At 52.3% G+C, this 115343-nt stretch carries 106 protein-coding genes, 1 tRNA gene and 6 pseudogenes (1 of these 113 running past the window's edge); 72 read left to right on the top strand and 41 right to left on the bottom strand.

Translation table 11 applies throughout. The features are described from left to right. A protein-coding gene (locus tag OGY71_RS08120; protein ID WP_197385654.1) for a DUF2545 family protein crosses the window boundary here: on the top strand, positions 1–145 show its 3' portion. It extends 98 nt beyond the left edge of the window; 145 of the gene's 243 nt are visible here — the last part of the coding sequence; its start codon lies off the left edge, out of view; the stop codon is at positions 143–145. A gap of 109 nt (positions 146–254) precedes the next feature. Here the strand turns inward: OGY71_RS08120 and pgtP are convergent, their stop codons facing one another. Then, complete coding sequence (gene pgtP / locus OGY71_RS08115; protein ID WP_003834854.1) at positions 255–1646, bottom strand: phosphoglycerate transporter PgtP; 1392 nt, start codon at positions 1644–1646, stop codon at positions 255–257. 415 nt (positions 1647–2061) lie between these two features. On the opposite strand from pgtP, the gene pgtC reads away from it, so the two are divergent. From pgtC to pgtA, 3 genes are read left to right on the top strand one after another with little or no spacing between them, the layout of a single operon-like run. Then, positions 2062–3261, top strand: coding sequence for a phosphoglycerate transport regulator PgtC (gene pgtC, locus OGY71_RS08110; RefSeq protein ID WP_370628590.1), 1200 nt, complete (start codon positions 2062–2064; stop codon positions 3259–3261). An 11-nt stretch (positions 3262–3272) separates the two neighbouring features. Continuing rightward, positions 3273–5267, top strand: coding sequence for a two-component system sensor histidine kinase PgtB (pgtB, locus tag OGY71_RS08105; protein WP_187392930.1), 1995 nt, complete (start codon positions 3273–3275; stop codon positions 5265–5267). Further along, positions 5257–6504 carry a two-component system response regulator PgtA gene (gene pgtA / locus OGY71_RS08100; RefSeq protein WP_191222321.1) on the top strand — a complete coding sequence of 416 codons (1248 nt, stop codon included), beginning with the start codon at positions 5257–5259 and terminating at the stop codon, positions 6502–6504. The genes pgtB and pgtA overlap by 11 nt, the downstream gene beginning before the upstream one ends. 105 nt (positions 6505–6609) lie before the next feature. Here pgtA and OGY71_RS08095 read toward each other — a convergent pair whose 3' ends face one another. Then, on the bottom strand, positions 6610–7149 hold the full coding sequence (locus tag OGY71_RS08095; protein WP_267451868.1) for a DUF2058 domain-containing protein: 540 nt from the start codon (positions 7147–7149) through the stop codon (positions 6610–6612). Positions 7150–7521: 372 nt separating this feature from the next. Between OGY71_RS08095 and OGY71_RS08090 the strand changes: the two genes are divergently transcribed. Next, positions 7522–9420 carry a methyl-accepting chemotaxis protein gene (locus OGY71_RS08090; protein ID WP_193134257.1) on the top strand — a complete coding sequence of 633 codons (1899 nt, stop codon included), beginning with the start codon at positions 7522–7524 and terminating at the stop codon, positions 9418–9420. Between the two features lie 186 nt (positions 9421–9606). Continuing rightward, the gene (locus tag OGY71_RS08085) at positions 9607–10239 is read left to right on the top strand and encodes an ECs1377 family protein (protein WP_286613088.1); all 633 of its coding nucleotides are present in this window, start codon (positions 9607–9609) and stop codon (positions 10237–10239) included. 46 nt (positions 10240–10285) lie between these two features. On the opposite strand, the gene OGY71_RS08080 is transcribed toward OGY71_RS08085, so the two are convergent. Continuing rightward, positions 10286–10360 (bottom strand) — tRNA-Arg (locus tag OGY71_RS08080). 75 nt (positions 10361–10435) lie between these two features. Next, positions 10436–11377 carry a formate/nitrite transporter family protein gene (locus OGY71_RS08075; protein WP_286613086.1) on the bottom strand — a complete coding sequence of 314 codons (942 nt, stop codon included), beginning with the start codon at positions 11375–11377 and terminating at the stop codon, positions 10436–10438. Positions 11378–11665: 288 nt separating this feature from the next. Between OGY71_RS08075 and mlaA the strand changes: the two genes are divergently transcribed. After that, positions 11666–12421, top strand: coding sequence for a phospholipid-binding lipoprotein MlaA (mlaA, locus tag OGY71_RS08070; RefSeq protein WP_286613084.1), 756 nt, complete (start codon positions 11666–11668; stop codon positions 12419–12421). Between the two features lie 59 nt (positions 12422–12480). Here mlaA and fadL read toward each other — a convergent pair whose 3' ends face one another. After that, a complete protein-coding gene (gene fadL, locus OGY71_RS08065) occupies positions 12481–13761 on the bottom strand; it encodes a long-chain fatty acid transporter FadL (protein WP_003028188.1) in 1281 nt (426 codons plus the stop codon). Positions 13762–14132: 371 nt separating this feature from the next. Between fadL and OGY71_RS08060 the strand changes: the two genes are divergently transcribed. From OGY71_RS08060 to sixA, 4 genes are all read left to right on the top strand, one after another. Next, positions 14133–14417, top strand: coding sequence for a YfcZ/YiiS family protein (locus OGY71_RS08060; RefSeq protein ID WP_003834838.1), 285 nt, complete (start codon positions 14133–14135; stop codon positions 14415–14417). Positions 14418–14593: 176 nt separating this feature from the next. After that, on the top strand, positions 14594–15904 hold the full coding sequence (gene fadI / locus OGY71_RS08055) for an acetyl-CoA C-acyltransferase FadI (protein WP_003834836.1): 1311 nt from the start codon (positions 14594–14596) through the stop codon (positions 15902–15904). After that, a complete protein-coding gene (fadJ, locus tag OGY71_RS08050) occupies positions 15904–18051 on the top strand; it encodes a fatty acid oxidation complex subunit alpha FadJ (protein WP_003834835.1) in 2148 nt (715 codons plus the stop codon). The genes fadI and fadJ overlap by 1 nt, the downstream gene beginning before the upstream one ends. 208 nt (positions 18052–18259) lie before the next feature. Next, positions 18260–18745: a phosphohistidine phosphatase SixA gene (gene sixA / locus OGY71_RS08045; protein WP_003028179.1), complete on the top strand. Its 486-nt coding sequence runs from the start codon at positions 18260–18262 to the stop codon at positions 18743–18745. Positions 18746–18819: 74 nt separating this feature from the next. Here the strand turns inward: sixA and smrB are convergent, their stop codons facing one another. Next, positions 18820–19371: an endonuclease SmrB gene (gene smrB, locus OGY71_RS08040; RefSeq protein WP_003839296.1), complete on the bottom strand. Its 552-nt coding sequence runs from the start codon at positions 19369–19371 to the stop codon at positions 18820–18822. 166 nt (positions 19372–19537) lie between these two features. Between smrB and prmB the strand changes: the two genes are divergently transcribed. The 6 genes from prmB to OGY71_RS08010 are packed head-to-tail and all read left to right on the top strand — an operon-like array spanning position 19538 to position 24088. Further along, positions 19538–20470 carry a 50S ribosomal protein L3 N(5)-glutamine methyltransferase gene (prmB, locus tag OGY71_RS08035; RefSeq protein ID WP_003834827.1) on the top strand — a complete coding sequence of 311 codons (933 nt, stop codon included), beginning with the start codon at positions 19538–19540 and terminating at the stop codon, positions 20468–20470. Positions 20471–20509: 39 nt separating this feature from the next. Next, complete coding sequence (gene aroC / locus OGY71_RS08030; protein WP_149335108.1) at positions 20510–21595, top strand: chorismate synthase; 1086 nt, start codon at positions 20510–20512, stop codon at positions 21593–21595. A 3-nt stretch (positions 21596–21598) separates the two neighbouring features. Further along, positions 21599–22423, top strand: a complete 825-nt coding sequence (mepA, locus tag OGY71_RS08025) for a penicillin-insensitive murein endopeptidase (protein ID WP_003834823.1) — start codon at positions 21599–21601, stop codon at positions 22421–22423. Continuing rightward, positions 22423–23232 (top strand): sulfite exporter TauE/SafE family protein, encoded by an 810-nt coding sequence (locus tag OGY71_RS08020; protein WP_003834821.1) that lies wholly within the window; start codon positions 22423–22425, stop codon positions 23230–23232. Before mepA ends, OGY71_RS08020 begins: the two co-directional genes overlap by 1 nt. Next, positions 23232–23780: an elongation factor P hydroxylase gene (locus OGY71_RS08015; RefSeq protein WP_003834819.1), complete on the top strand. Its 549-nt coding sequence runs from the start codon at positions 23232–23234 to the stop codon at positions 23778–23780. The genes OGY71_RS08020 and OGY71_RS08015 overlap by 1 nt, the downstream gene beginning before the upstream one ends. Positions 23781–23812: 32 nt before the next feature. Further along, complete coding sequence (locus OGY71_RS08010) at positions 23813–24088, top strand: YfcL family protein (RefSeq protein WP_003028163.1); 276 nt, start codon at positions 23813–23815, stop codon at positions 24086–24088. A gap of 114 nt (positions 24089–24202) precedes the next feature. On the opposite strand, the gene mnmC is transcribed toward OGY71_RS08010, so the two are convergent. Then, entirely contained in the window at positions 24203–26203 is a 2001-nt protein-coding gene (gene mnmC, locus OGY71_RS08005; RefSeq protein ID WP_286613080.1) for a bifunctional tRNA (5-methylaminomethyl-2-thiouridine)(34)-methyltransferase MnmC2/FAD-dependent 5-carboxymethylaminomethyl-2-thiouridine(34) oxidoreductase MnmC1, read from the bottom strand. A gap of 159 nt (positions 26204–26362) precedes the next feature. Between mnmC and fabB the strand changes: the two genes are divergently transcribed. Then, positions 26363–27577: a beta-ketoacyl-ACP synthase I gene (gene fabB, locus OGY71_RS08000; protein ID WP_003834815.1), complete on the top strand. Its 1215-nt coding sequence runs from the start codon at positions 26363–26365 to the stop codon at positions 27575–27577. A 51-nt stretch (positions 27578–27628) separates the two neighbouring features. Here fabB and OGY71_RS07995 read toward each other — a convergent pair whose 3' ends face one another. The 3 genes from OGY71_RS07995 to OGY71_RS07985 form a co-directional block, all read right to left on the bottom strand. Beyond that, the gene (locus OGY71_RS07995) at positions 27629–28159 is read right to left on the bottom strand and encodes a YqhG/Tai3 family protein (RefSeq protein ID WP_003834813.1); all 531 of its coding nucleotides are present in this window, start codon (positions 28157–28159) and stop codon (positions 27629–27631) included. Positions 28160–28162: 3 nt separating this feature from the next. Then, positions 28163–28531 carry a CHAP domain-containing protein gene (locus OGY71_RS07990; RefSeq protein WP_003834811.1) on the bottom strand — a complete coding sequence of 123 codons (369 nt, stop codon included), beginning with the start codon at positions 28529–28531 and terminating at the stop codon, positions 28163–28165. A gap of 150 nt (positions 28532–28681) precedes the next feature. Beyond that, the gene (locus OGY71_RS07985) at positions 28682–28939 is read right to left on the bottom strand and encodes a helix-turn-helix domain-containing protein (protein WP_003834809.1); all 258 of its coding nucleotides are present in this window, start codon (positions 28937–28939) and stop codon (positions 28682–28684) included. Positions 28940–29110: 171 nt separating this feature from the next. Here OGY71_RS07985 and OGY71_RS07980 point away from each other — a divergent pair, with 171 nt between their 5' ends. Both OGY71_RS07980 and OGY71_RS07975 read left to right on the top strand, forming a co-directional pair. Continuing rightward, on the top strand, positions 29111–29485 hold the full coding sequence (locus tag OGY71_RS07980; protein WP_003834808.1) for a hypothetical protein: 375 nt from the start codon (positions 29111–29113) through the stop codon (positions 29483–29485). Between the two features lie 179 nt (positions 29486–29664). Further along, entirely contained in the window at positions 29665–30843 is a 1179-nt protein-coding gene (locus tag OGY71_RS07975) for an MFS transporter (protein ID WP_003834805.1), read from the top strand. Here the strand turns inward: OGY71_RS07975 and flk are convergent. Next, positions 30840–31841 (bottom strand): flagella biosynthesis regulator Flk, encoded by a 1002-nt coding sequence (flk, locus tag OGY71_RS07970; protein ID WP_003834804.1) that lies wholly within the window; start codon positions 31839–31841, stop codon positions 30840–30842. The two genes, OGY71_RS07975 and flk, sit on opposite strands and share 4 nt — an antisense overlap. Positions 31842–31949: 108 nt before the next feature. Between flk and pdxB the strand changes: the two genes are divergently transcribed. The 15 genes from pdxB to hisP all read left to right on the top strand — a co-directional run bounded on the left by pdxB (position 31950) and on the right by hisP (position 46230). Further along, on the top strand, positions 31950–33086 hold the full coding sequence (gene pdxB, locus OGY71_RS07965) for a 4-phosphoerythronate dehydrogenase PdxB (RefSeq protein ID WP_003834802.1): 1137 nt from the start codon (positions 31950–31952) through the stop codon (positions 33084–33086). 68 nt (positions 33087–33154) lie between these two features. Continuing rightward, the gene (locus OGY71_RS07960; RefSeq protein ID WP_003834801.1) at positions 33155–34168 is read left to right on the top strand and encodes an aspartate-semialdehyde dehydrogenase; all 1014 of its coding nucleotides are present in this window, start codon (positions 33155–33157) and stop codon (positions 34166–34168) included. Further along, a complete protein-coding gene (gene truA, locus OGY71_RS07955; protein ID WP_003028142.1) occupies positions 34168–34980 on the top strand; it encodes a tRNA pseudouridine(38-40) synthase TruA in 813 nt (270 codons plus the stop codon). Before OGY71_RS07960 ends, truA begins: the two co-directional genes overlap by 1 nt. A gap of 24 nt (positions 34981–35004) precedes the next feature. Beyond that, positions 35005–35664: a DedA family protein gene (locus tag OGY71_RS07950; protein ID WP_003028140.1), complete on the top strand. Its 660-nt coding sequence runs from the start codon at positions 35005–35007 to the stop codon at positions 35662–35664. Positions 35665–35813: 149 nt separating this feature from the next. Continuing rightward, positions 35814–36728 carry an acetyl-CoA carboxylase, carboxyltransferase subunit beta gene (accD, locus tag OGY71_RS07945; RefSeq protein WP_003834797.1) on the top strand — a complete coding sequence of 305 codons (915 nt, stop codon included), beginning with the start codon at positions 35814–35816 and terminating at the stop codon, positions 36726–36728. Between the two features lie 192 nt (positions 36729–36920). After that, positions 36921–38189, top strand: coding sequence for a bifunctional tetrahydrofolate synthase/dihydrofolate synthase (gene folC, locus OGY71_RS07940; protein ID WP_063940566.1), 1269 nt, complete (start codon positions 36921–36923; stop codon positions 38187–38189). Further along, entirely contained in the window at positions 38179–38847 is a 669-nt protein-coding gene (gene dedD, locus OGY71_RS07935) for a cell division protein DedD (RefSeq protein ID WP_003834793.1), read from the top strand. Before folC ends, dedD begins: the two co-directional genes overlap by 11 nt. A gap of 213 nt (positions 38848–39060) precedes the next feature. Then, the gene (gene cvpA / locus OGY71_RS07930) at positions 39061–39549 is read left to right on the top strand and encodes a colicin V production protein (RefSeq protein ID WP_003028129.1); all 489 of its coding nucleotides are present in this window, start codon (positions 39061–39063) and stop codon (positions 39547–39549) included. A gap of 33 nt (positions 39550–39582) precedes the next feature. Then, positions 39583–41100, top strand: coding sequence for an amidophosphoribosyltransferase (gene purF, locus OGY71_RS07925; protein ID WP_003028127.1), 1518 nt, complete (start codon positions 39583–39585; stop codon positions 41098–41100). A gap of 96 nt (positions 41101–41196) precedes the next feature. After that, entirely contained in the window at positions 41197–41766 is a 570-nt protein-coding gene (locus tag OGY71_RS07920; protein WP_003028125.1) for a UbiX family flavin prenyltransferase, read from the top strand. A 287-nt stretch (positions 41767–42053) separates the two neighbouring features. Continuing rightward, entirely contained in the window at positions 42054–42836 is a 783-nt protein-coding gene (gene argT / locus OGY71_RS07915) for a lysine/arginine/ornithine ABC transporter substrate-binding protein ArgT (RefSeq protein WP_003834788.1), read from the top strand. Between the two features lie 247 nt (positions 42837–43083). Beyond that, on the top strand, positions 43084–43866 hold the full coding sequence (gene hisJ, locus OGY71_RS07910; RefSeq protein ID WP_003028120.1) for a histidine ABC transporter substrate-binding protein HisJ: 783 nt from the start codon (positions 43084–43086) through the stop codon (positions 43864–43866). Positions 43867–44052: 186 nt separating this feature from the next. Next, entirely contained in the window at positions 44053–44739 is a 687-nt protein-coding gene (locus OGY71_RS07905) for a histidine ABC transporter permease HisQ (protein ID WP_003028118.1), read from the top strand. After that, on the top strand, positions 44736–45443 hold the full coding sequence (gene hisM / locus OGY71_RS07900; protein ID WP_003028116.1) for a histidine ABC transporter permease HisM: 708 nt from the start codon (positions 44736–44738) through the stop codon (positions 45441–45443). Before OGY71_RS07905 ends, hisM begins: the two co-directional genes overlap by 4 nt. Before the next feature lie 13 nt (positions 45444–45456). Beyond that, positions 45457–46230 carry a histidine ABC transporter ATP-binding protein HisP gene (gene hisP / locus OGY71_RS07895; protein WP_003028114.1) on the top strand — a complete coding sequence of 258 codons (774 nt, stop codon included), beginning with the start codon at positions 45457–45459 and terminating at the stop codon, positions 46228–46230. 33 nt (positions 46231–46263) lie between these two features. Here hisP and OGY71_RS07890 read toward each other — a convergent pair whose 3' ends face one another. The 4 genes from OGY71_RS07890 to yfcG all read right to left on the bottom strand — a co-directional run bounded on the left by OGY71_RS07890 (position 46264) and on the right by yfcG (position 48817). Beyond that, positions 46264–46779 (bottom strand): GNAT family N-acetyltransferase, encoded by a 516-nt coding sequence (locus OGY71_RS07890; RefSeq protein WP_072025571.1) that lies wholly within the window; start codon positions 46777–46779, stop codon positions 46264–46266. Between the two features lie 71 nt (positions 46780–46850). Next, positions 46851–47744, bottom strand: coding sequence for a TIGR01777 family oxidoreductase (locus tag OGY71_RS07885; protein ID WP_003834782.1), 894 nt, complete (start codon positions 47742–47744; stop codon positions 46851–46853). Positions 47745–47764: 20 nt separating this feature from the next. Continuing rightward, positions 47765–48127, bottom strand: a complete 363-nt coding sequence (gene folX / locus OGY71_RS07880; RefSeq protein ID WP_003028107.1) for a dihydroneopterin triphosphate 2'-epimerase — start codon at positions 48125–48127, stop codon at positions 47765–47767. A gap of 54 nt (positions 48128–48181) precedes the next feature. Continuing rightward, on the bottom strand, positions 48182–48817 hold the full coding sequence (gene yfcG, locus OGY71_RS07875; protein WP_003834779.1) for a GSH-dependent disulfide bond oxidoreductase: 636 nt from the start codon (positions 48815–48817) through the stop codon (positions 48182–48184). A 134-nt stretch (positions 48818–48951) separates the two neighbouring features. Here yfcG and yfcF point away from each other — a divergent pair, with 134 nt between their 5' ends. Genes yfcF through yfcD form a run of 3 tightly spaced genes read left to right on the top strand, consistent with a single transcriptional unit; the run spans position 48952 to position 50814 of the window. After that, a complete protein-coding gene (gene yfcF / locus OGY71_RS07870; protein ID WP_003834778.1) occupies positions 48952–49596 on the top strand; it encodes a glutathione transferase in 645 nt (214 codons plus the stop codon). A gap of 55 nt (positions 49597–49651) precedes the next feature. After that, complete coding sequence (gene yfcE, locus OGY71_RS07865; protein WP_003834777.1) at positions 49652–50203, top strand: phosphodiesterase; 552 nt, start codon at positions 49652–49654, stop codon at positions 50201–50203. A gap of 56 nt (positions 50204–50259) precedes the next feature. After that, positions 50260–50814: an NUDIX hydrolase YfcD gene (yfcD, locus tag OGY71_RS07860; RefSeq protein WP_003834775.1), complete on the top strand. Its 555-nt coding sequence runs from the start codon at positions 50260–50262 to the stop codon at positions 50812–50814. A 56-nt stretch (positions 50815–50870) separates the two neighbouring features. Here the strand turns inward: yfcD and yfcC are convergent. The 3 genes and pseudogenes from yfcC to ackA all read right to left on the bottom strand — a co-directional run bounded on the left by yfcC (position 50871) and on the right by ackA (position 56008). Continuing rightward, positions 50871–52389: pseudogene (yfcC, locus tag OGY71_RS07855) on the bottom strand (putative basic amino acid antiporter YfcC). A 199-nt stretch (positions 52390–52588) separates the two neighbouring features. Further along, a complete protein-coding gene (gene pta / locus OGY71_RS07850; protein WP_003834771.1) occupies positions 52589–54730 on the bottom strand; it encodes a phosphate acetyltransferase in 2142 nt (713 codons plus the stop codon). Positions 54731–54805: 75 nt separating this feature from the next. Continuing rightward, the gene (gene ackA / locus OGY71_RS07845) at positions 54806–56008 is read right to left on the bottom strand and encodes an acetate kinase (protein ID WP_003834770.1); all 1203 of its coding nucleotides are present in this window, start codon (positions 56006–56008) and stop codon (positions 54806–54808) included. Positions 56009–56347: 339 nt separating this feature from the next. Between ackA and yfbV the strand changes: the two genes are divergently transcribed. From yfbV to OGY71_RS07825, 4 genes are all read left to right on the top strand, one after another. After that, on the top strand, positions 56348–56803 hold the full coding sequence (gene yfbV, locus OGY71_RS07840; RefSeq protein WP_003028087.1) for a terminus macrodomain insulation protein YfbV: 456 nt from the start codon (positions 56348–56350) through the stop codon (positions 56801–56803). An 83-nt stretch (positions 56804–56886) separates the two neighbouring features. Next, positions 56887–57381 carry a YfbU family protein gene (locus tag OGY71_RS07835; RefSeq protein WP_125112635.1) on the top strand — a complete coding sequence of 165 codons (495 nt, stop codon included), beginning with the start codon at positions 56887–56889 and terminating at the stop codon, positions 57379–57381. After that, positions 57374–58051 carry a sugar phosphatase gene (locus tag OGY71_RS07830; RefSeq protein WP_008785348.1) on the top strand — a complete coding sequence of 226 codons (678 nt, stop codon included), beginning with the start codon at positions 57374–57376 and terminating at the stop codon, positions 58049–58051. The genes OGY71_RS07835 and OGY71_RS07830 overlap by 8 nt, the downstream gene beginning before the upstream one ends. Positions 58052–58128: 77 nt before the next feature. Then, positions 58129–59961, top strand: coding sequence for an SLC13 family permease (locus tag OGY71_RS07825; protein WP_126317642.1), 1833 nt, complete (start codon positions 58129–58131; stop codon positions 59959–59961). Positions 59962–60024: 63 nt separating this feature from the next. Here OGY71_RS07825 and yfbR read toward each other — a convergent pair whose 3' ends face one another. Together yfbR and alaA are read right to left on the bottom strand one after the other, a co-directional pair. Further along, the gene (gene yfbR, locus OGY71_RS07820) at positions 60025–60624 is read right to left on the bottom strand and encodes a 5'-deoxynucleotidase (RefSeq protein WP_003028083.1); all 600 of its coding nucleotides are present in this window, start codon (positions 60622–60624) and stop codon (positions 60025–60027) included. Positions 60625–60707: 83 nt separating this feature from the next. Next, positions 60708–61925 (bottom strand): alanine transaminase AlaA, encoded by a 1218-nt coding sequence (alaA, locus tag OGY71_RS07815; protein ID WP_003028082.1) that lies wholly within the window; start codon positions 61923–61925, stop codon positions 60708–60710. A 927-nt stretch (positions 61926–62852) separates the two neighbouring features. Between alaA and lrhA the strand changes: the two genes are divergently transcribed. From lrhA to nuoN, 14 genes are all read left to right on the top strand, one after another. Then, complete coding sequence (gene lrhA, locus OGY71_RS07810) at positions 62853–63791, top strand: transcriptional regulator LrhA (RefSeq protein WP_003834760.1); 939 nt, start codon at positions 62853–62855, stop codon at positions 63789–63791. A gap of 627 nt (positions 63792–64418) precedes the next feature. Continuing rightward, the gene (nuoA, locus tag OGY71_RS07805) at positions 64419–64862 is read left to right on the top strand and encodes an NADH-quinone oxidoreductase subunit NuoA (RefSeq protein WP_003028077.1); all 444 of its coding nucleotides are present in this window, start codon (positions 64419–64421) and stop codon (positions 64860–64862) included. Positions 64863–64877: 15 nt separating this feature from the next. After that, a complete protein-coding gene (gene nuoB / locus OGY71_RS07800) occupies positions 64878–65540 on the top strand; it encodes an NADH-quinone oxidoreductase subunit NuoB (RefSeq protein ID WP_003028075.1) in 663 nt (220 codons plus the stop codon). 85 nt (positions 65541–65625) lie between these two features. Then, positions 65626–67428 carry an NADH-quinone oxidoreductase subunit C/D gene (gene nuoC, locus OGY71_RS07795; RefSeq protein ID WP_003834757.1) on the top strand — a complete coding sequence of 601 codons (1803 nt, stop codon included), beginning with the start codon at positions 65626–65628 and terminating at the stop codon, positions 67426–67428. A 2-nt stretch (positions 67429–67430) separates the two neighbouring features. Then, positions 67431–67931 (top strand): NADH-quinone oxidoreductase subunit NuoE, encoded by a 501-nt coding sequence (nuoE, locus tag OGY71_RS07790; RefSeq protein WP_003028069.1) that lies wholly within the window; start codon positions 67431–67433, stop codon positions 67929–67931. Beyond that, positions 67928–69265, top strand: a complete 1338-nt coding sequence (gene nuoF / locus OGY71_RS07785) for an NADH-quinone oxidoreductase subunit NuoF (protein WP_003839356.1) — start codon at positions 67928–67930, stop codon at positions 69263–69265. Before nuoE ends, nuoF begins: the two co-directional genes overlap by 4 nt. Positions 69266–69345: 80 nt before the next feature. Continuing rightward, positions 69346–72072, top strand: coding sequence for an NADH-quinone oxidoreductase subunit NuoG (gene nuoG, locus OGY71_RS07780; RefSeq protein ID WP_286613077.1), 2727 nt, complete (start codon positions 69346–69348; stop codon positions 72070–72072). Then, positions 72069–73046, top strand: a complete 978-nt coding sequence (gene nuoH / locus OGY71_RS07775; RefSeq protein ID WP_003028063.1) for an NADH-quinone oxidoreductase subunit NuoH — start codon at positions 72069–72071, stop codon at positions 73044–73046. Before nuoG ends, nuoH begins: the two co-directional genes overlap by 4 nt. Before the next feature lie 14 nt (positions 73047–73060). Further along, on the top strand, positions 73061–73603 hold the full coding sequence (gene nuoI / locus OGY71_RS07770) for an NADH-quinone oxidoreductase subunit NuoI (protein ID WP_003028062.1): 543 nt from the start codon (positions 73061–73063) through the stop codon (positions 73601–73603). An 11-nt stretch (positions 73604–73614) separates the two neighbouring features. After that, positions 73615–74169 (top strand): NADH-quinone oxidoreductase subunit J, encoded by a 555-nt coding sequence (gene nuoJ / locus OGY71_RS07765; RefSeq protein ID WP_003028059.1) that lies wholly within the window; start codon positions 73615–73617, stop codon positions 74167–74169. Further along, positions 74166–74468, top strand: a complete 303-nt coding sequence (gene nuoK / locus OGY71_RS07760; RefSeq protein WP_000612644.1) for an NADH-quinone oxidoreductase subunit NuoK — start codon at positions 74166–74168, stop codon at positions 74466–74468. The genes nuoJ and nuoK overlap by 4 nt, the downstream gene beginning before the upstream one ends. Beyond that, on the top strand, positions 74465–76306 hold the full coding sequence (gene nuoL, locus OGY71_RS07755; RefSeq protein ID WP_003834744.1) for an NADH-quinone oxidoreductase subunit L: 1842 nt from the start codon (positions 74465–74467) through the stop codon (positions 76304–76306). Before nuoK ends, nuoL begins: the two co-directional genes overlap by 4 nt. Positions 76307–76557: 251 nt before the next feature. Next, positions 76558–78087 carry an NADH-quinone oxidoreductase subunit M gene (nuoM, locus tag OGY71_RS07750; RefSeq protein ID WP_003027692.1) on the top strand — a complete coding sequence of 510 codons (1530 nt, stop codon included), beginning with the start codon at positions 76558–76560 and terminating at the stop codon, positions 78085–78087. A gap of 6 nt (positions 78088–78093) precedes the next feature. Further along, positions 78094–79551 carry an NADH-quinone oxidoreductase subunit NuoN gene (gene nuoN, locus OGY71_RS07745; protein WP_003027689.1) on the top strand — a complete coding sequence of 486 codons (1458 nt, stop codon included), beginning with the start codon at positions 78094–78096 and terminating at the stop codon, positions 79549–79551. A gap of 58 nt (positions 79552–79609) precedes the next feature. Here the strand turns inward: nuoN and OGY71_RS07740 are convergent, their stop codons facing one another. Both OGY71_RS07740 and rbn read right to left on the bottom strand, forming a co-directional pair. After that, positions 79610–80614: a chemotaxis protein gene (locus OGY71_RS07740; RefSeq protein WP_003834740.1), complete on the bottom strand. Its 1005-nt coding sequence runs from the start codon at positions 80612–80614 to the stop codon at positions 79610–79612. 64 nt (positions 80615–80678) lie between these two features. Further along, on the bottom strand, positions 80679–81596 hold the full coding sequence (rbn, locus tag OGY71_RS07735; protein ID WP_286613075.1) for a ribonuclease BN: 918 nt from the start codon (positions 81594–81596) through the stop codon (positions 80679–80681). A 66-nt stretch (positions 81597–81662) separates the two neighbouring features. Between rbn and OGY71_RS07730 the strand changes: the two genes are divergently transcribed. From OGY71_RS07730 to pmrD, 9 genes are all read left to right on the top strand, one after another. Next, positions 81663–82124 (top strand): GNAT family N-acetyltransferase, encoded by a 462-nt coding sequence (locus OGY71_RS07730; RefSeq protein ID WP_008785342.1) that lies wholly within the window; start codon positions 81663–81665, stop codon positions 82122–82124. A 63-nt stretch (positions 82125–82187) separates the two neighbouring features. Continuing rightward, positions 82188–82493, top strand: a complete 306-nt coding sequence (elaB, locus tag OGY71_RS07725) for a stress response protein ElaB (RefSeq protein ID WP_003027683.1) — start codon at positions 82188–82190, stop codon at positions 82491–82493. Between the two features lie 104 nt (positions 82494–82597). Continuing rightward, a complete protein-coding gene (menF, locus tag OGY71_RS07720) occupies positions 82598–83896 on the top strand; it encodes an isochorismate synthase MenF (protein ID WP_057066387.1) in 1299 nt (432 codons plus the stop codon). A gap of 87 nt (positions 83897–83983) precedes the next feature. After that, entirely contained in the window at positions 83984–85654 is a 1671-nt protein-coding gene (gene menD, locus OGY71_RS07715) for a 2-succinyl-5-enolpyruvyl-6-hydroxy-3-cyclohexene-1-carboxylic-acid synthase (RefSeq protein ID WP_003834726.1), read from the top strand. Further along, positions 85651–86409, top strand: coding sequence for a 2-succinyl-6-hydroxy-2,4-cyclohexadiene-1-carboxylate synthase (gene menH, locus OGY71_RS07710; protein WP_063940556.1), 759 nt, complete (start codon positions 85651–85653; stop codon positions 86407–86409). The genes menD and menH overlap by 4 nt, the downstream gene beginning before the upstream one ends. 14 nt (positions 86410–86423) lie before the next feature. Next, on the top strand, positions 86424–87281 hold the full coding sequence (gene menB, locus OGY71_RS07705) for a 1,4-dihydroxy-2-naphthoyl-CoA synthase (RefSeq protein ID WP_003027671.1): 858 nt from the start codon (positions 86424–86426) through the stop codon (positions 87279–87281). Then, positions 87281–88243: an o-succinylbenzoate synthase gene (gene menC / locus OGY71_RS07700; RefSeq protein ID WP_125112629.1), complete on the top strand. Its 963-nt coding sequence runs from the start codon at positions 87281–87283 to the stop codon at positions 88241–88243. The genes menB and menC overlap by 1 nt, the downstream gene beginning before the upstream one ends. Beyond that, positions 88240–89664, top strand: a complete 1425-nt coding sequence (gene menE / locus OGY71_RS07695) for an o-succinylbenzoate--CoA ligase (RefSeq protein ID WP_063940554.1) — start codon at positions 88240–88242, stop codon at positions 89662–89664. The genes menC and menE overlap by 4 nt, the downstream gene beginning before the upstream one ends. Before the next feature lie 95 nt (positions 89665–89759). Further along, positions 89760–90023: a signal transduction protein PmrD gene (pmrD, locus tag OGY71_RS07690; protein WP_286586121.1), complete on the top strand. Its 264-nt coding sequence runs from the start codon at positions 89760–89762 to the stop codon at positions 90021–90023. A 2-nt stretch (positions 90024–90025) separates the two neighbouring features. On the opposite strand, the gene arnF is transcribed toward pmrD, so the two are convergent. The 10 genes and pseudogenes from arnF to OGY71_RS07640 form a co-directional block, all read right to left on the bottom strand. Then, positions 90026–90412 (bottom strand): 4-amino-4-deoxy-L-arabinose-phosphoundecaprenol flippase subunit ArnF, encoded by a 387-nt coding sequence (gene arnF, locus OGY71_RS07685; RefSeq protein WP_003834713.1) that lies wholly within the window; start codon positions 90410–90412, stop codon positions 90026–90028. Further along, entirely contained in the window at positions 90412–90747 is a 336-nt protein-coding gene (arnE, locus tag OGY71_RS07680; RefSeq protein WP_003834709.1) for a 4-amino-4-deoxy-L-arabinose-phosphoundecaprenol flippase subunit ArnE, read from the bottom strand. Before arnE ends, arnF begins: the two co-directional genes overlap by 1 nt. Beyond that, positions 90744–92402 carry a lipid IV(A) 4-amino-4-deoxy-L-arabinosyltransferase gene (gene arnT, locus OGY71_RS07675; RefSeq protein ID WP_286613072.1) on the bottom strand — a complete coding sequence of 553 codons (1659 nt, stop codon included), beginning with the start codon at positions 92400–92402 and terminating at the stop codon, positions 90744–90746. The genes arnE and arnT overlap by 4 nt, the downstream gene beginning before the upstream one ends. Beyond that, complete coding sequence (gene arnD, locus OGY71_RS07670) at positions 92399–93301, bottom strand: 4-deoxy-4-formamido-L-arabinose-phosphoundecaprenol deformylase (RefSeq protein ID WP_286613071.1); 903 nt, start codon at positions 93299–93301, stop codon at positions 92399–92401. Before arnD ends, arnT begins: the two co-directional genes overlap by 4 nt. Beyond that, positions 93298–95280 carry a bifunctional UDP-4-amino-4-deoxy-L-arabinose formyltransferase/UDP-glucuronic acid oxidase ArnA gene (gene arnA / locus OGY71_RS07665; protein WP_286613069.1) on the bottom strand — a complete coding sequence of 661 codons (1983 nt, stop codon included), beginning with the start codon at positions 95278–95280 and terminating at the stop codon, positions 93298–93300. The genes arnD and arnA overlap by 4 nt, the downstream gene beginning before the upstream one ends. Then, the gene (gene arnC, locus OGY71_RS07660; RefSeq protein WP_286613067.1) at positions 95277–96260 is read right to left on the bottom strand and encodes an undecaprenyl-phosphate 4-deoxy-4-formamido-L-arabinose transferase; all 984 of its coding nucleotides are present in this window, start codon (positions 96258–96260) and stop codon (positions 95277–95279) included. The genes arnA and arnC overlap by 4 nt, the downstream gene beginning before the upstream one ends. Before the next feature lie 2 nt (positions 96261–96262). Further along, positions 96263–97402, bottom strand: a complete 1140-nt coding sequence (gene arnB / locus OGY71_RS07655; RefSeq protein ID WP_125112625.1) for a UDP-4-amino-4-deoxy-L-arabinose aminotransferase — start codon at positions 97400–97402, stop codon at positions 96263–96265. A 283-nt stretch (positions 97403–97685) separates the two neighbouring features. Next, a pseudogene (gene nudI, locus OGY71_RS07650) lies at positions 97686–97970 on the bottom strand (nucleoside triphosphatase NudI); the annotation flags it as partial. Positions 97971–98023: 53 nt separating this feature from the next. Next, a pseudogene (locus OGY71_RS07645) lies at positions 98024–98337 on the bottom strand (Tn3 family transposase); the annotation flags it as partial. A 26-nt stretch (positions 98338–98363) separates the two neighbouring features. Continuing rightward, the gene (locus OGY71_RS07640) at positions 98364–99116 is read right to left on the bottom strand and encodes an alpha/beta hydrolase family protein (RefSeq protein WP_000734115.1); all 753 of its coding nucleotides are present in this window, start codon (positions 99114–99116) and stop codon (positions 98364–98366) included. 241 nt (positions 99117–99357) lie between these two features. Here OGY71_RS07640 and OGY71_RS07635 point away from each other — a divergent pair, with 241 nt between their 5' ends. After that, positions 99358–100230 carry a DMT family transporter gene (locus OGY71_RS07635; protein WP_000090196.1) on the top strand — a complete coding sequence of 291 codons (873 nt, stop codon included), beginning with the start codon at positions 99358–99360 and terminating at the stop codon, positions 100228–100230. Between the two features lie 130 nt (positions 100231–100360). Beyond that, positions 100361–101584, top strand: a complete 1224-nt coding sequence (locus OGY71_RS07630; protein ID WP_286613065.1) for a MalY/PatB family protein — start codon at positions 100361–100363, stop codon at positions 101582–101584. A 185-nt stretch (positions 101585–101769) separates the two neighbouring features. On the opposite strand, the gene OGY71_RS07625 is transcribed toward OGY71_RS07630, so the two are convergent. The 3 genes from OGY71_RS07625 to OGY71_RS07615 form a co-directional block, all read right to left on the bottom strand. After that, the gene (locus tag OGY71_RS07625; RefSeq protein ID WP_001091224.1) at positions 101770–102543 is read right to left on the bottom strand and encodes an SDR family NAD(P)-dependent oxidoreductase; all 774 of its coding nucleotides are present in this window, start codon (positions 102541–102543) and stop codon (positions 101770–101772) included. A 65-nt stretch (positions 102544–102608) separates the two neighbouring features. Beyond that, positions 102609–103310 carry a DsbA family oxidoreductase gene (locus tag OGY71_RS07620; RefSeq protein ID WP_008502228.1) on the bottom strand — a complete coding sequence of 234 codons (702 nt, stop codon included), beginning with the start codon at positions 103308–103310 and terminating at the stop codon, positions 102609–102611. A 65-nt stretch (positions 103311–103375) separates the two neighbouring features. Then, positions 103376–104482, bottom strand: a complete 1107-nt coding sequence (locus tag OGY71_RS07615; protein WP_006687059.1) for an alkene reductase — start codon at positions 104480–104482, stop codon at positions 103376–103378. Between the two features lie 212 nt (positions 104483–104694). Here OGY71_RS07615 and OGY71_RS07610 point away from each other — a divergent pair, with 212 nt between their 5' ends. After that, a complete protein-coding gene (locus tag OGY71_RS07610) occupies positions 104695–105024 on the top strand; it encodes a thioredoxin family protein (RefSeq protein ID WP_008502229.1) in 330 nt (109 codons plus the stop codon). A gap of 29 nt (positions 105025–105053) precedes the next feature. Here the strand turns inward: OGY71_RS07610 and OGY71_RS07605 are convergent, their stop codons facing one another. The 4 genes from OGY71_RS07605 to OGY71_RS07590 form a co-directional block, all read right to left on the bottom strand. Then, positions 105054–105392: a carboxymuconolactone decarboxylase family protein gene (locus OGY71_RS07605; protein WP_000888080.1), complete on the bottom strand. Its 339-nt coding sequence runs from the start codon at positions 105390–105392 to the stop codon at positions 105054–105056. 4 nt (positions 105393–105396) lie between these two features. Further along, complete coding sequence (locus tag OGY71_RS07600) at positions 105397–105978, bottom strand: TetR/AcrR family transcriptional regulator (protein ID WP_008502230.1); 582 nt, start codon at positions 105976–105978, stop codon at positions 105397–105399. Positions 105979–106119: 141 nt separating this feature from the next. After that, positions 106120–106677: an OsmC family protein gene (locus OGY71_RS07595; RefSeq protein ID WP_000108589.1), complete on the bottom strand. Its 558-nt coding sequence runs from the start codon at positions 106675–106677 to the stop codon at positions 106120–106122. A gap of 184 nt (positions 106678–106861) precedes the next feature. Then, positions 106862–107446: a recombinase family protein gene (locus OGY71_RS07590; protein ID WP_008502231.1), complete on the bottom strand. Its 585-nt coding sequence runs from the start codon at positions 107444–107446 to the stop codon at positions 106862–106864. Between the two features lie 159 nt (positions 107447–107605). On the opposite strand from OGY71_RS07590, the gene OGY71_RS07585 reads away from it, so the two are divergent. Together OGY71_RS07585 and OGY71_RS07580 are read left to right on the top strand one after the other, a co-directional pair. Then, a complete protein-coding gene (locus OGY71_RS07585) occupies positions 107606–110590 on the top strand; it encodes a Tn3 family transposase (RefSeq protein ID WP_063942080.1) in 2985 nt (994 codons plus the stop codon). A 33-nt stretch (positions 110591–110623) separates the two neighbouring features. Next, positions 110624–111141: pseudogene (locus tag OGY71_RS07580) on the top strand (IS1-like element IS1B family transposase); the annotation flags it as partial. 126 nt (positions 111142–111267) lie between these two features. Here the strand turns inward: OGY71_RS07580 and OGY71_RS07575 are convergent. Then, a complete protein-coding gene (locus OGY71_RS07575; protein WP_042201166.1) occupies positions 111268–112497 on the bottom strand; it encodes an EAL and HDOD domain-containing protein in 1230 nt (409 codons plus the stop codon). A 775-nt stretch (positions 112498–113272) separates the two neighbouring features. Here OGY71_RS07575 and OGY71_RS07570 point away from each other — a divergent pair. Beyond that, a pseudogene (locus OGY71_RS07570) lies at positions 113273–113704 on the top strand (transposase); the annotation flags it as partial. Positions 113705–113740: 36 nt separating this feature from the next. Here OGY71_RS07570 and OGY71_RS07565 read toward each other — a convergent pair. Next, positions 113741–114445, bottom strand: a complete 705-nt coding sequence (locus tag OGY71_RS07565; RefSeq protein ID WP_023327680.1) for an IS6-like element IS26 family transposase — start codon at positions 114443–114445, stop codon at positions 113741–113743. Positions 114446–114642: 197 nt separating this feature from the next. Here OGY71_RS07565 and OGY71_RS07560 point away from each other — a divergent pair. After that, positions 114643–115340: pseudogene (locus tag OGY71_RS07560) on the top strand (IS1 family transposase). Positions 115341–115343 lie beyond the last annotated feature (3 nt).

Here is a 115343-nt window from a genome sequence, read left to right as displayed (position 1 = left end):
CGGCATGGCCATCCTTACGGCATTAATTTACGTTTTTACTATGCGGCTGACCAATGGCAACGAAATGGTAACTGGATTATTCCTGTTTCTTGCCCCGGCATGTGGTTTGATCATTCGCTTTATGGTCGCAGACGGTAAGCAATAATTTGGAATGTTACGTTTAGCAATAAATTATCACCTTGAGTTATTTATTATTTGTCTGAGTTTATTGAAGTGCCAGCATCGCTGGCACTTTGTTGTGAGACCGAACTGAATTACCGGGCATCCGCCAACTGGAGTGATGCTTCTTCTTGTTGAGCATTTTTTCGCTGTTGTTCAAGTTCCAGCGCACCGCGATGAGAGAGGTAGCAGAACAGGATGCAGCAAACAATACCCCCCATCAGCAGATAGAAGCCGCCGTGCCACCCCATTTTGTCGACCATTACGCCAAACAGACTGGTGCCCAGCGATGCGCCAAAAATGTAGCTCATAAATCCGCGCAGTCCTACTGCAGAACCTACTGCGAAGCTGGGAACGATTTCCATCGTCTGAACAGAAGCGAGGAACTGTGGAACATAGATCAGGCAACCCACAATGGCGGCAAAAATAGTGACCATCAGCAGGGATTCACTTTTCCAGTAGCCGATCAAACAGACGAAAATCAGCGCCATACAAATCATGGCCAGCGGCATGCGACGGCCTTTAAACAGTTTATCGGTAAGCCAGCCCGCCAGTAATGTGGAAGGGATTGCCGCCCATTCAAAAAACAGAAAAGCGATGCTCATTTGCTCTTTCGAGAAATGTTTTTCGGTTAACAGATAAATAGGCAACCAACTAATCATGCCAAAACGCACCATATAGACGAAGACATCTACCAGTGAAACATACCAGGCATTCTTATTACGCAGCACATAGGTGCAGAAAATCTGGAAGGCACTCATATTTTCTGGTGCCTGGACAGCGTGTCGGGAATTTAATACTACTTTTTCTTCCGGCATCATTTGTTCCAGAGCCGGTAAGCCTTCCTGGCGCGGTGAACCTTTCCCCAGCATCAGCACAATAAAAGCAAACAGTACGGCAACACCGGCCGGGACAATATAGCTGGCGCTTTGCCAGTGCTCGCTCCCTAAAATGGCAAAGGCGGCACCAACAATCGGAGCGACAATACCACCGCCAACGTTGTGAGAAATATTCCAGAATGCGCCGACGCGTCCACGTTCTTTACGCGGAAACCAGTTGGCAATGGTAATAAATGAAGGACCAACGCCCATTCCCTGGAACAAGCCATTGAAAACGACCAGAGCGGCAAAAATCCAGAATCCGGTACTGAATCCTAAACCGACGTTTACGATGGCGCACAGAACCAGGCCGCATGCCATAAAGACCTTAGGGCTGGCCTTGTCTGCCAGACTACTCATAATGCCTTTACTGATCCCATAGGCAATAAGCATACAACTGCTGAGTAGACCAATTTGCGTGGCACTGAGATCCAGATGTTCTTTCAGGTACGGTGTTGAGAGCGTGAAGTTATTGCGCACAATATAGTATGCGAGATAGCCAAGAAATACACTGAGTAATGCCTGAATGCGGTATCGGCCATAAGTTTCCTGGACTTTCTCCGCCGGGACTTTATTTGCTGAAGGCCCTGCCTTAAATATGGATAACATATCATCACCTAAATTTATATTGATGTGAATATCAGGATTTTTCGTAGTGAAGAGTGAAATAGACGGCAGAGAAACTCAAGTTGATGAAATGAGTCACTATTGACACAATTTGTGGATTGCGTGGCTTATTTTGACTCTTTTTAAATAATGGCATTTCAATTCTATTCTTTTACGGACGCTTTTATCATTAGCGTGTGCGGATATTAACAAATTCGGACTGCGTTTTCGGGTATTCTTCACCGATGTCGTCACTTTCCGTTTGGTTATTCTACGAATAACCTTATTCTTCCCCCAGTCGGTGATAAACGGGTAAGTTTTGTCTCAATATTATTTTTTGCACATGTTGGTATTTATGAACGGGATCACAAACAGACTTTTGGGCCGGGGGCGTTGTTGGGCGATCTCGCTCTGTTTTATGTCGTTGTCGGTGAGTTGCCAGGCGCAGGGTAAAGAGCTGGTAATGGCGACAACCTTTTCACCGGGGGCAACGGCCTGGATTATTCAGCGTTGGCAGACTGAACCGGGGTCGGTGATGATTCGCACGTTAAACCGGACCAGCAGTTCGTTGGAGCAACTGCTGGATACCGCGAATGCGGAAAATGTTGATCTGATTTTGACCTCATCCCCTATGCTGTTGCAGCATCTGCAGGAACATCAGAAGTTGGCGCCCTTCGACAATGCGTTGCCGGAAAGCCAGCGGCTGGTGCCAGACTCTATCCGTTCGACCTCCGTGGCAGTGGCGATATCTGGTTTTGGTCTGTTGATTAATCGTTCTGCGCTGGCGGCACGACATCTGTCGCCTCCTGCCGACTGGGGGGACTTAACGCTGCCCAAATATCAGAACGCGCTGTTGATGAGTAGCCCATCGCGTTCGGATACCAACCATCTGATGGTTGAGTCATTGCTACAGCAAAAAGGGTGGGAAGCGGGGTGGGCGACGCTGCTGGCGAGTGCTGGAAATCTGGTAACGATTTCATCACGCAGTTTTGGCGTAGCCGACAAAATTAAGAGTGGCCTGGGCGTGGCGGGGCCGGTCATTGATAACTATGCCAACCTGTTGCTTAACGATCCTCACCTGGCTTTTACCTATTTTCCACGCTCGGCGGTATCGCCAACCTATGTGGCTGTTCTCAAGAACAGCCAGCACCCCAATGAAGCGCGTCGTTTTATCCGCTATTTGTTAAGCCCGGAGGGACAGCGGATCCTTGCTGATGCGAATACGGGAAAATATCCGGTAACGCAGCTCGCATCTGATAATCCCCGCGCTGCTCAGCAGGCTATTTTAATGAACCAGCCTCCGCTTAATTATCGGCTGATCCTTAGGCGGCAACAGTTAGTGCAGCGGATGTTTGATACCGCCATCAGTTTTCGTCTTGCGCAACTGAAGGATGCATGGCGGGCGCTATACAGTGCGGAAGCGCGCCTGAAACGCCCGCTACCCGAAATCAGAGCCTTACTGACCAGCGTTCCGATAGATGCCAAAAGTAGTGAAGATGAAGCCTGGCTTGCGCAGTTTGATAATAAAAGCGTTGCCGAACAGCAGATGATGGAGTGGCAGCTCTGGTTTCTTAAAAATCAGCGTCAGGCGATATCAAAACTGGAAGAATTAAAATGAAAGGTGGATCGATACTGCAACGCCTTCGCCAACTCAGCATCAGCAGCAGCCTGCGGGGAGCCTTTCTAACGGGCGCATTACTGACGTTGAGCGTCAGCTGCGTCAGTTTGTACTCCTGGCATGAGCAGAGCTCGCAGATACGCTATTCGCTTGATGATTACTTCCCGCGCGTGCATTCCGCTTTCTTGATTGAAGGAAATCTTAACCTGGTTGTGGACCAGCTAAATGAATTCCTGCTGGCTCCCAATACGACGGTAAGGCTGCAACTGCGCAATCAGATAATCTCGCATCTGGATAAAATCGAAGTGCTGAGCAGGGGGTTGCAATCAGCAGAGCAGCAGCAACTGGCGGTGATTTTGCAGGACAGCCGGGCGCTGATGGCGGAACTGGACCGGGTGCTCTACAACATGTTCCTTGTACGCGAAAAAGTGAGCGAACTTTCCGCGCGCATTGATTGGCTACATGATGATTTTACTACTGAGCTGAATTCACTGGTGCAGGATTTTACCTGGCAGCAGGGGACGTTGCTGGATCAAATCGAGGCCAAAAATGGAGATGCGGCGCTGTATCTCAAACGTGCCCGAGAGGTGCAAAACGAGCAGCAGCAGGTCTACACCCTGGCAAGAATTGAAAACCAGATCGTTGATGATTTACGCGACAGGCTCAATGAACTGAAATCGGGTAGCGACGATGGCATGTTGGTGGAGAATCACATCCGCTACCTGGAAAATCTGAAGAAAACGGCGGATGAAAATATTCGTACCCTCGATGACTGGCCCAGCACTATCACACTGCGACAAACTATCGATGAGCTGCTGGAAATCGGGATGATGAAAAATAAAATGCCCGATACGATGCGCGATTATGTCGCAGCGCAAAAAGCGCTGGTTGATGCCAGCCATGCCAGAGAGGCCACGCTTGGGCGCTTTCGAACACTGCTGGAAGCGCAACTGGGGAGTAGCCATCAGCAAATGCAGACGTTTAACCAGCGGCTGGAACAAATTGTTCGCGTCAGCGGTGGGCTTATCCTGCTGGCGACGTTGCTGGCGCTACTTCTCGCCTGGGGGCTTAACCACTACTTCATTCGCTCGCGTCTGGTGAAGCGTTTTACTGCGCTCAACCAGGCCGTGGTGCAAATTGGTCTTGGCAGAACGGATGCCTCTATCCCGGTGTATGGACGCGATGAACTGGGGCGTATCGCAGGCTTGCTGCGCCATACTCTGGGGCAATTGAGCGCGCAAAAAAATCAGCTGGAACAGGAAGTGACCGAGCGCAAGGAGATTGAATCCGATCTTCGCGCAACGCAGGATGAGCTGATCCAGACGGCAAAACTGGCTGTGGTCGGCCAGACTATGACCACGCTGGCGCACGAGATTAATCAACCGCTGAATGCGCTGTCGATGTACCTGTTTACGGCAGGGAGGGCAATCGAACAGGGGCAACCCGCTCAGGCCAGAAGCACATTAACCAAAGCGGAAGGGCTGATTACTCGCATCGATGCCATTATCCGTTCACTGCGTCAGTTTGCTCGCCGGGCCGAACCTGGCACGCCTCTGCATCCGGTCGATCTCCGACAAACGTTCAACGCTGCCTGGGAACTGTTGGCCATGCGACACAAGCCACAGCAGGGTACGCTGACGCTCCCAGACCGGGGCGTGTGGGTGGCTGGTGATGAAGTGCGTATCCAGCAGGTGCTGGTAAACGTCCTGGCAAATGCGCTGGATGCCTGTCCGGTTGCGGCGAAAATAGAGGTTCACTGGCAGACCGAAGGCAGCCGGTTGTGCGTATTTATCAGCGATAACGGTCCCGGCTGGCCTGGGGCATTATTACCATCACTGTTAAAACCGTTTACCACCAGTAAGGATGTTGGCCTCGGTATTGGCTTATCGATTTGTGTATCGTTAATGATGCAAATGAACGGCGAACTGCGCCTGGCGTCGACCCCGGGGCGCAATGCCTGCGTCGTTCTGCAATTTAATCTGACGGATGTAAACGATGTTGAGTGATGAATATTCTGTTCTGCTTATTGATGATGATGCCGATGTTCTTGACGCTTACACCTTGTTGCTTGAACAGGAGGGATATCATGTATTCGCATGCAGTAACCCTTTTGATGCCCGAAATTGGTTGCAGGCCGACTGGCCAGGGATTGTCCTGAGCGACGTGTGTATGCCTGGCTGTAATGGAATTGACCTGATGACGTTGTTTCATCAGGATGACAATCAGCTTCCGATCCTGTTGATCACCGGACATGGCGATGTCCCTATGGCGGTGGACGCGGTGAAGAAAGGTGCGTGGGATTTTCTGCAAAAACCGGTTGATCCTGGCAAACTGCTGGTGTTGGTAGAGGACGCGTTGCGGCAGAGAAAATCTGTGATTGCACGTCGTCACTATTGCCAGCAAAAGCTCCAGGTTGAACTGGTCGGCTACAGTGACTGGGTTAATCAGTACCGCCAGCGCTTACGGCAACTGGCTGAAACGGATATTGCCGTCTGGTTTTATGGCGAGCCGGGAACCGGACGTATGACCGGTGCCCGTTATTTGCATCAGCTTGGGCGCAGCGCTGAAGGACCGTTTATTCGTGGGGAGTTGACGTTAGAGAATGCGGGGCAACTCAATGACCTTATTGCCCAGGCGCAAGGGGGAACGCTGGTCCTGAGCCATATTGAGTGCCTGACGCGCGAACAGCAGCACCAGCTGGTGCATTTGCAAAGTCAGGAGCGGCGTCCGTTTCGCTTAATTGGCATTGGCGCCACTTCGTTGGTGGAACTGGCGGCAACCAACCAGATTGTGGCTGAACTATATTACTGTTTCGCGATGACGCAAATTGGTTGCCAGCCGTTGTCTCAGCGCCCGGATGATATTGAGCCGCTGTTTCGCCATTATCTGCACAAAGCCTGTCTGCGTCTGAACCATCCGGTGCCTGAAGTTGAAGTGGATTTACTGAAAGGCATGCGGCGTCGCGTGTGGTTAAGCAATGTCCGGGAACTGGCCAATGCCGCCGAGCTTTTTGCCGTTGGGTTATTGCCACTGGCTGAAACCGCGAATCCGCAACTGCATTTGCCCGAACCGACACCGCTCGATCGTCGGGTCGACGAGTACGAGCGACAGATCATTACCGAAGCGCTTAATATTCATCAGGGACGCATTAATGAAGTGGCGGAGTATTTACAAATTCCGCGTAAGAAACTGTATTTGCGCATGAGAAAATACGGACTGAGCAAGGAACACTATAAGTTTTAGCAGATGGCATGTGGGGAAGAAGAGCGGGTGACGGTATTTCGGTGGTGGCACTAGCGTTCACCGAAATACGCGACGAAACTCTGGGTGATTATCGGGGTGTTTTTCTTACCACATCAAATCGTCAGGAATGACAAAATCAGCATACGGATCGTCTTCGTCCTTCGCTTCCTGGCTCAGTTCGCAATTTAGAACAATATAGCTTGCATCGCGCTGGGCAATCTTGTCGGCGACAACAGCCGGGATAATGGCGTATTCGCTCTCGCTGCTGCTTTCAGCCGTCAGGCGGGCAATGGCCAGACGGCCCTTGATCAACTGAGACTGGGTTACCTTATCAACATAAACTTTTTTGATCAGGTTATTGTCAGTAAAGTTGTAACCAATATCGCCACGGGAAATGGTGATTTTGTTCATTTCAATCAGTTGCTTGATCTGCGCTTTGTATTCTTTAGACAATGCGGCCTGTTTCTGCTGTTCGCTGAGCTGCTTATCACGCTCGACCTGTGCTTTTTTATTTTCTTCAACCGCTTCTCTGGCTTCACGAGCCTGAATGCGCGATTTTTTCGCCGTTCTCTGCACTTTCGCCATTTTTTTGCTGCTGACCAGACCTGCTTTAAGCATCTGTTCTTGTAGGGTAAGTTTTGTCATTGTCGCTTCTAATCCAAAAAATCGTTGCAAGGATTATAACCTTAACGTTCGGCGGGACGCCAGAATGACGGCCGCGCCATGGCTGTTATCTCGGGCTGCTGTCACTGTCCTGTATCTCTCTCCCTTTCTGAATCAGTTGATGATTACCTGATTCTTTAATAAAAAATAATATTCCAAATAAGTTAATGAAATGGAGTATAGATTCGCATGTGTTAATTATTTAGAGTTTTATTCTAATTGAAGTAATTAAATAGAGTTATACTGGCAAAAATTTAATCTAAAAAACAAACAGTTGCCCATTGTTCAAATTTAAAGAGCCGCTTCTTTACGCCGATAACCATGGTGAAAATATGGATAATGGAGGGAAGTGGCATGTGGTGGGTTTATCGAATGCCGATGAAAATGAAGTTAATAATTGCGCTACAACCATTATTACTGGCGTTATGTTGGTTTGCTGGTTCAGGAATATTAACGCGCATTGAGACAGAACGGCAGATGGAGAATATTGCCCAACTGACAGCGCTCGCACACAGTGCCGGAAATGTAGTGCATGAATTGCAAAAAGAACGCGGTATGAGTGTCGGGTTTCTGGGGGCTGCAGGGAAGACGTTCAAAGATGAGTTAAATGCACAGCGGGCTTTGACCGATCGCGAGATCGAGGTATTTGTGCGGTCACTGTCCGATACTGCATTACCGGAAGGGGATGTCGCCACCTCTGTCGCCACGTTTAAGAAAAACATTCTTTCTCTCTCCACTATACGGGAGAACGTCACGCAATTAGGGCTTCCGGCTTCAGATGTTGTTAAGTTTTATACCAACGTCATTGCTGATGTGCTGAATTTTGTGGGTAGATTGGGGCAGTTGACGGATTCTGGCGAGATGGCAAACGCATTCGCCGCCTACTACAACCTGCTGAATTTAAAAGAACAGGCGGGTATTGAACGAGCTCTGCTGTCAAATATCTTTTCCTCCGGCCATTTCGCCGACGGACAGTTACATCAGCTCAGTGATGTCGTCAGTAAACAGAACGTTTGGTTGGCAGAATCGTTACGCTTGAGTTCACCGGAACAGGCAGCCATGTTGAAAAGCCGCTTACAGTCAGCAGAAGCGTCAAAAGCCCTCGCATTTCGTGAAACCGCGTTTAGCCATGCCGCCAACGGTGGATTTGGTGTCGATCCTACTACCTGGTTTAAAGTACAAACCCAGCGTATTGAAGTGATGCGGCAGATAGAAAATGTGACGGCGAATCGTCTGTTGGCGAATGCAGAAAAACTCGCGCAAGATGCACGAAAAAACTGGCAAATATATATGGCTGTTAGCCTGTTAGCACTCCTGGCATCATTGACGTTCGCTGGGGCCATCGCAATCAATATGCACCGTCAGTTTAGTGACACGCTACGCAAGATTGCGGGTATGAATGGCGATCTGACTCAACGTCTGGCGACCCCGGGCAAAGATGAGCTTTCCTCACTTAATCGTGCCTACAACACGATGCTGGAAAGTATTCAGCATATCGTACAGGAGATTAAGCAAGGCTCCGTGGTTTTGTCCGATGCCAGTAGCAGTATTACGGCGGGAAATCAGGATCTGGCTCAACGTACAGATGAACAGGCTGCATCAATAGTAGAAGCTGTGGCCAGTATGGAGCAGTTATCAACTGCGATTACGCAAACAGCGGATAATGCCCGCGAAGCGGAGCATCTGACAATCAGACTGGAAAAAGAGGTCCGACAGGCCAGTAACGTTGCCAGTGCGGCGAACCAGAGCATGGGGGATATTCGCGCTTCCAGTGAAAAAATCTCGAATATTGTGACCTCGATTGATGATATTTCGTTTCAGACTAACTTACTGGCGCTGAATGCGGCAGTGGAAGCTGCTCGGGCAGGAGAGATGGGCAGGGGGTTTGCTGTCGTAGCCAGTGAAGTGAGAAATCTTTCGCAGCGTTGCGCCAAAGAGGCTAACCAAATCCGTGAGTTGGTCGCGCAGAATATGGTCAAAATTAGTGAGGGTGTTGAGCGGGTTACTGCATCTGCTACCGCGCTGGAAGCCGCGGCGGATAATACCACCAGTATGAAGCAATATATTGCGGATATCGCTCGTGTGGCGACGGAGCAGTCACAAGGGGTAACCCAGATAAACCTGGCATTGCGACCGATGGAGCAGGTTACACAGCAAAATGCGGCGTTGGTATCTCAGGCGGCGAGCGACAGCCAGAGGCTGGACAATCTGTCGGCAACCATGAAGGATCTGGTTAACCGTTTTGTTGTCTGACGTGGCGCCGTTTAACCGACCCGGAAAACATACCGGGTCGGTTAGTTATCGTATCCTCATGGTGAGGATAGGAAGGAGCATTGGTCAGGTACTTTCAGTGGGTTAGAAAAAGATTTCTGACACAGGGATGTCGTCGCTGGTAAAGTGAGCAACCAATACCGAGATCTGGCCAGAAGGGAATTCAGTGTGACTGAGCGTATTGATTATCAGGCTGAAAAATACAGTTTTACTGAGGCGACAGAGTGTTCCCGTCTTACCGGCCAGTGGGCTGATGTTATTGCTGAATGCCGGGAAATGAAGGCGGGGCCCCAAGAACGTCTTCGTATTGCTTTATTGAATGTGGACTATGTGACCAGCTTTGAGCTGCCTTTCCGCCTGTTATTACTCCGTACTCCACAACTGATTGCCAGCGTGCGTGAAGAGCTGCAGCTTAGTCAGAAAAACGTCATCTTTAACGGCAAACGCTTTGGATGTGTTTACAGCCTGAAAGCGAGTCTCGGCGGGATCCCGGATGAATTTCAGTACCGCCTGTCACATCGTATCCGGCGCATTAGTCCTGCAGGTTCAAGCGAAGCGCCATATCAGCAGATTGCTAAAACAGTAAAATCGCCGCGTGAACGTCTGAAGCTGGCTCTGGAATCGGGCCTTGATGTCACTGCGCTGGACGGGCTTTTCTGGTTTGGCAGCCAGCGTATTGCCGCTGATGTGTTGAGGCTGAGAAAAGCAGGGATGCGGATAGCGACAAAGCAGACAATGGTGTCCGACAATCTTACTGCAACAGTGAGGAATGTGCCGTTTTACCGCCTGGCCCAGGGATGAACTGACTGGTAAATGATAGAATTTTGACTGGATGCCTAAGAATTCATGGTGTCCCCTGCAGGAATCGAACCTGCAACTAGCCCTTAGGAGGGGCTCGTTATATCCATTTAACTAAGGGGACGAAGCGGCACGAGTATAGCGTTTTTTACTCACAACGGTAAGTCTCAGGCCGCCCGACTGCTCAAACAGTCACCATTCAGGCCTGTTTTTTCTGGTTTTTCTGCTTTTGCTCATCACGCTTTGCTTGCAACCTGGCTTCTTCCTTGCGTTTGTTGCTCATATCATTGCGGATCTGCGCATGGCTCATTAGCGCGAAAATAAACGTTCCGCCACAGATATTCCCGGCGAGCGTTGGTAGCGCAAAGGGCCAAAAAAAATCACTCCAGTGCAGCGTGCCATTAAAGACCAAATAGAGAATTTCCACCGAGCCGACGACGATATGCGTGGTATCACCTAACGCAATCAGCCAGGTCATCAGAATAATGACCATAATTTTTGCCGCCCCGGCAGCCGGAAACATCCACACCATGGTGGCAATTAACCAGCCGGAAATGATGGCGTTGGAAAACATCTCTGTTGGCGTATTTTTCATCACATCCATACCAATTTTGACAAAAGCATCGCGGGTCTCTTCATCAAAAATCGGCATATGTTCAAACGCCCATGCGGCAACCCCGGTGCCAATAATATTACCCAGCAGAACCACGCTCCACAGGCGCATCAACAGGCCAAAATTGCCGAGGGTAGGGTTTTGCATCACCGGCAGTACAGCGGTGACGGTATTTTCGGTAAAGAGTTGCTGGCGGGCCATAATGACAATAATAAAGCCGAAGGTATAACCGAGGTTCTCGAGTAAAAATCCCCCTGGCACGCCTTCCAGCTGTACGTGAAAAATCCCTTTAGCCAGCAATGAGGCACCCATCGACAGTCCTGCTGCGATGGCTGACCAAAGTAGCGCCATCGCGTCACGCTCCATCTCTTTCTCCCCATCCTGGCGAATATGTTCATGGATTGCCATGGCGCGGGAGGGGAGTCTGTCCTCATCAAGCTCTATCTTTTTCCCTGTTAGCTTTTCATCGCTTTCCACCTCGAGCTCGTCGCTGTGTCGATCGATCTTATCTTTCTTGATGTCATTCATAGCCTAATCCTGAATAAGCACGTATTGCTAAAGCGTAGCGGCTTTTGTCCGAAAATCAGCGGGAGAAAGTCTGAGATAGCAAAAATAGTAACGTTTGTTTTTATCGGGTTAGTTAGAATAGAACCGCCGCGGAGTGCGCATTACCAGGCTATGATCAAATCAGTAAGACAGGGTATATAGACATCATTTGACGTGCTGTTACAATCGCTCACATCTAAACAGGCGGATACGTCATCGTTCCGTCATGGATGGCAATCAGCGATAGCCATAAAACACAGGGAGACACTTATGAAGCTTCGCCTGTCGGCGCTTGCGCTGGGAACCACACTTTTGGTGGGGTGTGCGAGCTCCGGTACTGAACAGCAGGGGCGTTCGGACCCATTTGAAGGGTTCAACCGCACCATGTACAACTTCAACTTTAATGTTTTAGATCCATACATTGTTAGACCCGTAGCTGTTGCCTGGCGAGATTATGTTCCGCAGCCAGCGCGTAATGGTTTAAGCAACTTTACGGGGAACCTTGAAGAGCCGGCCGTCATGGTCAACTATTTCCTGCAAGGCGATCCTTATCAGGGGATGGTGCACTTTACCCGTTTCTTCCTGAATACCCTGTTAGGTATGGGCGGCTTTATCGATGTGGCAGGTATGGCTAATCCGAAGTTGCAGCGCGTTGAACCACACCGCTTTGGCAGTACGTTAGGTCACTATGATGTTGGTTACGGGCCGTATATGCAGCTTCCATTCTACGGTAGTTTCACGCTGCGTGATGACGGCGGCGATATGGTCGATACCCTGTATCCGGTACTGTCCTGGCTGACCTGGCCGTTGTCGATAGGCAAATGGACGGTTGAAGGGATTGAAACTCGCGCGCAATTGCTCGACTCTGATGGTCTGCTGCGTCAGTCTTCCGATCCTTACATCATGGTGCGTGAAGCTTACTTCCAGCGTCATGACTTTATTGCGAACGGCGGGAAACTCAAACCAGAAGAAAACCCGAACGCGAAAGATATTCAGGATGATTTAAAAGAGATCGATTCTGAGTAAGGAATTGGGCAAATAAAAAGGTGAGCTAAAAAGCTCACCTTTTTTACGTCTGAAGAAAATCAGAATGCGTAGTTGAAGTTTGTACCAAACAGCCAGGCTTTACCTTCAGAGTCGAAAGTATAGTTGCCTTCTTGCACTGTTACTTTTTGTCCGTGCATGTAAGACACACCGACGTCGATAGAGGCATCGTCATTGAACGCATAAGTTGTACCTGCACTCAACCACAGGCGATCCTGATCCGGAATCGAGATGGAACGCTTACTTGCTGGAACCGGGCTATCGTCATAAGCAATACCGGTACGGAACGTCCAGCTTTTATCCATATAGTAAGTCGTACCCAATGCAATGCGGTAAGAATCTTTGAAGCCTTCTTCTTTATAGAACAGTGTCTGTCCATTGGAACCTGTGGCTTTCAGCTCCTGGAACTGACTCCAGCTGGTATAGGCCATGCTGTAGTGGATAGCCCACTGTGGTGCAATACGGTTATAACCTGACAATTCCCACATTTCAGGAAGGTTAAGTGTCAGAGAACCCGGGACGGTGGCATTGGTCGTTCCCCATGGGAATGTAGTGCCAGCGCCAGGTATAGCGTTCGCCTGGGTACGGATGCCACTCTTATAATCGCCATCAAAATCAATTTTAACTTCAGAACGGTACGTTAAACCATAACGGTTATTTTTATCCAGTTCGTACAGAATCCCGGCGTTCCAACCGTAGCCCCATTCGTCCCCTTTCAGGCTGGCAATTTTGTTGCTGACCTTCGGTAATGCAGCCGTCTGCTCGCCAGAATAACGTTCAATTTTTGCATCAGCATAAACGGCGTTAAAACCGAGACCGAAGCTCCAGCTATCATTCAGACGGTAGGCGCCGCTCAGGTTAAGGTTGACCGTTTTAAGGTCGGTCTTCCCGCCGTATTCGCCGACGATATAGCTGTCGTTAAATTCGGTTGCCAGGCCATAGTTTGACGTGACAGAAGCACCCCAACCAAACTGTTCGTTGATAGGCATCACGAAGTGAGCATTGGGAACCCACGCCGTAGGCGCGATGTTGTCCGCATCAGTGCTGCGTCCGGTGTATGGCGATTTACCGGAAATATTAACGTCTGGATCGATATACACCGCACCTGCTGAGAAAGTAGGGCGATCGAACATCATAATCAGTGCCGGGTTACGACTGGCGTTACCTGCATCATCTGCAATTGCGCCTTCACCCGAATATGCCCGGCCAAGGCCAGAGGAAGAAAATTCGTTTAACTGAAAGCCTGCAGACCAGGCCTGTGTGGAGATAATTGCCACTGCGACTGCGAGAGCAGACTTTGTAAACAGGGTTTTCTGGCTCATGACCATAACCTCATAGATTTATTTTTATACAAACAATGTTACATGCCGTAACAGGAGCGCGAAGTGTAGGGTCTGAGGTACGACTTAGAAATCAGACCAGTGGCGTGAGTATAGGTCGGACCAGCTGGAATGTTGCAAGTATGTTTATAAATATTTTCAAATTTGATCAGAGAAACGCGATCCAGCTGGCAAAATTGCGGGGGTGCGCACTCACCTGTTTGGGCGATTTTTGTTTTAGATCATTTTTAAGTGTGATTTCGGTCACTTATCGCATTTCATACAATTAACGACTGGAGAGGCGAATAATGGGAGCGTAAAATATCCCTATCGTTTATCTGGCACCTCAGGTGCGAATACAGAGGAAATCTACAATGAGTAAATGCAGTGCTGATGAAACCCCGGTTTGCTGCTGTATGGATGTTGGCACCATCATGGACAACTCCGATTGCACCGCGTCCTACAGCCGTGTGTTCGCGAACCGCGCAGAGGCAGAAGAAACGCTGGCCGCTCTGACTGAAAAGGCGCGTGGCGTGGAATCTGAGCCTTGCCAAATCACCTCGACCTTTACTGAAGAGTCAGAAGGTGTGCGTCTGGATATCGACTTTGTTTTTGCCTGTGAAGCTGAAACGCTGATCTTCCAGCTGGGCCTGCGTTAATCCCCCTCTGCAAAAGCCCTTGCTATCTGATAGCAAGGGCTTTTTCGTAACTGTCAGTGATTATTCACTGTGTCTTAGCTCCCACTTTCTTTTCTCTCCTCTTGGCTAAATGTAAAAAATTGGTTAAGACTATGATCAGGTCAGACCACTTATTTTATTTTTTACAGGGGAGTGTTATGAGTCAGGCTTTACCGCTGGTTACCCGCCTGGGCGACCGTATTGCCATTGTAAGTGGATTGCGTACGCCATTTGCTCGTCAGGCTACCGCGTTTCATGGCATTCCCGCCGTTGATTTAGGAAAAATGGTCGTCGGTGAGCTGCTGGCGCGCAGCGAAATACCTGCTGATGTGATTGAGCAACTGGTTTTTGGTCAGGTGGTGCAAATGCCTGAAGCGCCAAATATTGCTCGTGAAATCGTGCTGGGAACCGGCATGAATGTGCACACGGATGCCTATAGCGTAAGCCGAGCCTGCGCGACCAGTTTTCAGGCAGTGGCGAATGTCGCGGAAAGCCTGATGGCGGGGTCTATTCGTGCGGGAATTGCGGGTGGTGCGGACTCATCGTCAGTCTTGCCTATTGGCGTTAGTAAAAAGCTGGCGCGGGTGCTGGTGGATGTCAATAAGGCCCGGACTACCGGTCAACGCCTTAAACTCTTTTCCCGACTGCGTTTACGTGACCTGATGCCTGTGCCGCCAGCAGTCGCCGAGTATTCCACCGGTTTGCGGATGGGGGATACGGCTGAGCAAATGGCCAAAACCTATGGTATTACCCGAGAGCAACAGGATGCTCTGGCGCACCGCTCTCATCAGCGTGCCGCTCAGGCGTGGGCTGAAGGAAAGCTGGCAGATGAGGTAATGACTACCTACGCGCCACCGTTTAAAGATCCTTTTTCAGAAGATAACAATATTCGCGGTAACTCTACGCTGGCCGATTACGCCAAACTACGTCCGGCGTTTGACCGCAAGCACGGCACTGTCACCGCAGCAAACAGTACCCCGCTAACGGACGGCGCAGCCGCCGTGATCATGATGACGGAGTCGCGTGCGAAAGAGTTGGGGCTGGTGCCGCTGGGATACCTGCGTAGTTTTGCTTTTACCGCCATCGATGTCTGGCAGGACATGCTGCTGGGACCAGCGTGGTCAACGCCGCTAGCCCTGGAGAGAGCAGGTCTGACGATGGCAGATTTAACCCTGATCGACATGCATGAAGCTTTTGCCGCACAAACGCTGGCGAATCTTCAGTTGTTGGGTAGCGAACGTTTTGCTCGCGATGTGCTGGGCAGAGCACATGCCACTGGCGAAGTTGATGACAGTAAATTTAACGTGCTGGGTGGATCGATTGCCTATGGACACCCCTTCGCCGCTACCGGTGCGCGCATGATCACCCAAACCCTACATGAGTTACGACGTCGTGGCGGTGGTTTTGGTTTAGTGACCGCCTGTGCAGCTGGTGGTTTGGGTGCAGCCATGGTTCTGGAGGCGGAATAATGGAAATGGCATCGGCTTTTACACTAAACGTACGTCTGGATAACGTTGCTGTTGTCACCATTGATGTGCCCGGAGAGAAAATGAACACCCTGAAAGCGGAGTTTGCTTCTCAGGTACGGGCCATTCTGAAACAAATCCGCGATAACAAAGCATTGCGCGGCGTGGTGTTTATTTCGGCTAAACCCGATAACTTCATTGCCGGGGCGGATATCAACATGATTGGTAGTTGTCGTAGCGCGCAGGAAGCCGAAACGCTGGCCCGTCAGGGGCAGCAGATGATGGCGGAAATTAATGCCTTGCCGATCCCGGTTATCGCCGCGATTCATGGCGCATGCCTTGGCGGTGGCCTGGAGATGGCACTGGCGTGCCACAACCGTATTTGTACCGATGATGTTAAAACCGTTCTGGGTTTACCGGAAGTACAACTTGGCTTGTTGCCCGGCTCCGGTGGTACGCAGCGGCTGCCGCGCCTGATTGGCGTCAGTACCGCACTGGATATGATCCTCACCGGAAAACAATTACGCGCAAAACAGGCGCTGAAAGTTGGTTTAGTGGATGAAGTTGTACCGCATTCCATTTTGCTGGAAGCGGCCGTAGAACTGGCTAAAAAGGACAGTTCTGCGCATCGAACACTGCCCGTGAGAGAGCGAGTGTTGGCGGGGCCGCTGGGGCGGGCGCTGTTGTTCCGCATGGCCAGTAAAAAGACGGTGCAAAAAACGCAAGGTAACTACCCTGCAACAGAACGTATCCTTGAGGTCATCGAAACCGGGCTAGCGCAAGGCAGCAGTAGCGGTTACGACGCTGAGGCCAGTGCGTTTGGTGAGCTGGCGATGACATCCCAGTCTCAGGCGTTACGGCACATCTTTTTTGCCAACACCGATGTGAAAAAAGATCCCGGAAGTGATGCGAAACCTGGCCCGCTAAACAGCGTAGGTATTTTGGGCGGCGGTCTGATGGGCGGTGGTATTGCCTACGTGACGGCCTGTAAAGGCGGCTTGCCTGTGCGCATCAAAGATATAAACGCTAAGGGAATCAACCACGCGCTGAAGTACAGCTGGGATCAGCTTGAAACGAAGGTTCGCCGCCGTCATATCAAAGCCAGCGAACGCGATAAACAACTGGCGCTGATTTCGGGAACGATCGACTACCGTGGCTTTGCGCATCGCGATCTAATTATTGAAGCCGTGTTTGAAGATCTGTCGCTAAAACAAAGGATGGTGGCAGAAGTTGAGCAAAATTGCGCACCTCATACCATTTTTGCTTCTAACACCTCATCTTTGCCCATTAGCGATATTGCTGCGAACGCTGCAAGGCCCGAACAAGTGATTGGTTTACACTTTTTTAGTCCGGTGGAAAAAATGCCGTTGGTCGAAGTGATCCCGCATGCCACGACCTCTGAGCAGACAATTGCAACTACCGTTAAGTTAGCGAAAAAACAGGGTAAAACGCCGATAGTGGTCAGAGATAAGGCCGGCTTTTACGTTAACCGCATTTTAGCGCCTTATATTAACGAAGCGATTCGTATGTTGACCGAAGGCGAGCGGGTCGAAACCATAGACGCCGCGCTGGTTAAGTTTGGTTTTCCAGTTGGGCCAATCCAACTTTTGGATGAGGTTGGAATTGATACGGGCACTAAAATTATACCAGTGCTTGAGGCTGCATATGGAGAACGTTTTAGCGCGCCTGCAAATGTTGTTGCTTCAATTTTGAATGACGATCGCAAAGGTAGAAAAAATGGTCGGGGTTTCTATCTTTATGGTGCGAAAGGGCGTAAAAGCAAAAAACAGGTCGACCCTGCAATTTATACGCTTATTGGCGTCCAGGGTCAGGGCCGACTTTCCGCCGCGCAGGTAGCAGAGCGGTGCGTTATGTTAATGCTCAATGAAGCAGCCCGTTGTTTCGACGAGAAGATAGTCCGCAGCGCACGTGATGGCGACATCGGCGCTGTATTTGGTATTGGTTTTCCGCCATTCCTCGGCGGCCCGTTCCGGTATATGGATTCTCTCGGCGCGGGTGAAGTGGTTGCGGTTCTGCAACGGCTGACCACGCAGTACGGCTCGCGGTTTACACCGTGTGAGCAGTTATTGCAGATGGCGGAACGCAGTGAAAGATTCTGGAATATTGGGGAAACTGACCTGAATTCATGAGGTCAAAAGTAGGATGAATCCGCACTGAATGTATGGGTCGCGCTCAAAATGTAAACAGAGATTGACTATACTTACGCCGTTGAGGTAAAAAACAGCGTTTCATTCGGTGAATGGATAAGGCACAATGCCGGCCACCATATCGTTACCACAGCCAATAGGGGCTGTGAATAAAGGTAGTGGTGATTCTGGTTAACAAAAGCGGTGCAATATGCAAGTTTTTATCATGCGTCACGGCGACGCGGCCCTCGATGCCGCCAGTGATTCGGTTCGTCCCTTAACCTCCTGTGGTTGTGACGAATCTCGCCTGATGGCGAACTGGCTGAAAGGTCAAAAAGTGGATATCGAACGTGTTCTGGTGAGCCCGTTCCTACGAGCCGAACAAACGCTGGATGTGGTGGGGGAGTGTATGAACCTGCCAACCGGTGTGGATGTTTTGCCGGAGCTGACTCCCTGCGGCGATGTCGGTCTGGTCAGCGCCTATTTACAGGCTCTGGCCAATGAAGGTATCGCCACCGCACTGGTTATCTCTCACTTGCCTTTAGTGGGATATCTGGTGTCTGAGCTTTGCCCAGGTGAAACACCGCCGATGTTTACCACATCAGCGATTGCCAGCGTTACGCTTGATGAGAGCGGGAAGGGTACTTTTAACTGGCAAATGAGCCCGTGTAACCTGAAAATGGCAAAAGCGATTTAAACAGGCCGGATAAGGCGCAGCAGCCACCCGGAAAATCAAAGAGCCGCAAATGCGGCTCTTTTTGTCTTTCTGCATCACGGAAGTTCGGGCGGTAGCCACTCTTCCACTTCAATCAGCACCAGCAGCGCGGCGTCGCCACCGTACTCCTTCGGTGCCTGATGAAAGGCCATTACGTGCGGATGCTGGGCCAGCCAGAGCGGCGTCTGCTGTTTCAGAATATGTTTTCCGTGGCCATGCATCACGCAGGCGCAAAACACATGCTCACGGCGACAGGCGGCAATCAGCGCGCCTAACTCTTGTTTGGCCTGTTGCTGGGTCAGCCCATGCAGATCGAGAAACAGCTCCGGAGAGTAATCGCCACGGCGCATTTTCTTCAGTTCGAAATGGCTGACGTCGGCGCGCAGGTATCTTACCGGGCCGTCCGTATTCAGCAGCGGCTGAAACTCATCCGAGAAATAGTGGCTGGCATCAGCCTGCTCCTGTAGCAGCCTTTTAACCGGAACCTCGGCAATTTTTTTACGTGGAGGTCGGTGAACAATGGTGTCCTGTTTAATTTTACGCGTGCCGGTCATCAGCTGGCGAAACAGCGTCTGATCCTCCTCGCTGAGCGATGTTTTCTTTTTCATTCGAGAGTCTCAACTTTTATTTTCCGTTAGTTTAACCCGACTCGGCGGGCATCCGATCGCTTAAAACGCAATTTTCGCGTTCAGGCCCCGTGTGAATGCTGATTTATCGCCGTCTTCGTGGCAAACTAGCCGCCGAAATTAATACGAGCATGCCCTGGAGGAATACGTGGATAAAATTTTCGTCGATGAAGCAGTGAGTGAACTGCATACCATTCAGGACATGTTGCGTTGGGCGGTCAGCCGTTTTAGCGCGGCGAACATCTGGTATGGCCATGGCACGGATAACCCATGGGACGAGGCCGTACAACTGGTGCTGCCGTCACTTTATTTGCCGTTGGATATTCCAGAAGATATGCGTACCGCGCGTCTGACCTCCAGCGAGCGTCATCGTATTGTTGAACGCGTGATTCGCCGCGTCAACGAGCGCATTCCGGTTGCTTATCTGACCAACAAAGCCTGGTTCTGCGGGCATGAATTTTATGTTGATGAACGCGTGCTGGTTCCACGTTCACCGATTGGCGAGCTTATCAATAACCGCTTTGCGGGCCTTATTAATGAGCAACCGCAGCATATCCTCGATATGTGTACCGGCAGCGGCTGTATTGCCATTGCCTGCGCCTATGCCTTCCCGGAAGCCGAAGTCGATGCGGTGGATATTTCCACTGACGCGCTGGCGGTGACTGAACACAATATTGAAGAACACGGTCTGATCCATCATGTCACGCCGATCCGTTCCGATCTGTTCCGCGATCTGCTGAAAGTCCAGTATGACTTGATTGTGACCAACCCGCCGTATGTCGATGCGGAAGATATGTCCGATCTACCAAACGAATATCGTCACGAACCTGAGCTGGGTCTGGCGTCCGGCAGTGATGGGCTGAAACTTACCCGCCGCATTCTGGGGAACGCCCCGGACTACCTGTCAGATAACGGTATTCTGATTTGTGAAGTCGGAAACAGCATGGTACATCTGATGGAGCAATATCCGGATGTACCGTTCACCTGGCTGGAGTTTGACAACGGCGGTGACGGCGTATTCATGCTGACCAAAGAGCAGTTAGTTGCTGCTCGCGAGCACTTCAGCATTTATAAAGACTAATTACACGCGCACATACACAACACGCATAACGGAGCCGTGATGGCAGGAAACACAATTGGGCAACTCTTTCGCGTAACCACTTTCGGCGAATCACACGGGCTGGCGCTCGGTTGTATTGTCGATGGTGTTCCGCCGGGCATTTCTCTGACAGAAGCTGACCTGCAGCACGATCTCGACAGACGCCGTCCGGGCACATCGCGCTACACTACGCAGCGTCGTGAGCCGGATCAGGTGAAAATCCTCTCCGGGGTGTTCGAGGGCGTTACCACAGGCACCAGCATTGGCCTGCTGATCGAAAATACCGATCAGCGTTCACAGGATTACGGCGCGATTAAGGACGTTTTTCGTCCGGGACACGCCGACTATACCTATGAGCAAAAATATGGCCTGCGCGACTACCGTGGCGGCGGACGTTCATCCGCACGTGAAACAGCGATGCGCGTGGCGGCCGGAGCGATTGCCAAAAAATATCTGGCGGAAAAATTCGGCGTTGAGATCCGCGGCTGCCTGACGCAGATGGGTGATATTCCGCTGGAGATTAAAGACTGGTCCCAGGTGGAACTTAACCCGTTCTTTTGCCCGGACCCGGATAAACTCGAAGTGCTGGACGAACTGATGCGCGGGCTGAAGAAAGAAGGTGACTCCATCGGAGCTAAGGTGACCGTTGTTGCACGCGGTGTACCTGCGGGTCTCGGCGAACCTGTATTCGACCGCCTGGATGCCGACATCGCCCATGCGCTGATGAGCATTAACGCCGTTAAGGGCGTTGAGATTGGCGATGGATTTGACGTTGTTGCGCTGCGCGGCAGTCAGAACCGCGACGAAATCACCAAAGAAGGTTTCCAGAGTAACCATGCGGGCGGCATTCTGGGCGGGATCAGCAGCGGGCAACAAATCATTGCTCATATGGCGCTGAAACCGACGTCCAGTATTACCGTTCCTGGGCGCACTATTAACCGCTTTGGAGAAGAAGTCGAAATGATCACTAAAGGTCGCCACGATCCGTGCGTAGGGATCCGCGCCGTACCGATCGCCGAGGCGATGCTGGCGATCGTATTGATGGATCACCTGTTGCGTCAGCGGGCGCAAAATGCGGACGTGAAGACCGATATTCCACGCTGGTAAGAGATGAAAAAAACGGCACTTGCGGCGCTGGCTCTGTTTGCTAGTACCGCCTGTCTGGCGGCGACGCCCTGGCAGAAAATTACCCATCCGGTTGCGGGCAGCGCGCAGTCTATCGGCGCGTTTTCCAATGGCTGTATTGTTGGCGCAGATACGCTGCCTGTCCAGTCAGAACACTATCAGGTGATGCGCACCGATCAGCGTCGTTACTTTGGCCATCCGGATCTGGTGAGGTTTATCCAGCGTCTGAGTAATCAGGCCAATAGTCAGGGGCTGGGCACGGTGTTAATCGGCGATATGGGTATGCCGGCCGGTGGGCGATTCAATGGCGGTCACGCCAGCCACCAGACGGGACTGGATGTGGATATTTTCCTGCAACTGCCGAAAACGCGCTGGACCCAGTCGCAACTGCTGCGGCCGCAGGCGTTAGATCTGGTCTCACAGGATGGCAAACGTGTTGTGCCGTCACTGTGGAAACCGGAGATTTTCAGCCTGATCAGGCTGGCTGCAAAAGATAATGAAGTAACGCGTATTTTCGTGAATCCGGCGATTAAGCAACAACTTTGTCTGGATGCAGGGACCGACAGGGACTGGTTGCGTAAAGTGCGGCCGTGGTTCCAGCATCGTGCGCATATGCACGTGCGGTTACGTTGCCCTGCCGACAGCCTTGAGTGTGAAGATCAACCGTTACCGCCACCGGGTGACGGCTGTGGCGCAGAGCTGCAAAGCTGGTTCGAACCTCCAAAACCTGGAACCACCAAGCCTGAGAAGAAGACACCGCCGCCGTTGCCGCCTTCCTGCCAGGCGCTACTGGACGAGCATGTACTCTAATGGATCATTTTGCCTCTCTGTTTATGGTGTCGCCACTGCTGTTAGGTGTGCTTTTTTTTGTGGCGATGCTGGCAGGTTTTATTGATTCTCTGGCCGGAGGCGGTGGTCTACTCACCATCCCGGCATTGATGGCGGCCGGGATGCCACCTGCGCAAGCGCTGGCGACCAATAAGCTGCAAGCCTGCGGGGGATCTATCTCTTCCTCCCTCTATTTTATTCGTCGGGGTGTGGTTAATCTGGCGGATCAGAAGCTCAATATCTTCATGACCTTTATCGGCTCAATGAGTGGCGCGCTGTTGGTTCAACACGTGCAGTCAGATGTTCTGCGCCAGATCCTGCCAGTATTGGTTATCTGTATTGGCCTTTACTTTCTGTTGATGCCTAAAATCGGGGAAGAGGACCGACAGCGCCGACTGCACGGTTTGCCTTTCGCGCTGGTGGCCGGAGGCTGCGTCGGCTTTTACGATGGCTTTTTTGGTCCGGCGGCGGGGTCGTTCTACGCGCTGGCTTTTGTCATGCTGTGCGGATACAACCTGGCGAAATCGACGGCCCACGCCAAAGTATTAAATGCCACATCGAATATCGGTGGGTTGTTGCTGTTTGCTCTCGGCGGCAAAGTGATTTGGGCGACAGGTTTTGTGATGCTCATTGGCCAGTTTATTGGCGCACGGATGGGCTCTCGACTGGTACTCAGCAAAGGACAAAAACTCATTCGGCCAATGATCGTTATTGTCTCCGCCGTGATGAGCGCCAAGCTACTTTATGATAATCATGGACAGGAGATTCTCCACTGGCTGGGGATGAACTAATGAATAATACGCATCACTACGAACAGTTAATTGAGATTTTTAACGGCTGCTTTGCCGATGAATTTAATACCCGTCTGATTAAAGGCGACGACGAACCGATCTATCTTCCAGCGGATGCGGAATTACCGTATCACCGTATCGTTTTTGCGCATGGTTATTACGCCAGTGCGTTACACGAAATTTCACACTGGTGCATCGCCGGTAAAGCCCGTCGTGAACTGGTCGATTTCGGTTACTGGTACTGCCCGGACGGACGCGACGCGAAGACACAATGCCAGTTTGAAGATGTGGAAGTGAAGCCGCAGGCGTTTGACTGGTTGTTTTGCATGGCGGCGGGCTACCCGTTTAACGTCAGTTGCGACAATCTGGAGGGGGACTTTGAACCGGATCGCGTGGTATTCCAGCGCCGTGTTCATGCTCAGGTGATGGAGTACCTGGAAAAAGGGATCCCTGAACGTCCGGCGCGTTTCATTAACGCGTTACAGAATTATTATCACACGCCTGAACTTACGGCGGAACAATTCCCGTGGCCCGAAGCGCTCAACTGAAGTCGCTGCCACGTTTACAATGAGGAAATAAGATGATCGCGGAGTTTGAATCACGCATTCTGGCATTAATCGACGATATGGTAGAGCACGCCAGCGATGATGAGTTGTTTGCCAGTGGCTATTTGCGTGGGCACCTGACGCTGGCTGTGGCTGAGCTGGATGCTGGCGAGGACCATTCCGCTGAGGCATTGTACGCCAATGTGACCAGCAGCCTGGAAAAAGCCATCAGCGCAGGCGAACTCTCGCCGCGTGACCAGGCGTTAGTGAAAGAGATGTGGGACACACTGTTCCAGAAGGCAACGCAATAATAATTGCAGTGGATTGTGCCGGATGGCGACGCGAAGGCGTCTTATCCGGCCTACGCGGACGGGAGTTGTAGGCCGGATAAGCGTAGCGCCATCAGGCAATGGCGAGATGGTATCTTATTTCACCGCTTTACCCTTCAATAACTTCCTTACCCACAGACGATTCGGATTCAGCGCTGCCAGCGTGTTGGCATCCATTGGTATGGGTTCATTGCTCATTTGCGATGCAAGAATTTCTGCACACAGCGGGGCAGTACACAGCCCGCGCGAGCCCAGCGCACCTAACATAAATAAATCGGAATACACAGGGGCGTTTACGGCGTGCACTTTGTCTTCGGCAAGAGTGGCATACTGGCTGAGTGTGGCGTCATAATCCGCGATGTTGCCGACCATCGGCATGTGATCGCGCGTGGCGCAGCGCACTCCACAACGGGCGGCATTGCCACTAATGTCTACTTCTTTTGCCCACGAGGCATTCGGGAAACAATCTATTAAGCGCTGACGGTTTTGCTGCTGATCGTCCGCGCGATACACCGTTTCTTCACTTCCGCGATGATAGCTGGCGCCAATGCAGTGCTGCTGGTTTTGCGGGTTGTGTGGCGTGAGGTAGCCGTCATAGCACAGCACCTGACGCAGCGCTGAAAGCGAAGGCGTGGTAGGAATGTGACTCACCTGACCGCCTACGGAGTACACCGGAAGCGACTGCGTTTGCTCAACGCCGTTAATGCGATGCCCGTTAGCCATAACTACAGCAGCGTGAGTGGCAGTGTCGCCACTGGCAAACGTCAATTGCCAGTGTTCTGTCTGCCGAGACAGCGAGGCCAGCGTATGTTGATACCGGGTGCGTAATCCCAGCGTTGCGGCGTAGTCGAATACGGCGGCGGTTAACTGTGCCGGACACAGCCATCCTCCGGCAGGGTACTGAATGCCGCCGCATCCGGTTTCTACGCCGGTCGTTTGTAAAACCTGCTCTGCGTTAACGCTGATGGCGAGCGCATCAGGCAATTCAAGGGACAGCATTTGGTCGATTTTTTGCTGGCTTTTTTCATCCCACGCCAGTTGTGTCACACCGCACCAGTCATGCGCGAACTCAACGGGGAGGGCGTCATACAGTCGACGAGCGAAGGTAAACGCGGTGGGGAAAAAGAGATTAATGGCCGCGTCATGCTTGCTGAGTAGCGGATAAAGCGCGCCCTGGCGATTGCCGGATGCACCCCCGGCTGGGTTATCGTCGGCGCAATAGAGAGTGACCTGCCAACCGCGACGCAGTAACGCCAACGACAGCAATGCGCTGGCAATCCCCCCGCCAATAATGGCGGCTTCGCGTTTATCTGTTCCGGTACGTGCAAACCACGGCGCCGAGGAGGGGAGCGTCAGCGTCTGTTCCATTACGCCACAGAGCATTTCGCGTTTGCGACCAAAGCCTTTGCATTTTTGCATCGTAAATCCGGCTTCCTGCAATCCCCGACGCACAAAGCCCGCTGAGGTGAAGGTTGCCAGCGTACCGCCGGGACGAGCCAGACGGGCCATTGCGTTAAACAGCGTTGGCGTCCACATATCCGGATTTTTTGCAGGCGCGAAACCGTCCAGAAACCAGGCATCCACTTTTTGATTCAGGGAGTCATCGAGCTTACTGGTCAGTTCGTTAATATCGCCAAACCACAGATCCAGCGTGATACGTCCTTCATCAAGGAGCAGGCGATGGCATCCCGCCAGCGGCAGCGGCCATTGCTCTTGCAGCGCCGTGGCCCACGGGGCAAGTTCTTGCCAGTGTTGATGGGCTAAGGTTAAATCTTCGCGCGTCAGTGGATATTTTTCAAAGCTGATGAAATGTAATCTTTCCAGGGTAGCTTCGGGATGGGTATCGCGAAAATCGGTAAATGCCTGCCAGAGTGTCAGGAAGTTAAGTCCGGTGCCAAACCCGCTTTCTGCCACCACGAAGAGGGGACGTGAATGCGCAGGGAATCGCTGGGCGAGATGATTCCCGCCGAGAAAGACGTAACGTGTCTCTTCCAGCCCGTTATCATTGGAAAAATAGACATCGTCAAAATCTCGGGAAACAGGTGTACCCTCAGTGTTGAATTCAAGGTTTGCAGGTTGTATAGCGTATTGTTTCACGTAAGTTACTCGTCTGGCAGGCTGTGCCCCGATCTTAGCGATGAGTGCCTGGCTGCGCAAATTTCCACACTAAATGGCTGATCGGACTTGTTCGGCGTACAAGTGTACGCTATTGTGCCACTCGAAACTTTAAAATAGTGCGACTTACAGAGGTATTGAATGAAACGTGCAGTGATTACTGGCTTGGGCATCGTTTCCAGCATCGGTAATAACCAGCAGGAAGTCCTGGCATCTCTGCGTGAAGGACGTTCAGGGATCACTTTCTCTCAGGAGCTGAAGGACTCCGGCATGCGTAGCCACGTTTGGGGCAACGTAAAACTGGATACCACTGGCCTCATTGACCGCAAAGTAGTGCGCTTTATGAGCGACGCATCCATCTATGCATTCCTTTCTATGGAACAGGCAGTGGCTGATGCCGGCCTTGCAGCAGAAGATTACCAGAACAACCCGCGCGTTGGCCTGATTGCAGGTTCCGGCGGCGGCTCCCCGCGTTTTCAGGTGTTCGGTGCTGACGCAATGCGTAGCCCGCGTGGTCTGAAAGCGGTTGGCCCGTATGTGGTCACCAAAGCGATGGCGTCCGGCGTTTCTGCCTGCCTCGCAACGCCGTTCAAAATCCACGGCGTAAACTACTCCATCAGCTCTGCCTGTGCGACATCTGCGCACTGTATCGGTAACGCGGTAGAACAAATTCAGCTGGGCAAACAGGATATCGTTTTTGCTGGCGGCGGCGAAGAGCTGTGCTGGGAAATGGCGTGTGAATTCGACGCAATGGGCGCGCTGTCTACTAAATACAACGACGATCCATCCAAAGCTTCCCGTACCTATGACGCACACCGTGACGGTTTCGTTATCGCTGGTGGTGGCGGTATGGTCGTGGTCGAAGAGCTGGAGCATGCGCTGGCACGTGGCGCGCATATCTACGCGGAAATCGTCGGTTACGGCGCAACGTCCGATGGCGCAGACATGGTTGCTCCGTCTGGCGAAGGTGCAGTACGTTGCATGCAGATGGCGATGCACGGCGTAGACACCCCGATCGACTACCTGAACTCTCACGGTACCTCTACCCCGGTAGGCGACGTGAAAGAGCTGGGTGCAATCCGTGAAGTGTTTGGTGATAACAGCCCGGCCATCTCTGCGACTAAAGCCATGACCGGTCACTCTCTGGGTGCGGCTGGCGTGCAGGAAGCTATCTACTCTCTGCTGATGCTGGAACACGGCTTTATCGCGCCGAGCATCAACATTGAAGAGCTGGATGAGCAGGCGGCAGGTCTGAACATCGTGACCAAACCGACCGAGCAGGCGCTGACTACCGTGATGTCCAACAGCTTCGGCTTTGGCGGCACTAACGCAACGCTGGTCATGCGTAAGCTGTAAGTGTAAGTCTACAAAATGAGATGCAAAGGGGAGCCTGATGGCTCCCTTTTTTTACTTATTCATCTTTTCATACTCCGGTGCGATCTCCGCAGACCATGCTTTGGCTTGCGCGATGTCACCGGTGCTGTAGATTGGCTGTTCAAAATGATTGCCCAGATCCGTTACGCGATAAATTTTCCAGTGTCCCTCTTCCCAACGCGTATACACTTCCAGCAGTATGGGGGCTTCGCCTGTCGGCCCACCTAATTGTACTTCCACTTTTTCGCCGCCGAGAAAGGGGTGAGCTGGTCCAACCCGTAACAGCGGGGTCCATTCAGGGTCGTAATCCTGCACGTACATAAAGTAGTCAGAATCCAGTATTTCCTGCTCGTATAGGCTGTCAATCAGCGCCAGACGATCGATAACGTCTTTCGCCACATAGCGTTGCAATAATGCGGATGTGTCATGAGAAGTATCCAGATCTTGGGTAAAGTTGTTCATCCATGCGAGATAGAACTGCTTTACATCTTGTGTGCTGTCACTGCGAGGTGAAGAACAACCACAAAGTAACAAAACCAGAGCAATCAACGAGAACGCTTTCATTACTTACTGTTTCCTGTAAATGGTGTATGACGGTTTTGCCGCCCGATAGCCAGGCCCCGCCCACATATCACGTTGTCTAAAATCGGAGTACCACTCCTGACCGTCAAATATCGCCATATGACCGCTTGGGTTTCCTCCCTCATACGGTTGAATGATGATTACATCTCCTGCTCGGGGCTGCTCAAAGTGGCCAATGGCGCTGAAACCGGCACTTTTTAGCATGGGGCCATAATCTTTAGCATGATAAGTATGCCCAAGAGTGATACCTCCTGCCTGAATGGCTTTGCGGGTAAATTCCGCGCAGCGTCCTTGAGAATGTGAACTCGCGTGTGATTTAGCGTGATTAACTGCTGTTGTTTTATTCCAGCTCATCATGACTCCTGTTAATGGAATAGGTAATTAGTTCGCGTATTGCTTTAACAGGATTTAATCTGACGGGAATGGCCGATAGTGCTATTAATATCAGGAATATAATTAATTGACGTATTAATTAATCCATTTAGTGAATCATGTATTATATGTTTATAATTGACAGTTATTCTTTAGAACGGCATTTTTCTCTGATTTCGATTGATAGCGTGATGGCCAAATTACGTCCGGCGTGGTCTCCAGTGCCTGTGCGATGATCTGTTCTTCTCTGGGCCAGCTGCGGGAAAATACATTTCGTAGCGAATCAGGAGACAAGCCCGCAGAACGTGACAATTCTCTGAGAGTAATGCCTCTTTTTTCCAGTGCACTTTTAATATCTGCACGATGCCAGTCTTGGCTTTTGTGTTCCATTCTGTAATCCTAAGAAGATGTGTTATCGGCGCCGATATTTTTTAGGGTGTAAATTAGAAAGAAAAAAGAACGTTACTTTCTTTTTTATCGTAGGAATATTGCCAGAATTAATTTGAAATTTCGCGAAAAAGAAAAATATTTTTAATTCATCAGCAGAAAGGAAAGAAACTGATGGTAAAAGAGTGGCTCACGGTAAAGGAGTGTCTTGAATTACCGGGGTTTTCTGGAAGCGCGCCAGCTGTACGCCTGCGCTTAAATACCTACAGTGAAGGGAAGGAGGGCGTTAAGCGCAAGCGTGCGAAATCTAAGGCCGAGGAATTCCATATTTCTGTGTTCCCACTGTATGTTCGTTCGTATCTGAATGAAAATGAGAAAACAGTAGTGCCAGAACGCAACATTGTGCAGGAAGCAGAGCCCAAAGAGATTTGGGATATGATGTTCCGGCTCCTGACGCCGCAGCAGCGTGAACAGGTAACCGGGCGGTTCAGAGCGAAAGGCATTGATGCGGTATTTCCCTTTTTGTTCGTTGAGAAGTCACCGCTTTGAAACGCACAGCTATGCTTTCACAGTTGACAGCCAGGGTCACTCGCAGGCAGACTCCAGCTTCAACATTATCCTCTTGATAATGCGTAAGCGTTTAACGTTATCCAACGCACCTTAATCCTGATAGTCAGGTAGAGGGGGCGTGGACATTCCTCGCCTTACTCTGCATTTTGGAGTAACGCATGACAGCTGTAACCCAACAAGAAAAAACACCTTCGGCGAACTTTTCGCTGTTTCGTATCGCTTTTGCGGTTTTCCTGACCTATATGACGGTCGGTCTACCTTTGCCCGTGATTCCTCTGTTTGTGCATCAGGAACTGGGCTATGGCAACACCATGGTCGGTATCGCCGTAGGCGTCCAGTTTCTGGCGACGGTATTAACGCGCGGCTACGCCGGGCGCTTAGCTGACCAATATGGCGCTAAACGCTCGGCGCTACAGGGGATGTTTGCCTGTGGGCTGGCGGGCGCGGCGTGGCTTTTAGCCGCGCTATTGCCAGTTTCTGTCCCCGTAAAATTTGCGTTGTTAATCGTCGGGCGTTTGATCCTCGGTTTTGGCGAAAGCCAACTGCTCACTGGAACGTTGACCTGGGGATTGGGGCTGGTCGGCCCAACACGCTCCGGTAAGGTGATGTCGTGGAACGGAATGGCGATTTACGGCGCGTTGGCCGCCGGTGCACCGCTGGGTCTGTTGATCCACAGCCACTTTGGCTTCGCAGCGCTGGCCGGGACGACGATGGTATTACCGCTGCTGGCATGGGCATTCAACGGCACCGTACGCAAAGTGCCTGCGCATGCAGGAGAACGTCCTTCGTTATGGAGCGTGGTAGGGCTTATCTGGAAACCGGGCCTGGGCCTGGCGCTGCAGGGCGTTGGCTTTGCGGTGATCGGTACGTTTATTTCACTCTATTTTGTCAGCAACGGCTGGACGATGGCGGGGTTCACCCTGACTGCGTTTGGTGGGGCATTTGTGCTGATGCGCATTCTGTTTGGCTGGATGCCGGACCGTTTCGGCGGCGTGAAGGTTGCCGTTGTCTCTTTGCTGGTGGAAACCGCAGGGCTGATTCTGCTGTGGCAGGCCCCATCTGCCTGGATTGCGCTGCTCGGGGCGGCATTAACCGGGGCCGGGTGTTCGCTTATCTTCCCGGCCTTGGGCGTCGAGGTGGTGAAGCGAGTGCCTGCGCAGGTTCGCGGTACGGCGCTGGGCGGTTACGCCGCGTTTCAGGATATCTCCTACGGCATAAGCGGTCCGGTCGCCGGGGTGCTGGCCACCGCGTACGGTTATCCCTCAGTGTTCCTTGCCGGGGCGATATCCGCCGTGGTGGGGATTATCGTGACGTTACTTACGCTGCGAAAAGGTTAAGCAACCAGCCAGAAAATGGCTAACGCAATTATCAACGCAACAAACAGCAGTCCCGGTCGTGCCGACAGAGATTTAACCGTTTCAATCATCGGCGCGAACGGGCTGTAAATGGGCTGCAGATGACGCGGATCGCTGAGCTCGCGTTCTCGTTCCACGCGACGCAGGAAAATTTGATTGAGCAAGTCCTGCACCTGCACCGTGGTCAGAATCGATTGTGGTTGGATCTGATACGTCTGCTGTGCGTACTCTTTTATTGCTGTCAGCTCATTCGGCTCTAATGGCAGCTTCAGCGCCGCCTGGAGCGTTTGTAGCGTCGGGGCGCTTTGCAGGCTGAGCGTCTGGCGCGCCTGCAGCCAGGTGACCAGGTGCGTAAACTGTTTGGCAGGGATCAGCTCACCGCTTTTTACGCCAGACAACTCCAGCATCGACTGCCAGATCATCTTCCCGGATTCTCCCGTGGCCGCCGCCAGTTTGGTAACCAATTGGTTCAGCGTATTGTGCTCTGCGGGCAGCAACGGGCGATCGGTAGCCGGGCGCTGCTGCGGCTGCGGTATCGAAAGCTGCCCTTGCTGCAGCAGTGTGAGCACGTTCTTCAGCTGCTCAGGCGTGAGCTGGCTGAGCGCCGTTTGCCCATACTGCTGACGGATAAAATCACTCACTGCCTGGCGGTTATTTCCCTGACTCAGTAATTCAGTGAGCTGCGAAAGCACCTGACGATTCACATGATTTTGCTGAGCAACCCCCAGCCGTTGATTCAGGTTTTGCTCAGCGGCTGGAAAGTGACGTGACTGCAGCGGCGTATCACTTTTGACGCCCAGATCGTGCTTCATTCCGGCCCACACCTCAGCACTTTGCTGCTGGGTGAGTGAAATCAAACGGGTAATAAGCCGTTCCAGCACAGTACGTTGTTGCGTGGATAACGGTTGTTCACCCGCAGCGGAAGGGGCATTATGGCCTTCGCCGGGAGGGCGTGCGGGCGTACCTGAAATGGGCTGCATCATCTCTGTTCCTTAAATCTGTGCTGACCAGGTCTCGCAGTATGCCTGGCGGCGAGATTATGGCACACTTGCCCGGTTAACTCTCGTTCTCAAACAGGTGCGAAAGACGTGAAAATCCTCGTTGATGAAAATATGCCCTATGCCCGCGAACTGTTCAGTCGTTTGGGGGAAGTCAAAGCGGTTCCCGGCCGTCCGATTCCCGTTGCTGAACTGGATGATGCGGATGCTTTAATGGTGCGCTCGGTGACGAAAGTAAATGAATCACTGCTTGGCGGAAAACCGGTTAAATTTGTCGGTACGGCAACCGCTGGCACAGACCATGTGGATGACGCCTGGCTTGCTCAGGCGGGGATAGGTTTTTCCGCCGCACCCGGTTGTAACGCAATAGCGGTCGTAGAATATGTTTTTTCAGCATTGCTGATGCTGGCGGAGCGCGACGGGTTTGCGTTACGCGATCGCACCGTAGGCATTGTGGGTGTGGGGAACGTGGGCGGGCGTTTGCAGGCGCGTCTGGAAGCGTTGGGGATCCGCACGCTGCTGTGCGATCCACCGCGAGCCGATCGCGGTGACGAAGGCAATTTCTGCTCGCTGGATGAACTGGTTGAGCAAGCCGATGTGCTGACTTTCCATACCCCGCTGTTTAAAGACGGGCCGTACAAAACGCTGCACATGGCGGATGACTCGCTGATTAGTCGGTTGAAGCCGGGCACCATTCTGATCAACGCCTGCCGTGGGCCGGTCATCGACAATACGGCATTGCTGAACCGATTGAATGCCGGTCAGTCGCTGAGCGTTGTGCTGGATGTCTGGGAAGGAGAGCCGGATCTCAATGTGGCATTGCTGGAGAAAGCCGATATCGGCACGGCGCACATTGCCGGGTATACCCTCGAAGGAAAAGCGCGTGGTACCACGCAGGTCTTTGAGGCCTATAGTAAGTTTATTGGTCACGAGCAGCACGTTGCGCTCAGTACCCTGTTACCCGCACCGGAATTTGGTCGTATTACCCTGCATGGCCCGTTAGATCAGCCAACGCTGAAAAGGCTCGTGCATTTAGTGTATGATGTGCGCCGCGATGATGCGCCGTTGCGTAAAGTCGCTGGAATTCCGGGTGAGTTTGATAAACTGCGTAAAAATTACCTTGAGCGTCGTGAATGGTCGTCTTTATATGTGATGTGTGACGACGCAACGGCTGCTGCCTTATTGTGTAAGCTGGGTTTTAACGCTGTTCATCATCCGGCACATTAATGTCTTCTTAATGCTCCCTGTCGAATAATGCGACAGGGACGCTTACGTATTTCTTGGAGTAAATCACCATGTCTGAAGGCTGGAATATTGCCATTCTGGGCGCAACGGGCGCCGTAGGCGAAGCCCTGCTCGATACGCTGGCTGAACGCCAGTTCCCGGTCGGTGAAATTTATGCGCTGGCGCGTAATGAAAGCGCCGGTGAGCATCTGCGTTTTAACGGTAAATCGGTCATAGTGCAGGACGTTTCAGACTTTGACTGGACGCAGGCACAGTTGGCATTTTTTGTTGCGGGCGCTGAAGCCACCGCCGCATGGGTAGAAGAAGCCACTAATGCGGGTTGTCTGGTGATTGACAGCAGCGGTCTGTTCGCGCTCGAGCCTGACGTTCCGCTGGTGGTTCCGGACGTTAACCCGTTCGTGCTGGCGGATTACCGTAACCGCAATGTGATTGCGGTGCCTAACAGCCTGACCAGCCAACTGCTGTCTGCGCTGAAACCGTTGATTGATGACGGTGGGCTTTCGCGTATTACGGTGACCAATATTATCTCAGCTTCCGCTCATGGCAAAAAAGCGGTGGATGCGCTGGCAGGACAGAGTGCGAAACTGCTTAATGGCATCCCGATTGACGAAGATGATTTCTTTGGCCGTCAGTTGGCATTCAACATGCTGCCGATGCTGCCCGATCGTGAAGGTAGCGTGCGTGAAGAACGTCGTATCGTTGATGAAGTGCGCAAAATTATGCAGGATGACGGCCTGCTCATCTCTGCCAGCATCGTGCAGTCCCCGGTATTTTATGGCCACGCGCAGATGGTGAATTTTGAGGCCCTGCGTCCGTTGGCGGCGGAAGAAGCGCGCGATGCGTTTTCACGCGGTGAAGACGTGGTGTTGTCGGAAGAGACCGATTTCCCGACCCAGGTTGGCGATGCATCGGGCACGCCGCACCTTTCTATTGGCTGCGTGCATAATGATTACGGTATGCCAGAGCAAGTTCAGTTCTGGTCTGTTGCGGACAACGTTCGCTTTGGCGGCGCGTTAATGGCGGTGAAAATTGCGGAAAAACTGGTGCAGGAGTACCTGTACTAATGTCTGACCAGCAACAGCCGTCAACCCATAAAATTGCGCTGGGCATTGAGTATGACGGCAGCAAATATTATGGCTGGCAGCGCCAGAACGAAGTGCGTAGCGTTCAGGAAAAACTGGAAAAAGCGCTCTCTCAGGTGGCGAATGAGCGCATCAATGTTTTTTGTGCAGGACGCACGGATGCGGGCGTTCATGGCACTGGGCAGGTCGTGCATTTCGAAACCACTGCCCAGCGTAAAGATGCGGCCTGGACACTGGGGGTAAATGCGAATTTACCTGGTGACATCGCTGTGCGCTGGGTTAAAGCTGTACCCGATGATTTTCATGCTCGATTTAGCGCCACGGCTCGCCGTTATCGCTACATCATCTACAATCATCGGTTGCGCCCTGCGGTTTTGGGTAAAGGGGTAACCCATTACTATGAACCGCTGGACGCTGAGCGAATGCATCGTGCGGCCCAGTGTCTGATTGGCGAAAATGATTTTACTTCGTTTCGGGCGGTGCAGTGTCAGTCGCGCACGCCGTGGCGAAACGTGATGCACATTAACGTCGAACGTTTCGGTGCATATGTGGTGGTGGATATTAAAGCGAATGCCTTTGTACATCATATGGTCAGGAATATTGTCGGCAGCCTGATGGAAGTTGGCGCCAACAACCAGCCGGAGAGCTGGATAGCAGAACTGTTAGCGGCAAAGGACAGAACGCTGGCAGCGGCAACGGCGAAAGCGGAAGGACTGTATCTGGTTGCGGTAGATTACCCAGACCGGTTCGACCTGCCAAAACCGCCTATGGGCCCGCTATTTCTGGCGGACTAATTTGAGTCGTATAAAGGCAAAACTATGGACCTGATTTACTTTCTTATCGATTTTATCCTGCACATTGATGTGCACCTGGCGGAGCTGGTTGCGGAATATGGTATCTGGGTATACGCCATTCTGTTTCTGATCCTGTTCTGTGAAACCGGGCTGGTGGTGACACCCTTCCTGCCTGGGGACTCGCTGCTGTTTGTTGCGGGGGCGCTTTCTGCGCTGCCAACCAACGATCTCAATGTTCATCTGATGGTGGCACTGATGATTGTGGCGGCGATTGTGGGCGATGCGGTGAACTACACGATTGGTCGATTGTTCGGGGAAAAACTTTTCAGTAACCCGAACTCCAAAATTTTCCGCCGCAGCTACCTGGATAAAACCCATGCGTTCTACGAGCGTCATGGCGGTAAGACGATTATCCTGGCGCGTTTCGTGCCTATCGTGCGTACATTTGCGCCGTTTGTTGCCGGTATGGGACATATGTCCTACCGTCACTTTGCGATGTATAACGTCGTCGGTGCACTGCTGTGGGTATTGTTGTTCACCTACGCAGGCTACCTGTTCGGCGATCTGCCGATCGTCCAGGAAAACCTGAAATTATTGATTGTGGCGATTATCGTCCTTTCCGTATTGCCGGGGGTGATTGAAGTAATTCGCCATAAGCGTGCTGCGTCACGGGCTGCAAAATAGAAAGTAACTCAGCGGTTCGACCACTTTTTTATCCAAAGTTTCGGGCTGTTATGTTTTAATGTGCAACATTCATGGTCTGTTAGGGGCAAAAATGGCATTATGCGCCCCTTATAACAAAGCTGACTAGGGTTCAGGCAGAAAGGTCACCAATGAGCTGGATTGAACGAATTAAAAGCAACATTACTCCCACCCGCAAGGCAAGCATTCCTGAAGGGGTGTGGACCAAGTGTGATAGCTGCGGTCAGGTTTTATACCGTGCTGAGCTGGAACGTAATCTTGAGGTCTGTCCGAAGTGTGACCATCATATGCGCATGTCGGCGCGCAATCGCCTGCATAGCCTGTTAGATGAAGGTTCTCTTGTGGAACTGGGTAGCGAGCTTGAGCCGAAAGACGTGCTGAAGTTTCGTGACTCCAAAAAATACAAAGACAGACTGGCTTCTGCGCAGAAAGAAACTGGCGAGAAAGATGCGCTGGTGGTGATGAAAGGCACACTTCACGGTATGCCGGTCGTTGCTGCAGCATTCGAGTTCGCGTTTATGGGCGGCTCCATGGGCTCTGTGGTCGGCGCGCGTTTTGTCCGTGCCGTTGAGCAGGCGCTGGAAGACAACTGTCCGCTGATCTGTTTCTCTGCTTCTGGCGGGGCGCGTATGCAGGAAGCGTTGATGTCTTTGATGCAGATGGCGAAAACCTCTGCTGCGCTGGCGAAAATGCAGGAACGCGGTTTACCGTATATTTCTGTACTGACCGACCCAACAATGGGTGGTGTTTCCGCAAGCTTCGCGATGCTGGGCGATCTCAACATTGCAGAACCGAAAGCATTGATCGGCTTCGCTGGTCCGCGTGTTATCGAGCAAACCGTACGTGAGAAACTGCCGCCGGGATTCCAGCGCAGCGAGTTCCTGATTGAAAAAGGCGCTATCGATATGATCGTTCGCCGTCCGGAAATGCGTCTGAAACTGGCAAGCATCCTGGCGAAGCTGATGAATCTTCCTGCGCCGAATCCGGATGAGCCGCGTGAAGGCGAAGTGGTACCTCCGGTTCCCGATCAGGAACCAGAGGCCTGATAGTTTACGCTATGGGTTTCGGGTTGCAGGCAGGCGAGAAGAGCGTTGATCCCGATGAGCTTACACCGGTAAGTGATTCGGGAGAGCGAGTACAGCCAACGCATCTGCAACGTGGAAAACAACGTGTAAAAAAGGGCAGGCCGGTTGGCGCTGCCCTTTTGCTTTTCTCAACGTAAAGAATCTACAGGCATCATGGACAATAAACGTATCCCTCAAGCCGCGTCGCCCCTGGCGTCGTGGCTTTCTTATCTGGAAAACCTGCACAGTAAAACCATCGATCTGGGCCTTGAACGCGTCAGTCAGGTGGCGCGTAAACTGGGTGTGTTGAAACCTGCGCCATTTGTTTTTACGGTGGCAGGAACCAATGGGAAAGGCACAACCTGTCGTACGCTGGAATCTGTGCTGACTGCGGCAGGCTATAAAGTTGGGGTGTACAGTTCGCCTCATCTGGTGCGCTACACGGAACGCGTACGCGTGCAGGGGCGTGAACTGCCGGAATCAGCCCATACCGCCTCGTTTGCTGAGATTGAAGACGCACGGGGTGACATTTCCCTGACCTACTTTGAATACGGTACGTTATCGGCACTCTGGCTGTTTAAACAGGCCCAGCTGGATGTCGTTATTCTGGAAGTGGGGTTAGGCGGCCGCCTTGACGCCACCAATATCGTCGATGCCGATGTCGCAGTAGTCACCAGTATTGCGCTTGACCATACTGACTGGCTGGGCCCGGATCGCGAAAGTATTGGTCGTGAGAAGGCGGGAATTTTCCGCGCAGAGAAACCGGCCATCGTCGGCGAACCGGAAATGCCTTACACCATCGCGGATGTCGCTCAGGAGTGCGGGGCGGTTTTGCAACGTTGCGGTGTGGACTGGCGCTATGCGGTCACGGAGAACGACTGGTCGTTTACTGATGCTCATGGAACGCTGGCGCACCTGCCGTTGCCGCAGGTGCCACAACCTAATGCTGCAACCGCACTGGCTGCACTGCGCGCAAGCGGCCTTAACGTCAGCGAGCAGGCTATTCGTGACGGTATCGAACAAGCGATTTTACCGGGGCGCTTCCAGATTGTGAGCGAGTCGCCGCGGGTGATTTTTGATGTTGCCCATAACCCGCATGCGGCGGAGTATCTGACTGGACGTCTGAAAAAGTTAGTGAAAAGCGGGCGTGTACTTGCGGTTATCGGTATGCTACATGATAAAGATATTGCCGGTACGTTGGCCTGGCTGAAAAGCGTGGTTGACGACTGGTACTGTGCGCCCCTGGAAGGGCCGCGTGGAGCAACGGCAGAACAGCTGCTGGAGCACCTGGGCAAAGGCAGCGCCTATGACAGCGTGGCGCAGGCATGGACTGCGGCACTGGCTGAGGCGAAGCCAGAAGATACCGTGTTGGTGTGTGGATCGTTTCACACTGTCGCACATGTCATGGAAGTAATAGACGTGGGGAGAAGCGGTGGCGAGTAAGTTTCAGAACCGATTAGTCGGCACAATTGTGCTGGTCGCGCTCGGGGTAATTGTGCTTCCCGGGCTGCTTGACGGGCAGAAAAAGCATTATCAGGATGAATTTGCAGCGATCCCACTGGTGCCTAAACCCGGCGATCGCGATGAACCAGACATGATGCCTGCAGCAACGCAGGCGCTGCCGACTCAGCCGCCGGAAGGGGCGGCAGAAGAGGTGCGTGCGGGTGATGCTGCCGCGCCATCGTTGGATCCATCACGTTTGACGACGGCAAACAGCGCGGAGTTAGATCCTGTTCCTGCGCCTGTGGAACCACCGAAACCTAAACCGAAGCCGCAGCCTGTTGCCGTCGCCCCGACGCCAACGCCGGCACCGACTCCAGCGCCGAAACCGGCCGCTGAGGAAGCGCCAGCGCCAACCGGCAAAGCGTACGTTGTACAACTCGGTGCATTGAAAAACGCGGATAAGGTCAATGAGATCGTGGGTAAACTTCGTGGCGCGGGCTTCCGGGTATATACTTCCCCGTCAACGCCGGTGCAGGGTAAAATAACCCGCATTCTCGTAGGGCCTGACGCCTCCAAAGATAAGCTGAAGAACTCGCTGGGCGAGCTGCAGAAGATCTCTGGTTTGAGCGGGGTGGTGATGGGGTATACCCCTAACTAAGGGATTGCGTTACGTTGCTCTGATGTAGGCCGGACAAGGTGTTTACACCGCCATCCGGCAGTGCCCGAAGAGGCATAAAATCGTATGGCGTTGAAGATTTTTTCAGCGCCATTTTTATTTACGCGTGGAAAGGAAATCCCTACGCAAACGTTTTCTTTTTCTGTTAGAATGCGCCCCGAACAGGACGACAGGGCGTAAAATCGTGGGACACATATGGTCTGGATTGATTACGCCATTATCGCGGTGATTGGTTTTTCCTGTCTGGTTAGCCTGATCCGTGGCTTTGTTCGTGAAGCATTATCGTTGGTGACTTGGGGTTGTGCTTTCTTTGTCGCCAGCCATTACTACACTTACCTGTCTGTCTGGTTTACGGGCTTTGAAGACGAACTGGTTCGAAATGGGATTGCTATCGCGATACTGTTCATCGCGACACTTATCGTCGGCGCTATCGTTAACTTTGTGATAGGCCAACTGGTAGAGAAAACAGGACTGTCGGGTACCGACAGAGTGTTGGGGATTTGCTTCGGTGCTTTGCGTGGAGCATTGATCGTCGCCGCCATACTGTTCTTTCTCGATACCTTTACCGGTCTGTCGAAAAGTGAAGACTGGGGTAAGTCACAGCTGATCCCGCAGTTCAGTTTCATCATCAGATGGTTCTTTGACTATCTGCAAAGCTCGTCAAGTTTCTTGCCCAAAGTATAAACTTTGGGTCGTTGCTGAACGAGGAAAAGACGTATGTGCGGTATTGTCGGTATCGCCGGTGTTATGCCGGTAAACCAGTCGATTTATGACGCGTTAACGGTGCTCCAGCATCGTGGTCAGGATGCTGCGGGCATCATTACCATTGATGCCAACAACTGCTTCCGCTTGCGTAAAGCAAACGGAATGGTGAGCGATATTTTTGAAGCGCGCCATATGCAGCGTTTGCAGGGCAATATGGGCATCGGTCATGTGCGTTACCCAACGGCTGGCAGCTCCAGCGCCTCCGAAGCTCAACCTTTTTACGTCAACTCACCGTATGGCATTACGCTTGCCCACAATGGCAACCTGACCAACGCGCATGAGTTGCGTAAAAAGCTGTTTGAAGAAAAGCGCCGCCACATCAATACCACTTCAGATTCTGAAATTCTGCTGAATATTTTCGCCAGCGAGCTGGATAACTTCCGCCATTACCCGCTGGAAGCCGACAATATTTTTGCTGCCATTGCGGCAACCAACCGCCAGATTCGCGGCGCCTATGCCTGCGTGGCGATGATTATCGGTCACGGCATGGTTGCCTTCCGCGACCCTAACGGTATCCGTCCGCTGGTGATGGGCAAACGCGATATTGGCGATGGCCGTACCGAGTACATGGTGGCGTCTGAGAGCGTAGCGCTGGATACGCTGGGCTTTGAATTCCTGCGCGACGTAGCACCTGGCGAAGCGGTGTACATCACCGAAAAAGGCCAGCTGTTTACTCGTCAGTGTGCTGATAACCCGGTGAGCAATCCGTGTCTGTTTGAATACGTTTACTTCGCTCGCCCTGACTCCTTTATCGACAAGATTTCCGTCTACAGCGCCCGTGTGAATATGGGGACTAAGCTTGGCGAAAAAATTGCCCGTGAGTGGGAAGATCTGGACATCGATGTAGTAATCCCAATCCCGGAAACCTCCTGTGATATCGCGCTGGAAATTGCCCGTATTCTCGGTAAGCCGTACCGCCAGGGGTTTGTGAAAAACCGCTATGTGGGCCGTACCTTTATCATGCCGGGCCAGCAGTTGCGTCGTAAATCTGTGCGCCGTAAGCTGAACGCTAACCGTGCGGAATTCCGTGATAAAAACGTGCTGCTGGTGGATGACTCCATCGTGCGCGGCACCACTTCAGAACAGATTATCGAGATGGCGCGTGAAGCTGGCGCGAAGAAGGTGTATCTGGCCTCTGCCGCCCCGGAAATTCGCTTCCCGAACGTTTATGGCATCGATATGCCTACGGCGACGGAGCTGATTGCGCATGGTCGCGAAGTGGATGAGATTCGCCAGATAATCGGCGCAGATGGTCTGATCTTCCAGGATCTGAACGATCTGATTGAAGCTGTCCGTGCTGAGAACCCGGATATTCAGCAGTTTGAATGTTCAGTGTTTAACGGCGTGTACGTTACTAAAGACGTCGACCAGCAATATCTCGATTTCCTCGACTCCCTGCGTAATGACGATGCCAAAGCGGTGTTGCGTCAGAACGAAGCGGAAAACCTTGAGATGCACAACGAAGGTTAATGTTTGCTCGCAAGCAAGGACGCAACCTGCGCCCTTGCTTGCAACTCACCGTAATTTCCTGCAAAGTCGGCCCTGAGCAAGTAAGGGCGATTACACATGAAACGACTCATCATTGGTATTTCTGGTGCAAGCGGGGCAATTTACGGCGTGCGCCTGTTGCAGGTATTGCGTGACGTCACTGATGTGGAAACCCACCTGGTGATGAGTGCCGCTGCCCGGCAGACGCTGGCGCTGGAAACGGACCTCTCTGTGCGCGACGTGCAGGCGCTGGCAAATGTGAATCACGATACCCGTGATATCGCCGCCAGTATCTCCTCCGGCTCTTTTCAGACCGCCGGAATGGTTATCCTGCCTTGTTCAATCAAAACGCTTTCTGGCATCGTCCACAGTTACACCGATGGGTTGCTTACCCGTGCGGCAGATGTAGTGTTGAAAGAACGTCGTCCGTTGGTGCTGTGTGTACGCGAAACGCCGCTGCATTTGGGGCATTTGCGATTGATGACGCAGGCGGCAGAAATTGGGGCGGTAATTATGCCACCTGTTCCGGCGTTTTATCATCGTCCGCAAACGCTCGATGATGTGATTAATCAAACGGTTAATCGCGTGCTTGACCAGTTTGATATTACCCTTCCGCAGGACCTGTTCACCCGCTGGCAAGGGGCGTAAGCCGTTCCATCAGCGTGCAAAGAATCATCGGTTGCCCTGTTTCAGGGCAATTTTGTAACCGCGATCATATCCTCAACATTTAATTCGTTAAAACTCAACGAAACGCTGCGGTTCAACCGCCAGACCTGCTATCTTCAAAATCAGGACATTATTGCAACGTTTTATTAACATATTTAACGTCGAATATCCTCATCGACGCTAAAATGGCATAAGACCTGCATGAAAAAGTCTGCAAACACACAACACAACGTAAAACATAATAAAATTACGCTACTTGAGGGTTATGTATGAAGAAGACGGTTCTTGCTTTGTCTTTGCTGGTAGGACTCTCCGCCACCGCGGCCAGCTACGCAGCACTTCCGCAGACGGTTCGTATTGGTACAGATACAACGTACGCTCCTTTTTCCTCTAAAGATGCCAAAGGCGACTTTGTCGGTTTTGATATCGATCTGGGAAATGAGATGTGTAAGCGCATGCAGATCAAATGCACCTGGGTTGCCAGCGACTTTGATGCGCTGATCCCATCGCTGAAAGCGAAAAAAATTGATGCCATCATCTCCTCGCTTTCTATCACCGAAAAGCGTCAGCAAGAGATTGCGTTCTCAGACAAACTTTACGCTGCAGACTCACGTCTGATCGCCGCGAAAGGTTCCCCAATTCAGCCGACTCTGGATTCCCTCAAGGGTAAACACGTTGGCGTCCTGCAAGGCTCTACTCAGGAAGCCTATGCCAATGACAACTGGCGCAGCAAAGGCGTGGACGTGGTGGCCTATGCGAACCAGGACCTCATCTATTCTGACCTGACGGCAGGCCGTCTGGACGCGGCATTACAAGATGAAGTCGCGGCCAGCGAAGGCTTCCTGAAGCAGCCTGCTGGTAAGGATTACGCTTTTGCCGGTCCGTCGGTGAAAGATAAAAAATACTTTGGTGATGGAACCGGGATTGGCTTGCGCAAAGATGATACAGAGCTGAAAGCCGCTTTCGACAAAGCGCTGGGCGAACTGCGTAAAGACGGCACCTACGACAAAATGGCGAGCAAATATTTTAATTTTAATGTCTACGGCGATTAATACAGCGGCGTGGGGAATTGACTGCACCATTGCGGGTAACCATTTCGGTGCATAATAAATTCAGTGCACTGTTTTGGTGCTTTTATCGCTGCCTTAATAGGCATGAGTGCATACTTAAGCGCTTTTCATGCAAATAAATACCGCCGACAGGGTAGAATGCTTTGCCTTGTCGGCCTGATTAATGGCACGATAACTGCACCTGGTCCTGTAAAGATCCCCTATAAAAGACAGTCTGTTGAGGATAGTTATGAAAAAACTGGTGTTGTCTCTTTCTCTGGTTCTGGCTTTCTCCAGTGCTACCGCAGCATTTGCAGCCATTCCGCAAAAAATTCGTATCGGTACCGATCCTACTTATGCGCCGTTCGAATCGAAGAATGCGCAGGGTGAATTAGTCGGTTTTGATATCGATCTGGCTAAAGAGCTGTGCAAACGTATCAATACGCAATGTACCTTCGTGGAAAACCCTCTGGACGCGCTGATCCCTTCGCTAAAAGCGAAGAAAATTGATGCCATCATGTCCTCGCTTTCCATTACTGAAAAACGTCAGCAGGAAATCGCATTTACCGACAAGCTTTATGCAGCCGATTCGCGTCTGGTTGTCGCTAAAGATTCTGCTATTCAGCCGACCATTGAGTCGCTGAAAGGTAAACGTGTTGGTGTGCTGCAGGGCACTACCCAGGAAACGTTCGGCAACGAACACTGGGCGCCAAAAGGTATTGAGATTGTCTCTTATCAGGGGCAGGACAATATCTATTCTGACCTGACTGCCGGGCGTATTGACGCCGCGTTCCAGGATGAAGTCGCGGCTAGCGAAGGCTTCCTGAAACAGCCAGTCGGTAAAGATTACAAATTCGGCGGCCCGTCTGTGAAAGACGAGAAGTTGTTCGGCGTGGGTACCGGTATGGGACTGCGCAAAGACGATAACGAGCTGCGCGAAGCGCTGAACAAAGCCTTTGCCGAAATGCGAGCTGACGGTACTTACGAGAAGCTGGCGAAAAAGTACTTCGATTTTGATGTTTACGGCGGTTAATTACCGCAGGTGCTGATAAAGCCCGTAGATTTTTGACGCGTTGAATTTATGCCCGATGGCACCGCGCTTATCAGGCCTACGGTGATTTTGTAGGCCAGATAAGGCAAAGCCGCCATCCGGCATTTAACGGTTAGTCTGAAATCAAAAGAGGCTTACTACTCCACCACACACGACAGGACAGGCAGCATGTTGTATGGCTTTTCAGGTGTTATTTTACAGGGCGCAATTGTTACGCTGGAGCTGGCACTCAGCTCGGTGGTACTGGCGGTTCTGATAGGTCTTGTCGGCGCAGCAGCAAAGCTGTCGCAAAGCCGGGCAATGGGGCTTATTTTCGAAGGGTACACAACGCTAATCCGCGGTGTGCCCGATCTGGTCTTAATGCTGCTCATCTTCTACGGATTGCAAATCGCGCTGAATACCATTACCGATGCCATCGGTATCGGCCAGATTGATATTGATCCGATGGTTGCGGGCATTATCACCCTTGGATTCATCTACGGTGCCTACTTTACCGAAACTTTTCGCGGTGCGTTTATGGCTGTACCAAAAGGCCATATTGAAGCCGCGACGGCGTTTGGCTTTACCAGCTCACAAATATTTCGTCGCATTATGTTCCCGGCGATGATGCGATATGCCTTACCGGGAATCGGTAATAACTGGCAGGTTATTCTTAAGGCTACGGCGCTGGTATCGTTGCTTGGACTTGAAGACGTGGTGAAAGCGACTCAGCTTGCCGGGAAGAGTACCTGGGAGCCGTTCTATTTTGCCGTCGTGTGCGGGGTCATCTATCTGGTGTTTACCACTGTTTCTAATGGTGTGCTGCTGTACCTTGAGCGCCGCTATTCCGTGGGTGTGAAGAGGGCTGACCTGTGATCGAGATTATTCAGGAGTACTGGAAGTCCCTGCTGTGGACCGACGGATATCGCTACACTGGCGTCGCTATCACCCTGTGGCTTTTGATTTCGTCAGTAGTGATGGGCGGAATACTGGCACTCTTTTTGGCGATTGGTCGCGTTTCCAGTAACAAATTTATCCAGTTTCCCATCTGGCTATTCACCTATATTTTTCGTGGGACGCCGCTGTACGTTCAGCTACTGGTGTTTTATTCCGGGATGTATACGCTGGAGATAGTTAAAGGCACGGACTTCCTCAACGCGTTTTTCCGCAGCGGGCTGAATTGCACCGTGCTGGCGCTGACGCTGAATACCTGCGCCTATACCACGGAGATTTTCGCCGGGGCTATCCGTTCCGTGCCTCACGGTGAGATTGAGGCTGCGCGCGCATACGGTTTCTCGTCATTCAAACTGTATCGATGCATTATTTTACCTTCCGCGCTGCGTATTGCGCTGCCGGCATACAGCAATGAAGTTATTTTAATGCTGCACTCAACGGCGCTGGCATTTACTGCAACGGTGCCTGATTTGTTGAAAATCGCTCGCGATATCAACTCGGCAACGTATCAGCCGTTTACCGCATTCGGTATTGCCGCTGTGCTGTATTTGATTATTTCGTATGTCCTGATCAGTCTGTTCCGTAAAGCGGAAAAACGCTGGTTGCAGCATGTATCCTCTAAATGATTCGAGTAACACGATGTCTGAAAATAAATTAAACGTTATCGATTTACATAAGCACTACGGCGAACATGAAGTGCTAAAAGGGGTATCGCTGCAGGCCAACGCGGGTGATGTTATCAGCATTATTGGCTCGTCAGGTTCCGGTAAAAGTACCTTCCTGCGCTGCATTAACTTTCTCGAGAAACCGAGTGCCGGGTCGATTGTCGTCAGTGGTCAGAACATTGGTCTGGTGCGCGACAAAGACGGCCAGTTGAAGGTTGCGGACAAAAATCAGCTACGCCTGCTGCGTACGCGTCTGACGATGGTTTTTCAGCACTTTAATCTGTGGAGCCACATGACGGTGCTGGAAAACGTCATGGAAGCGCCGATTCAGGTGTTGGGGCTGAGCAAGCAGGAAGCTCGCGACCGTGCGGTGAAGTATCTGGCTAAAGTGGGCATTGATGAGCGCGCACAGGGCAAATATCCGGTGCACCTGTCCGGTGGTCAGCAGCAGCGTGTTTCCATTGCCCGTGCGCTGGCGATGGAACCGGAAGTGTTATTGTTTGATGAACCTACGTCGGCGCTTGATCCTGAGTTGGTGGGTGAAGTGCTGCGCATTATGCAACAGCTGGCTGAAGAGGGGAAAACCATGGTGGTGGTGACCCACGAAATGGGGTTTGCCCGTCATGTTTCCACGCACGTGATATTCCTGCATCAGGGGAAAATTGAGGAAGAGGGTGACCCGGAGCAGGTATTCGGTAATCCGCAAAGCCCGCGTTTGCAGCAGTTCCTCAAAGGTTCGTTGAAGTAAATCACCTGCCCGGAGGCGCTACGCTTTCCGGGCTTACAATTTTAGCGCGTCGCACTCCAGCCGAAACACCCAGTCGTCGTAGGCGATGCCGTCAATCTCATACGCCTTTTCCAGTACCTGCGTACGTACAAATCCTGTCTTTTCCAGAATACGGATTGAACCTTTATTATCCGCCAGCGCGTATGCGTTTATCGCCGTCACACCTGCATGCTCGAAGGCATACTGGCACACCGCGCGGACGGCTTCGCTGGCAATACCTTTCCCCTGAGCCTGTGGCATGATGGCGTAGCCGAGGTCGGCTTCATGCGGGTAAAGATGGCTGATTTGCAGACCAATATCGCCGAGTGGCGTTGGGCTGTTATGCTCGCGGATGACGAAAGTGTGCTGTGCGGCCAGACGTCTGGCGAATAACAGCCGGGTATCTTTCGCCGGGGCGATGTTGCCCATATAGCGCATGACTTCAGGACATTCACGGAGTTTCTGGAAAAATGACCAGTCAGAAAATTGAAACAAAGAGAGGGTAAGTCGGGGAGTCGATATTATCGCCATAACGTCGCCATTGCGGAAATCTGGTCTATAACCTTACCACCACAACGGCGACTGTGAATAGCGCTTAGGGGTTATCGGATGACATCCGCCAGCGCTTCCTCTAAATCGTACCAGCGAAACGTAAAACCGGAAGCTTCCAGGCGTTTGGGCAATGCGCGTTGTCCACCAAGGACCAGTACTGACGATTCCCCCATCAGCAGTCGCATAGCGGTGGCGGGAACGCGCAGAATGGCAGGGCGGTTCAGAGCGTGACCCAGCGCGTGGGCAAACTGCTCATTGTGCACCGGGTATGGCGAAACCATATTGAAGGGACCGCGTAGATCGTTATTCAACAGCCAGATAATTCCGTTGACCATATCATCAACATGGATCCAGGCCATATACTGGCGTCCGTTACCGATCGGGCCGCCTAAGCCAAGACGAAACGGCGGGACCATTTTTGCCAGAATGCCGCCTGCTGAGGCCAGTACCACGCCGGTACGCAGCATACATACGCGGGTTTTGTCGCTTTGCGCAGTGCTGGCAATTTGCTCCCAGCGGGCGCACAGCTTGTGGGTAAATTCGTTATGCGGTGGCTCTTCTTCCGTAACCACAACTTCGCCCAAATCGCCGTAGTAACCGGTAGCGGAACCGGAGATTAACACTGAGGGCGGCGTCTCGCTGGCATTGATTAAATCGACCAGTTTCTGCGTAATGCCCCAACGGCTCTGGCACAAGCGTTCCTTTTGCTGTGCGCTCCAGCGCTTATCTGCAATAGGCTCTCCGGCAAGGTTAATCACGGCATCAATATTATTGAGATGTTGCCGCTCTTCCAGTCCTTTCCATAACGTGACCCGAGAGTCGAGAATCTGACGAGCCTTATCAGGGGTACGTGTCACTACGATTATCTGATGCCCCAGTTCCAGCAGGCAGGGGATCAGATGACGTCCAATCAGGCCAGTACCGCCGGTAATCAGAATCTGCATGTCGCCTCCCGGGTTACGTTTTAGCGCTGCCAGCTCAGCGTCATTGATACTGAATCGGCATAACGCAATGCGTGAAGTTTATCTATCTCCACTTCAGCATAAGTGACCCAGTGATGTTCGCGTGCGATATCGAGCACATCTTGAGTTAATTTTTCTAACAATGAGAAGCGGTTACCCTCCACGTGGGCAATGATGCTTTTGGTGATAGTGCGATAATTCAGCGCGTCGTTGATATCTTCGCTGGTACGGGCTTTGTCTGCCGGATAGTGAATGGCAATGTTGATGACGATATCCTGGCGATTAAGGATCTCCTCTTCTTTGATGCCGATAAAGGTGCGCAGACGAAGGTTTTTTATACGAATAATGGCGTCAGGTTGTGACATTGCAGGTTTCCTCCATGTATGAACCTCTGCATGATACACGAGAACCGAATTGCGTCACCGCTTCTCACTCTGTGCTTGCTGCATGGCGCGTTCCGTGGCGGGACGCGTACGGATGCGTTCGTGCCAGTTATTGACTGCCGGATAGTTGTCGAGATCGATGCGCTGACGCTGATGGGCGTGGATCCACGGCCAGCAGGCAATGTCAGCAATGCTGTAGTGATCGCCTCCCAGCCAGGGTGACGTTTCCAGACGTTTATTCATCACGTTGTACAGGCGCTGGGTTTCAACCTGGTATCTTTCAATAGCGTAAGGGATCGTTTGCGGAGCGTAATGACTGAAATGATGATTCTGCCCCAGCATAGGACCCAGACCGCTGACCTGCCAGAACAACCACTGGAGCGTGGTGTGGCGTTCGCGTAATTCACCGCTGAGCAGCTTACCGCTCTTCTCCGCCAGATAGAGTAAAATTTCTCCGGACTCAAACAGGCTGATGGGCCTTCCGCCGTCCACCGGGGCATGATCGATAATGGCCGGGATTTTATTGTTCGGCGAGATCTGCAGAAAATCGGGGCGAAACTGGCTACCTTTGCTGATATCGACATGAATCAGACGGTATTGCAGCTGTGCCTCTTCAAGAAACAGCGTGATTTTGTGACCGTTTGGCGATGGCGTGTAATAGAGATCGATCATTTTCAGCATCCGTTTTGTCATGAACCGGGTCATTACAAGTATAGAGCCTGTTGGCGTGCGTGAGTTTTCATCAAGTGACAGCGAGAGAAAGACTCTATATTTTGAAGGCAAGCCAATACACTTCAGAGGACATTATGAGCAAATCTGCAATTACGCTGTGGTCAGATGCCAATTTTTTCTCCCCTTACGTGCTGTCTGTTTATGTTGCTCTGCAAGAGAAAGGGCTACCTTTTACGCTGAAAACCGTTGATCTCAATAGTGGTGAACACTTGCATCCTTCATGGCAAGGTTACGCCTTGACGCGCCGCGTACCGGTTCTTGAGATCGATGGTTTTGAACTGAGCGAATCATCAGCGATTACGGAATTCCTGGAAGAGAGCTTTGCACCGCCACAGTGGGAGCGTATCTACCCACACGATGTACAAAAGCGCGCTCGGGCGCGCCAGGTTCAGGCGTGGATCCGCAGCGATTTAATGCCTATCCGTGAGGAACGATCAACAGATGTCGTTTTTGCTGGCGTGAAGAAAGGACCTTTAAGCGAAGCGGGAAAAGCCAGTGCGGAAAAACTGTTCGCTACTGCGAGCAGTTTACTGAGCCACGGTAAGCAGAATTTATTTGGTGAATGGTGTATCGCTGACTGTGATTTAGCGCTAATGCTTAATCGCCTGGTCCTGAATGGCGATGAGGTTCCTGAAGCGCTTGCGGAATACGCCACCTTCCAGTGGCAGCGCGCTTCAGTACAGCGTTTTATCGCGCTTTCAGCGAAGCGTTCCTGCTGAAAAACGGGCCATAATCCAGTATCATTACAAGGTGATTTTCAGCGAGGAGTGAGTGATGAAACTGATGTTCGCATCGGACATTCATGGTTCGTTGCCAGCCACGGAACGCGTACTCGAACGGTTTGCTGCAAGCGGCGCGCAATGGCTGGTGATATTGGGTGATGTTTTAAACCACGGGCCGCGTAATGCGCTTCCAGAAGGCTATGCGCCTGCGCAGGTTGCTGAACGGCTGAATGAGCTGGCATCGCGAATTATTGCGGTGCGTGGTAATTGCGATAGCGAAGTGGATCAGATGCTCCTGCATTTTCCGATGACTGCGCCGTGGCAGCAAATTCTGACAGAAAACCAGCGACTCTTTTTGACGCACGGACACCTTTTTGGCCCGCAAAATATGCCGGCGCTCAATGCGGGCGATGTTCTGGTTTATGGGCATACTCATCTGCCGGTTGCTGAGCGGCGCGAGGATATCTATCATTTCAATCCCGGCTCGGTAAGCATCCCGAAAGGGGGCTTTGCGGCAAGTTACGGGATTCTGGATGATAATGTTCTCAGCGTAATGGCACTCAATGATCAAAGTGTTATTGCACAGGTCGAGATTAATCCGTAATTTACCCCACAAACATAAACGCGCCGTAAGAGCGCCAGAAAAAAGAAGGTTTCCTGATGGTGGAACAGCGTCGTTTGGCAAGTACTGAATGGGTGGATATTGTGAATGAAGACAACGAAGTCATTGCACAGTCCAGCCGGGAACAAATGCGGGCGCAACGCTTACGCCATCGTGCAACGTATATCGTTGTGCATGATGGTATGGGCAAAATTCTGGTTCAACGTCGCACTGAGACAAAAGATTTTTTGCCCGGCATGCTGGATGCCACCGCAGGCGGTGTGGTTCAGGCTGACGAGCAGATGCTGGAATCAGCGCGTCGTGAAGCAGAAGAGGAACTGGGGATTGCGGGCGTGCCGTTTGCCGAGCATGGTCAGTTTTACTTTGAAGACCAGAACTGTCGCGTATGGGGTGGGTTGTTTAGCTGCGTTTCCCACGGACCGTTTGCGCTTCAGGAAGATGAGGTCAGTGAAGTTTGCTGGTTGACGCCGGAAGAAATTACCGCGCGCTGCGACGAATTTACACCGGACTCCCTGAAAGCCCTGGCGCTGTGGATGACCCGCAACGCCAAGAATGAAGGGGCGAAAGCCGAAAAGCAGGAAGAAGCTGAGTAAACTCTGTTCATCCGGCCTACTGCGTCGAGAAATCGAGTAGGCCGGACGCACACTTTTTAATGGTAACCCATCATCTGCGCGCCAATCACCACCACGCTGGACATAATAAACAGCAGTCCCAACAGCGTAGCACCTACCTTCAGCCAGTTACGAAAATCCACCCGACAAACGCCTAACGTAGCCATCAGAGATGCTGACGTCGGATAGATAATATGACTGAATCCGTCGCCAAACTGGAAGGCCAGGACCGTGACCTGACGGTTTACGCCAACCAGATCGCCCAGCGGTGCCAGTAGCGGCATGGTTAACGCAGCCTGACCAGAGCCGGAAGTGACGAAGAAATTAAATACTGCCTGGAACAATAGCATAAACCACGCCGCGATGGCGTTATCCAGCCCGCTGATGCCATTGGCAATGCTGTGCAGCAGAGTGTTTAACACGCTGGCTTCACCCGCCTCTCCATTACCGACCAGCAGTAAAATGCCTTTGGCAAAACCAACCAGCAGGGCAGGGGCAATCATCATTCGTGCACCCTCAGTGAATGAGGAGGCCATGATGTTGACCGTCATGCCGTTGAGCCGGAACACGACGCCGATAATGCCAATCACCAGACCCATCGTGAAGAACTGACTGGCGATCTCAGGAATAAACCACGCGTTGACGATAACGCCCCAGACAACCCAAATCATCACCGCGGTCAGCACCAGTAGCACTAACCAGTCGCCCAGCGTGAAGCGTCGTTCCACGACCTCGTCCTGCTGCTCGCGAAAGAAGCGGTCGGATTCATGTACCCGGGACAAAAGCGGATTCTTTTTGATACGCGCCGCATAGGCCAGCGTGAAGGTCAGCCCGATTAGTGTAGCGATCACCCAGACCGCGATGCGTAGCCCGGAACCAGAGAGCACCGGTACTCGCAATACCTTGCGCGACCACCACGCAAAATGGGTTCATCCATGAGCTGGCGAAACCAATCTGAGTCGCGATATAGGTAACCAGAACGGTGGTGATACTGTCGTAACCTAGCCGTACCATCAAAGGCGCGATGATAATGGCAAAGGCAACAGCCTCTTCCCCCATGCCAAACACCGCGCCGCCTAAGGAGAAGAGAATAAACAGCACTGGGATAAACAGGACCTCGTTGCCCCGCGTATGGCGAATGAGCGCCAGGATGCCGTTATCAATGGTGCCGGTACGCATAACGATGCCGAATGCACCGCCAATGACCAGCATAAACATAATGATGCCGACAGCAGTGCCGAATTTCGAGCCGGAGGTTAATCCTTCAAACGGGAAATTCATCAGGCCTGGGCGTTCATCTCCGGTGGTGAATAACTGCACCCGGTGATACTGCTCTTCACCTGCGTCGTTGGTCAGAATACGAAAGGAATGGGGGTCAACCACCTTACGGGTTTTGGTTTGTCCATCAACCTGATACTGAACTTCCTGGCTATCGAACATCCCGACGGGAACAACCCATGTTGCCAGACTGGTTAAAATGGCGACGAAAAAAATAATCACCAGCGTGTCGGGCATCGCCCATTTTTTAGCTGGCTGTGATTCTGTTACTGCTGACATGAAAGACTATCCCTGTTGCAACGCAAAAGAGAGTAAGTATGCGAACAGAAGAATGGTTATTCATTGATGCAGCGCATTCAGGCAAATATTTCAGATTATGCCAAAGGGGAAACAGACATAAAAAAACCGGAAATATCAGCTATTTCCGGTTTGATAAGCAGATGTGTTGCCGGATAAGAGATCCGGCACACTCGGCAGATTACTGCTGCTGGGAAGACTGGATCGCGGTCAGTGCGATGGTGTAGACGATATCGTCTACCAGCGCGCCACGAGACAGGTCGTTCACCGGCTTGCGCATACCCTGCAGCATCGGCCCGATGGAGATCAGGTCGGCAGAACGCTGTACCGCTTTGTAGGTGGTGTTACCGGTGTTCAGATCCGGGAAGATGAACACGGTAGCGCGACCTGCAACCGGAGAGTTCGGCGCTTTGGATTTCGCTACGTCAGCCATAACGGCGGCGTCGTACTGCAGCGGACCGTCGATCATCAGGTCAGGACGTTTTTCCTGCGCCAGACGGGTTGCTTCGCGAACTTTCTCTACGTCGCTACCTGCACCAGAAGTACCGGTGGAGTAAGAGAGCATCGCTACGCGCGGTTCGATACCGAAGGCAATTGCGGAATCAGCGGATTGAATCGCGATTTCTGCCAGCTGCTCTGCGGTCGGATCCGGGTTGATCGCGCAGTCGCCGTAAACGTAAACCTGATCCGGCAGCAGCATGAAGAACACGGAAGACACCAGGGAGCTACCCGGCGCAGTTTTGATCAGCTGCAGCGGCGGACGGATGGTGTTCGCGGTGGTGTGTACTGCACCAGAAACCAGGCCGTCAACGTCGTCTTGCTCCAGCATCAGGGTACCGAGAACCACGTTGTCTTCCAGCTGTTCGCGGGCAACGGTTTCGGTCATACCTTTGTTTTTACGCAGTTCGACCAGGCGAGCAACGTAGCTTTCGCGAACCACATCTGGATCAACGATTTCTACGCCAGCGCCCAGTTCAACACCCTGAGAGGCTGCAACGCGGGTGATCTCATCCGGGTTACCCAGCAGTACGCAGGTTGCGATACCACGTTCAGCACAGATGGCTGCTGCTTTAACGGTACGCGGTTCGTCGCCTTCCGGCAGAACAACGCGTTTGCCCGCTTTGCGCGCCAGCTCGGTCAACTGGTAACGGAACGCTGGCGGAGACAGACGACGGCTGCGCTCAGAGGTCGCAGTCAGGGATTCAATCCAGTCAGCGTTGATGTAGTTAGCAACGTATTCCTGGACTTTCTCAATGCGCTCGTGATCGTCAACCGGAACTTCCAGGTTGAAGCTCTGCAGGCTCAGAGAGGTCTGCCAGGTGTTGGTGTTTACCATGAATACCGGCAGGCCGGTTTCAAATGCACGTTCGCACAGTTTAGTGATGCGCGCGTCCATTTCGTAGCCGCCAGTCAGCAGCAGGGCACCGATTTCCACGCCGTTCATGGCCGCCAGGCATGCTGCAACCAGCACGTCAGGACGATCTGCGGAAGTTACCAGCAGGGAGCCTGCGCGGAAGTGTTCCAGCATGTGCGGAATGCTGCGTGCGCAGAACGTCACAGACTTCACGCGACGGGTGTTGATATCGCCTTCGTTAACGATGGTGGCGTTCAGGTGACGCGCCATATCGATTGCACGAGTAGCGATCAGATCGAAGCTCCATGGCACCGCGCCCAGAACCGGCAGTGGGCTGGATTCTTGCAGTTTAGCCGGATCAACTTTGATCACTTTCGCTTTGGAAGAGTCGTCGAAAATCTCGGACAGATCCGGGCGAGTACGGCCCTGCTCATCAACCGGTGCGTTCAGTTTGTTAACGATTACGCCGGTGATGTTGGTGTTTTTCGCGCCGCCGAAGCTGCTGCGAGTCAGTTCAATACGCTCGTTCAGCTGTTCTGGGGTGTCGGTACCCTGAGACATAACGAAGACGATTTCCGCGTTCAGCGTTTTCGCGATTTCGTAGTTCAGGGACTGCGCGAACTGATGTTTACGGGTTGGGACCAGGCCTTCAACCAGTACAACTTCAGCGTCTTTGGTGTTCGCGTGGTAGTTCGCGATGATCTCTTCCATCAGCACATCTTTCTGATTGCTGGACAGCAGAGATTCAACGTGGCTCATCTTCAGCGGCTCAGCGGCTGGCAGAGAAGAGTTAGCGCGGACGATGCTGGTAGTCTGGTCTGGCGCATCGCCACCGGCACGCGGTTGAGCAATCGGCTTAAAGACGCTCAGACGAACGCCTTTGCGTTCCATTGCGCGGATCACGCCAAGGCTGACGCTGGTCAGGCCGACGCTGGTTCCGGTAGGGATCAGCATAATAATACGGGACACGGTTTATCCTCTTTCGTTACCGCCAATTTAGACGGGTTACAAAACAGCACCGCCAGCTAGGCTGGCGGTGTGAAATCAGGCAGTCAGGCGGCTCGCGTCTTGCGCGATAACCAGTTCTTCGTTGGTTGGGATAACCAGCGCAGGACGGGTACCTTCTTTGTTGATGAAACCAGATTTGCCGAAACGTGCGGCCAGGTTACGTTCGTGGTCAACTTCAAAGCCCAGAACGCCCAATTTGCCCAGAGACAGTTCACGAACCATCGCTGCGTTTTCACCGATACCACCGGTGAAGACAACTGCATCCAGACGACCATCCATCAGCGCAGTGTAAGAACCGATGTATTTCGCCAGACGGTGGCAGTAAACGTCCATTGCACGTTTAGCGTCTTCTTTAGTAGCGTAGTTATCTTCAACATAACGGCAGTCGCTGGTGACTTCGGTCAGACCCAGCAGGCCGGACTCTTTGGTCAGCATTTTGTTGATCTGGTCAACGCTCATGCCCAGGGTATCGTGCAGGTGGAAGATGATCGCCGGGTCGATGTCACCGGAACGTGTACCCATCACCAGACCTTCCAGTGGGGTCAGACCCATGGAGGTATCAACACATTTACCGTTACGGATAGCAGATACAGAACCGCCGTTGCCCAGGTGGCAAGTGATGATGTTCAGCTCTTCAACCGGTTTGTTCAGTACTTTTGCCGCTTCCTGAGTGACGAAGAAGTGGCTGGTACCGTGTGCGCCGTAACGACGAACGCCGTGTTCTTTGTAGAGGCTGTACGGCAGAGCATAGAGGTAAGACTCTTCCGGCATAGTCTGATGGAACGCGGTGTCGAATACAGCCACGTTTTTGTCTTTCAGATTAGGGAAGGATTTCAGCGCTTCTGCGATACCGATCAGGTGAGCCGGGTTATGCAGCGGTGCGAAAGAGGCAGAATCTTTGATGCCCTGAATAACGGAATCATCGATAACCACAGAGCTGGTGTACTTCTCACCGCCGTGTACGATACGGTGACCAATAGCGGTCAATTGCGCAGACAATTCTGGTTTTTGTGCCAGAATAGTGTTAACGATAAAGTTCAGCGCTTCACTGTGAGCGGCGCCTGCACCTAAAGCCGCTTCTTGTTTACCGCCGTCCATTTTCCACTTGATACGTGCTTCTGGGAGATGGAAACATTCGGCTAAACCAGAGAGGTATTCTTCACCGTTTACTGCATCGATGATGGCAAATTTCAGTGAGGAGCTACCGCAGTTCAGAACCAGTACTAACTTACTCGACATGGAAGTACCTATTTATGATACGTGGCTAAAAAAACGTCAGGGAGTCATAGAGCGTAGCGCATGATGACACCGACGTTTATGATTAACATCATGCGCCATAGTCTTTTTGGGCACGATGGAATAAATACCTTTGAGTCTATGTCATTTTGCGTATTTTTCAGGCAATGGCATAATGTATGCCAATTTGACGACTCAATGATTTTGGACTACAGGCCTTACAGGCCGGCACAGGATACCTGAATGTGGGTATCAAAGACAAAATGTTTTGAACGATGTCCCTTGTAGTTGTTGTTTTGCACAAATTTTTTAATTTTTATATGTGAAGTTGAGGTAACCGCCATGTCGACACCGGATAATCGCTCCGTCAATTTTTTTAGCTTGTTTCGCCGGGGGCAGCACTATGCAAAGACGTGGCCAATGGAAAAGCGCCTTGCGCCCGTGTTTGTTGAGAACCGCGTGATCCGCATGACGCGTTACGCGATCCGTTTTATGCCGCCTATCGCCGTCTTCACCTTATGTTGGCAAATTGCGTTAGGGGGGCAGTTGGGCCCGGCCGTGGCGACTGCGCTGTTTGCGCTTAGCCTGCCGATGCAGGGGATGTGGTGGCTGGGAAAACGTTCTGTAACGCCGCTGCCGCCTTCAATTCTCAATTGGTTCTACGAAGTTCGGGGTAAATTGCAAGAAGCTGGGCAGGCGCTCTCTCCGGTAGAAGGAAAGCCGGATTACCAGGCGCTGGCTGACACGCTTAAGCGCGCCTTCAAACAACTGGATAAAACTTTCCTTGATGATTTGTAATTGACCCCTGATTACGCATATAAAAGAAGGCACATGATGCCTTCTTTTTTTTCATCGCAGTAGTAGTGATACAGGAGTCCCAAATGGAAATGACCAACGCTCAACGTCTGATTTTGTCGAATCAGTACAAAATGATGACTATGCTCGATCCAACTAACGCCGAGCGTTATCGTCGTTTGCAGACGATTATTGAACGCGGTTACGGCTTGCAGATGCGTGAGCTGGATCGTGAGTTTGGTGAGCTGACGGAAGAAACCTGTCGTACGATTATCGATATTATGGAGATGTATCACGCATTACATGTGTCCTGGACTAATCTTAAGGATGCACAGGCTATTGATGAGCGTCGCGTGACCTTCCTCGGTTTTGACGCTGCAACGGAAGCCCGTTTCCTCGGGTATGTTCGTTTTATGGTCAATGTGGAAGGTCGTTACACCCACTTTGATGCGGGTACGCATGGCTTCAACGCCCAGACCCCAATGTGGGAAAAATATCAGCGTATGCTGAATGTTTGGCACTCTTGCCCGCGTCAGTATCACCTGAGCTCGAATGAAATTAACCAAATCATTAATGCCTGAGGGGGCGAGCGTGCAGTGCAAAGGTTTTCTGTTTGATCTGGATGGAACGCTGGTCGATTCCTTACCCGCAGTAGAGCGTGCGTGGTGCAACTGGGCCGATCGCTTCGGCCTCGATCACGCCGAGGTACTCGGCTTTATTCATGGTAAGCAGGCCATTACCTCCCTGCGACACTTTATGGTGGGCAAGTCTGAGGCAGAGATCGCCGCGGAATTTACCCGTCTGGAGCAGATCGAAGCGACGGAAACTGCCGGGATCACCGCGCTGCCGGGGGCTGTTGATTTACTCAACCATCTCAATAAAGCGGGTATTCCATGGGCGATTGTGACCTCCGGCTCCATGCCGGTCGCACGGGCGCGCCATCGTGTTGCTGGGCTTCCTGCTCCTGAAGTGTTTGTCACCGCCGAGCGGGTAAAGAGAGGGAAACCAGAACCAGACGCGTATCTGTTAGGCGCTCAGCTTCTGGGCCTGGCACCGCAGGAATGTGCAGTGGTGGAAGATGCCCCCGCCGGGGTGCTTTCAGGACTGGCGGCTGGGTGTCATGTCATCGCGGTTAACGCGCCAGCGGATACGCCGCGTCTGGACGAGGTGGATTTTTCGCTGACCAGTCTGGAGCATATTTCTGTGACCAAACAACCCAACGGAAATGTGGTCGTTATAAGAAATACCTGATCATGATTTAGCCCCAGATTGTTGGGGCTTTTTTATGGCAGAATCAGTCCATCCCTCTCATTTAACAAGGATATGTTGTGAACGGTGAATTGATATGGGTTCTCTCATTGCTGGCGATTGCCGTCGTCTTGTTTGCAACTGGCAGAGTGCGTATGGACGCGGTCGCTTTGCTGGTCATTATTGCCTTTGTTCTGAGTGGAACATTGAGCATCACAGAGGCTTTTTCCGGGTTCAGCGATCCTAACGTTATTTTGATAGCGGCTTTATTCATTATCGGCGACGGCCTGGTGCGTACCGGGGTGGCGACGGTAATGGGCGCCTGGCTGGTGAAGGTGGCTGGCAGCAGTGAAGTGAAAATGCTGGTGTTGCTGATGATAACCGTAGCCGGACTCGGCGCCTTCATGAGTTCGACCGGTGTGGTCGCCATCTTTATTCCGGTTGTCTTAAGCGTTTCCATGCGCATGCAAATCTCCCCCTCACGCCTGATGATGCCATTGAGCTTTGCCGGATTGATAAGCGGCATGATGACGCTGGTGGCAACGCCGCCGAACCTGGTCGTCAACAGTGAATTGTTACGTGAAGGACTTAACGGTTTTAGCTTTTTTAGCGTAACCCCACTGGGGCTGGTGGTGTTGGTACTCGGCATAATTTATATGCTGGTGATGCGTTTTATGCTGAAAGGCGAAGACTCCGGGCAGCCGGGAGACGGCTGGAAGCGCCGGACCTTTCGCGACCTGATTAAAGAATATCGCCTGACAGGACGTGCTCGTCGCCTGGCGATTCGCCCGGGTTCTCCCATGATTGGCCAACGTCTGGATGACCTGAAATTGCGTGAGCGCTACGGGGCAAACGTGATTGGTGTTGAACGCTGGCGGCGTTTTCGCCGCGTGATTGTTGATGTTAACGGGGTTTCTGAGTTCCGTGCCCGTGACGTATTGCTGATCGATATGTCAGCGGCCGACGTTGACCTGCGTGAATTTTGCAGCGAGCAACTGTTGGAGCCAATGGTGCTGCGTGGCGAATACTTCTCTGAGCAGGCGCTTGATGTGGGTATGGCCGAGATTTCATTGATCCCTGAATCGGAATTGATCGGCAAAACGGTACGGGAAATCGCCTTTCGCACACGTTATGGTCTGAATGTCGTCGGACTGAAGCGTGATGGTGCGGCGCTGGACGGGGCGGTCGTCAATGAGCCGCTGCTGATGGGCGATATTATTCTGGTGGTGGGTAACTGGAAACTCATCACTTTGTTGGGGCAAAAAGGGCGCGATTTCGTGGTGCTGAATATGCCCGTGGAAGTTAGTGAAGCCTCCCCGGCGCACAGCCAGGCGCCGCATGCGATTTTCTGTCTGGTGCTGATGGTCGCGTTAATGCTCACCGATGAAATTCCTAATACGGTTGCCGCGATTATCGCCTGTTTGCTGATGGGAAAATTCCGTTGCATTGATGCCGAAAGCGCCTATAAAGCCATTCACTGGCCAAGTATTATTTTGATTGTCGGAATGATGCCCTTTGCGCTGGCATTACAGAAAACGGGTGGTGTTGATCTGGTGGTTAAAGGGTTAATGGACGTTGGTGGAGGGTACGGCCCGTATATGATGCTGGGCTGCCTGTTCGTGCTGTGCGCGACCATTGGGTTATTTATCTCTAACACTGCGACGGCGGTACTGATGGCGCCGATTGCGCTGGCGGCAGCAAAGTCTATGGGCGTTTCGCCGTATCCTTTTGCGATGGTGATTGCGATGGCGGCTTCCGCAGCCTTTATGACGCCAGTTTCTTCACCGGTAAACACACTGGTGCTCGGGCCGGGTAACTACAGCTTTAGCGATTTCGTAAAAATTGGCGTGCCGTTTACCATCATTGTGATGGTGGTGTGCGTGGTGATGATCCCGATGCTGTTTCCGTTTTGATTTTTATGTGCCGGATGGCGGCTAACGCCTTATCCGGCCTACAAAGGTAACGTTGTCGCAAACTTACAATGGAGAATCCTGACTGATTTCATCTAAGGAGAGGTGAAAACTCGGGACGAACACGTCCATAAAGTAGTCCATCTCTTCGCTTCGTCGTGACTCCAGCGTTTTTTCCAGACGTGTTTTCGCCAGCAGAAATTCGTTGTTACCGGCGGAGAGTTCTTCCAGGCACTTCAGATACGCGCACAGGGCATCGGCCTGTTTAACAATCGACCTCTCTTCTTCGCTTAAGGCATGTTCATCAATGAGTGGCGCAAAAATATCGCGCAGCTCATCAGGAACCATATCGACCAGTTTTTGTTGGGCAATTTTCTCTATCGCTTTATATTCCTGAGCAATCTGCGAGTTAAAATATTTCACTGGGGTAGGGAGATCGCCGGTTAACACCTCTGACGCATCGTGATACATCGCCAGCAGGGCAATACGCTCAGCATTAACCTGACCACCAAATTTACGGTTTTTAATTGCGGCCAGCGCATGGGCAACCATGGCAACCTGCAGACTGTGTTCGGACACGTTTTCGGTGCGCACGTTGCGCATCAGCGGCCAGCGGTTAATGAGTTTCAGACGGGAGAGGTGGGCAAAAAAGTGGCTCTGCTTCATAACGACCCTTACTCAGTGACTTCAGTAACGGTATTTTGCGCAGAGAGTGCTACCGGATGCAAACCCGGCAGCACTTTGCGTGGTTACAGCTGGCGATACCCTGACAGGAAACGCTCAAATTTACTCAGCGACATTTCGATATCGTCAATACGCGGTAGCGTGACGATGCGGAAATGATCCGGCCACGGCCAGTTGAATGCCGTCCCCTGGACCAGCAGTACTTTTTCCTGCAACAGGAAGTCGAGTACCATCTTCTGGTCGTCATGAATATTGAAGCGTTTAGCATCAATTTTCGGGAACATATACAGCGCACCGCGCGGTTTTACGCAAGAGACGCCGGGGATGTCATTAAGCAGTTCCCAGGCGCGGTTACGTTGCTCATACAGACGTCCGCCAGGCATGATGAATTCGCTGATGCTCTGATATCCACCCAGTGCGGTTTGAATGGCATGTTGTGCCGGAACGTTGGCACACAGGCGCATAGAAGCCAGCATCTCAAGGCCTTCGATATACCCTTTGGCATGTTTCTTCGGTCCGTTCAGTACCATCCAGCCCTGGCGGAAACCGGCAACACGATAGGTTTTTGACAGGCCGTTAAAGGTAATAGTCAGCAGGTCAGGGGCCATTGCCGCAATTGAGTGGTGCTCGGCGTCATCGTAAAGAATTTTGTCGTAAATCTCGTCCGCAAAGATGATGAGATTGTTTTGGCGGGCAATCTCAACAATCTCCATCAGCAGCTCTTTAGAATACACCGCGCCAGTAGGGTTGTTTGGGTTGATGATGACGATCCCACGGGTACGCGGCGTAATTTTGGCGCGGATATCATCCAGGTCCGGGAACCAGTCTGACGATTCGTCACACAGGTAGTGCACGGCATTACCACCAGAGAGCGAAACCGCCGCCGTCCACAGTGGATAATCAGGTGCAGGAACCAGCATTTCGTCCCCACTGTTTAGCAATGCCTGCATGGCCTGCACAATCAATTCAGATACGCCGTTACCGATATAGATATCTTCCACGGTTACGTCGCGCATCCCACGGGCCTGGTAATGCTGCATGATTGCTTTGCGGGCTGAATAAAGGCCTTTGGAATCGCAATATCCTTGCGCAGTTGGCAAATTGCGGATCACATCCACCAAAATTTCATCTGGCGCTTCAAACCCGAAAGGCGCAGGGTTGCCGATGTTCAGTTTCAGAACTTTGTTGCCTTCTTCTTCCAGGCGCTTTGCTTCCTTCAGAACCGGGCCGCGAATGTCATAACAGACGTTTTCTAATTTGCTGGATTTTTCAATGGGGGACATGAACGTTGACCTTTTTAGCTGTGAATGCCACTCCCTGCCGTGGAAGTCAGCCCAGCACAATGTACTCCCACGACGGTGAGTTTTGAAGGGTCTTTGGTAGAAGATTTTGGAAAGCAGGAGGATTATAATTCACTGTTAATAACTAAATAATATGATTTTTGTAGAGTAATAATCTGGGTTGTTGGGTTTTTTGTGGTTTATATTTTGCTTTGTTAGTGTGGGTGTGGTGATTTGTCTGGCCTAAAAATGTTAGGCCTGTAAAGAAAAAGGTAGTCGAGATCTCAGCTGAATGGCGTAATTCGAAAATACTGAGGTTTTGCCTGCGAAATCTGTTATCGGTCTGATCTCTGCGTGATGCGGTGTGAATCCATTGTTAAGCATAATTAATGAATTGAGAGATTCTTAATTAATTATTATTTATTATTTAAACGACATCAAATTGAGTGGGCCAATAATACGAAAACCGTTGCGCTGACATAACACCAATTTGCCCGGAATTATTCGCGATAACACTTATAAATATAGTGGTTTTAGGTTAAGATAACTCCTATGAAATGGTGTGTAGTACGAATTTTACGATAATTCAAATGTTTGTTGGTTGTTCCTAACATCCTGAAAAGTTAGTTTTTAATGTGTAAATTATTGTTCGTTAACTATTTTTTAAATTTACAAAATTTACATGTTTCCCATTAGTCAGAATCATCCAGCAGCTAAAAATACGGCTCTTTCTCGTTGCTATATTCCGATGAATATCACGGGTATTAAAATAGCTCAGAAAGAGAATTGTTTCGTTTGTTAAACCAAATACATCCTTATTTTCACTTGGTTACACTAAGCGAAACTGAAGGGAGGCACATTACAAATGGAGTTGTTTGATTCTGAATGCACAGCATTAACCCGGTATGACCCGCGAGTAAGTGAAAAACTATGATAAATGCAAATCGTCCGATAATTAACCTCGACCTCGATCTGCTGAGAACCTTTGTTGCTGTTGCCGACCTGAATACCTTTGCGGCTGCGGCAGCTGCGGTATGTCGAACTCAGTCTGCGGTAAGTCAGCAAATGCAGCGTCTTGAACAACTTGTGGGGAAAGAGTTGTTCGCGCGCCATGGACGCAACAAACTGCTGACCGAACATGGTATCCAGTTGTTGGGTTACGCCAGGAAAATACTGCGATTTAATGATGAGGCATGCTCATCATTGATGTTTAACAATCTTCAGGGGGTGTTAACTATCGGTGCTTCTGATGAATCCGCCGATACCATACTCCCTTTTCTGCTTAACCGTATAAGTTCGGTTTATCCGAAACTTGCACTGGATGTAAGAGTGAAACGCAATGCCTACATGGTGGAGATGCTTAAGTCGCAAGAAGTGGATTTAGTGGTCACCACTAACCGACCTGGCGATTTTGAGTGCCTGAATTTGCGGACTTCACCGACGCACTGGTATTGCGCAGCCGAATATATCCTGCAAAAAGGGGAACCGGTGCCGTTAGTTCTGCTGGACGATCCCAGCCCGTTTCGCGATATCGTGCTAGCGACGTTGAATGCAGCACAGATCCCGTGGCGTCTGGCCTATGTCGCTTCAACATTGCCTGCGGTCCGCGCGGCGGTAAAAGCAGGGCTGGGCGTTACTGCCCGTCCTGTCGAAATGATGAGCCCTGATTTACGCGTACTGGGTGCGGCAGACGGATTGCCACCTCTGCCTGATACCGAGTATCTGCTGTGCAGCGATCCGGCCACGCAAAATGAATTAGCTCAGGTTATCTTTAAGTCGATGCAGACATATCAAAATCCTTGGCAATACAATCAGTTTACCCCTGAAGGGGGAGATGACTCGCTGATTGTTGAGGGCGACTTTGAGTAAAGCGTCACAAAAAAACGTTTTAAAATGTAAGTGTAAAAAAGAGCCACTGATGATGAAAAAACATCCAGCGGCTCTTTTTTTATGCAAATATTACTGCTTTCTGTTCATTCATATACTAAAACTTAACAAAATCAGCAGGTAAAAAAACTGACTGACAATAGGATGAAAAATAATCAGCTGAGTTGTTAAATGTTTCCATGTTAAAAAACTAGAGAAATTGTTGCTGTTTTTTATGGTGAATTAACAAAAGCGTGTCACAGATCAAGAAAATACTCCCATTTAGGGGGAGGCATCTGGGTGAATTCCTGTCAAAATAGACGTGTATTATCTTTTTTACTTCACTACGGACACGATTCAACAACATTAAAAATGACCGATGATGCAATCGAAATAGGTCTAAAGAGCACTTTATGTTAATGAAGTTGGAACAGTGTAAAATAATGTGAAGAAACTTTTGTTAAAGTTGACAAAAGGTTATAGAAAGGAGTAAAAAACCCCATCAATTAGCTGTATAAAATGATTTTTCACAGTGATTGTAAGGTTTTTTTTATTCCTCCCCATGAATCGATGTGGCGTTCATCTGCCGAAAAGAGCAGAGAATTTGGCGCTACTTTTGATGAGTAAGCAATGAGTATGTCAACATCCACTGAAATCATCGCTCATCACTGGGCATTCGCTATCTTTCTTATCGTTGCCATTGGCCTGTGCTGCCTGATGCTCGTCGGCGGCTGGTTTTTAGGGGGTCGCGCACGCGCGAGATCTAAAAACGTGCCGTTTGAATCAGGTATCGACTCGGTCGGCACCGCCCGCCTGCGCCTGTCTGCCAAGTTTTATCTGGTAGCCATGTTCTTCGTTATCTTCGACGTTGAAGCGCTGTATCTGTTCGCATGGTCAACTTCTATCCGTGAAAGCGGCTGGATTGGCTTTGTGGAAGCTGCAATTTTTATTTTTGTGTTACTGGCAGGTCTGGTTTATCTGGTGCGTATTGGCGCGCTGGACTGGACGCCCGCGCGTTCACGCCGCGAGCGTATGAACCCGGAAACGAACAGTATCGCTAATCGTCAACGCTAACCGCGAGGCATTAAGATGGATTATACGCTCACCCGCATAGATCCTAACGGTGAGAACGACCGTTACCCCCTGCAAAAACAGGAGATCGTAACCGACCCCCTGGAACAAGAAGTTAACAAAAACGTGTTCATGGGCAAACTGCATGACATGGTTAACTGGGGCCGTAAAAACTCAATTTGGCCATATAACTTTGGCCTTTCCTGCTGCTACGTTGAGATGGTGACCTCGTTTACCGCCGTGCACGATGTGGCCCGTTTTGGTGCGGAAGTACTGCGTGCATCGCCGCGTCAGGCTGACCTGATGGTCGTAGCCGGAACCTGCTTTACCAAAATGGCGCCAGTTATTCAGCGCCTCTACGATCAGATGCTGGAACCGAAATGGGTTATTTCCATGGGCGCATGCGCCAACTCCGGCGGTATGTACGACATCTATTCTGTGGTGCAGGGCGTTGATAAATTTATTCCGGTCGATGTGTACATCCCGGGATGTCCGCCGCGCCCAGAAGCGTATATGCAGGCTCTGATGCTGCTGCAAGATTCCATTGGCAAAGAACGCCGTCCGCTCTCCTGGGTGGTTGGCGATCAGGGCGTTTATCGCGCCAATATGCAGTCAGAACGCGAGCGTAAACGCGGCGAACGTATTGCTGTAACGAATCTTCGTACACCAGACGAGATTTAATTTGCGCCTGTCGGCAGCAGCACTTCCTTCGCTTATCACTATATAAATAGCGCGAAGCACTGCCGACCACCACGGACCATTTGCAATGGTGAACAATATGACCGACTTAACCGCGCAAGACGCCGTATGGCAAACACGGGATCACCTTGATGACCCGGTCATTGGCGAACTGCGCAACCGTTTTGGGCCGGATGCCTTTACCGTTCAGGCGACTCGCACCGGGGTACCCGTTGTTTGGGTCAAGCGTGAACAATTACTGGAAGTTGGCGATTTCTTAAAGAGACTGCCGAAACCTTACGTCATGCTGTTTGACTTACACGGCATGGACGAACGTCTGCGTACGCACCGCGAAGGGTTACCTGCCGCGGATTTTTCCGTTTTCTATCACCTGATTTCCATTGAACGCAATCGCGATATCATGCTCAAGGTGGCTTTGTCTGAAAACGATCTGCGCGTACCGACCTTCACCAAACTGTTCCCGAACGCCAACTGGTACGAGCGTGAAACCTGGGAAATGTTTGGCATCGATATCGAAGGTCACCCGCACCTGACGCGTCTGCTGATGCCGCATACCTGGGAAGGTCATCCGCTGCGTAAAGACTACCCGGCGCGTGCGACCGAATTTGATCCGTTTGAGCTGACTAAAGCCAAACAGGATCTGGAAATGGAAGCGCTGACCTTCAAACCTGAAGATTGGGGTATGAAGCGTAGTACCGAAAACGAGGACTTCATGTTCCTCAACCTCGGTCCTAACCACCCGTCTTCTCACGGTGCTTTCCGTATTGTGCTGCAGCTTGATGGCGAAGAAATCGTCGACTGCGTACCTGACATCGGCTACCACCACCGTGGCGCTGAAAAGATGGGTGAACGTCAGTCCTGGCACAGCTACATTCCGTACACCGACCGTATTGAGTACCTCGGCGGCTGCGTAAACGAAATGCCTTACGTACTGGCCGTTGAGAAGCTGGCTGGTATCACCACGCCGGATCGCGTCAACGTGATTCGCGTGATGTTGTCCGAACTGTTCCGTATCAACAGCCACCTGCTGTACATCTCCACGTTCATTCAGGACGTCGGCGCGATGACCCCGGTATTCTTCGCCTTTACCGACCGTCAGAAAATCTATGACGTGGTGGAAGCGATCACCGGTTTCCGTATGCACCCGGCCTGGTTCCGTATCGGCGGTGTGGCACACGATCTGCCGCGCGGTTGGGACAAGCTGCTGCGTGACTTCCTCGACTGGATGCCAAAACGTCTGGATTCTTACGAGAAAGCCGCACTGCGTAACACCATTCTGAAAGGCCGTTCGCAGGGCGTTGCCGCTTACGGTAAGAAAGAAGCGCTGGACTGGGGTTGTACCGGTGCTGCGCTGCGCGCGACCGGTATTGATTTCGACGTGCGTAAAGCGCGTCCGTACTCTGGCTACGAAAACTTTGACTTTGAAGTCCCGGTTGGCGGCGGCGTGTCCGACTGCTATACCCGCGTGATGCTGAAAGTTGAAGAGCTGCGCCAGAGTCTGCGCATCCTTGAGCAGTGCCTCAATAACATGCCGGAAGGCCCGTTCAAAGCGGATCACCCGCTGACGACGCCGCCGCCGAAAGAGCGCACGCTGCAACATATCGAAACCCTTATCACCCACTTCCTGCAGGTTTCGTGGGGTCCGGTTATGCCGGCAAACGAGTCCTTCCAGATGGTGGAAGCGACTAAGGGTATCAACAGTTACTACCTGACCAGCGATGGCAGCACCATGAGTTACCGTACCCGTATCCGCACCCCGAGCTATGCGCACCTGCAGCAGATCCCGGTAGCGGTACGTGGCAGCCTGGTGTCCGACTTAATCGTCCATCTGGGTAGTATCGATTTTGTTATGTCAGATGTGGACCGCTAATTATGCACGAGAATCAACAACCACAAACCGAGGCTTTTGAGCTGAGTGCGGCTGAGCGTGAAGCGATTGAGCACGAAAAGCACCACTACGAAGACCCGCGTGCGGCGTCCATTGAAGCGCTGAAAATCGTTCAGAAACAGCGTGGCTGGGTGCCGGATGGGGCGATCTACGCGATCGCTGATGTGCTGGGTATTCCGGCAAGCGATGTAGAAGGTGTTGCCACGTTCTACAGCCAGATCTTCCGCCAGCCGGTAGGTCGCCACGTGATCCGCTATTGCGACAGCGTGGTGTGCCATATCAACGGCTACCAGGGGATTCAGGCCGCGCTTGAGAAAAAACTCAACATCAAGCCGGGGCAGACGACCTTTGATGGTCGCTTTACGCTGCTGCCGACCTGTTGCCTGGGGAACTGCGATAAAGGGCCAAATATGATGATCGATGAGGATACTCACGCTCACCTGACCCCGGAAGGCATTCCCGAACTACTGGAGCGGTATAAATGAAAGACATTATCCGTACTCCCGAAACCCATCCGCTGACCTGGCGTCTGCGTGATGACAAACAGCCGGTCTGGCTGGACGAATACCGTAGCAAGAACGGCTACGAAGGTGCGCGTAAGGCCCTGACCGGGCTGTCACCGGACGAAATCGTTAATCAGGTAAAAGACGCTGGCCTGAAAGGGCGCGGCGGCGCGGGCTTTTCCACCGGTCTGAAGTGGAGCCTGATGCCGAAAGACGAATCCATGAACATCCGTTACCTGCTGTGTAACGCCGATGAAATGGAGCCGGGCACCTATAAAGACCGTCTGCTGATGGAACAGCTGCCGCACCTGCTGGTGGAAGGCATGCTGATTTCCGCGTTTGCGCTGAAAGCGTACCGTGGTTACATCTTCCTGCGCGGTGAATATATCGAAGCCGCCGTGCATCTGCGTCGCGCGATCGCCGAAGCGACCGAAGCCGGTCTGCTTGGTAAAAACATCATGGGCACTGGTTTCGACTTCGAACTGTTTGTCCACACCGGGGCAGGGCGTTACATCTGCGGTGAAGAAACCGCGCTGATCAACTCCCTCGAAGGTCGCCGTGCTAACCCTCGTTCCAAGCCGCCGTTCCCGGCAAGCTCTGGCGCATGGGGCAAACCGACCTGCGTAAACAACGTCGAAACCCTGTGTAACGTACCGGCTATCCTCGCGAACGGCGTGGAGTGGTACCAGAACATTTCGAAGAGCAAAGACGCGGGCACCAAGCTGATGGGCTTCTCTGGTCGCGTGAAGAATCCTGGCCTGTGGGAACTGCCTTTCGGTACTACCGCGCGTGAGATCCTCGAAGATTACGCGGGTGGCATGCGCGATGGGCTGAAGTTTAAAGCCTGGCAGCCTGGCGGCGCAGGGACTGACTTCCTGACCGAAGCACACCTCGATCTGCCGATGGAATTCGAAAGCATTGGTAAAGCAGGTAGCCGTCTGGGCACCGCGCTGGCCATGGCTGTCGATCACGAGATTGGCATGGTTCCTTTGGTGCGTAACCTCGAAGAGTTCTTTGCCCGCGAGTCTTGCGGCTGGTGTACGCCGTGCCGTGACGGTCTGCCGTGGAGTGTGAAAATTCTGCGCGCGCTGGAGCGTGGCGAAGGCCAGCCAGGGGATATCGAGACACTTGAGCAACTGTGTCGTTTCCTCGGCCCGGGTAAAACCTTCTGTGCACACGCACCGGGCGCAGTGGAACCGCTGCAGAGCGCCATTAAATATTTCCGCGAAGAATTCGAAGCTGGCATCAAGCAGACCTTCAGCAATACCCATGCGATTGGTGGTATTCAGCCGAACCTGCTGAAAGAGCGCTGGTGATTACAGGGTTAGCCCTGTATCGCGATAAGAAATTCGATTAACGCTCGGTTACGACCGAGCCAACTGGAAGCATGCTGACTATGGCTACGATTCATGTAGACGGCAAAGAATATGAGGTCAACGGAGCGGACAACCTGCTGGAAGCTTGTCTGTCTCTCGGCCTTGATATTCCGTACTTTTGCTGGCACCCGGCGCTGGGAAGCGTCGGTGCTTGCCGCCAGTGTGCGGTGAAGCAATATCAAAACGCGGAAGACACGCGTGGTCGCCTGGTGATGTCTTGTATGACACCGGCCACCGAAGGCACCTTTATTTCTATTGATGACGAAGAAGCGAAACAGTTCCGCGAAAGCGTCGTGGAGTGGTTGATGACTAACCACCCGCACGACTGTCCGGTCTGTGAAGAGGGCGGCAACTGCCACCTGCAGGATATGACCGTCATGACTGGTCACAGCTTCCGTCGCTACCGCTTCACGAAGCGTACTCACCGTAACCAGGACCTGGGGCCGTTCATCTCTCACGAAATGAACCGCTGCATCGCCTGCTATCGCTGCGTACGTTACTACAAAGATTATGCCGATGGCGCGGATCTGGGCGTCTATGGCGCACATGACAACGTCTACTTCGGTCGCCCGGAAGACGGTACGCTCGAAAGCGAGTTCTCTGGTAACCTGGTAGAAATTTGCCCGACCGGCGTCTTCACTGATAAAACGCACTCCGAGCGTTATAACCGTAAATGGGACATGCAGTTTGCGCCGAGCATCTGCCAGCAGTGTTCCATCGGCTGTAACACCAGCCCGGGTGAACGCTACGGTGAACTGCGTCGTATCGAAAACCGTTATAACGGTACCGTTAACCACTACTTCCTCTGCGACCGTGGTCGTTTTGGCTATGGTTACGTGAACCTGAAAGACCGTCCACGTCAGCCGGTACAGCGTCGTGGCGATGACCTGATCACGCTGAACGCCGAGCAGGCGATGCAGGGCGCGGCAGATATTCTGCGTCAGTCGAAGAAAGTAATTGGTATCGGCTCCCCGCGCGCCAGCGTTGAAAGTAACTTCGCGCTGCGTGAACTGGTGGGTGCGGAAAACTTCTATACCGGTATCGCCCAGGGCGAGCAGGAACGTCTGCAACTGGCACTGAGCGTGCTGCGTGACGGCGGGATTCATACTCCGGCACTGCGCGAAATCGAATCTTATGATGCGGTTCTGGTGCTGGGCGAAGATGTCACCCAGACCGGCGCACGCGTTGCGCTGGCAGTGCGTCAGGCGGTGAAAGGTAAAGCGCGTGAAATGGCGGCGGCACAGAAAGTGGCTGACTGGCAGATCGCAGCAATCCTTAACATCGGCCAGCGTGCTAAGCACCCGCTGTTCGTTACCAACGTCGATAACACCCGTCTGGATGACATCGCCGCATGGACCTATCGTGCACCGGTTGAAGATCAGGCGCGTTTAGGTTTCGCTATCGCTCATGCGCTGGATAACAATGCTCCGGCGGTTGACGGTATCGACCGTGACCTGCAGAACAAAATTGACGTTATCGTTCAGGCACTGGCCGGGGCGAAGAAACCACTGATTATTTCCGGCACCAACGCTGGTAGCGCCGAAGTGATTCAGGCGGCTGCCAACGTGGCGAAGGCGCTGAAAGGCCGTGGCGCAGACGTTGGCATCACCATGATTGCTCGCTCTGTTAACAGCATGGGCCTGGGTATGATTGGCGGTGGTTCCCTTGACGATGCGCTGACCGAGCTGGAAACAGGTCGTGCTGACGCCGTTGTGGTGCTGGAGAATGACCTGCATCGCCATGCTTCAGCAACGCGTGTGAACGCTGCGCTGGCGAAAGCACCTCTGGTACTGGTCATTGACCATCAGCGTACGGCAATTATGGAAAACGCTCATCTGGTGCTTTCCGCCGCAAGCTTCGCTGAAAGCGATGGTACGGTGATTAACAACGAAGGCCGCGCCCAGCGTTTCTTCCAGGTTTATGATCCGTCCTACTACGACAGTAACACTATCATGCTGGAAAGCTGGCGCTGGCTGCATTCGCTGCACAGCACCGTGCAGAGCCGTGAAGTGGACTGGACGCAGCTCGACCACGTTATCGATGCGGTCGTTGAGAAGCTGCCGCAACTGGCGGGTATCAAAGATGCCGCGCCGGACGCAACCTTCCGTATCCGTGGACAGAAACTGGCACGTGAACCGCACCGCTACAGCGGTCGTACCGCAATACGCGCCAACATCAGCGTACACGAACCGCGCCAGCCGCAGGACAAAGACACCATGTTCGCCTTCTCTATGGAAGGGAACAACCAACCGTCTGCGCCGCGTTCACAAATTCCGTTTGCCTGGGCTCCAGGCTGGAACTCCCCACAGGCGTGGAACAAGTTCCAGGATGAAGTGGGCGGTAAACTGCGTCATGGCGATCCGGGTGTGCGCCTGATCGAAGCTTCTGCGGATGGTATGGATTACTTCACTACCGTTCCGGCGAGCTTCCAGGCTCAGGATGGTCAGTGGCGTATCGCGCCGTACTACCATTTGTTTGGCAGTGACGAAATGTCCCAGCGTGCGCCGGTCTTCCAGACCCGTATGCCGCAGCCGTACATCAAACTCAACCCGGCTGATGCCGCGAAGTTGGGTGTTAATGCCGGTACGCGCGTTTCTTTCAGCTACGATGGCAACACGGTTACATTGCCGGTTGAAATAGCCGAAGGATTAACGGCAGGGCAGGTTGGTTTGCCGATGGGTATGCCTGGCATCGCGCCGGTTTTGGCTGGTGCGCGTCTTGAGGATCTGCAGGAGGCACAACAATGAGTTGGATTACACCCGATCTGATTGAGATCCTGCTGAGCATTCTCAAAGCGGTCGTGATCCTGCTGGTGGTGGTCACCTGCGGGGCATTCATGAGCTTTGGCGAACGTCGTCTGCTGGGTCTGTTCCAGAACCGTTACGGACCGAACCGTGTTGGCTGGGGCGGTTCGCTCCAGCTGGTTGCGGACATGATCAAGATGTTCTTTAAAGAAGACTGGATCCCGAAATTCTCGGATCGCGTCATCTTTACCCTGGCACCTATGATCGCCTTCACCTCGCTGTTGCTGGCTTTCGCCATCGTGCCGGTGAGTCCGAACTGGGTGGTTGCTGACCTGAACATCGGGATCCTGTTCTTCCTGATGATGGCGGGCCTCGCGGTATACGCGGTACTGTTCGCCGGCTGGTCCAGTAACAACAAATACTCTTTGCTCGGTGCGATGCGTGCGTCTGCGCAGACGCTGAGCTATGAAGTGTTCCTCGGACTTTCCCTGATGGGCGTGGTGGCGCAGGCCGGTTCATTTAACATGACCGACATCGTCAACAACCAGGCTGATATCTGGAACGTTATTCCGCAGTTCTTTGGTTTTGTCACCTTTGCCATCGCGGGCGTGGCGGTGTGCCACCGTCACCCGTTTGACCAGCCAGAAGCCGAGCAAGAACTGGCCGACGGTTACCACATTGAATATTCCGGTATGAAATTCGGTCTGTTCTTCGTGGGTGAGTACATCGGTATCGTCACCATTTCTGCACTGATGGTTACCCTGTTCTTCGGTGGCTGGCATGGCCCGTTCTTACCGCCATTCGTCTGGTTCGCGCTGAAAACCGCGTTCTTCATGATGATGTTCATTTTGATTCGTGCGTCGTTACCGCGTCCTCGTTATGACCAGGTAATGTCCTTCGGCTGGAAAGTCTGTCTGCCGCTGACGCTCGTCAACTTGCTGGTAACGGCGGCTGTCATTCTCTGGCAGGCGCAATAAGGGACACAAAGACCATGACCTTAAAAGAATTGTTCGTAGGTTTCGGCACCCAGGTACGTAGTATCTGGATGATCGGCCTGCATGCGTTCGCGAAACGCGAAACGCAGATGTATCCGGAAGAGCCGGTCTATCTACCGCCCCGTTTTCGTGGTCGTATCGTTCTGACTCGTGATCCAGACGGTGAAGAGCGCTGCGTTGCCTGTAACCTGTGTGCGGTAGCGTGTCCGGTAGGCTGTATCTCTCTGCAAAAAGCAGAGACCAAAGACGGTCGCTGGTATCCGGAGTTTTTCCGCATTAACTTCTCACGCTGCATTTTCTGCGGCCTGTGCGAAGAAGCCTGTCCGACTACGGCTATTCAGCTGACTCCAGATTTCGAGCTGGGTGAGTACAAGCGCCAGGACCTGGTTTACGAGAAAGAGGATCTGCTGATCTCCGGTCCGGGCAAATACCCGGAATATAACTTCTACCGGATGGCAGGTATGGCAATCGACGGCAAAGATAAGGGCGAAGCAGAGAACGAAGCTAAGCCTATCGACGTCAAGAGCCTGTTACCGTAAGGAGAGGGGCAATGGAGTTCGCTTTTTATATCTGTGGCCTGATAGCCATTCTCGCAACCTTGCGGGTGATCACCCACACCAATCCGGTACACGCGTTGCTGTACCTGATTATTTCGCTGCTGGCGATTTCTGGGGTGTTCTTCTCGTTAGGCGCTTACTTCGCTGGTGCACTGGAAATTATCGTCTACGCGGGCGCCATCATGGTGCTGTTCGTGTTCGTGGTGATGATGCTCAACCTTGGTGGTTCTGAAATTGAACAGGAACGTCAGTGGCTGAAACCGCAGGTGTGGATTGGTCCGGCGATTCTGTCGGCCATTATGCTGGTGGTTATTGTTTACGCCATTCTGGGCGTTAACGATCAGGGCATCGACGGCACGCCAATTAGCGCGAAAGCAGTCGGTATTTCCCTGTTCGGACCGTATGTACTGGCGGTTGAACTGGCTTCGATGCTGCTGCTGGCGGGTCTGGTTGTGGCCTTCCATGTGGGGCGCGAAGAGCGTTCTGGTGAAGTGCTGAGCAATCGCACCGACGACCGCGCGAAAAGAAAAACGGAGGAGCACGCATGATCCCCTTACAACATGGACTGATCCTCGCTGCGATCTTATTCGTGCTGGGCTTAACCGGTCTGGTTATCCGCCGCAATCTGCTGTTTATGCTGATTGGGCTGGAAATCATGATTAACGCCTCCGCGCTGGCCTTTGTGGTCGCCGGAAGCTACTGGGGCCAGACCGATGGTCAGGTGATGTATATTCTCGCCATCAGCCTTGCGGCTGCCGAAGCGAGCATTGGGCTTGCGCTGTTGCTGCAACTTCATCGCCGTCGCCAGAACCTGAACATCGATTCAGTAAGTGAGATGCGTGGATGAACATGCTTGCCTTAACCATTATTCTGCCATTTATTGGCTTTGTATTACTGGCGTTTTCTCGTGGTCGTTGGTCAGAAAATCTGTCCGCTACCGTGGGTGTAGGTTCGATCGGCCTGGCCGCGCTGGTGACTGCGTTTGTTGGCGTTGATTTCTTTGCCAATGGTCAGCAGGCTTACAGCCAGCCGCTGTGGACGTGGATGTCAGTCGGTGACTTCAACATCGGTTTTAACCTGGTGCTGGACGGCCTGTCGCTGACCATGCTCTCCGTGGTGACCGGCGTTGGTTTCCTGATCCACATGTTCGCTTCCTGGTATATGCGCGGAGAAGAGGGCTATTCTCGTTTCTTCGCCTACACCAACCTGTTTATCGCCAGCATGGTGGTTCTGGTACTGGCGGATAACCTGCTGCTGATGTACCTCGGTTGGGAAGGCGTGGGCCTGTGCTCCTATCTGCTGATTGGTTTCTACTACACCGATCCGAAGAATGGCGCTGCGGCAATGAAAGCCTTCGTGGTAACCCGCGTTGGTGACGTATTCCTGGCGTTCGCGCTGTTCATCCTCTATAACGAGCTGGGCACGCTGAACTTCCGCGAAATGGTGGAACTGGCGCCTGCGCACTTTGCAGACGGTAACAACATGCTGATGTGGGCAACCCTGATGCTGCTGGGCGGTGCGGTCGGTAAATCTGCACAGCTGCCGTTGCAGACCTGGCTTGCTGATGCGATGGCCGGCCCGACGCCTGTCTCTGCGTTGATCCACGCCGCGACGATGGTTACCGCTGGTGTCTACCTGATAGCTCGTACGCACGGCCTGTTCCTGATGACGCCTGAAATCCTGCACCTGGTGGGGATTATCGGTGCTATCACTCTGGTGCTGGCGGGTTTTGCTGCGCTGGTACAGACCGACATCAAACGCGTTCTTGCGTACTCCACCATGAGCCAGATTGGTTATATGTTCCTGGCTCTCGGCGTACAGGCGTGGGACGCGGCGATTTTCCACCTGATGACGCACGCCTTCTTTAAAGCGCTGCTGTTCCTGGCATCCGGCTCGGTTATCCTGGCTTGCCACCACGAACAGAACATCTTCAAGATGGGCGGGCTGCGTAAGTCAATTCCGCTGGTGTATCTCTGCTTCCTGATCGGTGGCGCGGCGTTGTCGGCTCTGCCGCTGATTACCGCTGGCTTCTTCAGTAAGGATGAGATTCTGGCCGGTGCAATGGCGAATGGTCATATTAATCTGATGGTTGCAGGTCTGGTCGGTGCATTCATGACCTCTCTGTACACCTTCCGTATGATTTTCATCGTGTTCCACGGTAAAGAACAAATTCACGCTCACGCAGGGAAGGGGATTACCCATCATCTGCCGCTGATTGTGCTGATGATCCTGTCCACCTTCGTTGGCGCGCTGATTGTGCCGCCGCTGCAGGGTGTACTGCCTGCGACGACAGAGCTTGAGCATGGTCGCGTCATGACGCTGGAAATTACCTCCGGTATCGTAGCGATTGCGGGCATCCTGATCGCAGCATGGCTGTGGCTGGGTAAACGCACGCTGGTGACGTCGATTGCGAACAGTGCGCCGGGCCGCCTGCTGGGTACCTGGTGGTATAACGCCTGGGGCTTCGACTGGCTGTACGACAAAGTGTTCGTTAAGCCGTTCCTGGGTGTTGCCTGGTTGCTGAAACGCGATCCGCTCAACTCAATGATGAACATTCCGGCGATCCTTTCCCGCTTTGCAGGTAAAGGCCTGCTGTTGAGCGAGAACGGTTATCTGCGCTGGTATGTTGCATCAATGAGCATCGGCGCCGTCGTTGTGCTGGCACTGTTGATGGTACTGCGTTGAGTTTGTTGGCTGGATGAACGATTGCCGGATGGCGCTGCGCTTATCCGGCCTACAAACCCAAAAATAATTTTTAGAATTCGTTGAAAATCTGTTCCTGATGTACAGGCGTCATCGGCGAAGTCAGACCGGAGACCGCCAGCGCAGAGCAACCGGAGCGTACTGAAGTACGTGAGGATTGCGAGCACTGCCGGGATTTGGGCTGACGAGTGAGATAGCCTGAGCAGGAGTAAATATAAGGGACATACTTAGCTATGTTATTACCCTGGTTGATATTAATTCCCTTTATCGGTGGCTTCCTGTGCTGGCAGACCGAACGCTTTGGCGTGAAGGTGCCGCGCTGGATCGCGCTGATTACCATGGGATTGACGCTGGCGCTTGGCCTGCAACTGTGGTTGCAGGGCGGCTATTCACTGACGCAATCCGCTGGCATTCCGCAGTGGCAGTCTGAATTTGTCCTGCCGTGGATCCCACGTTTTGGCATCTCTATTCATCTGGCTATCGACGGTCTGTCGCTGCTGATGGTAGTGCTGACTGGTCTGCTCGGTGTTCTGGCGGTACTTTGCTCCTGGAATGAAATCGAAAAATACCAGGGCTTCTTCCATCTGAACCTGATGTGGATCTTAGGCGGCGTGATCGGCGTGTTCCTTGCCATCGACATGTTCCTGTTCTTCTTCTTCTGGGAAATGATGCTGGTGCCGATGTACTTCCTGATCGCGTTGTGGGGGCATAAAGCCTCTGACGGTAAAACGCGTATCACGGCGGCGACCAAGTTCTTCATTTATACCCAGGCGAGTGGTCTGGTGATGTTGATTGCCATCCTGGCGCTGGTGTTTGTGCACTATAAAGCGACCGGTGTGTGGACCTTCAACTATGAAGAGCTGCTGAATACCCCGATGTCCCACGGTGTGGAATATCTGCTGATGCTGGGCTTCTTCATCGCCTTCGCGGTGAAAATGCCGGTGGTTCCGCTGCACGGCTGGTTGCCGGATGCGCACTCCCAGGCGCCGACGGCAGGTTCCGTTGACCTGGCGGGGATCTTGCTGAAAACCGCGGCTTACGGTCTGCTGCGCTTCTCTCTGCCGCTGTTCCCGAACGCGTCGGCGGAGTTTGCACCTATCGCAATGTGGCTGGGCGTTATCGGTATCTTCTATGGCGCGTGGATGGCCTTTAATCAGTACGATATCAAACGTCTGATCGCTTACACCTCCGTATCGCACATGGGCTTCGTACTGATTGCTATCTACACCGGCAGCCAGCTGGCGTACCAGGGTGCTGTTATCCAGATGATTGCGCACGGTCTGTCCGCAGCCGGTCTGTTCATTCTGTGTGGTCAGCTGTACGAACGTCTGCACACGCGTGATATGCGTATGATGGGCGGCCTGTGGGGCAAAATGAAATGGTTGCCTGCGCTGTCGATGTTCTTCGCAGTGTGTACGCTGGGTATGCCGGGTACAGGTAACTTCGTTGGCGAATTTATGATTCTGTTCGGCAGCTACCAGGTGGTTCCGGTCATTACCGTGATCTCGACTTTTGGTCTGGTGTTTGCCTCTGTTTACTCGCTGGCGATGCTGCATCGCGCTTACTTCGGTAAAGCGAAGAGCCAGATTGCCAGTGTTGAACTGCCAGGGATGTCGCTGCGTGAGCTGTTTATCATCCTGTTGCTGGTCGTGCTTCTGGTACTGCTTGGCTTCTATCCGCAGCCGATTCTGGATACCTCGCATTCTGCGATGAGCAACATCCAGCAGTGGTTTGTTAATTCCGTTACTACTACAAGGCCGTAAATCGCCATGACAATAACTCCACAACACCTGATTGCGCTGCTACCGCTGCTGATCGTCGGCTTGACGGTGGTGGTTGTGATGCTCTCCATTGCGTGGCGACGCAATCACTTCCTCAATGCCACGCTGTCGGTCATTGGGCTTAACGCCGCGCTGGTTTCGCTCTGGTTTGTTGGCCAGGCGGGCGCCATGGACGTCACCCCACTGATGCGGGTTGACGGTTTCGCCATGCTCTACACCGGGCTGGTGCTACTGGCGAGTCTTGCCACCTGTACCTTCGCTTACCCGTGGCTGGAAGGCTACGATGACAACCGGGAAGAGTTCTACCTGTTGGTGCTGATTGCCGCACTTGGCGGTATTCTGCTGGCTAACGCTAACCATCTGGCGGCGCTGTTCCTTGGTATTGAGCTGATCTCTTTGCCGCTGTTTGGTCTGGTTGGCTATGCGTTCCGTCAGAAACGTTCGCTGGAAGCCAGTATCAAATACACCATTCTGTCTGCCGCAGCGTCTTCCTTCCTGCTGTTCGGTATGGCGCTGGTGTACGCGCAGTCTGGAAATCTGTCGTTTGTTGCACTCGGTAAGAGCCTCGGCGACGGCATGCTGCACGAACCGCTGCTGCTGGCTGGCTTCGGTCTGATGATTGTTGGCCTCGGCTTTAAACTCTCGCTGGTTCCGTTCCACCTGTGGACCCCAGACGTATACCAGGGTGCTCCTGCTCCGGTTTCCACCTTCCTGGCGACGGCGAGCAAAATCGCTATCTTCGGCGTGGTGATGCGTCTGTTCCTGTACGCCCCGGTAGGGGATAGCGAAGCGGTACGTATCGTACTGGGCGTAATTGCCTTTGCTTCCATCATCTTCGGTAACCTGATGGCGCTGAGCCAGACCAATATTAAACGTCTGCTCGGTTACTCTTCTATCTCTCACCTCGGTTACCTGCTGGTGGCGCTGATTGCTCTGCAGAGCGGCGAGATGTCGATGGAAGCGGTTGGCGTTTACCTGGCCGGTTACCTGTTCAGCAGCCTCGGCGCGTTCGGTGTGGTCAGCCTGATGTCCAGCCCGTACCGCGGCCCGGATGCGGACTCTCTGTTCTCCTACCGTGGTCTGTTCTGGCATCGTCCAATCCTCGCGGCTGTGATGACGGTGATGATGCTGTCTCTGGCAGGTATCCCGATGACGCTGGGCTTTATCGGCAAGTTCTACGTACTGGCAGTCGGTGTGCAGGCTAATCTGTGGTGGCTGGTTGCCGCAGTGGTAGTCGGTTCCGCGATTGGTTTGTACTACTACCTGCGTGTTGCCGTGAGCCTGTACCTGAGCGCACCGCAACAGCTGAACCGTGATGCGCCGTCTAACTGGCAGTACAGCGCGGGCGGTATCGTAGTGCTGATTTCTGCCCTGCTGGTTCTGGTGCTGGGTATTTACCCACAACCGCTGATCAGCATTGTGCAGTTAGCGACTCCGCTGATGTAAACGAAATGCAGAAACGAAAAAACCCGCCTTGGCGGGTTTTTTTATGCGTGAAATACGGTCAGTTTAATAGCTGACGGCTCACCAGCGGACCGCTGATGCCTTTCGCTGTGCGATCCATCACTTCCTGGATCACTGAAGAAAGCTCATTGACTTCGAATTTGGCCACGTAGCCATCCGCTTTTACTCGACGAACGTGATCTTCGTTCGCGCTACCGGAAAGCGAAGAGTGGATAACGACCGGGATTTTCTTCAGACGTTCGTCGGTTTTTATCTTACGGGTAAGCGTAAAACCGTCCATCTCCGGCATTTCGAGATCGGTGAGCACCAGGGCGATCTTCTCACTGATTGGCTTGCCCTCCGCCTGCGCTTCTGCGGAAAGCTGCTGTATTTTTTCCCACGCATCCTGACCTGTTACATGCATCAGATGCGGGATCTCCATGGCGTTAAGCCCTTTTTCCAGCATGGCGCGGGCCACTTTGGAATCATCAGCCACAATCGCCACCGCACCCGGCGTGATGTTGAATTTATTGGTTTTAAGATCGGTTGCGCGCAGGTCGTGGTTCGCTGGTACGATGTCGTACAGGATCTGCTCAACGTCGAGCACCAACGCCAGGTTGTTGGTCTCTTTGTTGTCGTCCAGGCAAGCGATACTGGTGATATAGCGACCATTAACGGCTTTCTCGGCGGTATGCACCTGTTGCCAGTCCAGGCGCATAATGTTTTCCACTGACTCCACAGCAAACGCCTGGACGCTGCGGGCATATTCTGTGATCAACAGGATGTTGAGTCCGGTCTCTGGCTTACAGCCCGCAACGGCGGGCAGGTCAATCACCGGGATCACCTGATCGCGAATATTAACCATACCCAGTAACGGGGCCTTCATACCCGCCGGACGCGTAAAGGTCGGCATCGGCACGATTTCACGTAGCTTGAATACGTTGATGCCAAACAGCTCTGATTTCTGCTCCTCAACAGATTTGCCGAGGCGAAACAGCAGCAGTTCAAAACGGTTAGACAGGGTTAGGTTTGTCCTGTCATCAATATCTTTCTGGAAATTGTTCATCCTGTCCTCAGTGTGAAAGCCAGCCTTTCCACTGTTATCGGCACTGAGGCGGAAAAATAGAGCGTTAAACGCTGAAAATGGCGAAATCGTGAGCCAGTGCCGTGTCTGGAAATATTGTTTTGCACTCTGCGAGTAAGCGCCGGCAGCCTTTTTCATCGTAGCGTGAGCTAACGTGGGTCATTATCAGACGTCCCACTCCGGCATCCAGCGCCAGCTGTGCGGCTTGTCGGGTTGAGCTGTGCCCGCGACTGTTTGCTTTTTCCTCCATTGACGCGTCCAGCGTGGTTTCGTGTACCATGACATCTACACCTCGAGCCAGTTCAATGGCGGACGCGCAGGGTCCTGTGTCACCGAAAATAGCGACTGATTTTCCCCTGGTGGGCGGGGAAAGATAATCGGCACCGTTAATCGCTCGACCATCCTCCAGCACGATGGTTTTTCCGGCTTTCAAATCCTGAAACCACGGGCCCGCTTTAACGCCTGCCGCCTTCAGGGCATTGGCGTCAAGCGCACCCGGTTTGTCGTGCTCTTGAATGCGAAAACCGTAGCATTCCAGCGGATGCGCCAGCGGGTACGCCGTTACTTTTCGCAGGCCGTCATCCACAATCTCACCCGCGGTAATTTCCACAATATCCAGCGGATAATCGGTCCAGGAGCCGCTCAGACGCAATGCGGTTTCGGTAAACTCTCGCAACCCTTTTGGCCCGTAGAGCGTCAGAGGCTGGACATTGCCGGCCATTGAGCGACTGCACAGTAGCCCCGGTAAACCAAACAGGTGATCGCCGTGCAGATGGCTGATAAAAATACGATCGAGTTTTCCTGGATTGAAAGGCGTGGTGAGCATCTGATGCTGCGTCCCTTCGCCGCAATCAAAAAGCCACAGCCCCGCCTGAGTCGGGTGTTGCAGATTCAGTAAAATTGCCGTTACATTGCGTGAGCGCGTGGGGACTCCCGCAGACGTGCCTAAAAATAGTAATTCCATCTTTGCGTTACACTTTCGCCATCAATAAGGCAGGGTGTTCAGGTTATCACAACATAGGGGCAGACAATGATTCACTGGCAAGATCTCCACCATGCAAAGCTGAGTACCCAACAACTGTACGCACTACTTCAGCTACGATGCGCGGTGTTTGTAGTTGAGCAACAGTGTCCGTACCAGGATGTGGATGGCGATGACCTGGCCGGAGAGAATCGGCATATTCTGGGCTGGCATAACGATGAGCTGGTGGCGTATGCGAGGATTCTGAAAAGCGATGACGAGCTGGAGCCGGTAGTGATTGGTCGGGTGATTGTAAGCGAAGCGCTGCGTGGTGAAAAACTGGGGCAACAGCTAATGGCCCAGACGCTGGCATCCTGCGCGCAACACTGGCCACACAAGGCGTTGTATCTGGGCGCGCAGGCGCATCTGCAATCGTTCTATGCGCGCTTTGGCTTTGTTCCAGTGACGGATATCTATGACGAAGATGGTATTCCACACGTCGGAATGGCGCGGGAAGCACATCAGGCGTAAACAGGCGCAATCAGTCCAGGTTGTCTATAGTTAGCGGGTACGTCAATAGAAAGGGAGAATATAATGTCTTTTCATTCTTATGAATCACGTATCGATGATGATCTGGAATTATTAAGCGAAACGCTGGAAGAGGTGCTGCGTTCTTCTGGCGACCCAGCAGATCAAAAATACCTTGAGTTAAAAGCGCGGGCAGAGCGGGCGTTAGAAGAGGTGAGAAATCGCGTCAGCCATGCTTCTGATAGCTACTATTACCGTGCGAAAAAAGCCGTTTGTCGGGCGGATGACTATGTGCACGAAAAACCCTGGCGCGGAATCGGCGTTGGCGCCACAGTCGGTTTAGTGATGGGATTATTGTTAGCGCGGCGATAAATTCCGTTCTGTCATCGCATTTGTACGTACTCCCTAACTGGGGGTACTGCTTTTTCTGCTCAGTACCCCGTATAATGAGAGGTTTTTAACAGGGAGAGGTCCGCGTGCATTCAATCACTACTGCGCTGGAAAGTCTGATGCGTCATTTATCGCAAGAGATGCCAGCAGCACCTGGAATTCGTATTTACGATATACCTTTCCCACTGAATGATGCGTTTGACGCTTTAGGATGGCTGGCCAGTCAACCCGTCTGGCCCCAGTTTTACTGGCAGCAGCGTAACGGCGATGAAGAAGCCGCCGTATTAGGGGCCGTCGCCGCATTTTCCTCGCTGGAATCAGCCCAGCAATTTTTACATCAGCATGATAATCATCCCGACCTGCGCATCTGGGGCCTGAATGCCTTTGAGCCTCAGCGTGGCAATTTACTGCTGCCGCGGCTGGAGTGGCGACGTTGCGCCGGAGTGGCGAGCTTACGCTTACATCTCTATAGCGACGTGTCGCTACGTGAAGACGCTGCACAAGCGATCGCCTTCATCTCATCGCTTGCTCCCGTAAAACCGCTCCCTGCATTGCGTTTGAATTTGACGGGAGAACAGCACTGGCCGGAGAAAGCTGGCTGGATAGACCTGATAAAACTCGCTACTCAAACGATCGCAGGAGAAGACCTCGATAAGGTCGTGCTGGCGCGGGCGACCGATTTACAGTTTTCTCAGTCGGTTAATGCCGCTGCCGTGATGGCTTCCAGCCGTCGCTTAAATCTGAACTGCTACCATTTCTTTATGGCATTCTCCGCCGACACCGCTTTTCTTGGCTCTTCTCCTGAACGTCTGTATCGACGACGTGATACGGCGCTGCGCACCGAGGCGCTGGCCGGAACTGTGGCCAATCACCCTGAGGATCATCGGGCCTGGCAATTGGGCGACTGGCTAATGAAAGATGACAAAAACCAGCGCGAGAATATGCTGGTGGTCGAAGATATTTGCCAGCGGCTACAAGGCTGTACGCAAACTCTCGATGTGCTGCCACCGCAGGTGCTCAGGCTGCGTAAAGTGCAGCACCTGCGCCGTTGCATCTGGACGGAACTGAATCAGGCCGACGATACGCTTTGCCTGATGCAGCTCCAGCCAACGGCGGCCGTTGCCGGTATTCCGCGTGAGCTGGCGCGTGAGTTCATCCAACAAAATGAACCCTTTGAACGCGAGTGGTATGCCGGTTCAGCGGGTTATCTTTCTTTGCGCCAAAGCGAGTTTTGTGTGTCATTGCGTTCGGCGAAAATTAGCGCAAACGTGGTACGCCTGTATGCCGGGGCAGGGATTGTACGTGGCTCAGATCCTGAGCAGGAATGGCAAGAAATAGACAATAAAGCGGCAGGGTTACGTACTTTATTACAGATGGAAGGATAGTGATTTCGTGTATATTTCCGATTCATATCAAAAATCCATTTATTCGATTCTCTATACTGTGTCGCAATATTGATACCGGACAATCTCATGTCAGTAAGCGCATTTAACCGACGCTGGGCGGCGGTCATTCTGGAAGCACTCACTCGCCACGGCGTCAGGCATGTCTGCATTGCCCCTGGCTCTCGTTCTACACCGTTGACGCTGGCGGCAGCGGAAAACCCCGCATTCATCCACCACACCCATTTTGACGAGCGCGGTCTTGGGCATCTGGCTTTAGGTCTGGCAAAAGTCAGCCGGCAGCCTGTCGCCGTGATTGTGACGTCCGGTACCGCGGTGGCGAATTTATATCCCGCGTTGATTGAAGCGGGCCTGACCGGTGAAAAACTGATTTTACTTACGGCAGACCGACCGCCAGAGCTTATCGACTGTGGCGCGAACCAGGCGATTCGTCAGGCCGGAATGTTTGCCTCGCATCCATCGCAAACGCTCTCTTTACCGCGTCCGACTCAGGACATTCCGGCAAGCTGGCTGGTGTCCACTATTGATAATGCGTTAGCTGCCCTGCATAGCGGGGCGGTTCATATCAATTGCCCGTTTGCGGAACCGCTGTATGGCGATATGGACGAAACGGGGATTGCCTGGCAGCAGCGCCTCGGCGACTGGTGGCAGGACGATAAACCCTGGCTGCGAGAAGCGCGTCGGCTGGAAAGCGACAAACAGCGCGACTGGTTTTTCTGGCGACAAAAACGCGGCGTAGTCATTGCCGGTCGCATGAGCGCGGAAGAAGGTAAGAAGGTTGCGCAGTGGGCGCAGACATTAGGCTGGCCGCTGATTGGCGATGTTCTGTCGCAAACCGGACAACCGCTGCCGTGCGCCGACCTGTGGCTGGGAAATGCGAAAGCTGTAGCTGAATTGCAGCAGGCGCAGATTGTGGTGCAGCTTGGTAGCAGCCTGACCGGAAAACGTCTGCTGCAATGGCAGGCCAGCTGCGATCCGCAGGAATACTGGATTGTCGATAATATCGAAGGCCGCCTCGATCCGGCCCATCATCGCGGCCGCAGGTTGGTAGCGAAAGTTGGCGACTGGCTGGAGCTACATCCGGCGGAGAAACGTCAGCCCTGGTGTATTGAGATCCCTCGTCTGGCGCAACAGGCCTGGCAGGCGGTAGAAGCCCGTCGCGAGGCGTTTGGTGAAGCGCAACTAGCCCACCGTATCCGCGACTACTTGCCGGAGCAGGGCCAGCTGTTCGTGGGTAACAGTCTGGTGGTGCGCCTGATTGATGCGCTGTCGCAGCTTCCGGCTGGTTACCCAGTCTATAGCAACCGTGGCGCGAGCGGTATTGATGGCCTGCTGTCAACGGCAGCAGGCGTACAGCGTGCCAGCGCGAAATCGACGCTGGCGATTGTTGGCGATTTATCTGCATTGTATGACCTGAATGCGCTGGCATTATTGCGCCAGGTATCCGCGCCGTTTGTCCTGATAGTGGTCAATAATAACGGCGGGCAGATTTTTTCCCTGCTGCCGACGCCAGCCAGCGAACGCGAACGGTTCTATCTGATGCCGCAGAACGTACATTTCGAGCATGCTGCCGCCATGTTTAACCTTAAATACCAGCGCCCGGAAAACTGGGAGCAGCTGGAGAGCGCGTTGACTAACGCGTGGCGTACACCTGCGGCCACGGTGATTGAGCTGGTGGTGAACGAAACTGACGGGGCGCAAACCTTGCAGCAACTGCTGGCGAAGGTAAGTCACCTATGATCCTGCATGCGCAGGCGAAAGAGGGGCAGACGGGGTTTCCCTGGCTGGTTTTCCTGCACGGTTTCTCTGGTGATTGCCAGGAATGGCAGACGGTCGGCGAAGCGTTTCAGGATTATTCGCGGCTATACATCGACCTGCCGGGACACGGTGGCTCCGCTGACATCAGCGTGAGCGGGTTCGATGATGTCAGCGTTTTGCTGCGTAATACTCTACTTAGTTACAACATACTTAACTACTGGCTGGTGGGATACTCTCTTGGCGGCAGAGTCGCGATGATGGCGGCCAGTCAGGAGATGCCAGGGCTTTGTGGTCTGGTGGTTGAGGGTGGACATCCCGGCTTGCAAAGCGAAGAAGCGCGCGTTCAGCGTCGTCTCTCGGATGGCCGCTGGGCTGCGCGTTTTCGCGCAGAGCCGCTACGTGAGGTGTTTAATGACTGGTATCAACAGCCCGTTTTTTCCTCGCTGAACGCGGCACAAAGAGAGGCGCTGGTCGCTCTGCGTAGCCAGAATAATGGGCAAACGCTGGCGGCAATGCTGGAGGCCACCTCGCTTGCCGTACAACCTGATTTACGTGCGCAACTCACGATGCGCACATTTCCGTTTTATTATTTATGTGGTGAACGTGACGATAAATTCCGCGCTCTGGCGGCGGAAATATCAGTACCAAACCATGTGATTCGTAATGCCGGACACAACGCGCATCGGGACAACCCCGCGGGCGTGGTGGACTGTCTGGCTCAGATTCTGCGTCGCTGACTATAGGACATTTTATGATCTATCCTGATGAAACAATGCTTTACGCACCGGTAGAATGGCACGATTGCTCTGAAGGCTATACCGACATTCTTTACGAGAAATCCACCGACGGTATCGCAAAAATCACCATTAATCGTCCGCAGGTACGCAATGCTTTCCGTCCGGTCACCGTGAAAGAGATGATCCAGGCGCTGGCGGATGCTCGCTATGATGACAACATCGGCGTCATTATTCTGACTGGTGCTGGCGACAAAGCGTTCTGCGCAGGCGGCGATCAGAAAGTGCGTGGTGACTACGGCGGATACCAGGATGACTCCGGTGTGCATCACCTGAACGTACTGGACTTCCAGCGCCAGATTCGTACCTGTCCGAAACCGGTAGTAGCGATGGTTGCAGGTTTCTCCATTGGCGGTGGCCATGTGCTGCACATGATGTGTGACCTGACCATTGCGGCTGAAAACGCTATTTTCGGTCAGACCGGCCCGAAAGTTGGTTCCTTTGACGGCGGTTGGGGCGCTTCCTACATGGCGCGCATCGTCGGTCAGAAAAAAGCGCGTGAAATTTGGTTCCTTTGCCGTCAGTACGATGCTAAACAGGCGCTGGATATGGGTCTGGTCAACACCGTGGTTCCGCTGGCGGATCTGGAAAAAGAGACCGTACGCTGGTGCCGTGAAATGCTGCAAAACAGCCCAATGGCGCTGCGCTGCCTGAAAGCCGCACTGAACGCCGACTGTGATGGTCAGGCTGGTCTGCAGGAGCTGGCAGGTAACGCCACTATGCTGTTCTACATGACGGAAGAAGGTCAGGAAGGCCGTAACGCCTTTAACCAAAAACGTCAGCCTGATTTCAGCAAATTCAAACGGAATCCGTAATGCGTAGCGCGCAGGTATACCGCTGGCAGATCCCCATGGACGCGGGGGTGATTCTGCGCGACAGGCGGTTAAAAACGCGTGACGGGTTGTACGTTTGTCTTCGTGACGGTGAGCGCGAAGGGTGGGGAGAGATCTCCCCACTGCCGGGCTTCAGTCAGGAAAGCTGGGAAGAGGCGCAAACCGAGCTGCTGGCCTGGGTGAAAGGCTGGCTGCAAGGGGATGACTCCTTACCGCAACTGCCTTCGGTCGCCTTTGGCGTAAGCTGTGCGCTGGCCGAACTGACTGGCGTATTGCCACAGGACGCGGACTATCGTGCTGCGCCGCTGTGCACGGGCGATCCTGACGATCTGGTGCTACAACTGGCGGACATGCCGGGCGAAAAAGTGGCGAAGATCAAGGTCGGTCTGTATGAAGCGGTCCGTGACGGCATGGTAGCCAATCTGCTGCTTGAGGCGATCCCGGAGCTGCATTTGCGACTTGACGCCAACCGGGCCTGGACGCCGTTGAAAGCTCAGCAGTTCGCGAAATACGTTAATCCGGAGTATCGCGGACGCATTGCCTTCCTCGAAGAACCGTGCAAAACCCGCGACGACTCCCGTGCCTTCGCGCGTGAAACCGGCATTGCCATCGCCTGGGATGAAAGCCTGCGTGAAGCGGATTTCACCTTCGAAGCCGAAGAAGGCGTCAAGGCCGTTGTTATCAAACCTACGCTGACCGGCAGTCTCGATAAAGTCCGTGAACAGGTGGCTGCGGCACATGCGCTTGGTCTTACTGCCGTTATCAGTTCGTCAATCGAGTCGAGTCTGGGCTTAACCCAGCTGGCGCGAATTGCCGCATGGTTAACGCCGCAGACCATTCCGGGTCTGGATACCCTGAGCCTGATGCAGTGCCAGCAGGTTCGCACCTGGCCGGGTAGCACGTTGCCGTGTATCGACGTTGATGCGCTGGAACGTCTGCTATGACCCAGCAGGAAAGGTCCGATAGCGTGAGCTTATCGGGCTTGGTACAACCGGGTGACTGGCCGTGGCGTCACTGGCGACAGGTTCGTGCGAAGGTGCCAGCCTTACGCCTCAACGATGAGGTATTAAGCTGGAGCGATCTCTGCACACGTGTAGATCAGCTGGCCTGCGGTTTTGCCGCTCAGGGCGTGGAAGAGGGCGATGGTGTTCTGCTTCGCGCGTGGAATCATCCGCGCGCTTTGCTGGCCTGGCTCGCGCTGCTGCAATGTGGGGCACGAGTTTTACCTGTGAACCCACAGTTGCCTCAGCCGCTGCTTGATGCGCTGATCCCGGACTTAACGCTACGTTTTGCGCTGGATCTGGAGGCCGCTATCGCACTTCCGGAACTCAGCCCGTTGCAGATGCAGCCATTGCCAGGCGATCACGCCGCAGCGTGGTTGCCTGAACGTTTGAGCACGATGACGTTAACTTCAGGTTCTACCGGATTGCCAAAAGCGGCTGTTCATACCTGTCAGGCGCATCTGGCAAGCGCGCAGGGCGTCCTGTCATTAATGCCGTTTGGTGCTGAGGATGACTGGCTGCTCTCGCTGCCGCTGTTTCATGTTTCCGGCCAGGGTATTTTGTGGCGCTGGTTGTTCGCCGGAGCGCGAATGACCGTGCGCGACAAGCAGCCGCTGGAGCAAATGCTGGCTGGATGTACCCACGCTTCACTGGTGCCCACGCAGCTGTGGCGCTTGCTGGTCAACAACACGCCAGTCACGCTCAAAGCGGTACTGCTGGGTGGCGCTGCAATTCCTGTTGAATTGACGGAGCAAGCGCGCGAGCAAGGGATTCGTTGCTGGTGCGGTTACGGATTAACGGAGTTTGCTTCTACGGTCTGTGCGAAAGAGGCGGATGGTCTGGCAGATGTGGGTTCCCCTCTGGCAGGCAGAGAAGTCAGAATCGTTGATGATGAAGTCTGGTTACGGGCTGCCAGCATGGCGCAAGGTTACTGGCGTAACGGACAGCTTATTCCTTTAGTGAACGCGGAAGGCTGGTTTGCAACCCGCGATCGCGGCATGCTAAAGGACGGCAAGTTAACGATTGTCGGTCGTATGGATAATCTGTTTTTTAGCGGCGGGGAAGGTATACAGCCGGAAGAAGTGGAACGCGTGATTGCAGCGCATCCGCATGTTCTACAAGCCTTTATTGTGCCGATAGAAGACAAAGAGTTTGGCCATCGCCCGGTGGCGGTCATTGAGTATGACGCTAATGCTGGAGAAACTAATCTCGCAGTGTGGGTAAAAGATAAGCTGGCCCGCTTTCAGCAGCCGGTATGTTGGCTAACATTGCCGCCCGAGCTCAAAGCTGGAGGAATTAAAATTTCGCGCCGTGCGTTATTGGATTGGGTAAGTACTTCATCATTAACATTAAGAAAACATTAATAGTATTTCTCGTTTTTGTCATTCAGCAGCGATTGTCCTTTTGTTTATCTGCTAAAGTGTAACCTATTGTGAAATTTATTAACAAAAGGTGCGCTATGGAATGGCATGTGAAGAAGTCTTGCTGTCACAAAAAAGCAGGGAGGCTCTATATCGTACTTTGCGATAGCGGTGGTTCGCTAAAGATGCTTGCTGAGGCGCAATCTTCCGAGCGGGTTAAGCCCGGCGATCTCCTTTCACCGCTGAAGGATGCACAGTATTGTATTAACCGCGATAAATCCCGGGTCATTAAGGTAATTGATGCCAGACAGTACATCTGTGATGAATGGGAACGTCTGTTACGACAGTCTGAAGATAAGTAATCTCAGGGTTGGTGTTTGCGTGAAGGCAGAAAAATCGTCATTAGCCCTGCCATGATGCACAGTACCCCTGCCAGCGCTTTCACTGAAAATGTTCCCTGCCAGCCGGGCAGGATCATTGAGGCAACCCACACCAGCACATAGCTCAGGCTGAGTAGGGCATAGGCTTTGCTCAGCGCAAGTTGGTGTAGGGCTTTATGCCAGCAAATCACTGACAGTAAATACCCTGTCAATCCGGCATATAAAGCAAACGCTCCGATACTGACAGAGAATACGGCAGAGATGAACGCCAGCGGCTGCAGCATTGGCGGCAGATTATCCATCGCAAAGCCGAGGCTCAACTGGGCGATAGAGGTGATCATCACGCTACATAATCCCCAAAATACGCCCATTACACTGCACTCCCAAGAATAAATATGCCGGTAATGATCAGCCCAACGCCCAGCCAGTGGCGGGTTGTTACGGGTTCGCGCCAGATTTTCCATGCGGCGAGAGTAACCCAGACAAAGTTAAGGCTCAGCATGGGATAGGCAATACCGACAGGAATGTTTTGTAAAACTGCCAGCCATAGCAGCATGGCCAGGCCGAGGCTTGCCAGAGCAAGCCCAATCCATTGCGTAATGTAGCGTTTTCGCGCACGAACAGACACCGGTCGGGTCGCCTGCTTCTGGCATAGCTGGCCGCAGACGCTGAGCAGGCTGGCGAGGACTAAGGCTATCCAGATCATTTGGGCCGATACTGAATCAGGACCAGACGCCCCTGATTATCAATGTAGTCAGCGGGAGGGATGGCAAGTTGATTAATATCTTCATTCTTATCAATCGAGAGCACGAGCGTAATGTTTCCTTGCTGTCGATGTTGCGCTAACCAGTCGGCAAAGCCTTCCCGGCTGACAAAGCGACCCTGGGCATCCGGGTAGTTGAGGCCATATTTTAACTCGCCCGTTTGTCCGTACATCATGATGTCGTCGCGCTTCAGGCTCCAGGCCAGTCCCGCAGCGACGCCAACGCTGTCGGTGAGAATATAACGGCTCGGCTCCAGCGATTCTTTGGTCATCTCGACAAAAAACTGCGGCTGTTTAGATTCCATCACCCGGTCAGGAATGGAGAAGCCAAATAACAGCGCCAGCCCTAATGGGCATAGTGCTGCGAATTTCCAGTTCTTCTCGCGGTTATTTAGCGTATACCAGCCAAAAAGCGTCCAGATGATAAAGATGCCCCAGGCACAAAAAACCTTATACGTTTCGATATACGACCAGACTGGCGTCTTCAATGGACCCAGCGTGGAAACAATAAACGTGGCGACGATGCCGACGATGCCGAACAGCACGTTGATCCAACCATTCACGCGCAGCGCGGTCGAGCCTTTTTCCGCAGCCTGCAGGCCGAAGCGCGCCGTTAATATCGCCAGCGGCGCGAAGCAGGAAAGAATATAGGTCGGCAGTTTTCCTTTCGCGATGCTGAAAAACAGGATTGGCATAATAATCCAGCTTAACAGGTACAGAGCACTGCGCGGAACATCCCGCTCACGCCAGCCCGTACGCAGCGCGCCGGGGAGTAGCCCGAGCCACGGTAATGTGCCTGCCACAAATATCGGGATGTAGTACCAGATAGGAGCCTTATGCTGGGCATCATCCTGCGCAAAGCGCTGAATATGTTCAACCCAGAAGAAGTAATGCCAGAAATCCGGCTCGCGTTGCGCAATCGCTATACCCCACGGTAGTACGATCGCGATGCAGCCGATCACCGCCAGCAGACCGTAGAGAATGAGGTCTTTCCAACGCTTTTGTGCAAAAACCCATGGTAATACGCTAAGCACAGGGACGGCGAGTGCCAGAAAACCTTTGGTCATTACACCCATACCGCAGGTCAGCCCAAGCAGCAAAAAAGCGATGATTTTGCGTGTTCTGGTGGTGGCCTGCATGCCTTCCCAAAAACAGCACATGCCCGCCATCAGCCAAAGCGCAATGATGGGATCAAGTACCGCGTAGGTGCCGATGCTGTAAACCGAAAAAAACGTTAAAAAGATAGCGGAGGAGAGTACGGCGGTACGCTTATCCTGCCACAGTCGCATGGCAAGCCAGGCTACCAGTAGCGCCGTCATCAAAGTGGCAAAAATAGCCCCCGCTCTGACGCCAAAATTATTGGCGCCAAACAACCATTGTCCGATGCTGTTCAACCAGTATCCGGCAATTGGTTTTTCAAAATAACGCAGCCCTAAAAAGTGTGGAACGATCCAGTCACCAGAGTTGAGCATTTCCCGGCTGATTTCAGCATAGCGCGTTTCATCAGGCTGCCAGAGCATACGGCTGTTGATAGGTAAAATAAAATACAGTGCGATTAAAGCGATAAATGCCAGAGTGTAGCGGGCAGCAGATTTCATTGTGTCACACTCAACGGTTGTTGGCAGCCGAGCCATCCCTCTCTGCCGGGTATTTTTCCACGTACGATCTGTCCTAACGGCAGTGTACTGATGTCGTCAGGTAACAGCTTGCCAAGCGGGCAGAATGTCATCCCCATGTCCGCGGCGCGAGTAAGCAGCTCGTCAAAATTCTGATGAAAGGCGATGCCTTCAACTTCCGCATGAATGGTGTACACCGGTGTTCCTCTGCTCATCTGGATGTGGGAGAGGATATAAGAGTTGAAGTCCACCGCCTGGACCTCCTGACCAACCACCTCATCCCATGTTGGTAGGGTGACGGGAATTTGTGGCGTCCCCGTTTTCCCGGATTCCAGCACCGGACGAAATAACGACGTTCCCCGACAGTCACTGTTATAGCGCAGATGGAATGCTTCTTTGGCATGGACGACACGGTTGTCGGCACGCCATCCGGCAACGGCAGAGCAGGAGACTGGCTGACCGATGATGGCTTCAAGTGCGGTGATGCCTTGCGAAATATCATCAATCAGCTGTTTGTCATTCCAGTTTCCGCTTCGTGCCTGCCAGGCGTGGTGATCCCAGGCATGCAAACCGGTTTCATGAATCTGGGCGGTTTGTGCAATGATTGCCGCGTTGGCCTGGCCAATCTCTTTTCCCGGCCATGCGGTTCCCGCCAATAAAATATCCCATCCGTAGAGCGATGCTGCGTTTGAACGCAGCATTTTCCACAGAAATTGCGGCTTCACAAGACGCCAGAGATGGCGCCCCATGTTGTCAGGCCCAACGCTAAAGAAAAAACTTGCCCGAACGTTATGTCGGTTTAATGTCTCCAGCAGGCGGGGCACGCCTTCGCGCGTCCCCCTGAATGTATCGACATCAATACGCAAGCCTACTTTGGTCATGATGTGTGTTCCGTGATATCCACACTGCGTAAGAAGAAGTCCAGCGTCTCTTCTACCGTTTCCTGCATCTCAATGGTCGGTTCCCAGTTCAGGCAGCGTTTTGCATTGCGAATGTTAGGCTTACGATGCTCAACGTCTTGATAACCTTTACCGTAGTAGCTGCTGCTTTCGACGTCACGGAAACCGGCAAACGGCGGGAAGTGGTTACGCAACGGATGTTTTTCAAAGCAGGAAAGCAGCATTTCTGCCAGTTCCTGAATACTTGCTTCGTTCTGCGGATTACCGATGTTGATAATCTCACCGTCACAGCGGCCGCCTTCGTTTTCAATGATGCGGTACAGAGCTTCGATACCATCACGAATGTCGGTAAAGCAGCGTTTTTGCTTACCGCCTTCAATCAGCTTAATCGGTGAACCTTCCACGAGGTTGAGGATCAGCTGTGTAATGGCGCGTGAGCTGCCGATACGCGCGGCGTTAAGGCTGTCCAGACGCGGTCCCATCCAGTTAAACGGGCGGAACAGGGTGAAGCGCAATCCCTCTTTTTCGCCGTACGCCCAGATAACACGGTCCAGTAACTGCTTGGATACGGAGTAGATCCAGCGTGGTTTATTGACCGGACCGACGATCAGATTCGAACTGTCTTCATCAAAGACTTTGTCGGTACACATGCCGTAGACTTCGGAGGTTGACGGGAAAATGATGCGCTTGCGGTATTTCACGCAGTAACGAATGATTTTCAGGTTTTCTTCAAAATCGAGCTCAAATACGCGCAGCGGGTTGCGGGTATATTCGATAGGCGTTGCGATCGCCACCAGCGGCAGCACAACGTCGCATTTTTTCACATGATATTCAATCCATTCGGAGTGAATGCTGATATCACCTTCGACGAAATGGAATCGCGGATGTTGCAGGAAACGCCCAATGGCGTCGCTGCCAATATCGAGTCCATACACTTCGTAATTATCTTCTTGCAGCAGGCGCTCGGTCAGATGGTTACCAATGAAGCCGTTAACGCCGAGGATCAGTACGCGAGTACGGCGTTTGCTGGTGGTCACTGACTGGCTGTTCAGGCGAGAACCTGGCACCAGACCCAGAACTTGCGCCAGTTGTGAACCCTGCATTGCAATATCATCGCCAGCTTGTCCGGTAATAATCTCCAGTGCGCCATCGACACAGGCGATCAGTAAAGGAGACACGGAGATGACGGTGCCCGGCTGGGTCGCAATGTCTTTTGTGCAAACGCGCGATGACCAGACGGTGAACTTTTGCGTGCCAACATAGCTAAATGCGCCCGGCCATGGATCGCTGACGGCACGAACCTGGTTATGTAACTCTGCGGCTGGTTTGTTCCAGTCGAGGAAGCTATCTTCCGGCGTACGGCGACTAAAACAGGTAGCCTCTGCTTCTTGTTGGGGGAGTTCTGCATAATCTCCCGTTTTAATCGCGGGCAGCGCCTCTTCCAGCAGGTGACGCGCTGCCTGGCACAGCTTATGGTGCAGCGTTAACGCCACATCATCTGGTGAAATAGCAACGCGCTGCTGGGCAACAATGGCACCGGCATCCGCGCGTTTGATCATGCGGTGAAGCGTGACGCCGGTTTCGGTTTCGCCATTGACCAATACCCAGTTCAGCGGGGCGCGACCACGGTATTTCGGCAGCAGCGAGCCGTGCAGATTAAATGCGCCCTTAGGGGCAAGACTGAGGATCTCATCACTCAGTAAATGGCGATAGTAGAATGAGAAGATAACATCCGGCGCCAGTTGGCTAATGCGCTCAACCCACAGGGGATGATTAACCTCGTCGGGGGCGTAAACCGGAATACCGGCGCTGGCCGCGAGGCGGGAAACAGATCCAAAAAACGCTTTTTCACCCGGATTGTCTGTGTGCGTAAAAATGGTAGCGATTTCATAACCTGCATCCAACAAGGCCTGGACACCCTGACATCCCATATCGTGATAGGCAAATACGACGGCTTTCATGCGCGGTTTTCCTCGGTTGACTGCGTGGTTTGTGGGCGAATAACGTGTTGAACAAAATAGCGGGGGCGGGCGCGGACATCGTTATAGATGCGACCGATATATTCGCCGAGTAAACCCATGCCAATAAACTGTGCGCCGATAAAGGTAAACAGGACGGCAAACAGCATGAATACCCCTTCCGCTGCCCACTGCGGGCCGAGCGTCAGGCGCAGAACAACAAGCAGGACTGATAAGGTAAAGCCCGTGGCGGCGATCACGCTGCCCAACAGGCTCAGCATGCGAAGCGGTGTTGTGGTAAGGCATGTTACCAGGTCATACATCAGGTTGATCAGACGCATGAAGCTGTATTTGGAGTCACCAAATTCACGCTCTGCATGATGTACCGGGATCTCCGTGGCGCGACGGGCAAAAATGTTGGCCAGAATAGGGATAAAGGTGCTGCGCTCCTGGCAATGCAGCATGGCATCGACGATGTGACGGCGATAGGCGCGTAGCATGCAGCCGTAATCACCCATTGCTTTACCGGTGGTGCGCTGTATCAGATGGTTGATCATTCGTGAGGCGGTCTTACGAAATACGCTGTCCTGACGGTTCTGGCGTACCGTGCCTACCACATCGAAGCCTTCATCTGCGGTGGCGACCAACCGTGGGATCTCCTCCGGCGGGTTTTGCAAATCGGCATCCAGTGTGATGATCAAGTCTCCGGTGACATGGCTGAAACCGGCCATAATCGCCGAGTGCTGTCCGTAATTACGATTCAGTAAAATAGAGACAATATAGCTGTTCGGTGCCTGAGAGGCGTCCATCATCAACTGAGCGGAACGGTCGCTGCTGCCGTCGTCGATGAGCAGAATTTCATAGTCTTTGCCCAATTTCTCGCAGGTGGCGCTGGTGCGTCTGATTAACTCTGGCAGGCTTTCCTGTTCATTAAAAACGGGAATAACAACCGAGACTTTTTTAATCGGTGTGGCTTCAAACATGGTTATTGTCCTGCGATCTCGCGAAGCGCCGTAATGACCCGCTGGGTATCCGCTTCAGTCATGTCTGGGAATAACGGCAGCGAGCAGATGCGCGCGCTGTTCCATTCAGTATTTGGGAGCGAAAGGGTAGTGAAGCGTTCGCGATAATATTTTTGCGTATGGGCCGCACGAAAATGCAGACCGGTGCCGATATCTTTGGTCTTCAGCGCTTCCATCAGGGCATCTCTGCTCAGCCCGCAGCGCGTTTCGTCAACTCGAATGATGAATAAGTGCCAGGCATGAACGTGCGACCATTGGGGCAGGCCCAGCGGTTGAAATGGCGTATCAGCCAGCGCTTGTTGATAGTGCTGGGCAATTTGCGCCCGGCGTGAGTTCAGTTGCTCCAGCTTATTCAGCTGTACCAGCGCAATAGCGGCATTGATATCCGTCAGGTTGTATTTGTATCCAGGTGCAAGCACTTCGGCTTGTGGTGCCCGGCCGTAGGTTTGTCGATCAAAAGCATCAACGCCCAGACCGTGAAACTTCAGGCTGCGAAGCCGCTGAGCGAGCTGGCTGTCGTCGGTAACGATCAGTCCACCTTCCGCACAGGTGATATTTTTAATAGCGTGAAACGAGAAGATTGCCGTACCGCGAGCACCGACATGACGGCCCTTATACAATGTCCCTACGGCATGGGCTGCATCTTCTATTACCGGGATGCCATAACGTTCGCCAATGGCATAAATCGCGTCGAGGTCGGCGGGAGCGCCAGCGTAATGTACCGGAACAATGGCTTTGGTTCGTGGGGTGATAGCGGCTTCAATTTGCTCAGGTGTGACCATAAGCGTATCGCGGTCGACGTCGATCATGACGGGCGTTGCCCCCAGCAGGACAATCATGTTGAGGGTAGAAACCCACGTCATCGACGGCGTTATGACCTCATCGCCTGCGCTTACGCCCAATGCCATCAGCGTGATGTGCATACCCGCCGTGGCGGAGCAGATGGCGACGGCGTGTTGATTTCCTGTGAGCTGACAGAAGGCTTCTTCCAGCTGTTGATTTTTCGGGCCGGTGGTTATCCACCCAGAGTCCAGAACTGCCTTCACTGCGGCAAGTTCTTCAGCACCCATTGCCGGGCGAGAGAAAGGCAAAAAGTCAGACATCATTATTCCTTCAAGCCATTTAACGCCACCAAAGCTTTATTTTTAGTGATAAACAGGGGCGTCGTTAATTATTTCATCAGGCTACAAAGGTTAATGACTGAAGGTTAATTTATCCTTAAGAGTTTAAGGTTTGGGATAGACGGATAAATAGAGGTGATTTTTATTTATCTTGATGAAATTAAATTATTTTTTCTGTTTTTGCGGCATTGCTGTTTGCTATAAGTTTATGAGTGCAATGCCGCTATTCGGAATGTTAATTATATGCCGTTATTAAAATGATAACCTACAGTAACCCTTTCAAGGTTAACGTTTTACGCGTGGCGATATTTAAATCGTAGGCACCGAGATCTTCCGGTTTAACCCAGGCGAATGCCTGGAACTCTTCGTTAATCTTCACTTCACGATTCGCCGCCACACAATCGAAGATGAGATAAATCATGTAAATCTCTTCCTGACTGCCATCAGCATAGGTTTTAGTGCGAATATCATCACTGAAGGTCCAGGGGGTAATTTCTGATAACACCAGTTGTTCGCCCAGCTCTTCCCTCACTTCACGGCGCAGAGCTTGGGGTCCGCTTGGAAAACGGAAATTATCCCACGCTAAGACTATATTTTGTACAGCAGTGGAGAAGGATGAGAGACCAGCAGTTCATTAACAGGGACTCCTTTTTGCTTAAGCGGCTCAATGGTTCTTTCTATATAAACCGTATTCCAGAGTGTTATCGCCGCCGTATGTAGTGTCAGCGCCGGTGGCGTGGTAACGCTGATCCTCCCACCCCCAGATCCCTGATTTCATTCAGCCGGTGCATGAAGGATGCTCGCCCAAGGGCCTCACCCTTATTCAGCCCCGCCTGTATGCATCGGCCTAAGCCTTTATCGCAAAATCAGTCCAGCATAAACAGCGTCCGATCTCTGCAGAAAATCGCCCTCAGCGCTACGAGTTTGAACGCATTTACTCTGTTTATAGGTAACATTCGCTCCACGATATAATGATATCGGCAACGTATTCAGCATCCTGAGCATGTGTCAGAAGGTGATCAGCCTTACCCAGGGAAATGAAACTCTTGGGATGCTTAGCTGCTTTGAATATTTTCTCGGCCTGCTCAATTAACACGGTATCATCTTCAGTCGCATGAAAAATCAGCAGAGGTTTGTTCATGGCGAACACCTTATGAGCGATTTTGTGTTCCTGAATATTGTCCAGCATCTGTTTCTTTAACGTAAACACCCGCCCGGCCAGCTCAACGGGATAGGCTCCATGCTGGTTAATGTTTTCAACATCATCCTTAAAAAGACGTTTTACGTGTGTCAGTTCTCCGGGTGATCCTATGGTGACAATGGCCTTTGCCTCAGGAACTTCGCCGGCGATAGACAGGATGGCCGATCCCCCCAGGCTATGACCGATGAGCAAAGAAGGCGCTTCGTACTGTCGGCGGAGATAATCTACCGCGCAAAGCAGGTCCGAAATATTGGATGAGAAGTTGGTGTTGGAAAAATCCCCTTCGCTGTTTCCCAGACCAGTAAAATCAAACCGGAGAACGGCGATAGCTTTCTCTGTCAGTTTCCGCGCAATACGCGCCGCGCCTTTGAGGTCTTTGCCACACGTAAAACAATGAGCTAACAGCGCAAACGCTTTAGGATTTTCAGGAAGTTCAAGCAATCCGGCCAGTTCTTCACCCGCCGCATTTTTGAACGTAAATTTTAGTTTTTTCATAGGATATTCCGGGCCTTAAACTGATGTCATATGTTTGATCGCAGGAGAAAAATAATCTTCTGCTCTGCATCTGGCATAACGCGTTTTCCGTCCTCCACTGGGGATGTGAAACAGAATTCATTCCGAATGCCTGTCCTCACCTTCCAGTTTGGAAGCTGGTTATTGCTTCCTGTTCGGCGATCACTTACGCTATGCTACCAACTAGATGGTAGTTTACAAGGCTTTTGTGAGGACTTCTCGAATGGCCAGGTGCGCGCTCATTCTTAAAATATCACTGGCAATGCTGGCATTTGCGGCAAACTCCATTCTGTGTCGTCTGGCCCTGCAGGGAGGCCACATTGATCCCCTTTCATTCAGCAGCCTCAGGCTGGCCAGTGGTGCATTCGTCCTGTCCCCCTTCCTCTTTTATCACGCCAGGACCACATTATCGCTGTGGCGTCCGCTGAGCGGGTTTTACCTCATGGCGTATGCGGTGCTGTTTTCTGTCGCCTATATCCATCTCGATACCGGGGCTGGTGCGCTGTTACTTTTTGGTGCCGTACAGTTTGCGATGGTGATCCACGGATTATTTAAAGGAGAATCACTCTCCGCTATGCGGGCTTGCGGTTTAGTTCTGGCTCTGACGGGAATTGCTGCCCTGCTGTTACCCGGGACGAAGGCACCGCCGCTTTACAGTGCACTTATGATGATCGTTTCCGGATTAGCCTGGGCCGCCTATTCCGTCAGGGGGAGGGCGGGCCAGGCTGCCGGGGCTTCAACGGCGGCTAATTTTATTCTCGCAGCGCCGATGGCTCTCGCTCTTACGTTGCTGTTTATGAAGCAGGGTCACTCTGATGCTGCAGGCATTGCTTTGTCATTGCTGTCCGGTGCCGTCGCCTCAGCCGGTGCCTATGTATTGTGGTATACCCTTTTACCCTCCCTCGGCTCTATTACCGCCAGTATCCTTCAGCTCAGCGTTCCCTGCCTGGCAATGCTAGGGGGTGTGGTATTCCTGGGTGAATCACTGACGGTCAGAACGATATTTTCTGCCCTGGCAGTGCTGACTGGCATTGTGATGGTGACACGCGAGAAATCCCCCCGTCAGCCGATGGCAAAGGCGAGAAAACCTCAATAACGCAATTAATTCATGCAGTTGTAATGATTCTCTTATGTTAATCACACGAGCCAGTTTTCCCGCTCCGGCATCAGACTGACAGGAATACTGAGGTCGACGTTTCAGACTACACCTAAGGCAGGTTCATGAAATGAAATATGATTTTGATGAGTACGTAAGCAGAGAGAAAACAGACAGTCTTACCGTGGACGGCTGGCGGGAATACCTGTTTGCGGGGCAGTCCGAATTTGCAATGCGGTATCCGGCAGAAGGGCTAATCAACCTCTGGGTTGCTGACATGGCTTTTGCCACACCAGAGCCGATTCTTCAGGCCATCAGAGACCGTCTGGATAGAAAAATACTCGGCTACACTAAAATCTACGACGAAGAATACTATGAAATCTTTGGCAACTGGTGTGAGCGACAATATGGTCACCGTTTCAAAACGGAAGACATTGTACTGTCTCCGGGCATTATTCCCGCGCTGAACCGTCTCGTCCCGCTTCTGACCGACAAGGATGACAGTATTCTTATTATGACGCCTTCATATGGCCCGTTTAAAAAGGCGGGTGAATACAGTCAGCGTCGCGTGGTGTACTCGGCGTTAAAAAAATCAGCAGGTGGCTGGGAACCTGACTGGGAAGACTTTACACGCAAAGCCAGTCAGGCCGACTTACGTGTGAAAATTCTTTTCCTGTGTAATCCGCATAACCCGACCGGACGAGTCTGGCGGCCTGATGAACTTAAGCGGATTATTGAAATTTGCCTGGCCAATGATATCTGGGTGATATCTGACGAAATTCACTGTGACCTGTCCCGAAGTGGTATCAGTCATACACCGGCCGCCTCTCTTTTCCCTGATTCTACACGCATTATTACCTGCATGTCCTCGAGTAAAACATTCAATCTGGCCGGGAATTTGTTGGCAAATATCATTATTCCGGATCCCGGTGTCAGAAGCGAGTGGCGTCTCAGACACGACGAGTTCATCTCTCCGCTGAGCCTGGCAGCAAACAAAGCGGCGTGGAGTGAATGCGATGACTGGCTTGTCCATCTGAGGGAATATATTGACGGCAATTTCCAGTACCTGCACGACTACCTCAAAAGCTATTTACCCGAAACCAGGTTCTCGATCCCCGAAGGGACATATCTGGCCTGGATAGATATTAGCCACTACCTGCCCGACACTGTGGGTGAGGATTTATCGCTGTATTTTGCCCGGGAGTCAGGGGTGCTTCTTGAAGGGGGCTTGCTGTTTGTCGACAATGGGGAAGGACATATCCGGTTAAATCTGGCGTGCCCACGGACTATGCTGACAGCAGGGATGAAAAGAATTTCACAGGTACTGCGGACACCGGCCCCTAACAGGGTATAACCCCTTTCTCTCTGGCCGTTTGTCCTGTCAGGATGTCGTCAGAACCCGGCATAACACCCTGTGCCGGGAACAAAAAAGGCACGGATGAACAGGTTGTGAATATCCTGAGTGAAGTCTGCTGATGACATTTCTGGCGACAAAAAAATGACGCCCGTAAAGGGGCGGCTCTTGTCAACGTACCGGGGTTATCGTCTGACCGCCATAATGCCGGCATCGACATCCCAGATAGCGCCCGTCACCCATGATGTTTTGTCAGACAACAGGAAGAGAATGGTGTTTGCCACATCCTCTGCGGTTCCGACGCGGCCTAACGGGTGGAAATCGTTCAACGACTTCATAGCATCAGCGATATCCGCTTTGTCCATGAAGCCTTCGTATATTGGTGTATGAACAATCCCGGGAGACACAGCGTTGACACGAATACCCGCGCTGGCCAGTTCAATCGCCAGATTACGCGTCAGGGCATGCAGACCCGCTTTTGCCATTGAATAGGCCGAGGACGGCGAGTCACCCAGTGCTGCCTGGGCACCAATCGAACCGACGTTGACGATAGACCCTTCGAGCTTCGCGGCGAGCATGTTCTTCACGACATCCTGCGTAATAAAGAACGTGGCGCGGTTCAGCGAAAAGTACATGTCATAATCGGCAAAGCTGTGCTCGGTAAACCCTTTCGGCATAAAGATCCCGGCGGCATTTACCATCAGGCTGATATCGCGATGGCTGGCATTGATTTCATGACGGATAGTTTCCATACCTTCTTCAGTCATCAGGTTGGCCGCGATGACCGCCACCGGTCCCAGCGGGCTCAGCTCTTTTTGTACCGCTTCGGCTTTGTCTTTTTTATTCCCGGTCAGCACCACACTGCCGCCCGCTTCCAGTACCATGCGTGCCACGGCGAGACCCATGCCGCTGGTGCCGCCGACGACAAGCAGTTTTTTACCTTTGAAAAATGTATTCATTTTCAGACTCCATTACTGGTGGGTAAGACGTTGCCGGCAGCGTGAAACTGCCGGCGGTTGACGGATTAAATGCTGCAGCCATCCGTTCCGCAGGTCTGACCCGCAGTGGCTGAAAATTCGGTTTGCTGTTCATCCCAGACCTGACGCAGGGCATTCAAAAAGTTGTCTGCCCCCTGAGCCCCGCTGATGGCGTATTTCTCGTTCATCACAAAAACCGGAACGCCGCTGAGGCCAATAGACTGTGCGTGGGCTTCATCGTCGGAAACGGTGGCGCGAAAATCGTCATTTTCCAGAGCGGCTTCGGCGTCAGCTTTCTCCATACCGGCTTCTACGGCCATTGCAACGAGCTGCTGACGGTCAAAGAGAGAGCGACCTTCGGTGATACTGCCGTGATAAAAACGTTCTTCCACCGCGTCCGCAATTCCGGCCTTACGCGCGGCAACCAGCAGGGTGTGTGCATCTTCTGTATCACCAAACATCATGCCGTCAAAGTTGTAGATCAGACCTTCAGATTTACCGGCGGTGCCCACCTGATTCATCATCAGCTCCGCTGAATGCTGACTGCCCAGTTTTTTAACGATGGCATCCTTAAAAGGCATAGCGGGAGTACCACCGGCCAGACGGTAGCTGTGATGACGGATCACCACCTGATCGCGAAATTCAAAGCGATTCAGACCCTGTTCAAATCTTTTCTTAGCAATCCAGCACCACGGGCAGACCAAATCTGACCAGATATCGATGGTGAGGGTGGGTTTCAGCGTTTGCATAATGATTCCTCAAAGACCTTGGGCGGTCGGGTCTCACTTATCAGAGAACCGCGACCGTATGGGATTTATTGCGCCTGCCAGACCGGGTAATCGGTATAGCCTTTTTCCGGGGAACCACTGACGCCGTAGTAGGTGGCGCGGTCACTTTCTGCCAGTGGCCAGCCGTTTTGCATTCTTTCAACCAGATCCGGGTTAGCGATGTAGGGCACACCAAATGCCACCAGATCCAGCTCATCATCTTCCAGAGCCTGCTCTGCGATATCACGGGTGAAACCGCCGGCAGCGATGATGGTGCCTTTAAACGTGTTGCGAAAACGGCGGCGGAATCCTTCCGGAAGTGGCGCTTTGGTGTACACCGGCTGATAGTAAAGGTGTACGTAAGCCAGCTCCCGCTGACCGAGCGCGTCGGTGATGGCTGACCAGGTTTGCTCTTCACCTTCATACGGCGCGAGGTCATAAATGCGGCCGAACGGTGACAGGCGCACGGCAACGTGGCTGTTACCCACGGCTTCCGCCACGGCGTCAATGGTCTCCAGCAGGAAACGCTGACGATTTTCCACCGAGCCGCCGTATTCGTCGGTGCGGGTGTTCAGTTCGCTACTGAGGAACTGGTCAAAGATGAATCCGTTTGCAGCCATGATTTCCACACCGTCAAAGCCGGCTTCCATCGCCAGGCGTGCGGAGTGCACGAAGTCTGCAGTGATGCGTTTCACTTCATGCGTTTCCAGCGCGCGTGGCTGGCTTGGTACAACCGGGCCCGGTTCTCCGGATTCGGTCAGCGCAAAAACGGTGGTATTGACCGCCTGAACGGTGCCCGCTGAAACCGGCGCTATGTGGCCTGGCTGAAGAGAGACGTGAGACATACGGCCGACGTGCCAGAGCTGCGCGAAAATACGGCCACCTTTGGCGTGAACCGCTTGTGTCACCTTACGCCAGCCCTGGACGTGTTCGTCGTTGTAGATACCAGGGGTATAGAGGTAACCCCGGCCTTCTTCTGAAACCGGCATCCCTTCGGTGATGAGCAGGCCAGCAGAAGCACGCTGTGCATAGTACAAAGCCACGACCTCATCCGGCACGTCATTCATGGTGCGGGTGCGGGTCATCGGTGCCATGACTACACGGTTTTTTAACGCCAGGCCAGACAGATTGTAGGGGGTGAAAAGCTTACTCATCGTATACCTCACAGAAACGAAAAGGAGTATCCCGGCAGGGATTTGCACAACCCGGAAGTATCATCGACCGGACGTCGCGCACTGGAGTTGCATAAACATCTGATGGATGGCAATATACCAACCATCTAGTAGGTAGGTCAACGGGGGTGCCGTATTTTTTTGTCATAACGCAGCCATTTCTGAATTGTCACTCATTTTGCGAGGTCATCACCATGCGTACATTAACAGCTTATAACGAAGATAATTTCCGCCAGATAGAGCAGTACAAAGGAATATCGGTGGTACGTTTCTCTGCACCCTGGTGTCCGCCCTGTCAGGCCAGCGAAGAAATGTTCAGTCAGTTTGCAGACCGGCTCGATGGAGATATTCAGGTGGGGAAAGTCAATGTAGATCAGGCGCCGGTGCTGACAACCAAATACGAGATCTGGGGGCTGCCGTCTGTGCTGATATTTCATGAAGGGCAATTAGTTAAACGCATACCGGGTGTGAAACCTGCATCGGTATATGCTCAGGCGATTGCGGACATAAAAAAAGGGCAGTAATGCCCTTTTAACGTGGAATTTATTAATGCTTAACCGCGTGCCTGACCGACGGCATCCAGAGTGCGGGCTGAATAAATGACCGCCGCGCCAGCGTTGAGGTTAATCGCCACGCCCAGCGCTTCAGCAATTTCAGCGTCGGTTGCACCGGCTTTCACAGCGGCGTCGGCGTGAAAAGCAATACAGCCGTCGCAGCGGGTTGTGACTGCGCACGCCAGGGCAATGAGTTCACGCACTTTTGCGCCCAAAAGGTCAGTTTTGTTACCTGCGTTGCCCAGGGCAACCACGCCTTTCATGGTCTCGGGGGTCAGTTTGCCTAACTCGCCTAAACGTTGCATTAACTCTGAGCGATAGTTGTTCCAGTCCAGCATAGTGTCATTCTCCTGAATGAGGGGTATTAAGAAGCAGTTTTATATACTTAAGGCTGTTGGCGAAGACTTCGGGTCTGGCCGTTGCATGCGCCACTACGCTTGAGCCTTCACAGACATTAATGATCATCAAAGCAATATCTGATGGTTCGGCATGGGATGAAAACTCACCTGACTCCATGCCCGCCCTGACGACTTTTGTGAGCCACTCGATTTGCATATCGAAATAAAGTGATGTCTGTACAGTAATTGCCTGAGGCAGATTGGCGGTCTCTGCTGACAACGCACAACACAGTGGCAGTAGTGAAGCTTTATGGCTTTGCGCGAAGATATCGATGTAGGCCGCAATTCTTTTCTCCGCGCTTTTCTCAGTAGCCTCTATCTGCTCAAATACGCGTTGCGTATCAGAGAACGCCTGTATTACCACCTGCTCACCCAGAATATCTTTGGTCGGGAAATGGTGATGAATACTGGCCTTGGTGATACCCACTATTTTTGATAAATCAGCATAGCTGAATGCTGAATACCCTTTTTCGCGCATCAGGTGTTCTGCTTCGCTGAGCAGCCGTTCCCGTGTCATGGTTGTCATAATTACTCCATATAATCTACTAGTTGATAGATTATATTGTTGCTATTTTTCCGTAGCAAGTTGTATCACTGACTCAGTATCGTGCAGAGCTGAACGTCACTGCCATCCTGCATTCTGAATGGCAGCATTACATCTCTGACATCACGCCAGGCGTGTAATCATTTCAACCGGATTAGCCAGAGTATCGTGGATTGGCGAATTCTTTTGCATTTCGCTGACCAGCGCTTCTAACTCCTCGCGACTGGCGGTCTTGCTCGTAAGGTGAACATCGACGCGAATAGATTTCGCACCTTTACGCACGTTGCTGTCCAGCCCAAGGAAGCCGTTGAGGTTGATATCGAAATTAAGATCCAGCTCGATACCGTCCAGGTCGATCCCTTTTTCAGCAGCCATCATGGTGAGGGTGGCGGTATAACAGCCAGCCAGCGCCTGCATGATGTATTCAGTCGGGCTCATGCCGGTATCGGTGCCGAGTAAACCTGCGGGTTCATCACCGATATTAGAAAATTTCCCCACGCGGCTGGTATCGATAACGCCGTTCTGGATTGTGGCGCCGGTCTCTGTGCGAACGGTTAATCCGCCGCTGGAACGGGCTTTCATCTGGAAAGTCAGGTTACCCAGGCCAGGCTGGCTGCGAACTGCTTCACGGGTATTGTGGATCGCAGCTGCGTCTGCAGAAGGTTTAACGGTAGTAGACATAATGGCTCCTGTAATTTCTTGATAAAAGTTATAGCTGGTGTAATCAGTGTCAACCATCTAGTTGGTAGGTTAATATCGCGAACCTCTTTTGTCTACTCTTTTATAAAAAATAGGGGGAAAAGAACCCAGAAGGCTGTTTTATTTCATAATAACCATTTGATTTTTTTATAATCTTCCCAGCCGCTCACTCTTGCAGCAATCCAGCCTTTACCCGAAGGATAGTCTGGCGGGTGGTATTAAATTCCCGGGCAATAGCACTGATACTGATGCCAGCATTTAGGCGCTCTGTCACTGTTTGCTTTTGTTCCTCGCTCAGGATGGGAGGGCGACCGAAGCGTTTTCCAGCCGCTTTTGCCCTCGCAATACCTGAATGCGTTCGCTCAAGCAGCAAATCCCGCTCAAACTCCGCTACAGCAGAAATTACCTGCATAGTCATTTTTCCGGCCGGACTGGTCAAGTCAACGCCTCCGAGTGCGAGACAATGAACGCGAATATCTAAAGCCGCCAGTTGCTCTACTGTTTTTCGGATATCCATCGCATTACGACCCAGACGGTCAAGTTTGGTGACAATCAGTACATCCCCATTTTCCATGCGATCTAGCAACCGGATAAATCCGGGGCGTTCGCTGGCAGCAACCGAGCCACTGATATGCTCCTCAATAAGTCGTTGGGATCTGATGGCAAAACCCGCCGCTTCAATTTCACGACGCTGGTTTTCTGTGGTCTGTTCCAGAGTTGAGACCCTGCAGTAGGCAAAAACACGTGACATGGGAAACTTTCCGTACGAAATAGGTGTCCGAATTATAACGTGTGTCCGAAATTAATTTCACTAAGTTTCGGACATGTGCTGTAAGCGGTGTACGAAACCGACCGGTTTCGGTCACTGTTAACCCATAACATATGGAAACTATACGCGAGGGAAGCATTTATGCCACGGCGACAGATACTGAGCAGTGAAGAGCAGGAGCGCTTGCTGGTTATTCCAGATGATGAAATTATTCTGACCCGAATGTGTTTTCTGAATGAACAGGATATTGCGCTCATTAATAAACATCGACGGCCAGCAAATCGCCTGGGTTTTGCTGTATTACTCTGTTATCTGCGTGGACCTAGATTTATTCCGGACAAAAGCAATACCCCTCACAGTGACGTCATATCCAGAATTGCTTCCCGGCTGAAACTTCAACCTGATTTATGGCCGGAATATGCATCCAGAGAGCAAACTCGCTGGGAACATCTGACTGAACTTTATCGCTACCTGAAATTATCCCCGTTCAGCCGGTCACTGCAAAAAGATTGTATCCAGCATCTGCACCCCTATGCCATGCGTACTGACAAAGGATTTATGCTGGCGGAAGAAATGCTCAGTTGGCTACATAACAATAATGTTATTTTCCCTTCTGTTGATGTGATCGAACGGACGCTTGCCGAAGTTGTCACGCTTGCTGACAGAGCCGTATTTTCGGCACTTACTGCGCAACTGGAAAAGCAGCATAAATCAGCACTCGACAGCCTGATCATATCAGAGGGTGAACAACCTTCCCGTCTGGCATGGCTACTTCAGCCTCCGGGTAAAATAAACGGTAAAAACGTGCTGCAACATATCGACCGGCTTAATTCCATCGCCGCGCTGGAATTGCCTGATGGTATTGCGCTTTCCGTTCACCAGAACAGGTTACTAAAACTGGCGCGTGAGGGCCGGAAAATGAGCAGCAGAGATCTGGCTAAATTCACCGATGTCAGACGTTACGCTACGCTGGTTTGTGTCATTCAGGAAGCGCGGGCCACACTGACTGATGAGGTTATCGAACTGCACGAACGTATTCTGGGCACTCTGTTCAGCCAGGCAAAACGCACACAAGCCGAGAGGCTTCAGCTGACGGGGAAACTCATCCAGAGCAAGTTGAAGCAATATTTTACTGTCGGTCAGGCACTACTGCATGCCAGAGAATCCGGTGAAGATCCCTGGGCAGCGATAGAAGATGTCCTTCCCTGGCAGGAGTTCATCAACAGCCTGGAAGAAACACGGTTTCTGTCCCGTAAGGGCAATTTCGACCCGCTTCACCTGATCACCGAAAAATACAGTACGCTGCGTAAATACGCCCCGCGTATGCTGTCAGCATTGCAGTTCATGGCGACACCTGCGGCGCAGACGCTCAGCGATGCGCTGGACACCATCAGGGAAATGTACCGTAAACAACTTCGTAAAGTGCCGCTATCGGCGCCAACAGGATTTATCCCTGAAAGCTGGCGAAAACTGGTACTCACGCCTTCAGGAATCGACCGCAAGTACTACGAGTTTTGCGTAATGAATGAACTCAAGGGGGCGCTACGTTCCGGTGATATCTGGGTAAAAGGATCGCGCCGCTACAGAAATTTTGATGATTATCTCATCCCGACTGCTGAGTTTGATAAATCCCGCCACAATGACCAGTTACAGTTGGCCGTTCAGACCGATTGCCAGGCATATCTTCAGGCCCGTATGACGCTTCTTGCATCGCGTCTGGAAGAAGTTAACGCGATGGCGCTTGCCGGTGATTTGCCCGATGTTGATATTTCAGATAAAGGAGTAAAAATCACTCCGCTGGAGAACAGCGTCCCTTCGGGTGTTTCGCCCTTTGCCGATTTGGTTTATGGCATGCTTCCTCATCCGAAAATTACAGAGATACTGGAAGAAGTGGACAGCTGGACGGGGTTTACGCGTCACTTCGCGCACCTCAAAAATAATAACGTCAGACCAAAAGACGGAAGACTGTTGCTGACCACCATTCTGGCCGACGGCATCAATCTGGGGCTGACAAAAATGGCGGAGTCCTGCCCGGGGGCAACAAAATCGTCACTCGAAGGTATTCAGGCATGGTACATCAGAGATGAAACTTATTCAGCGGCACTGGCCGAGCTGGTCAACGCTCAGAAAGCGCGGCCTCTGGCCGCATTCTGGGGCGACGGGACAACATCATCGTCAGACGGGCAGAACTTTCGGGTAGGCAGTCACGGACGTTATGCCGGTCAGGTCAATCTTAAATATGGTCAGGAGCCGGGCGTGCAGATTTATACGCATATCTCAGACCAATACAGCCCGTTCTATGCCAAAGTGATCAGCCGGGTGCGCGACTCAACCCACGTGCTTGATGGCCTGCTGTACCATGAAAGCGATCTGGAAATTACCGAGCATTACACCGATACCGCAGGCTTCACTGAACATGTTTTCGCCCTGATGCACCTGCTGGGATTCGCTTTTGCGCCGAGGATCCGGGATCTTCATGACAAGCGGCTGTTTATTCATGGAAAGGCCGAACGCTATCCGGGGCTTCAGTCCGTCATATCAACAACCAGCCTGAATATCAAAGACATTGAGGCACACTGGGATGAGGTATTGCGCCTGGCAACCTCGATTAAGCAGGGGACAGTCACCGCATCGCTGATGATGAAAAAGTTAGCCAGTTACCCAAAACAGAATGGACTTGCCAAAGCGCTGAGAGAGATTGGCCGCATTGAGCGGACACTATTTATGCTGGACTGGTTCCGTGATCCCGGTCTGCGCCGACGCGTACAGGCGGGGCTGAATAAGGGTGAGGCCCGTAATGCCCTTGCGCGAGCGGTCTTTATGCACCGTCTGGGTGAAATAAGGGATCGTGGGCTGGAGAATCAGAGTTACCGCGCCAGCGGGCTGACGTTACTGACAGCGGCGATCACGTTGTGGAACACGGTATATATAGAAAGAGCTATTGAGTCACTAAAACGAAAAGGTATCCCGATAAATGAGCAACTGGTATCTCATCTTTCTCCCCTGGGCTGGGAACATATCAATCTGAGTGGAGATTACGTCTGGCGTAATAATCTTAAGCTGGGATCCGGAAAATACCGCTCATTACGCACAGTCGACACCACATTGTACAAAAAACAGTCTTAGCGTGGGATAATTTCCGTTTTCCAAGCGGACCCCATGAATGGCGTTGGATGCCGGGCAACCGCCCGCATTATGGGCGTTGGCCTCAACACGATTTTCCGCCATTTAAAAAACTCAGGCCGCAGTCGGTAACCTCGCGCATACAGCCGGGCAGTGACGTCATCGTCTGCGCGGAAATGGACGAACAGTGGGGATACGTCGGGGCTAAATCGCGCCAGCGCTGGCTGTTTTACGCGTATGACAGGCTCCGGAAGACGGTTGTTGCGCACGTATTCGGTGAACGCACTATGGCGACGCTGGGGCGTCTTATGAGCCTGCTGTCACCCTTTGACGTGGTGATATGGATGACGGATGGCTGGCCGCTGTATGAATCCCGCCTGAAGGGAAAGCTGCACGTAATCAGCAAGCGATATACGCAGCGAATTGAGCGGCATAACCTGAATCTGAGGCAGCACCTGGCACGTCTGGGACGGAAGTCGCTGTCGTTCTCAAAATCGGTGGAGCTGCATGACAAAGTCATCGGGCATTATCTGAACATAAAACACTATCAATAAGTTGGAGTCATTACCATGATAATAGTGTCTCGTTGTGTCTGGATAAGCGGATATAACGGCGTTCACCGGTATTTCTTTAATTAAAAAAATGATGTGTATGACTGATTTGTCTTGTGATAAATATCCTTAACAGACGGCGAGCTCGTCCGCCCATTTTGTTGCGGCCTGCATGGTTTCTATAACAGTGAACTCGCTGATATTGAGGGTATTACATATTTTCGCGGTTTCCTCCCAGTTAAGTTTCTCATAACATAACGACAGGGTCAGTATGTCAAAAAGTTCACCTTTATGTTCACAAAGCGCGGCAGTTACGTTTTGCGGGATTGAAATCTGTTTAATTAAATCGTCCATGGGGAGTTCAAGAATGACATCCAGCAATGAAAACAGACCGCATATAAATGCGTTATAGGATAATGAAACATTATTTATTTTTCCGGCAATTAATTCGCAGAATTTTCCGCGAACCATGCTCAGATGATAAAGTTCACTGATGCCGGAACGCCCCATATTTGAAAGGGCGGCAACCGCAACAAACCGCCGGAGTTCTTTGCCCCCCATATACATCAGCATTTCTTTCAGGGTAAGATTGTCCGCCTGAATTATGCCATGTGATTTAAACAGCATGTTTCTGACGTAGCGCATGATTTTATATGACAGCGTCAGATCGGTTTTAAGCAGACGTTCGACCGCGGCAAAGTCCGGGTTTTCCCTGTTCACCTCCATCATCAGCCTGGAGAGTGGCAGGGGGTTCTGGGAAAGGCATTTATTTCTGAGGATTTCCGGGCGACTGAAGAAAAATCCCTGGAAAAGCGCGAAACCCGCCCGGCTGTAAAGCTCAAACTCGTCCCTTGTTTCCACTTTTTCAGCAAGGAATTTTATGCCCTGCAGAAGCTGACTTTTTCTGTGGATATATTGCCGGATATCTTCATAGTCATTGTCTCTGACATCAAATTTGATGACAGAAATATACTGCATAAAGCGGTCCCATTCATCATCCATCGTGAAATCATCGAGCGCAAGCTGGTAACCCCTGTCGTGCATATCCTTTACGGCACAGAAAAGCGCATCATCCGGGACTGCATTTTCCAGAATTTCGATGACCACTTTTTCATTCGGCAGCGTATCGCCCAGTCCGTTAATGATCATCTGGTGCGGCACATTAATAAAAGAACTGTGATTGTTGGCTATACGGGGAACAGGGATGCATAAAAACTGGTCAGAAATCATTCTGGACGTGGCGTATTCTGGTGAAACATCGGGAAAGGCATTGTTCATTCCGTCCCTGAAAAGCAGCTCATAAGCGACGGTCTGCATTTTTGTGTCAAAAATAGGCTGGCGTGCGATAAATGAATACATATTCCCGGTCCCCAGGTCAGCGTTATAATTTTTAGAAATGTAACCTTTCCATGCTTATAACACGCACTACGGGCAATAAATTTGATCCGGAGCACAACTCAAATCATAAAAGAACCGGGATGATGCGACATCACCATTCCCGACCAACAGAATTGTTCACTGATTTATTCCTTCCCTGCAATTTAATTTTCGGGGTAAATTTCATTTATGTCCATAGAAAAAATCATTTTATCCACAGTTTTTGACAGACGTCATATAATTTTTTAACCGTTACACAGAGAATTAAACCGGTACCATTAATACCGTAACTGATTATTATTACCAGTGGGCATCCGATAATAACAAGTCTGATAATGATCAGGCTATTATTAATTCCCGTCTGCCGCATCACCTGATGAATAATAAATCGCCATCAATGCAATAATAATCATTACTGACAAGAAAACGGATGGCCACCATGTTTTCATCTGTCCATCATGAAGAAACACTCGCCTTCCTTTGCCTGACATTACGGCAGCCGGTTAGCGCCTGGTGCGCACAGAGGATCTCATCGAGCAGGACAAACCTGTCAGACACAACCAGGATTGCACCACTTGCCCCGTTAAGGTATGTGGCAAAAACGATCTGTACAGTCATCCCCCAGACTTTCCCGTCACGACAGAGATACGATATTCTCGTTCTGTACGTCGATGCTCTGATAATTTTAGGGAAGGTGCGAACAAGTCCCTGATATGAGATCATGTTTGTCATCTGGAGCCATGGAACAGGGTTCATCATGAGTCATCAACTTACCTTCGCCGACAGTGAATTCAGCAGTAAGCGCCGTCAGACCAGAAAAGAGATTTTCTTGTCCCGCATGGAGCAGATTCTGCCATGGCAAAACATGGTGGAAGTCATCGAGCCGTTTTACCCCAAGGCTGGTAATGGCCGGCGACCTTATCCGCTGGAAACCATGCTACGCATTCACTGCATGCAGCATTGGTACAACCTGAGCGATGGCGCGATGGAAGATGCTCTGTACGAAATCGCCTCCATGCGTCTGTTTGCCCGGTTATCCCTGGATAGCGCCTTGCCGGACCGCACCACCATCATGAATTTCCGCCACCTGCTGGAGCAGCATCAACTGGCCCGCCAATTGTTCAAGACCATCAATCGCTGGCTGGCCGAAGCAGGCGTCATGATGACTCAAGGGGCACTGTTGCAAAGTTAGCGATGAGGCAGCCTTTTGTCTTATTCAAAGGCCTTACATTTCAAAAACTCTGCTTACCAGGCGCATTTCGCCCAGGGGATCACCATAATAAAATGCTGAGGCCTGGCCTTTGCGTAGTGCACGCATCACCTCAATACCTTTGATGGTGGCGTAAGCCGTCTTCATGGATTTAAATCCCAGCGTGGCGCCGATTATCCGTTTCAGTTTGCCATGATCGCATTCAATCACGTTGTTCCGGTACTTAATCTGTCGGTGTTCAACGTCAGACGGGCACCGGCCTTCGCGTTTGAGCAGAGCAAGCGCGCGACCATAGGCGGGCGCTTTATCCGTGTTGATGAATCGCGGGATCTGCCACTTCTTCACGTTGTTGAGGATTTTACCCAGAAACCGGTATGCAGCTTTGCTGTTACGACGGGAGGAGAGATAAAAATCGACAGTGCGGCCCCGGCTGTCGACGGCCCGGTACAGATACGCCCAGCGGCCATTGACCTTCACGTAGGTTTCATCCATTTGCCACGGGCAAAGATCGGAAGGGTTACGCCAGTACCAGCGCAGCCGTTTTTCCATTTCAGGCGCATAACGCTGAACCCAGCGGTAAATCGTGGAGTGATCGACATTCACTCCGCGTTCAGCCAGCATCTCCTGCAGCTCACGGTAACTGATGCCGTATTTGCAGTACCAGCGTACGGCCCACAGAATGATGTCACGCTGAAAATGCCGGCCTTTGAATGGGTTCATGTGCAGCTCCATCAGCAAAAGGGGATGATAAGTTTATCACCACCGACTATTTGCAACAGTGCCGAAATGGTGGAAAAAATAGCCTAAATAGGCTGATTCGATGTGTTTGCGGGAAAAAAATCGGCCCAGATCCGCGAAATTTGGTAATGCTGCCAACTTACTGATTTAGTGTATGATGGTGATTTTAAGGTGCTTGCGTGGCTTCCATTTCCATCAGATGTCCTTCCTGCTCCGCTACTGAAGGCGTGGTGCGTAACGGCAAAAGCACTGCCGGACATCAGCGCTATCTCTGCTCTCATTGCCGTAAAACATGGCAACTACAGTTCACTTACACCGCCTCTCAGCCCGGTACGCACCAGAAAATCATTGATATGGCCATGAATGGCGTCGGATGTCGCGCCAGTGCACGCATTATGGGCGTTGGCCTCAACACGGTTTTACGTCACTTAAAAAACTCAGGCCGCAGTCGGTAACCTCGCGCATACAACCGGGCAGTGATGTGATTGTCTGCGCTGAAATGGACGAACAGTGGGGCTACGTCGGTGCTAAATCACGTCAGCGCTGGCTGTTTTACGCGTATGACAGGATACGGAGGACGGTTGTGGCGCACGTCTTCGGTGAACGCACTCTGGCCACACTGGAGCGTCTTCTGAGCCTGCTGTCGGCCTTTGAGGTCGTGGTATGGGTGACGGATGGCTGGCCGCTGTATGAACCCCGCCTGAAGGGAAAGCTGCACGTTATCAGCAAGCGTTACACTCAGCGCATTGAGTGACATAACCTGAATCTGAGACAACATCTGGCAAGGCTGGGACGGAAGTCACTGTCGTTCTCAAAATCGGTGGAGCTGCATGACAAGGTCATCGGGCATTATCTGAACATAAAACACTATCAGTAAGTT

The organism is Citrobacter sp. Cpo109 (assembly GCF_030332565.1).
Lineage (GTDB): Bacteria > Pseudomonadota > Gammaproteobacteria > Enterobacterales > Enterobacteriaceae > Citrobacter > Citrobacter portucalensis.
This window is presented reverse-complemented; position numbering and strand designations above follow the sequence as displayed.

What these genes read in the sequence shown, in the direction of transcription:
- pgtP (WP_003834854.1), bottom strand. Translation starts at nt 1,646, where the DNA reads ATGTTATCCATATTTAAGGCAGGGCCTTCAGCAAATAAAGTCCCGGCG.
- pgtC (WP_370628590.1), top strand. Translation starts at nt 2,062, where the DNA reads ATGTCGTTGTCGGTGAGTTGCCAGGCGCAGGGTAAAGAGCTGGTAATG.
- pgtA (WP_191222321.1), top strand. Translation starts at nt 5,257, where the DNA reads ATGTTGAGTGATGAATATTCTGTTCTGCTTATTGATGATGATGCCGAT.
- OGY71_RS08095 (WP_267451868.1), bottom strand. Translation starts at nt 7,149, where the DNA reads ATGACAAAACTTACCCTACAAGAACAGATGCTTAAAGCAGGTCTGGTC.
- OGY71_RS08090 (WP_193134257.1), top strand. Translation starts at nt 7,522, where the DNA reads ATGTGGTGGGTTTATCGAATGCCGATGAAAATGAAGTTAATAATTGCG.
- OGY71_RS08075 (WP_286613086.1), bottom strand. Translation starts at nt 11,377, where the DNA reads ATGAATGACATCAAGAAAGATAAGATCGATCGACACAGCGACGAGCTC.
- mlaA (WP_286613084.1), top strand. Translation starts at nt 11,666, where the DNA reads ATGAAGCTTCGCCTGTCGGCGCTTGCGCTGGGAACCACACTTTTGGTG.
- fadL (WP_003028188.1), bottom strand. Translation starts at nt 13,761, where the DNA reads ATGAGCCAGAAAACCCTGTTTACAAAGTCTGCTCTCGCAGTCGCAGTG.
- OGY71_RS08060 (WP_003834838.1), top strand. Translation starts at nt 14,133, where the DNA reads ATGAGTAAATGCAGTGCTGATGAAACCCCGGTTTGCTGCTGTATGGAT.
- fadI (WP_003834836.1), top strand. Translation starts at nt 14,594, where the DNA reads ATGAGTCAGGCTTTACCGCTGGTTACCCGCCTGGGCGACCGTATTGCC.
- fadJ (WP_003834835.1), top strand. Translation starts at nt 15,904, where the DNA reads ATGGAAATGGCATCGGCTTTTACACTAAACGTACGTCTGGATAACGTT.
- sixA (WP_003028179.1), top strand. Translation starts at nt 18,260, where the DNA reads ATGCAAGTTTTTATCATGCGTCACGGCGACGCGGCCCTCGATGCCGCC.
- smrB (WP_003839296.1), bottom strand. Translation starts at nt 19,371, where the DNA reads ATGAAAAAGAAAACATCGCTCAGCGAGGAGGATCAGACGCTGTTTCGC.
- aroC (WP_149335108.1), top strand. Translation starts at nt 20,510, where the DNA reads ATGGCAGGAAACACAATTGGGCAACTCTTTCGCGTAACCACTTTCGGC.
- mepA (WP_003834823.1), top strand. Translation starts at nt 21,599, where the DNA reads ATGAAAAAAACGGCACTTGCGGCGCTGGCTCTGTTTGCTAGTACCGCC.
- OGY71_RS08020 (WP_003834821.1), top strand. Translation starts at nt 22,423, where the DNA reads ATGGATCATTTTGCCTCTCTGTTTATGGTGTCGCCACTGCTGTTAGGT.
- OGY71_RS08015 (WP_003834819.1), top strand. Translation starts at nt 23,232, where the DNA reads ATGAATAATACGCATCACTACGAACAGTTAATTGAGATTTTTAACGGC.
- OGY71_RS08010 (WP_003028163.1), top strand. Translation starts at nt 23,813, where the DNA reads ATGATCGCGGAGTTTGAATCACGCATTCTGGCATTAATCGACGATATG.
- fabB (WP_003834815.1), top strand. Translation starts at nt 26,363, where the DNA reads ATGAAACGTGCAGTGATTACTGGCTTGGGCATCGTTTCCAGCATCGGT.
- OGY71_RS07995 (WP_003834813.1), bottom strand. Translation starts at nt 28,159, where the DNA reads ATGAAAGCGTTCTCGTTGATTGCTCTGGTTTTGTTACTTTGTGGTTGT.
- OGY71_RS07990 (WP_003834811.1), bottom strand. Translation starts at nt 28,531, where the DNA reads ATGAGCTGGAATAAAACAACAGCAGTTAATCACGCTAAATCACACGCG.
- OGY71_RS07985 (WP_003834809.1), bottom strand. Translation starts at nt 28,939, where the DNA reads ATGGAACACAAAAGCCAAGACTGGCATCGTGCAGATATTAAAAGTGCA.
- OGY71_RS07980 (WP_003834808.1), top strand. Translation starts at nt 29,111, where the DNA reads ATGGTAAAAGAGTGGCTCACGGTAAAGGAGTGTCTTGAATTACCGGGG.
- OGY71_RS07975 (WP_003834805.1), top strand. Translation starts at nt 29,665, where the DNA reads ATGACAGCTGTAACCCAACAAGAAAAAACACCTTCGGCGAACTTTTCG.
- flk (WP_003834804.1), bottom strand. Translation starts at nt 31,841, where the DNA reads ATGCAGCCCATTTCAGGTACGCCCGCACGCCCTCCCGGCGAAGGCCAT.
- OGY71_RS07960 (WP_003834801.1), top strand. Translation starts at nt 33,155, where the DNA reads ATGTCTGAAGGCTGGAATATTGCCATTCTGGGCGCAACGGGCGCCGTA.
- truA (WP_003028142.1), top strand. Translation starts at nt 34,168, where the DNA reads ATGTCTGACCAGCAACAGCCGTCAACCCATAAAATTGCGCTGGGCATT.
- OGY71_RS07950 (WP_003028140.1), top strand. Translation starts at nt 35,005, where the DNA reads ATGGACCTGATTTACTTTCTTATCGATTTTATCCTGCACATTGATGTG.
- accD (WP_003834797.1), top strand. Translation starts at nt 35,814, where the DNA reads ATGAGCTGGATTGAACGAATTAAAAGCAACATTACTCCCACCCGCAAG.
- folC (WP_063940566.1), top strand. Translation starts at nt 36,921, where the DNA reads ATGGACAATAAACGTATCCCTCAAGCCGCGTCGCCCCTGGCGTCGTGG.
- cvpA (WP_003028129.1), top strand. Translation starts at nt 39,061, where the DNA reads ATGGTCTGGATTGATTACGCCATTATCGCGGTGATTGGTTTTTCCTGT.
- purF (WP_003028127.1), top strand. Translation starts at nt 39,583, where the DNA reads ATGTGCGGTATTGTCGGTATCGCCGGTGTTATGCCGGTAAACCAGTCG.
- OGY71_RS07920 (WP_003028125.1), top strand. Translation starts at nt 41,197, where the DNA reads ATGAAACGACTCATCATTGGTATTTCTGGTGCAAGCGGGGCAATTTAC.
- argT (WP_003834788.1), top strand. Translation starts at nt 42,054, where the DNA reads ATGAAGAAGACGGTTCTTGCTTTGTCTTTGCTGGTAGGACTCTCCGCC.
- hisJ (WP_003028120.1), top strand. Translation starts at nt 43,084, where the DNA reads ATGAAAAAACTGGTGTTGTCTCTTTCTCTGGTTCTGGCTTTCTCCAGT.
- OGY71_RS07905 (WP_003028118.1), top strand. Translation starts at nt 44,053, where the DNA reads ATGTTGTATGGCTTTTCAGGTGTTATTTTACAGGGCGCAATTGTTACG.
- hisP (WP_003028114.1), top strand. Translation starts at nt 45,457, where the DNA reads ATGTCTGAAAATAAATTAAACGTTATCGATTTACATAAGCACTACGGC.
- OGY71_RS07890 (WP_072025571.1), bottom strand. Translation starts at nt 46,779, where the DNA reads ATGGCGATAATATCGACTCCCCGACTTACCCTCTCTTTGTTTCAATTT.
- OGY71_RS07885 (WP_003834782.1), bottom strand. Translation starts at nt 47,744, where the DNA reads ATGCAGATTCTGATTACCGGCGGTACTGGCCTGATTGGACGTCATCTG.
- folX (WP_003028107.1), bottom strand. Translation starts at nt 48,127, where the DNA reads ATGTCACAACCTGACGCCATTATTCGTATAAAAAACCTTCGTCTGCGC.
- yfcG (WP_003834779.1), bottom strand. Translation starts at nt 48,817, where the DNA reads ATGATCGATCTCTATTACACGCCATCGCCAAACGGTCACAAAATCACG.
- yfcF (WP_003834778.1), top strand. Translation starts at nt 48,952, where the DNA reads ATGAGCAAATCTGCAATTACGCTGTGGTCAGATGCCAATTTTTTCTCC.
- yfcE (WP_003834777.1), top strand. Translation starts at nt 49,652, where the DNA reads ATGAAACTGATGTTCGCATCGGACATTCATGGTTCGTTGCCAGCCACG.
- yfcD (WP_003834775.1), top strand. Translation starts at nt 50,260, where the DNA reads ATGGTGGAACAGCGTCGTTTGGCAAGTACTGAATGGGTGGATATTGTG.
- ackA (WP_003834770.1), bottom strand. Translation starts at nt 56,008, where the DNA reads ATGTCGAGTAAGTTAGTACTGGTTCTGAACTGCGGTAGCTCCTCACTG.
- yfbV (WP_003028087.1), top strand. Translation starts at nt 56,348, where the DNA reads ATGTCGACACCGGATAATCGCTCCGTCAATTTTTTTAGCTTGTTTCGC.
- OGY71_RS07835 (WP_125112635.1), top strand. Translation starts at nt 56,887, where the DNA reads ATGGAAATGACCAACGCTCAACGTCTGATTTTGTCGAATCAGTACAAA.
- OGY71_RS07830 (WP_008785348.1), top strand. Translation starts at nt 57,374, where the DNA reads ATGCCTGAGGGGGCGAGCGTGCAGTGCAAAGGTTTTCTGTTTGATCTG.
- yfbR (WP_003028083.1), bottom strand. Translation starts at nt 60,624, where the DNA reads ATGAAGCAGAGCCACTTTTTTGCCCACCTCTCCCGTCTGAAACTCATT.
- alaA (WP_003028082.1), bottom strand. Translation starts at nt 61,925, where the DNA reads ATGTCCCCCATTGAAAAATCCAGCAAATTAGAAAACGTCTGTTATGAC.
- lrhA (WP_003834760.1), top strand. Translation starts at nt 62,853, where the DNA reads ATGATAAATGCAAATCGTCCGATAATTAACCTCGACCTCGATCTGCTG.
- nuoA (WP_003028077.1), top strand. Translation starts at nt 64,419, where the DNA reads ATGAGTATGTCAACATCCACTGAAATCATCGCTCATCACTGGGCATTC.
- nuoB (WP_003028075.1), top strand. Translation starts at nt 64,878, where the DNA reads ATGGATTATACGCTCACCCGCATAGATCCTAACGGTGAGAACGACCGT.
- nuoC (WP_003834757.1), top strand. Translation starts at nt 65,626, where the DNA reads ATGGTGAACAATATGACCGACTTAACCGCGCAAGACGCCGTATGGCAA.
- nuoE (WP_003028069.1), top strand. Translation starts at nt 67,431, where the DNA reads ATGCACGAGAATCAACAACCACAAACCGAGGCTTTTGAGCTGAGTGCG.
- nuoF (WP_003839356.1), top strand. Translation starts at nt 67,928, where the DNA reads ATGAAAGACATTATCCGTACTCCCGAAACCCATCCGCTGACCTGGCGT.
- nuoG (WP_286613077.1), top strand. Translation starts at nt 69,346, where the DNA reads ATGGCTACGATTCATGTAGACGGCAAAGAATATGAGGTCAACGGAGCG.
- nuoH (WP_003028063.1), top strand. Translation starts at nt 72,069, where the DNA reads ATGAGTTGGATTACACCCGATCTGATTGAGATCCTGCTGAGCATTCTC.
- nuoI (WP_003028062.1), top strand. Translation starts at nt 73,061, where the DNA reads ATGACCTTAAAAGAATTGTTCGTAGGTTTCGGCACCCAGGTACGTAGT.
- nuoJ (WP_003028059.1), top strand. Translation starts at nt 73,615, where the DNA reads ATGGAGTTCGCTTTTTATATCTGTGGCCTGATAGCCATTCTCGCAACC.
- nuoK (WP_000612644.1), top strand. Translation starts at nt 74,166, where the DNA reads ATGATCCCCTTACAACATGGACTGATCCTCGCTGCGATCTTATTCGTG.
- nuoL (WP_003834744.1), top strand. Translation starts at nt 74,465, where the DNA reads ATGAACATGCTTGCCTTAACCATTATTCTGCCATTTATTGGCTTTGTA.
- nuoM (WP_003027692.1), top strand. Translation starts at nt 76,558, where the DNA reads ATGTTATTACCCTGGTTGATATTAATTCCCTTTATCGGTGGCTTCCTG.
- nuoN (WP_003027689.1), top strand. Translation starts at nt 78,094, where the DNA reads ATGACAATAACTCCACAACACCTGATTGCGCTGCTACCGCTGCTGATC.
- OGY71_RS07740 (WP_003834740.1), bottom strand. Translation starts at nt 80,614, where the DNA reads ATGAACAATTTCCAGAAAGATATTGATGACAGGACAAACCTAACCCTG.
- rbn (WP_286613075.1), bottom strand. Translation starts at nt 81,596, where the DNA reads ATGGAATTACTATTTTTAGGCACGTCTGCGGGAGTCCCCACGCGCTCA.
- OGY71_RS07730 (WP_008785342.1), top strand. Translation starts at nt 81,663, where the DNA reads ATGATTCACTGGCAAGATCTCCACCATGCAAAGCTGAGTACCCAACAA.
- elaB (WP_003027683.1), top strand. Translation starts at nt 82,188, where the DNA reads ATGTCTTTTCATTCTTATGAATCACGTATCGATGATGATCTGGAATTA.
- menD (WP_003834726.1), top strand. Translation starts at nt 83,984, where the DNA reads ATGTCAGTAAGCGCATTTAACCGACGCTGGGCGGCGGTCATTCTGGAA.
- menH (WP_063940556.1), top strand. Translation starts at nt 85,651, where the DNA reads ATGATCCTGCATGCGCAGGCGAAAGAGGGGCAGACGGGGTTTCCCTGG.
- menB (WP_003027671.1), top strand. Translation starts at nt 86,424, where the DNA reads ATGATCTATCCTGATGAAACAATGCTTTACGCACCGGTAGAATGGCAC.
- menC (WP_125112629.1), top strand. Translation starts at nt 87,281, where the DNA reads ATGCGTAGCGCGCAGGTATACCGCTGGCAGATCCCCATGGACGCGGGG.
- menE (WP_063940554.1), top strand. Translation starts at nt 88,240, where the DNA reads ATGACCCAGCAGGAAAGGTCCGATAGCGTGAGCTTATCGGGCTTGGTA.
- pmrD (WP_286586121.1), top strand. Translation starts at nt 89,760, where the DNA reads ATGGAATGGCATGTGAAGAAGTCTTGCTGTCACAAAAAAGCAGGGAGG.
- arnF (WP_003834713.1), bottom strand. Translation starts at nt 90,412, where the DNA reads ATGGGCGTATTTTGGGGATTATGTAGCGTGATGATCACCTCTATCGCC.
- arnE (WP_003834709.1), bottom strand. Translation starts at nt 90,747, where the DNA reads ATGATCTGGATAGCCTTAGTCCTCGCCAGCCTGCTCAGCGTCTGCGGC.
- arnT (WP_286613072.1), bottom strand. Translation starts at nt 92,402, where the DNA reads ATGAAATCTGCTGCCCGCTACACTCTGGCATTTATCGCTTTAATCGCA.
- arnD (WP_286613071.1), bottom strand. Translation starts at nt 93,301, where the DNA reads ATGACCAAAGTAGGCTTGCGTATTGATGTCGATACATTCAGGGGGACG.
- arnA (WP_286613069.1), bottom strand. Translation starts at nt 95,280, where the DNA reads ATGAAAGCCGTCGTATTTGCCTATCACGATATGGGATGTCAGGGTGTC.
- arnC (WP_286613067.1), bottom strand. Translation starts at nt 96,260, where the DNA reads ATGTTTGAAGCCACACCGATTAAAAAAGTCTCGGTTGTTATTCCCGTT.
- arnB (WP_125112625.1), bottom strand. Translation starts at nt 97,402, where the DNA reads ATGTCTGACTTTTTGCCTTTCTCTCGCCCGGCAATGGGTGCTGAAGAA.
- OGY71_RS07640 (WP_000734115.1), bottom strand. Translation starts at nt 99,116, where the DNA reads ATGAAAAAACTAAAATTTACGTTCAAAAATGCGGCGGGTGAAGAACTG.
- OGY71_RS07635 (WP_000090196.1), top strand. Translation starts at nt 99,358, where the DNA reads ATGGCCAGGTGCGCGCTCATTCTTAAAATATCACTGGCAATGCTGGCA.
- OGY71_RS07630 (WP_286613065.1), top strand. Translation starts at nt 100,361, where the DNA reads ATGAAATATGATTTTGATGAGTACGTAAGCAGAGAGAAAACAGACAGT.
- OGY71_RS07625 (WP_001091224.1), bottom strand. Translation starts at nt 102,543, where the DNA reads ATGAATACATTTTTCAAAGGTAAAAAACTGCTTGTCGTCGGCGGCACC.
- OGY71_RS07620 (WP_008502228.1), bottom strand. Translation starts at nt 103,310, where the DNA reads ATGCAAACGCTGAAACCCACCCTCACCATCGATATCTGGTCAGATTTG.
- OGY71_RS07615 (WP_006687059.1), bottom strand. Translation starts at nt 104,482, where the DNA reads ATGAGTAAGCTTTTCACCCCCTACAATCTGTCTGGCCTGGCGTTAAAA.
- OGY71_RS07610 (WP_008502229.1), top strand. Translation starts at nt 104,695, where the DNA reads ATGCGTACATTAACAGCTTATAACGAAGATAATTTCCGCCAGATAGAG.
- OGY71_RS07605 (WP_000888080.1), bottom strand. Translation starts at nt 105,392, where the DNA reads ATGCTGGACTGGAACAACTATCGCTCAGAGTTAATGCAACGTTTAGGC.
- OGY71_RS07600 (WP_008502230.1), bottom strand. Translation starts at nt 105,978, where the DNA reads ATGACAACCATGACACGGGAACGGCTGCTCAGCGAAGCAGAACACCTG.
- OGY71_RS07595 (WP_000108589.1), bottom strand. Translation starts at nt 106,677, where the DNA reads ATGTCTACTACCGTTAAACCTTCTGCAGACGCAGCTGCGATCCACAAT.
- OGY71_RS07590 (WP_008502231.1), bottom strand. Translation starts at nt 107,446, where the DNA reads ATGTCACGTGTTTTTGCCTACTGCAGGGTCTCAACTCTGGAACAGACC.
- OGY71_RS07585 (WP_063942080.1), top strand. Translation starts at nt 107,606, where the DNA reads ATGCCACGGCGACAGATACTGAGCAGTGAAGAGCAGGAGCGCTTGCTG.
- OGY71_RS07575 (WP_042201166.1), bottom strand. Translation starts at nt 112,497, where the DNA reads ATGTATTCATTTATCGCACGCCAGCCTATTTTTGACACAAAAATGCAG.
- OGY71_RS07565 (WP_023327680.1), bottom strand. Translation starts at nt 114,445, where the DNA reads ATGAACCCATTCAAAGGCCGGCATTTTCAGCGTGACATCATTCTGTGG.